The following is a 112,280-nucleotide window of genomic DNA, read 5'->3' on the forward strand; positions in this document are numbered from 1 at the left end:
GGGGGGGGGGGGGGGGGGGTGGGGGGCGGGGCGCCCCCCCGCGGCCGCCCCCCCCCCCCCCCCCCCCCCGGGGCGGGGGGCGCCCCCCCCCCCCCCCCCCCCCTCGCCGAGGTGGTCAGGCCTTGCGTGCCCGCGTCGTCTTCTTCGCGGGAGCCGCCTTCTTCGTGGTCCCGGCCGCCTTCTTGGCGGCCGCGCCGCCGGTGGTCCTGGCCGTCGCCGTCTTCTTCGCCGCCGACTTGGCCGCGACCGTCTTCTGGGCCGCGACCGTCTTCTTGGCCGCCGCCCGGCGCGGAGCCTTCACCGAGGTCCCGTCGCTGATGCGGTCGGCGCCGAGGATCTCCCGCAGGAACTTGCCGGTGTGGCTCGCCGGGACCCCGGCGACCTCCTCGGGCGTGCCCTCGGCGACGACCAGCCCGCCGCCCGCGCCGCCCTCGGGGCCCATGTCGACGACCCAGTCGGCGGTCTTGATCACGTCGAGGTTGTGCTCGATGACGATGACCGTGTTGCCCTTGTCGACCAGACCGGACAGGACCTTCAGCAGCTTGCTGATGTCCTCGAAGTGCAGGCCTGTGGTCGGCTCGTCCAGGACGTAGACCGTGCGTCCGGTGGAGCGCTTCTGCAGCTCGCTGGCGAGCTTCACACGCTGGGCCTCACCGCCGGACAGGGTCGTCGCGGCCTGGCCGAGGCGGACGTAGCCGAGGCCGACGTCGTTCAGCGTCTTGAGGTGGCGGTTGATCGCCGGCACGGCCTCGAAGAAGTCCATGGCCTCCTCGATCGGCATGTTCAGGACCTCGGAGATGGACTTGCCCTTGTAGTGGACCTCCAGCGTCTCCCGGTTGTACCGGGCGCCGTGGCAGACCTCGCACGGGACGTAGACGTCCGGGAGGAAGTTCATCTCGATCTTGATCGTGCCGTCGCCCGCGCAGTTCTCGCAGCGGCCGCCCTTGACGTTGAAGGAGAAGCGGCCGGGCAGGTAGCCGCGGACCTTCGCCTCCGTCGTCTCCGCGAACAACTTGCGGATGTGGTCGAAGACACCGGTGTACGTCGCCGGGTTGGAGCGCGGGGTGCGGCCGATCGGCGACTGGTCGACGTGCACGACCTTGTCGACGAGGTCGTCGCCGTCCACGCGCGTGTGCCGACCGGGGACGCTGCGGGCGCCGTTGAGCTCGCGCGCCAGGTGCGTGTAGAGGATGTCGTTGACCAGCGTCGACTTGCCGGAGCCGGACACGCCCGTGACCGCCGTGAACACGCCCAGAGGGAACGAGACGTCGATGTCCTGGAGGTTGTTCTCGCGGGCGCCGTGCACCGTGAGCAGCCGGGACGGGTCGTGCGGGCGCCGGATGCCGGGCAGCGGGATGGCCTTCTTGCCGGCCAGGTACTGGCCCGTCTGCGACTCGGTGTTGGCCAGCAGCTCCTTCAGGGAGCCGCTGTGCACGACCTTGCCGCCGTGCTCGCCGGCACCGGGGCCGATGTCGACGACCCAGTCGGCGACCTTGATGGTGTCCTCGTCGTGCTCGACGACGATGAGCGTGTTGCCCATGTCGCGCAGCCGGACCAGGGTCTCGATCAGCCGGTGGTTGTCGCGCTGGTGCAGGCCGATGGACGGCTCGTCGAGGACGTAGAGCACGCCGACGAGGCCGGAGCCGATCTGGGTGGCCAGGCGGATGCGCTGGGCCTCGCCCCCGGAGAGGGTGCCCGCGGCGCGGTTCAGCGAGAGGTAGTCCAGGCCGACGTCGACCAGGAACCGCAGCCGCTCGTTGACCTCCTTCAGCACACGCTCGGCGATCTTCTTGTCCCGGGCGCTCAGCTTCAGCTCGCCCAGGAAGTCCGCGCAGTCGCTGATCGACATGGCGGAGACCTCGGCGATCGACCTTCCCATGATCGTGACCGCGAGGACGATCGGCTTCAGGCGCGTGCCCTCGCAGGTGGGGCAGGGCACCTCGCGCATGTAGCCCTCGAAGCGCTCGCGGCTGGCGTCGCTCTCGGCCTCGCTGTGCCGGCGCTTCACGAACGGGACGGCACCCTCGAAGGGCGTCGTGTACACGCGCTCGCGCCCGTACCGGTTGCGGTAGCGGACCTCGATCTGTGTCTTGTGGCCCTGGAGGAGTGCCTTCTTCGCCCGCTGGGGCAGGCCCGCGAAGGGGATGTCCGTACGGAATCCCAGAGCGTCCGCGAGGGCACCGATGAGGCGGCCGAAGTAGTCCTTGGTGTGCCCGTGCGACCAGGGGTGGATGGCGCCCTCGTCGAGGGACTTGTCCTCGTCCGGGACGATCAGTTCCGGGTCGACCTCCATGCGCGTGCCGATGCCGGTGCAGTCGGGGCAGGCGCCGAAGGGCGAGTTGAAGGAGAAGGAGCGGGGCTCCAGTTCCTCGAAGGACAGGTCGTCGTACGGGCAGTACAGGTGCTCCGAGAACATGCGCTCGCGCTCGGGGTCGTCCTCGGGGAGGTCGACGAAGTCGAGCACGACCATGCCGCCGGACAGGCCGAGCGCGGTCTCCACGGAGTCGGTGAGGCGGCGCTTGGCGGAGTCCTTCACCGTGAGGCGGTCGACGACCACCTCGATGGTGTGCTTCTCCTGCTTCTTCAGCGTGGGCGGGCTGGAGAGCTGGATCGTCTCGCCGTCCACCCGCGCGCGGGAGTAGCCCTTGGTCTGCAGATCGGAGAAGAGGTCGACGAACTCGCCCTTGCGCTCGCGCACCAGCGGCGACAGCACCTGGAAGCGGCTCCCCTCCGGCAGCTCCAGGACCCGGTCGACGATGGCCTGCGGCGACTGGCGCGAGATCGGGCGGCCGCACTGGGGACAGTGCGGCTTGCCGATGCGCGCGAAGAGCAGGCGCAGGTAGTCGTAGACCTCGGTGATGGTGCCGACCGTCGAGCGCGGGTTGCGCGAGGTCGACTTCTGGTCGATGGAGACGGCCGGGGACAGGCCCTCGATGAAGTCGACGTCCGGCTTGTCCATCTGGCCGAGGAACTGGCGGGCGTACGAGGAGAGCGACTCCACATAGCGCCGCTGGCCCTCGGCGAAGATCGTGTCGAAGGCCAGGGAGGACTTGCCCGACCCGGACAGGCCCGTGAAGACGATGAGCGAGTCACGAGGCAGGTCGAGCGACACGTTCTTCAGGTTGTGCTCACGCGCGCCACGGACGATGAGACGGTCGGCCACAGCCGGTCCGCACCTTTCTTGAGAGAAGTGACAGGGGCAGGGCCCCGTGCTTCTTCAGACTAGGGGGAGCCACTGACAACGCCGGTCGGATTCCGGGATGCATAACACTCCGCAGCTCTCCAGCATGCCCGACGCCGCTCCCGACCATATAGCACGCGCATTCGATTTACGGCACTGCTTCACCACCTTCACCCAAAGGTGTGGCGGAGCTAGGGTCATGACCATGATTGATCACGGTCATGACCTGGCCTCTGTACGTGACGCGACCGACCGGCTGCTCACCGCAGCCGCCGAACTGGACAACGCGGCCGTGGCCGAGCCGTCACGGCTCCCGGGGTGGACCCGCGGCCATGTCCTCGCCCACCTCGCGCGCAACGCGGACGCTCTGGTGAACGTCCTCGAGGGCCGCCCCATGTACGCGTCCGGGGAGGTGCGTGACGCCGAGATCGAGCGGGACGCCTCGCGCCCGCTCGACGTCCAGCTCACGGACGTGCGCGACAGCGCGGCGCACTTCCAGGAGACCGGAGCCGCGCCCGCGGACTGGTCGCGCACGGTGGAGCTGCGCAACGGCGTCACCGACTCGGCGTCCAGGGTGCCGTTCCGGCGCTGGGCCGAGGTGGAGCTGCACCACGTGGACCTCGGCATCGGGTACGAGCTGGAGGATCTGCCGGCGGAGTTCGCCGAGCGGGAGATCGACTTCCTCGCGCGGCGCTTCTCGGGGCACCCCGATGTGCCTCCCACGCGTCTGACGGACGGCACGCACGCGTGGCGGACGGGCCGCGAGGCGACGGAGCCGGCGGTCTCCGTGACGGGTCCGGCCCCCGAGCTGCTCGGCTGGCTCGCCGGGCGCCGCGACGGCTCCGGGCTCACCGTGCGGGACGGCTCGCTCCCGGCGCTTCCCCCGCTGTGACCCCGTGGCCTGGCCGGGGACGCGGGCGCACTCCCCGGCGATAGGCTGAACGTCATGACGTACAGCGGACAGGTGACGGTCGGCGGCCCGGCGGACGTGCACGAGCTCAAGGACCTGATGATCACCAAGATCGCGGTCGGCCCGATGGACAACAACGCCTATCTGCTGCGCTGCCGGGCCACCGACGAGCAGTTGCTGATCGACGCGGCGAACGACGCGGACACGCTGCTCGGCATGATCGGTGACGACGGCATCGCCTCCGTCGTCACCACGCATCAGCACGGCGACCACTGGCAGGCGCTCGCCCAGGTCGTCTCGGCCACCGGCGCCCGCACCTTCGCCGGCCGGGAGGACGCCACCGGCATCCCGGTGCCGACCGACATCCTCGTCGACGACGGGGACACCATCCGGGTGGGGCAAGTGGAACTCACCGCGCGCCATCTGGTCGGGCACACGCCTGGCTCGATCGCCCTCGTCTACGACGACCCGCACGGCCACCCCCATGTGTTCACGGGGGACTGCCTCTTCCCGGGCGGCGTCGGCAACACCCGCAAGGATCCCAAGGCGTTCGCCAGTCTCATCCACGACGTGGAGACGAAGATCTTCGGCACGCTGCCGGACGAGACCTGGGTCTACCCGGGCCACGGCAACGACACGAGCCTGGGCGCGGAGCGGCCGCATCTGCCGGAGTGGCACGCGCGCGGGTGGTAGGGACGCCGGAGCGCACACAGGGGCGGTCAGGTTCCACACCTGCCGCCCCTGCACGCTTCGGCCCGCTTGCCGCCTCGAGAGGACGGGCCGCCGACCCATGGGGAGTCATGCCCTACAGCGCACGGATCGGCGGATGCGTCACATCCCGGGGCGCACAGGGGGTGACGTGAGGAACCAGCGCGCGCCTGCCTCATGCGCACGCCCCGTGTGAAGCGTTCACACGCGCCGGAGCCAAGTGCGCGCTCCCGGCACACCGTGTGGAGCAGTCCACTGGAAACAGCCCCGCACAGGATGACGGCTCCTGCGCGGCATGGGCCGCCGGTCTTTCAATCCCCGCCCTCGACCGGCGGCCCGGCGTGCTGCGAGCGGGCCGGGCGTAAGGGGCGCCCGCTAGGCCGACGGGACTTACGCCTCCGCCTGCGCCGACCCCACCAGGGCGGCCACGCGCTCCACGCCGAACACGTACCCCTGCACCCCGCACCCGGCGATCACGCCGTCCGCGCGCAGCGAGACGTACGAGTGGTGCCGGAAGGACTCGCGCTGGTGGATGTTGGAGATGTGCACCTCCAGCACCGGCATTCCGTCACAGGTGTTGAGCGCGTCCAGAATCGCGACCGACGTGTGGGAGTAGGCACCGGGGTTGATCACGATCCCGCAGTGGCTCAGCCGCGCCTCGTGGATCCAGTCGACCAGCTGTCCCTCGTGGTTGGACTGCCGGAAGTCCACCGTGCCGCCGTGCGCGGCCGCCGCCTTGGCGCACAGGGCCTCGATGTCGGCGAGGGTGTCCCTGCCGTAGATCTCCGGCTGGCGCTGGCCGAGCAGGTTCAGGTTGGGCCCGTTGAGAATCATGATCGGGGCGTTGGCCAGGGTGCGGGGCACGGTTCCTCCGGTCCGGTGAGGTGCGGCGATCCGTCAGGGACCGCTGTCCGGACCCGGTTTATCACGGTGCGTGCGCGGCGCCGCGGCCCGTACCCTCCCCGGCATGACGACGGAAGGGGCCCGTTACGCGGCCGGCCAGCGCGAGGCCGTACTGCGGGCCATGCGGTCGTACGCCCCCGAGACCATGATCGTCTTCGACGTCGACCTCGGGCACACCGATCCGCAACTCGTCATCCCCTACGGCGGCTTCGTCCGCGTCGACGGCCCCGCCCGGCGCATCACCGTCACGTACTGACGAGCCCCGATCGCCCCACACGCCCCCGTAACCGGTGGTCACACTGGGTAGTTGATCGAGCATGCACGACGTACGCACCGTGACCAGACCCCCCATGCTGCGGCTCGCGACCGCCTCGCTCGCCGGGACGGCCATCGAGTTCTACGACTTCTTCGTCTACGGCACCGCCGCGGCACTGGTGCTGGGGCCGCTGTTCTTCCCGGCGTTCTCGCCGGCGGCCGGGACGCTCGCCGCCTTCGCGACGTTCGGCGTGGGCTTCCTGGCCCGGCCGCTGGGCTCGGTGCTGTTCGGGCACATCGGGGACCGGCGCGGACGCCGGCCGGTCCTCGTCGGCTCCCTGCTGCTGACCGGCGCCTCCACGGCCGCCGTCGGCTGTGTGCCCTCGTACGGGTCGATCGGTGTGGCCGCTCCCCTGATGCTGCTCGTGCTGCGCTTTCTGCAGGGGCTGGGTCTCGGCGGCGAGTGGGGCGGGGCCGTACTGCTCACCGCCGAGCACGCGCCCGCCGAACGGCGCGCCCTCTGGTCGAGCTTCCCGCAGGTCGGGCCCGCTCTCGGATTCCTGCTCGCCAACGGTGTGGTGCTGGCGCTGTCGGCCACGCTGTCCGACGCGCAGTTCGCCGAGTGGGGCTGGCGCGTGCCGTTCTGGGCGGCCGGGCTGCTGGCGACGGCCGGGCTCTGGCTGCGGTCGTCGCTCTCCGAGAGCCCCAGCTTCCTGGAGATCGACGACCACGCGCGCGTACCGCTCGCGGAGGTCCTGCGCGACCACTGGCGACTCGTCCTGCTGACAGCCGGCGCACTCGCGGTCGGATACGCGATCTTCTACGCCGTCACGACCTGGTCCCTCGCTTACGGCACCGAGCGGCTCGGAGTGAGCCGTACCGTCATGCTGACCTGCATCATGGCCGCGGTGATGGTGAAGGGCGCGCTCACACCGGTGTCCGCGCTGCTCGGGGACCGCTACGGGCGGCGGACGATGTGCCTGGCCGGCTGCGCCGCCGCCGTGCTGTGGATGTTCCCGACCGTCGCCCTCCTCGCGACGGGTGAGCCGCTGCTGATGTTCACCGGCTTCCTCGGCGCGCTGATCGCCTTCATCACGATGTTCGGCGTGGTCGCCGCCTACCTGCCCGAGCTGTACGAACCGCGGGTCCGCTGCACGGGAGCAGCCGTCGGCTACAACCTCGGCGGGGTGCTCGGGGGCGCGCTCACTCCGATCGCGGCGACGGCGCTCGCCGCGCACGGCGGCCGGGTGCCGTGGGGTGTGGGCGCGTATCTGACGGGGATCGCGCTGCTGAGCCTGGGCTGCTTCGCCCTGCTGCCCGAGACGCGACCGGTGCCGGCGGCCGTCCCGGAGCCCGTCATGGAGTGACCAGGGTGCTCATGGATTGATCGCCAGCTCCAGATAGGCCGCGAACAGCACCAGATGGACCCCACCCTGGAGTGGCGTCGCCCGGCCCGGCACCACGGTCAGGGAGGCCACCACCACGGTCAGCGCGAGCAGCACCATGTGCACGGAGCCGAGCCCGAGGACGAGCGGACCGGAGAGCCAGATCGAGGCCAGGGCGACCGCGGGGATGGTCAGGCCGATGCTGGCCATGGCGGAGCCGAGGGCGAGGTTCAGGCTGGTCTGCACCCGGTCGCGGCGGGCGGAGCGCAGGGCGGCGATGGTCTCCGGGAGCAGCACCAGGAGGGCGATGACGACGCCGACGACGGCGTGGTGCAGCCCGGCTGCCTCCACCCCGGACTCGATCGTGGGCGACACGCCTTTCGCCAGACCGACCACGCCGATCAGCGCGACGAGCAGCAGGCCGAGACTGATCAAGGCGGTATGGGCGGACGGTACGTCGGCGTGGTCGTCCGCCGTGATCACCTCGCCCTGCCGTGTGATCGGCAGGAAGTAGTCGCGGTGCCGCACGGTCTGTGTCGCGACGAACAGGCCGTAGAGGATCAGCGAGGAGAGCGCGGCGAAGGTGAGCTGCACTCCCGAGAACTCCGGACCCGGCTTGCTCGTGGTGAACGTCGGCAGCACCAGGCTGAGGGTGGCCAGGGTGGCGACGGTCGCGAGGGCGGCGCCCGTGCCCTCGGGGTTGAAGACCGCCGTGCCGTGACGCAGGGAGGCGACGAGCAGACAGATGCCGACGATGCCGTTGCAGGTGATCATCACGGCAGCGAAGACGGTGTCCCGGGCCAGCGTCGAGCTCTTGTCACCACCGTCTGCCATGAGGGTGACGATCAGGGCGACCTCGATCACCGTGACGGCGACGGCGAGCACCAGGGAGCCGAAGGGCTCCCCGACCCGGTGGGCGACCACCTCGGCGTGGTGCACGGCGGCCAGCACGGCGCCCGCGAGGACGACCGTCACCACGGCGACGACGGCGCCGGGCAGATCGCGGCCCCAGGTGAAGACGAGCAGGACGATCGCCAGCACCGGAACACTGAACGTCCACTGTGTCGTGAGCGACCTCAGCCGAGCGATCATGAAGTGATCGTCGCAGAGGCGCCAGGGCCCCGCACTCCGGCTGTCCGGGCCCGGTCTCCGACCGCTCGAGGCCCGGACTTCGGCTGGTGTGCGGAGCCCATGAGCCTCACTTGATCTCGGTCATCTCGAGCACGTCGCAGTCAGTGAAGGACGGCGGCCTGGTGCACAGCGCGGCCATGCGCTCGGCCATCTTCGTCGTCTCGGGGTCGTTGCTGTTCCGCATGGCCTCCTCATAGGAGTTGAACTCGATCACGACGAGACAGCGTCCCGGCGTGTTGCGGTCGCGCAGGACGAGGCGGTGCGTCGGGGCGCCGCTGCGGCCGGCGAACTTCTCGTCCATCTCCTCGGACAGGGCGCGCATCTCGTCGATGCGGTCGGTCTCGAAGTCCACGATCTGCACGAACTTCATGGGTGTGTCCACGGTGCCTCCCCCGGCCAGGGCACTCCCGGGGCGGAAGCGCCATCCACCCAACGAAGCACCGGGAGCGGTCTCCGGCAATTCGGAGCGCACCGCTCCCGGTGGTGGTTGTTTCTACGCCGCTCGCGGTCAGGTCCGGATGCTGTCCTTCGCAGCGCCTTCGCTCTCCGCTCGCGCCGCCTCGTCCGCCGCCTGCTTCCTGGACGCCCGCAGGCTGGTGATCGTGGTGACGATCAGCACGGAGCAGATGACGCCGAGGGAGACCGGTATGGAGATCTCCGGTACGTGCACCCCGGACTCGTGCAGCGCGTGCAGCACCAGCTTCACGCCGATGAAGCCCAGGATGATCGACAGGCCGTAGCTGAGGTGGACCAGCTTCCTCAGCAGGCCGCCGATGAGGAAGTACAGCTGCCGCAGCCCCATCAGCGCGAAGGCGTTGGCGGTGAACACGATGTACGGGTCCTGGGTCAGGCCGAAGATCGCGGGGATCGAGTCCAGCGCGAACAGCACGTCGGTGGTACCGATCGCCAGCATCACGACCAGCATCGGGGTCATGACCCGCTTGCCGTTCTCCTGGATCCACAGCTTGGTGCCGTGGTAGCGGTCGGCCACACCGAACCTGCGCTCGGCGGCCTTGAGCAGCTTGTTCTCCTCGAACTCCTCGTCCTCCTCGTCGGCCCGGGCCTCCTGGATGAGCTTCCAGGCGGTCCAGATCAGGAAGGCGCCGAAGAGGTAGAACACCCACGAGAAGCTGGCGAGGATGGCGGCGCCCGCGGCGATGAAGATCGCCCGCAGGACCAGGGCTATGAGGACGCCCACGAGCAGGACCCGCTGCTGGTACTGCGAGGGGACCGCGAACTTCGCCATGATCAGGACGAAGACGAAGAGGTTGTCGACGCTCAGCGACTTCTCGGTGATGAAGCCGGCGAAGAACTCGCCGCCCGCCCCGCCGCCGCCGAAGACGAGCAGGCCGAGGCCGAAGAGCCCGGCGAGGGCGATCCAGACCACGGTCCAGATTCCGGCTTCCTTGATGGACACGTCGTGCGGCTTGCGGCCGATGAAGAAGTCGACCGCGATCAGGGCCGCCAGGCCCACGATGGTAAGGACCCACAGGGTCACGGAAACATCCACTGCGCCTCCGGCAGTACGTAACGGCAAATGTCAGCGTCGTCGGTACCGGAGGTCTCTTCCACCCAGGCACGGGCCCTGGGCCGACGCCCCGGGATCTGATTGATCCGTACTGACGGGTGCGCCGCAGCAGACAGGGAGTACTCCCCTCCGTGAGAAAAACAGTACCCCAATCGCCAAGAAAAGGTAAAGCGCTTGGCAAAAGAAGTTCCAAATACCCTGCTCAGGGCTCTTTACGTGTACTTGGTTCGAGCGGCCGCGACCTGGGTGAGCACCTGGTGGAGCACCTGGCTGCCGGGCGGCACGAGCGGCGGCTCGTACGTCCAGGCGTGGCCCACCCACGGGTCGGCCAGATGATCGTCGGGCACGGGGGTGAGTCGCAGCAGCGAACGCCAGAGCGGGTCGAGCAAAGGACCGTAGCCCGCGGCCTCCTCGCGGTCCGCGACCATCATCAGATGGACGCCGACGGCCGGGCCCTCGTCCGCGAGGTAGCGCAGCTGGGTCACGGCACGGTCGTCGAAGCCGTGCGGGAAGTCGTTGACGATCAGGAGCTGCTCGGCCGTGTCGAGGCCGGGCGGCAGCGAGTCGGCCGCGCCGCCGCGCACCGCCATCTGCACCAGGTCGACCCGCTGGGTGAGCCGGGTCAGGACGTCCGTCACCCCCGCCGCGCCCAGGGCGGGCGGCGCCGCGAGCACGCCGGTCTGCACCAGCGGCACGAGCGCCTGGGCCCCGGAGCCGGCCGGGTCGACGACGTGCACGGCGAACTCGCCCGCCGGATAGACCGCGAGCAGCCTGGCCGCCAGCGCCACGGCCGTCTCCATCGCGAGGTGCCGCAGCGCGTGGGTGTCCGTGACCTCGTCGTCGAGATAGGCGGTGCGGCCGCTGTCGATCCACAGGCCGCGCTCCAGCGGCAGGCGGACCAGCATCGGAATGCGCAGCAACTCGCTCTCGGGCAGCCGGAGATCGCCCAGGCGCAGCGCCATGGGGATCTCCATCGGCACCCGGTAGCCGTGCCAGACGGGGTTGTCCCAGCGTGCGTACGCCGGCGGCAGCGCGGGCTCGACGACGTCCGACTCCGCACTGAGCTGGGCGAGATCCCGGTCGAGCGCCTCCCGGGCGCGGTCGACCAGTTGCATGTGCCTGGTGCGGGCCGCCTCGCGCGCGGCGTCGCCCTGCCCGCCGATCCTGCTGCGCGGGTCGGAGAGGACCTGGTCCAGCTCCTTCTCCATGCGCGACTCGGCGAAGTCGACGGCGCTGCGGTACGCCGACGTGGTGCGGGCCAGGTCCTCGAACATGCCCCAGACCTGGTTGTACAGCCGCTCGTCCATGGACCAGCCGGTCGCGTCGCCCGCGACGGGCTGCGCGGGCTGCCCCGGCTCGGCCGGGGGTGCGGCAGGCGGGGGCGGTGGCGGGGCGGAGGTCTGCCGACCCGGGTGGCTGTAGTCGACCGGGCCGCCGGCGGTGGGCGTGGCCGGCTGGGTGACCGCGGAGGGGTCGACCGGTGCGGGATGTCCCGGCTGGGGGTCCTGCGGTCCGGACGGGGAAGAGGGCTGCGGGCCCATCGGTCCGGGGGCGCCCTGGCGCGTGGGGCCGCCCTGGTCGGGGCCGAGCGCCGGTGCGGCGGTCTGGCGCGTACGGTCGCCGTCCGCCGCCCGCTGCGGGGGCGCGTGCACCGAGCGCGCCAGGCCGTGGGCCACGGCTTCGTTGATGGTGCCCGCGAGCTGGTGGGCCTCGGACAGACCCTGGTCGGTGAGGAGTTCGGCGAGGCCGCCGGCATAGCCCTGGCCCACGGCGCGGACCTTCCAGGCGCCCTGGCGGCGGTAGAGCTCCAGGGCGACGACGGCCGACTCGGCGTCCAGGCCCGTGATCGTGTAGCTGGCGACCTCGGCACCGTCGAGACCGGTGACCGCGATGAAGGGGGCGGCCACCGCGCCGAAGCGGACCGGACCGCCGGCGTCCGCGGGCAGGGCGAGCAGCACGTTGACGCGGTGCACGGCCTCCGGCATGGCGTCCAGGTCCACCGCGAGACGGTGGTCGGCGGCCGCCTGCCTGGAGACCTCGAGCCCCGGCAGGGTGGGTGCGCCCGGGTGGGCCACCCATTCGACACCGCGGGCCCTGCCGTCCGCGTCGCTGAGCGTGGCCGAGGCCACGATCGGTGTGCCGGCCGAGACCCGGATCTCGAGACGGGCCTGGGAGAGCGGGTGGTTCTGCCCCCGCACCAGCTCGGCCGTCATCGCCCTCGTCCCCCTGTGTCGCTGATGTGTCGTGTGGTGTGCGCCGGGACCCGTCCCGCGGACGGGTCCCGGCGGGGTCGGACTACAGGTGCGGCAGGATCGCCGGCATCAGGTCCTGGAAGGTGCGGCCGTTGGCGGGCGTGCCGATGGCCGTCATCGTCCAGCCGGCGCCCGAGCGGTGCACCTTGGCCATGATCTGGGCGGTGTAGGCACCGCCGCCCGCCAGCGTGTAGCGGGCCAGCTCCTGGCCGTTGGTCTCGTCGACCAGGCGGCAGAACGCGTTCTGCACCTCCTGGAACGTCTGGCCCGTGAAGGAGTTCACGGTGAAGACGATCTGGTCGATGTGGACCGGGATGCGCGCGAGGTCGACGAGGATCGCCTCGTCGTCGCCGCCCTGTCCGGCACCGCCGACGAGGTTGTCACCGGTGTGGCGCACGGAGCCGTCGTCGCTCACCAGGTGGCGGAAGAAGACGACGTCGACCGGCTGCTTGTCCGCGAACAGCACGGCGGAGGCGTCCAGGTCGATCTCCCGGGTGCGCGAGCCGAACAGGCCGCGCCGGGGAGCCGCCTGCCAGCCGAGACCCATGCGCACCGCGGTCAGGCTGCCCCCGTCGTTCTTCTGCAGACTGATGGCCTGACCCTTTGTCATGTTGACGGTCACGCGCTGATTCCCCTCTCGAGCTGTCCCCTGTTGCCGCGATGTCGCGGTTGTCGAAAACCCTACGCAGGGCCGCCGACAGTCACGAACCCCGACCCGTGCTTTGTGTCGGTCTTGCAACACACCGCGCAGGCCGGGGCGGGCAGTCGGTGGCGTGCGGTCAGGTCAGACCCGCCTCCCGCATCTGGCGCAGCTCCTTCTTCATCTCGGAGATCTCGTCGCGCAGCCGGGCCGCGATCTCGAACTGGAGGTCGGCGGCGGCGGCGCGCATCCGCGCGGTCATCTCCTCGATCTGGCCTGCGAGTTCGGCCGCGGGGCGGTCGGTCGGGACCGTCTCCTTGGCCTTGCCCTTGGCGCTCCTGGCGCCGCCGACCGCCTTGTTGCCGAGGGCCGGCACGGGCGCCTTGGCGGCCTTGCCGTCCTTCGACTGGCGGTAGCCGGAGCCGAGCAGCTGCTCGGTGTCGACGTCCTCGCGGGCGATCTGCGCGACGATGTCGTTGATCTTCTTGCGGAGCGGCTGGGGGTCGATGCCCCGCTCGGTGTTGTAGGCGACCTGCTTCTCCCGGCGGCGGTTGGTCTCGTCGATGGCCTTCTCCATCGCCGGGGTGATCTTGTCTGCGTACATGTGGACCTGGCCGGAGACGTTGCGCGCCGCGCGGCCGATGGTCTGGATCAGGGACGTGCCGGAGCGCAGGAAGCCCTCCTTGTCGGCGTCCAGGATCGCCACGAGCGACACCTCGGGCAGGTCCAGGCCCTCACGCAGCAGGTTGATGCCGACCAGTACGTCGAACTCGCCGGAGCGCAGCTCCCGCAGCAGCTCGACGCGGCGCAGGGTGTCGACGTCGCTGTGCAGGTAGCGCACCTGGATGCCGAGCTCCAGGAAGTAGTCGGTGAGGTCCTCGGCCATCTTCTTGGTGAGGGTGGTGACCAGGACGCGCTCGTCCTTCTCGGTGCGCGTGCGGATCTCGTGCACCAAGTCGTCGATCTGGCCCTCGGTGGGCTTGACGACGACCTCCGGGTCGACGAGGCCGGTGGGGCGGATGATCTGCTCGACGACGCCGTCCCCGCGCGAGAGCTCGTACTTGCCCGGGGTCGCCGACAGATAGACCGTCTGCCCGACGCGCTCCTGGAACTCCTCCCACTTCAGCGGGCGGTTGTCGAGGGCGGAGGGCAGCCGGAAGCCGTGGTCGACGAGGGTGCGCTTGCGGGAGGCGTCGCCCTCGTACATGGCGCCGATCTGCGGCACGGTGACGTGCGACTCGTCGATGACGAGCAGGAAGTCGTCAGGGAAGTAGTCGAGCAGGGTGTTCGGCGGAGAGCCGGGCAGACGGCCGTCGAAGTGCATCGAGTAGTTCTCCACGCCGGAGCAGGAGCCGATCTGGCGGAGCATCTCGATGTCGTACGTGGTCCGCATGCGCAGCCGCTGAGCCTCCAGCAGCTTGCCCTGTTTCTCCAGCTCGGCCAGGCGCTCGCCGAGCTCCTTCTCGATGTCGTTGACGGCCCGCTCCATGCGCTCCGGGCCCGCGACGTAGTGGGAGGCCGGGAACACGTACAGGTGCTCGTCGTCGCTGATGATCTCGCCGGTGAGCGGGTGCAGCGTGGACAGGGCCTCGATCTCGTCGCCGAACATCTCGATGCGGACGGCCAGCTCCTCGTAGACCGGGAAGATCTCGATGGTGTCGCCGCGGACGCGGAAGGTGCCCCGGGAGAACGCCAGGTCGTTGCGCGTGTACTGGATGTCGACGAAGCGGCGCAGCAGCTGGTCCCGGTCGACCTCGTCGCCGACCCGGAGGGGGACCATGCGGTCCACGTACTCCTGCGGGGTGCCGAGGCCGTAGATGCAGGACACCGAGGCGACCACGACGACGTCGCGGCGGGTGAGCAGCGAGTTGGTCGCGGAGTGCCGCAGCCGCTCGACCTCCTCGTTGATCGAGGAGTCCTTCTCGATGTAGGTGTCCGACTGCGGGACGTAGGCCTCGGGCTGGTAGTAGTCGTAGTACGAGACGAAGTACTCGACCGCGTTGTTGGGCAGGAGCTCGCGGAACTCGTTCGCCAGCTGGGCGGCCAGGGTCTTGTTCGGCGCCATCACGAGTGTGGGGCGCTGGAGCTTCTCGATCATCCACGCGGTGGTGGCGGACTTGCCGGTGCCGGTGGCGCCGAGCAGGACCACGTCCTTCTCGCCTGCCTCGATGCGCCGGGCGAGATCGGCGATGGCCTGGGGCTGGTCGCCGCTGGGCTGGTAGGGACTGACGACCTCGAAGGGCGCCACCGTGCGTTCGATCTTGGAAACGGGCCGCATGGAACCAACCGTACGACCCGCCACTGACAACGCGGGCCGGTCAGCGGTTCTGCGGGGTGCGGGAGCCGCGCCGGCCCGCGAGCCGGACCGGGCGGAGCGGCGGGCGATGCGCCTGGTGGTGGACCGCCGGATGGGCCGGGACGCCCGGCTTGTTCTCGACGGGGGCCACGGCCGGTTTGCCCATGACCAACATCGGGTCGAACATCACGACCACACCGGCGAGGACGAGGAAGGCGAGCGGGCCGACGAGCATGGGCCACAGCAGCTCGGCGGGCGACTCGCCCCCGATGGGGACGCCCGTGTCGTGCAGGTGGACGCTGAGGGCCGCCATGCCCGTGTAGTGCATACCGCTGACGGCGAGTCCCATGACGAGGCTCGCGCCCACGCTCCACGTGAACCCCCTGACCTGCCCGGCCGCCCACAGGGCGGCCGTCGCCGCGGCCATGGCGATGACGACGGAGGCGGCGACGGTCAGGGTGTTGTACTCCAGCTTTCCGTTCAGGCGCATTCCGGCCATGCCCAGATAGTGCATCGAGGCGACGCCCAGGCCGGTGATCGTGCCTCCGGTGAACAGGGCCGCTCCCCTGGCGCCGCGGTAGCCGACGATGAAGATCCCGACGCCCACCATCACGACGGCGACGCCGAGGCTGGCGAACGTCAGCGCCTTGTCGTAATGGATCGGCGCCTCTTTGACCGTGAAGCCCATCATGGCCACGAAGTGCATGGTCCATATGCCGGAACCTATGGCCGCCGCACCGAGGGCGAGCCAGCCGGGGCGCCAGGACTGCGCCACGAGCATCGATCTGGTGGTGCAGCGCAGGCCGAGGGCGCCACCGAGGCAGGCCATGAGATAGGCCACCACCGGTGTGACGAGTCCGTACGTGAATCCGTCGACCGTGCCTCGCATGCGCGGCTGCCCTTCCGCCCTCTTCGTCCTGTGATTCGCTGAAATGCGCCCCTCCCGGGACCGCCCGGGCGGTCAGGGTTGAGGCAGAGAGTATGGCCCCCACCGGAATGGTCGAACGATATTCCGGCAAAGAAACACGTCGTTGCCTCAGTTGTGCGGCACCGGTGAGAGGACTTGGGCAACACCATTCGATGTGTGGCCATTCTGCACTCCGGCGTGGTTCACGCTCTGCTGTCACAGTTGATCTGTCCGTGATAGACCGACGTGAGGGGTACGCATGTACGCGCGCGCTGCCGCCGCCATCACCACCGCTCTCCTGGGGACGGCCGCCCTTCTGGTGCCCGGTTCCGATGCCAAGGCAGGTTCCCACGCGACGGTCTCTCACGCCCGTGCGGGCGGCATCGCCGGCCGGCCGCTGGTCATCGGTCACCGGGGGGCCTCCGCCCAGGCGCCGGAGAACACGCTTGCCGCCATCGACAGGGCGGCCGAGCTGGGCATCTCCTGGGTCGAGAACGACGTCCAGCGGACCAGGGACGGCGAGCTCGTCGTCATCCACGACGACAGCCTTCGGCGGACGACGAATGTGAAGGACGTCTTCCCCGGCCGGGCGCCGTGGAAGGTGAAGGACTTCACCGCCGCCGAGATCGCGCGCCTGGACGCGGGCAGCTGGTTCGGCTCCCGGTTCGCGGGCACGCGCGTGCCGACGCTGACGCAGTACATGCGCCGCGTCGAGCACAACCACCAGAAGCTGCTGCTGGAGATCAAGAACCCCGAGCTGTACCCGGGCATGGAGCAGCAGATCCTGAAGGTCCTCGGCAACGAGGGCTGGCTCGACCGGCAGCATCTGACGGGCCGGCTGATCGTGCAGAGCTTCGGCGCGGACAGCCTGCGGATCGTGCACGACCTGGCGCCCGCCGTCAGGACGGCGTACCTCGGCACGCCGCGCGTCGCGGACCTGCCCGCGTACGCGGGCTTCGCCGACGGGATCAATCCGTCCCACGGCTCGATCTCCCGGGGCTACGTCGCGGCCGTGCACTCCGTCGCGGGACCGCACGGCAGGCCGCTCGGCGTCTTCACCTGGACCGTCGACGACGCGGACACCGCCCGCCAGGTCGCCCGCTACGGCGTCGACGGCGTCATCAGCGACAAGCCGGACGTGGTCCGGACCGCGCTGCGGGCCCCCTGAGTCCCGCTCCGCCGGGCGTTGTCAGTGGCGGGTCGTACGGTGGGCGCATGGACAGCGATGGACAGTACGAGCAGCAGGTCGTATGGGCCGTGGTCGGTACGGAGATCGGTCCGCTGCTGCTGGCCGCGACCCGGGAGGGCCTGGTCAACGTCGTCTTCCACGCCTCCGACGCGGTGCGCGACAAGGCGCTCGCCCGGCTCGCGTCCCGGCTGGGCACCGAACCCGTCGAGGCTCCCGACTCACCGCTGCTGGCCGAGGCGATACGGCAGCTCAGGGCGTACTTCACCGGTCAGCGGCGGGACTTCGAGCTGCCGCTGGACTGGTCGCTGACATCAGGCTTCAACCGGCAGGTGCTGCGTGAACTGGCCGCCGGCGTCCCCTACGGCGCGGTCGTGGGCTACGGCGATCTGGCCGGGCGGGTGGGCCAGCCGGGCGCGGCCCAGGCGGTCGGGACGGCGATGGGGTCCAATCCGCTGCCGGTCGTCGTGCCCTGCCACCGGGTGGTGGAGAGCGACGGGGGCATCGGCGGGTTCGGGGGCGGCCTGGAGACGAAGCGCAGGCTGCTCGCGCTGGAAGGCGTGCTGCCCGAGCCTCTGTTCTGAGAGGTGCGAGAAGGGTGGCCGGGACACGAAGGCGGTAGCAGACTCGATCGTGCGCACAGCCACTGGCATCCGAGGACTCGGAGCCGAAGGGACGGCGATCACGCATGACCGGAAACAGGGCAGTCGCTTATCTCAAGCCGGGCACGGTGGAAGTCAGGACCATCGATTACCCCACGCTTGAACTCCAGGACGGGCCTGGGGTGGCGCCGGACAATGTCGGCCGGAAGTGCCGGCACGGTGTGATCCTCAAGGTGCTCGCCACGAACATCTGCGGAAGTGACCAGCACATGGTGCGCGGACGGACGACCGCACCGGAGGGGCTGGTCCTCGGACACGAGATCACCGGAGAGGTCGTCGAGAGGGGGCCGGACGTCGAGTTCGTCGAAGTCGGCGACATCGTCTCCGTACCGTTCAACATCGCCTGCGGGCGATGCCGCAACTGCAAGGAACGCGCGACCGGCATCTGCCTGAACGTCAACCCGGCCCGCCCCGGCGCGGCCTACGGGTATGTCGACATGGGCGGCTGGGTCGGCGGCCAGGCCGAGTACGCCATGATCCCGTACGCGGACTTCAACGTGCTGAAGTTCCCGGACCGGGACGAGGCGCGCGAGAAGCTGCTCGACCTGACGATGCTGTCGGACATCTTCCCGACCGGCTTCCACGGCGTGGTGAGCTCGGGCGCCGGTGTCGGGTCCACGGTGTACGTCGCCGGAGCGGGCCCGGTCGGTCTCGCCGCGGCCGCGTCGGCGCAGCTGCTGGGCGCCGCCGTGGTCGTCGTCGGCGACCTCAACCCCGAACGCCTCGCCCAGGCGCGGAGTTTCGGCTGCGAGACCGTCGACGTCTCGCAGGGCAGTGTCGAGGACCAGCTCGCGCAGATCCTCGGGGAGCCCGAGGTGGACGCGGCGGTCGACGCGGTCGGCTTCGAGGCGCGGGCCCACGGCAAGGACGCCCAGGAGGCACCGGCGACGGTGCTCAACTCCCTGATGGGCATCACGCGCGCCGGCGGCGCCCTGGGCATCCCGGGGCTGTACGTCACGGACGACCCTGGCGGGATCGACCAGGACGCCAAGTCCGGGACGCTGAAGGTCCGGCTCGGCCTGGGCTGGGCCAAGAGCCACCACTTCACGACGGGACAGTGCCCGGTGATGAAGTACCACCGGGGCCTGATGATGGCGATCCTGCACGAGCGCGCGCACATCGCCAAGGCGGTCAACGCGACCGTCATCGGCCTGGACGACGCACCGCGCGGCTACGCCGAGTTCGACCAGGGCGCCAGCCGCAAGTACGTGCTCGATCCGCACGGCGCGCTGAGCGGCGTGAGCCCCGTCTGACCTGCTGAACAGGAGGAACGAGGCACGGACGAACGGGGGACGGCGGGTGCCCGCGCGTACGCGGGCGGGCACCCGCTCCGGTCGGCCGCCTAGTCGTAGTGCCGGGCCTCGAAGACGTTCCCGTCCGGGTCGCGGAAGTAGAAGCTGCGCCGGGCCTTCCCGCGGGCGCCGTAGGAGTCGTAGGAGAGCTCGGAGACGGGGACGGCGCATTCATCGAGGCGGCCGTGCAGGGCGTCGAACTCCTCGCCCGGCAGGGCCAGGCAGACGTGGTTGACCGGGTGGCCGGCGCTCTCGGCGGCGCCGGGGACCATCTTCATGTCCGGTGCCATGGAGTGCGGCATGAGGTCGATGATGCTCTCGTCGTTGAGCCGGACCGAGGGGAAGGAGACCTCCCCCGCGGAGAACTCGGTGAGTCTCAGGGGGCGCAGTCCGACGGCCTTCTCGTAGAAGTCGGCCGAGGCGACCGGGTCGCGCACCCACAGGACGACATGGTCGAGACGCGTCGTGTTGTCCGTCATGTTCTTCAGGCTGATGTGATCTCCTCCGGGCCGCAAGGGTCCGGTCGCACCAAGGCCGCTCCCCCGGCGCTACGGCTTGCGGCCCCATGCCGAGATCATCGGGGCCGTCGCCAGGTCCATCCCGCCGGCCGCGACGTTCGCCAGGTGGCGGTCGATGTCCTCGTCCGTGGCGATGTCCGCGGCGACGAGGCGGTCGCGGATCTGGCGGACGGTGGCCGCCTCCAGCGCGGCGCAGGCCGGGGAGGTGAGCGGGAAGTACGCGTCGGCCCGCACGTCGTCCAGTCCTGCCTGGCGCAGCAGGCGCGGGAGGCGGCGGCCGTAGGAGAGGTCGGCGCCCCGTTCGGCGAGCAGCCGGCGGAAGCCGCGGCGCAGGCGGTTGGCGAGTTCCTGCTCGGGGCCGTGCTCGTCGGGGCAGGTCAGGGGCTGCAGTGCCGGATCGGCGTCCTCGACGAGGATGACACCGCCGGGACGCAGGGCGTCGACCATCGACCGCAACGCCCGTTCGCGGTCCGGGACATGGACGAGGACGAGGCGGGCGTGCACCAGGTCGAAGCCCTCACCCGGGGGCTCCTCGGCACCCACGTCGTGGACGCGCACGCTCACCGGCGGGCGGGCGACGGGGGTGAGAAGCGAGGTGTCGATGTCGGTGGCGACCACCTCCCCGTCCGGGCCGACCTTCTCGGCCAGCCAGGACACCACGGAGGTGCCGCCCGCACCGACCTCCCAGCAGCGCCCGCCGGAGCCGATGCCGAGCCCTTCGAGGTGCCGGAAGGTCGTGGGGTCGAAGAGAGCGGTGAAGGCGTCGAAGCGCTCTTCCGCCTCGGTCTGACGGTTGTCGAGGAGGTATCCGTCGGATTCGCTCATGCCGTGATCATCCCAGTCGCGGGCATGCCGAGAGCCGCCGGGAATTCGTTGTCCACAGGTGGGAACAAGACGGAATGTCCTGCTCCCACAGCCTCACCCGCCGCTTACGCAGACCTGGCAGACTGGCCCGCCAAGGCACAAAGAGGCGGCTCGCCCGGGCAGGGCGAACCGCCGACCGCGTTTCGAGCACGGAGATCCACGCAAGGAGATCCCTATGTCCATGGCAGGGAATCTGCGGAAGGTGACGCACCTCGGCAAGGTGGGCAACCTCCGCAAGGTGGCACGGCTGACCCGGCGGCGCCCCCGCGTCGACCTGAGCCACCCGGCCCGCTCCCCGCTGGGTTCCTCCGTGGTGAACTGCGTGACATACCGGGACGGCGTGCGCGAGCCGGCCGGCAGCGACCTGGTCGACGCCGTGGAGCGCGTGCGGAAGCACGGCGACGGTTTCGTGTGGCTCGGTCTGCATGAACCGACGGACCAGGAGTTCGCGGGCATCGCCGAGCTCTTCGACCTGCATCCGCTGGCGGTGGAGGACGCGGTCGAGGCCCATCAGCGCCCCAAACTGGAGCGGTACGGCGAGACGCTGTTCGCGGTGTTCAAGACCGTCTGCTACGTCGAGCACGAGGAGCTGACGGCGACGAGCGAGGTGGTGAACACCGGCGAGATCATGGTCTTCACGGGCGAAGACTTCGTGATCACGGTCCGGCACGGCATGCACGGCTCGCTGGGCCCGCTGCGCGAGGAGCTGGAGTCCGACCGGGAACAGCTCTCGAAGGGCCCGGCGGCGGTGCTGCACGCGATCGCCGACCATGTGGTGGACGACTATCTGCACGTCACCGACGCGGTCCAGGCGGACATCGACCAGGTCGAGATGGACGTGTTCGCGGAGAACGGCGCGCGGGCCGACCCGGGCCGGATCTACCAGCTGAAGCGTGAACTGCTGGAGCTGAAGCGGGCGGTCGTCCCTCTCGGCCGCCCGGTCGAGGAGCTCGCCACCCGGCCGATCCGGGTGGTGAGCCCGGAGATACAGACGTACTTCAGGGACGTCTTCGACCATCTGATGCGGGCGAAGGATCAGATCGCCGCCTTCGACGAACTGCTCAACTCGATCCTGCAGGCGCACCTCGCGCAGGTCACGGTCGCGCAGAACGAGGACATGCGGAAGATCACGGCCTGGGCCGCGGTGATCGCCGTGCCGACGATGGTGTGCGGTGTCTACGGCATGAACTTCGATCACATGCCGGAGTTGCACTGGACGTTCGGCTACCCCCTTGTCCTCGCCGTCATATCCATCGCGTGCCTGGCGCTCTACCGCGGCTTCCGGCGCAACGGCTGGTTGTGAGAGGACGCGGCGGACCGGTCAGTGCGGCGTCGTCCTGGCGTACACGCTGTGGGCGAAGTCGGCGATCTGGTCCTCCGTCAGATGCTGGGCCAGGTCGGCCTCGCTGATCATGCCGACCAGCCGCTTGTTCTCGATGACGGGGAGCCGGCGGATCTGGTGGTCCTGCATCTCCCGGAGCACGTCGCCGACGTCGGCGCCCGAGTCGATCCAGCGCGGGGTGCCGTGGGCCATCTCACCGGCGGTGATCCTGGCGGGGTCGTGGCCCATGGCCACACAGCCGACGACGATGTCGCGGTCGGTGAGGATTCCGCACAGCCGCTCGTTCTCGTCGCTGATGGGCAGGGCACCGACGTTCAGGTCGCGCATCAGCTGGGCCGCGCGGTCCAGCGTCTCGTGGGCGGGGATCCACTGGGCACCACGGTGCATGATGTCTCCGGCAGTGGTCATGGAGTACCTCCCGATGCCGGACGGCCGGCGCGGCGCAGGACGCACCGCTAGTCCCGGCGCCCCTCATTCTGCTGGCGCGGCCCGCCCGATGCACCCGGAACCGAGCAGTAACAGGAGCCCGGACCTCAGGCGGAGAAGGCGACGATCCTCCGCGGCACGATCCGGATGATCACGCGGACCTCGTCGTCCTTCTCCGCGGGCGGGTCGATGCCGAGGTACTTGTGCGAGAGCTCGTGCGGGAGCCGCTTGCCCTCGTCGGGGAGGATCTCGGCGGTGCCGCGGATCTCGACCGAGGTGTACGGGTCGGCGAGGTCGAAGACCGAGAGGCTGACGCGGGGGTCGCGGCGGAGGTTGCGCACCTTCTGGCGGCCGTCGGTGGAGGAGAACAGCACGGTGTCGCCCTCGCGCTTGATCCAGACCACGGAGTTCTGCGGGGCGCCGTCCGGGCCGAGGGTGGCGACGCTGGCGAAGTTCCTGCCGTCGAGCAGCGCGCGGACGGGGGCGGCGAGAGTGACCGGATCGTTCGAGGAGGTCGTCATGGGACCAGACTAACTACATGCGCATACATATAAAAGCGGTTTGCCGTCAGCCTCTCCACGCCGGATGCCGAGGATCGTCCGCGCGGACCAGGACGTCGGCCGTGGCCGCCGGGTCGGTCTCGTCGGCGTAGCGCTCGTAGGCCGGGAGGGTCCAGTGGTCGGCCTCGGGGGTGCGGCGGCGCAGGGCTCCGGGCGAGAGCAGGACGTGGACGGTCAGGTCGAAGGGGAACCAGTGCCGCAGCAGGAGGGGGCCATGGAGCAACAGCAGCCCACCGGGCGGGAGTTGGACGTACGGGCTGCGGGTGGCGCGGTCGGTGACCGGGTCCCACAGGTCGGGCAGGACGCGACCGTCTCCGCCGGGTTCGAGGGGACCGAAGACCTCGCGCCACAGGGCGCCGGTGTCCAGCCGGCCGTCGTAATAGGCGTCGAGGTCCTGGCGGCCGTACTGAAGACGGACGGACGCGGGCCGCAGGAAGCCCTCGGCGCCGACGGTCAGCGAGGGGCGACCGCGCACCCGCAGGGCCTCGGCGACCCGCTCGGCGAGGTCTCCGGGGCGGGCCGCCGGAGCTCCGTCGAAGGCGATGCGGGGCCAGGGACCGCCGTCGGCCGGCGAGAGGTCGAGCAGGCGCTCGGCCAGGAGGTCGCCGAGCCGGTCCCAGGTGATCGCTTCGAGTCGCACACGGCCATGATGCGTCAGCTTCGGCGCGGGCCGCGCACAGGCCCGAACTCGCGGTGGTCCAGAGGCCCGTCAGGGGGAATGAGACACGTATGGCACGTCTTGCAACTCCTTCGTCCCGTACCGGGCTTGTCGTCTTCCAGCCCCTGAGGAGACGGCACTGCGTGGAGTGTCACGGCGGGCCGCTGACGCTGCTCGTGCTCGAGGACGGGGAGCCTCGGTGTGTCGACTGCGCCGACCTGGGGCATCTGGTGTTCCTGCCGCGCGGCGACACCGCGCTGACGCGGCGGTCGCGGGAGGAGAGCACGCTGTCGGCGGTCGTGGTGCGGTTCAACCGGCGCAAGGCGCGGTACGAGCGGCAGGGCGTCCTGGTCGAGGAGTCGGGGCTCGCCCGGGCCGAGGAGCGGTGCCTCGCGGACGCGGAGGCGCGGCGGCGCCGCAGGGCGCGGGACGCACGGCGGCGGGCCGCGCAGGACGTCCGGTTCGCGGAGGCGTTCGCGGCGGAGATCCGCCGGTTGTTCCCCGGATGCCCGGCGGACCGGGCGGAGGCGATCGCGGCGCACGCCTCGGCGCGGGGCAGCGGGCGGGTGGGCCGGAGCGCCGCCGGCCGCGCCCTGTCCGAGGGGGCGGTGGTCTCGGCGGTCGTGGCGTCCGTACGGCATCTGGACACACCGTACGACCCGTTGCTGATGAGCGGGGTGCCGCGGCACGAGGCCCGGCGGCGGATCAGACCGGTGGTGGAGACGGTGCTGCGGGGATGGCGATCGGGAAGGGCGGAGGTCGGTTGAGGACCGGGAACCGGACGACGGGCACAGAGCGGATCCCGTACCGGTGGGGACACCGGCGACGGCGCCCCCAAAGGCACTTCTGGAGACCCCCGCGGCGCACAGGCGGCACGGGCCTGGACGCATGCACATGGGTCCGCGGTCTTCGGTCATGGTCACTGTGCCCGTACGCATTTTCACTTGAGGTGACTGGACGAGCCCGGCAGGATCTCGGCTCTACGGGGGAGTTGACGACATGATCGATGGACCGTACCTCTGGCTGACCGTGCTGGGTGTGCTCGGAACTGGCCTGGTGGCCGGGGTGTTCTGCGCATTCTCGACCTTCGTGATGCGGGGTCTCGCCTCGCTCCCGGCGGCGCAGGGCGTCGCCGCGATGAACGCGATCAACGTGACCGCTGTGATGCCGGCGTTCATGCTCGTGTTCATGGGGTCGGCGGTGCTCTGCGCGGTGCTCGCCGTGGTGACCTTCGTGCTCTGGCCGGGCGACGGCAGGGTGGAACTGCTGCTGGGCAGCGCCCTGTACCTGTTCGGGTCGTTCGGGGTGACCATGGTCGCGAACGTGCCGCGCAACGACGCTCTGGCCAAGCTGGACCCGGGCACTCCGGAGGCGGCCGCGTACTGGCCGACGTACGTGCGCGAGTGGATGTTCTGGAACCACGTCCGCACGGTCGCCTCGGCCTGCTCGGCGGTGGCGTACGTCCTGGCCCTCACCTGACGGCCGAAAGGCCTGGTCGTCCCCCTCTGCGCAGCTGGCCGGGGAGTCGTATCGTGGCCGGAAGAGCGCCGCGGATGACGCCGGCCCGTCGTATGTGCGTGCAAGGAAGACGGCCATGGGCGATCCCAAGGGATTCATGTCCACGCCTCGCCGGGAATGGCCCCGCCGGCCGGTCGAGGAGCGGGTCCGGGACTGGGACGAGGTCTACGTCCCGGGGGCGCTGCTGCCCCTCGTCGGCAAGCAGGCCGATCGCTGCATGGACTGCGGCATCCCGTTCTGCCACGACGCCTGTCCGCTCGGCAATCTGATCCCCGAGTGGAACGACCTGGTCAGCCGGGACGACTGGCGGGCGGCGTCGGACCGGCTGCACGCCACCAACAACTTCCCCGAGTTCACCGGGCGGTTGTGTCCCGCGCCGTGCGAGGCGGGGTGCGTGCTCGCGATCAACCAGCCCGCGGTCACCATCAAGAACGTCGAGGTCGCCATCGCCGACCGGTCCTGGGAGCTGGGATTCGTGCCGCCGCGGCCACCGGACCGGCTGTCCGGCCGGACCGTGGCGGTGGTCGGCTCGGGCCCCACCGGACTCGCGGCGGCGCAGCAGTTGACCCGGGCGGGGCACACGGTCGCCGTGTACGAGAAGGACGACCGGCTCGGCGGCCTGATGCGGTACGGCATCCCCGAGTTCAAGATGGAGAAGCACCATCTGGACAGGCGGCTGGAGCAGATGCGGGCCGAGGGGACGAAGTTCCGTACGTCGACGGCGGTCGGGCGGGACGTCGGGGCGGCGGAGCTGAGATCGCGGTACGACGCCCTGGTGATCGCCACGGGGGCGACCGCGTGGCGGGAACTGCCTGTGCCGGGCCGGGAGTTGGCCGGCATACAGCAGGCGATGGAGTATCTGCCACTGGCCAACCGGGTGCGTGAGGGGGATCTGGAGAGTTCCCCGATGTCCGCCGCCGGACAGCACGTCGTGATCGTCGGCGGCGGCGACACGGGGGCGGACTGCCTGGGCACCGCGGTGCGTGAACAGGCCGCGTCCGTCACGCAGTTGGACATCTACGCCCAGCCCGGCGCCGACCGCGACGACGACGCCGAGCCCTGGCCGACGTACCCGAAGATCTACCGGCTCTCCCCCGCCCACGAGGAGGCCCGCGAGCTGCGGACGGCTCCGGCGGCGGACGCGGACGCGCGGCTGTTCGCGGCGTCCACGCTGCGCTTCGAGGGCGACGCACACGGGCATGTGCGGTCGCTGCACCTGGTCGAGGTGGACGCGGCGCGCAGTCCGCGACGGGACACCGAACGAACGCTCCCCGCCGACCTCGTACTGCTCGCGCTCGGCTTCTCGGGACCCGACCGCGCCGACGGGCTCGTCGACCAGCTGGGGCTGGCCATGGAGCCGCGCGGCACGATCACCCGGGACGCCTCCTTCGGGACCAACGTGCCCGGCGTGTTCGCGGCCGGGGACGCGGCGCGCGGCCAGTCGCTGATCGTGTGGGCGATCGCGGAGGGCCGGGCGGTCGCGGCGGCCGTCGACCGCCACCTGACGGGCAGTTCGCAACTGCCGTCGCCGATCGGGCCGTACGACCGCCCGATGACGGTGTGAGCGCTGACGGTGCGAGTACTGACGGTGTAGTGCTGACTCTCTGCCACAAATTAATGATCAACTTAGTTCCGGCACAAGGTGATCGGCGGGACAACGGCAACGGGCAACAAGGCTAAGGCTCAGGACAGCAGGAAGTCGGCCTCCCCCGCCTTGGCGCCCTCGATGAAGGCCGTCATCTCGTCGGTGGTGTAGATCAGCGCCGGCCCGTCCGGGTCGGTGGACTGGCGGACGGCGATCCGCCCGTCGGCGAGCTTCATCGCCTCCAGGCAGTTGCCGCCGTTGCCGCCGCTCCACGGCTTGTGCCACCCCTCGCTGCCCAGCTCCCGCGAAGGCATGCCGTTGTAGACGTGTTTGCGCGGCTTGTTGCGATCCATTCACAGCTCCTTGCGGAGATCCCGGAGGATCTCCTTCGTGCGACGTGCCGTAGCGGCCTGCGCCGCCATGCGGTCCATGACCTCGAGGTGGGTCGCCACCTCCGAGCGCGCGTCGAGATAGACGGCGCCGGTCAGGTACTCGCTGTAGACCATGTCCGGCAGTTCTGACATGGCAAATCGGAACAGCACGAAGGGCCCGTAGGTGCCGGGGTGCGGCCCGTTGGTGAAGGGCGCGACCTGCAGCGTCACGTTGGGCAGCTCCGTGGCTTCGAGCAGCCTGTCGATCTGGGCACGCATCACCTCCGGGCCGCCGGCCGGGCGGCGCAGCGCGGTCTCGTCCATGACGGCCCAGAATCGGGGCGCGTCAGGACGGGTGAGCAGTTCCTGGCGTTGTATGCGCAGGTCGACGTGGCGCTCGATGTCTTCGGGTTGGGTCTGGCCGATCGCGCCCGACCTGAGCACCCCGCGCGCGTAGTCCTCGGTCTGGAGCAGCCCGGGAACGAAGTGCGGGTCGTAGGAGCGGATGAGGGCGGCCGCGCCCTCCAGGCTGACGTACATCGAGAACCAGCCCGGCAGGATGTCGTGGAACCGCTGCCACCAGCCGGGCTTGTTGGCCTCCTCGGCCAGCTGCACGAAGGCCTCGGCCTCCTCGTCCGAGACACCGTAGGACTTCAGGAGCAACTGGAGGTACGGGATCTTGAGGCCGACCTCCGCCATCTCCATGCGGCGGACCGTGGCCGGGGCGACGCGGAGGATGCGGGCGGCTTCCTCGCGCTTGAGGCCGGCTCGCTCCCGCAGGTCCAGCAGACGGCGGCCGAGGACGACCTGCCCGACGGTGGGCGCGGACCGCGGTTCGCTCACGCTCCACCTCCACCAAGTCGCGTTCGTCCTGTCGTCCCTGGCAGTGCGGCCGCCCGGGACCGGGCCTGCCACACATGCATGCTTACAGCCATACGGCGCCATTCGAAGACCTATTCGAAGATCTGTACGGATCTCCGTCGATCCCGATTGGCGCCGCTCAAGGTGCTGTTGCGAGCAGTGTGCCACGCCATTTCACAGAGTCACACAGCACTCTGCATTTTTCAGAGTGACACTTGCCAAGTGTTCACGGCGGGGCGATAGTGGCAAGCGTGATTCCGTCCGCGCCCTTAGGAACAGACGCTGCCGCAGGCCTTCCGGGCCTCGGCGCGGCCGCGGCGGTGGCCCCCGACAAGGCCGCTGCCGAGCGCCGGTTCCGGTTCGAGCTGGCCGCACATCCGGGCTCTCCCGCGCAGGCCAGACGCCTGGCCAGGGCCCGGCTCGACGTGTGGTCGGTGTGCGAGGACATCTGCGACACCGCCGCTCTGGTGATCTCGGAGCTGGTCACCAACGCCCTCGTGCACACGGCGAGCAGCCGCATAGTCTGCGAGCTGCACGACGGCGACGACCTGGTGCGCATAGCCGTGCGTGACGAGGGTTGCGCACCTGGTGAACCCCATCCGCTGCGGGCGCGGCCCGAGGAGGAGCACGGGAGGGGATTGCTCCTCATCGACGCGCTCTGTGACGCGTGGGGTGCTCAAGAGCACGGACCGGGGCTGCTGGTCTGGGCCGAGCTGCCGCGCAAGGCCGTACCCCAGGACCCCGGGCACGACTGCGGACCCTGCAACGACCTGGGCTGGGGAGCCCGCCCCAAGCCGGGCCCGGCCGGCGGGTCGGGCGACGACGACGAGACGGACGCACACGGACGGCACGGGACGGGAGGCGCATGGCGGTGAGGGCTGCGTCCGGTGTCGGGGCGCTGAGCCTGGACACGCTGGTCCGCCTCCGGCGGGGACTGCACACACCGGCCACACCCCGGCGACTCGCCGTGCCCGAGGGCATGACGGCACCGCTGGGCTGCGACGCGGTGGAGATACCCGCCAGCCTCGGCCCGCTGGTGCTGCCGCGGCTGCCCCGCGTGGGGTGCGTGTACGCCGATGACACGCACTGGTGGTGGCTCGTCCCGTCGGACTCCGACTACGCACTCGAGTGGCCGGCGCCCACGCAGTACGCCGCCGGGGCGGTAGTTCCGGACGCCCCGGCGGTCCCCGACCTCATCCACCGGCCCACGGGCACGGTGCCGTACACCCCGCCGATCCCGCTGTATCTGGCCCTGTGCCGGGTGACGGGGACGACGCCGATCTGGTCGCGGCCCGCCGTCGCGTAGCCGATGATTGCGTAAACATCGCGCGACCTCAGGGCGTACGCCCGCGCGTCCGTCCGTTTCGAGCTGCGCCCTGCCCCGAGGCGCCCGGCCCGGCGATAGTGGCCGTTCGTCGACGTGGACCGGGGGAGGCCGGCGGTGCGGTCATTGCGGGGCGGGTGGCTGAGGTGGGGCGGGCGGCGTAAGCGGGGCGAAAGGAGCACGCCCGGGGTATCCGAGTCGGAGCAGCTGCTCTTCGGGGGCCCGCTGCGCTACGACATGGGCTGGAACCAGCACCGGGACGCGTTCCTCGAACTGAACTTCCGGGCCATGGTGAGGCGGCTGCCGTCCCTGCTGGCGTCGAGCTTCCGGCTCGCCTGGCAGGCCGACCCGTGGGCGGCGCGGATCGTGCTGGCCGCCGAGGTCGGCCGGGGCGCGACGCAGGCGGTGAGCCTGCTCGCGGTCAACAGCGTGCTGGGGCGGCTGATGGGCGGCGGGGCGATCGAGGACCGGCTGCGCGGCGCCGCTCCCGCGCTGATCGCCATGGCCGCCGTCATGCTGGTCGGGGCGATGCTACGGGCGGCGTCGACCTATGCCACCGGGCGGCTGGAGCCCAAGGTGGAGCGCGTGGCCACGGAGCTGTACCTGGAGCGCGCCGCGGCCGTGGAGCTGGCCGCGATCGAGGACCACGCCTTCCACAAGCTGCTGGACACCGCGCAGTACGGCGCCTCCTCGGCCCGGCGGATGATCTCGTACGCCACACGCGTGGTGAACGCGATGATCTCGCTGATCGCGGCGGCGAGCGTGCTGACCGTGCTGCACCCGGCGCTGCTTCCGCTGCTCGCCACCATGACGCTGCCCAGCGCGTGGAGCGCGCTCACCAACGCGCGGCGCCGCTACGAGTCCTTCCACATCTGGGTGCAGCACGCGCGGGCCGGGCATCTGATCAGCGGGCTGCTGACCGAGCCCGCCGCCGCACCGGAGATCCGGGTGCACGGCGTGGGCCCCTTCCTGCTGCGGCACTTCCGCGCCATGTCGGAGGCCGCGGAGGCGGAGCAGGCCCGGCTGGCCCGGCTGGCCGCGCGGACCGGGCTGATCGCGGCGGCCTGGACGGGCATGGCGACCGTGGCGACGTACGCGACCCTCGGCGGGCTGCTGCTCAGCGGGACGATGGCGCTGTCGGTGGCGGGGACGGCCGTGATCGCGATCCGGACGGGGTCGTCGAGTCTCGACAGCCTGGTTCTGGAGATCAACGCGCTCCACGAGGAGGCGCTGTTCGTCGGCGATCTTCAGAAGCTTTACGTCGAGGCGGCCGAGCGGGCGATCCCGGTCGGCGGCGACCCGCTGCCGGAGGACCCCCGGGAGATCCGGTTCGAGAACGTCACGTTCCGCTATCCCGGCGAGTCCTCCCGCCCCGCCCTCGACGACGTCACCCTCACGCTTCCGCTCGGCGGCATCGTGGCGCTGGTCGGCGAGAACGGCTCCGGCAAGACGACCCTGATCAAACTGCTCGCGGGCCTGTACACGCCGGACGCGGGCCGGGTCCTGTGGGACGGCGTCGACGCGGCGACCGCGGACCGCCAGGCGCTGGCCGAACGGGTCGCGATGCTGGCCCAGGACTTCAAGCGCTGGCCGTTCACGGCCCGGGTCAACGTCGCCGTCGGCCGCTCCTCGGCGCCCCTGACCGAGGAGCGCCTGGCCACCTCGCTCGCCGAGGCCGGGGCCGAGGACGTGGTGGATGACCTGCCGCGCGGCCTGGACACCCTGCTCGCCCGCAACTTCAGCGGCGGCCATGAGCTGTCCGGCGGTCAGTGGCAGCGGCTCGGCATCGCGCGGGCGGCCTACCGACGCGGCCGGATCCTGGTCGTGGACGAGCCGACGGCGGCCCTGGACGCCCGGGCCGAGCTGGAGGTCTTCGAGAAGATCCGGGCCCTGGCCTCCGCGGGCCAGACCGTCATCCTGATCACCCACCGGCTGGCGTCCGTACGGCACGCGGATCTGGTGCACGTGCTCGACCGGGGCCGTCTCGCGGAGTCCGGCACCCCGGACGAGCTGCTGGCCAGGGGCGGGATCTACGCGGAGTTGTACTCGCTCCAGGCCGAGCAGTTCAGGGCGCCGGTGCCCGCCCCGGAGGCGGGCTGACGCCCCTCAGGCGATCGCGTCCGCGGCCGTGTCGCCGCGCACGATCACCAGGAAGGTGTCCGTCGCGAGGTCCATGACGACCTCGGCGGGCAGTCCTTCCTGCCGTCGCGCGTGCGCGAACTCCTCCGCCGGCCACGAGCCACGCGGCCCACCTGCGGGAAAGCGTTCGAGCACCGTTCGCCCGTTCACCATCTCGCACCTCCAGAAGCGTTGTCCTGTAGGAGTTAACGCCTTCCAGGGGCCGAACGCCTCGCTCAGTTGCCGTACTGAGACGTAGTTGACACTCGTTCAGCGCACAGTGTGAGGATTCGGTCACTCAGTGAAGATCCCGGTCGCATCATGACTACTTTCCGCTTCATTCCTCGTACTCGTCGTGATACCGGATGCGATCACTTCCCGCGGGCGCCCCAAGAAACGACGCACGCCCCTTGGGTTCCTCCCATTCCTCCTGCCGGCCCAGCGCGGTCAGGTCCAGGAAGCCGGTGGTGGAACCGAGTCCGTCGAGGCCGCGCTCGTAGGTCGAGTAGGTGTGGAAGACCCGCTCGCCGTCCCGCAGGAAGCAGCTGAGGCCGGGCCGCTCGAGGGACTCCCCCTCGTGCTCCAGGGTCACCTCGAAGTCGTGGTTGAAGTCGCTTCCGTGCGACGAGTACCAGGGCATCGTCCATCCCATCCGCGCCTTGAACGGCAGGATCTTCGTGTAGGGCGCCCGGGAGACAACGGCGAACGTCGTGCCCCGCGCCCGGAGGTGCGCCAGATGCCCGATCTGGTCCAGGAAGGCCGAGCAGCTGCGGCAGCCGGCGTCCCAGTCGGGCGCGAACATGAAGTGGTGGACGACGAGCTGGAGCCGGCCCTCGAACAGGTCCAGCAGGGTGGCCTTCCCGTCGCCGCTCTCGAAGACGTACTCCTTGTCCACCTCGACCATGGGCAGCCGGCGCCGCTCGGCATTCAGTGCGTCACGCGCGCGCGTGACCGCCTTCTCCTTGGCGAGCAACTCCTCGCGTGCCGCGCGCCACTGCTCGCGCGAGACGATCTCCGGAAGCGACATGGCCCCTCCTGTGCAACGGTCCGTCAAGAGTGGTGACCGACGGGAGGGACAGAACTCATCGCCGCCTCAGAGAATTTTCCGGGCGTACGTCACCGGGAGCGCGATCAGGCCGCGGACGCGCAGGGAGCGGCGCCACCGGATGCCGGCGCGGGCCATGTTCAGCAGGCCGGCGAGAGCCGCGTGGGATGACCCCAGGCTCGGGCTCAGGGGCTCGCCGACTGCGTTACTCCCTGGGCGAGTTGGCCCATGAAGCTGAATACGCCCTGACCGAAGGCGGTCGGGGCGATCAGCACGCCGAAGGCCAGGGCGAGGAAGACGGTCAGCCACGCGTCGGAACGGCTGCGGGCCAGTGGCTTGCGCCGTGCTCGCACGAAGATGACGACAGCGAGCAGCACCGCTACATCCATCGTGAGTTCCACCGGCCGGCCTCCCGTCGGACGAGTACGTCCCGGCCTTCCTGTGTAGCGTGAAACCACTTGGTGCGACGGCCCGGTTATCAAGGGTTGGCGCCAAAGCGCTTCTCCGGGGCCGGTTTCCAGGTCTTGCAATCCCGGATCCGCCGACCATGACCGCGGTCCAGCAGCGCCGACAGCCGTTCCCCCAACTCCCTTACCACCGAAGGGACATCGAGGGTGAGCAGCTCGCGGTCGCGCATGAGGACCCACCCGTCGACGATGGTCGTGCGGACATCGCCGGAGCGGGCGCTGTGCACGAGGGTGGCGGCGAGCTCGTGAACGGGCAGGTCGCGCTCGGTGATGCCGGTGCCGTGCGCGATCAGCACGTCGGTGTCGAGGATGCCGGTACGCCCGCGGACCTCGATCGGGGTCACGCCGTGGCGGGCCAGGCCGACCTCGGGTCTGGTCGCGGTTCTCGGCCGCGTGGAGGTGCACGGGTCCCAGGGGCCCCAAGGCCGGGAGAATTCCCTGGAGTTCGCGCTACGGCACCCGGGCGGCGCCGACGGCCATCACCACCGCCATCGCCCTCAGGAGACGTACGCCTGTCCGAGGCGGGCCCGGATGCCGCATTCCCGGACGACGGCGGCGACCGTGTCCATGTCCTCGGCGACGCCGCGCAGCGCGACCATCGGTGCGTGCGTATGGCAGTTGATCAGGCCGGGCATCGCGACCTGGCCGTGCGCGTCGATGCGCTCGGCGGCGGGGAGGTGCTCCACCGCGGCCGCGGTCGTCACCGCGTCCACGAGACCGCCGCGCACGACCACGGCCGCGTTCTCCTCGAACCCGATCCGCTCGCGGTCGTCGTGCACGAGGACGGTGCAGCCGGTGAGGACCAGATCGGCGGGAGAGTCGGTCATCCTGTCAACGTACGACGTGCTCCTCGGGTCGGGTGAGCCGAACCGCGCATCCTGCCGCCGCTCTGTCGGGGAATCGGCCGGGCAGGCACGCTGGCCTCACCGCAGCGCTCCCGTCGGCTTCCGGAAAGGGGCCCGGCATGCTCCTCGGCACCTGGAACCTGGAGAACCTGTACCGGCCGGGCGGCCCCTTCGGCCCCAAGGACAAGGCGGCCTACGAGTCGAAGCTCGCGGCCCTCGCGGCCGTGATCACGGAACTCGACCCGGCGCTGCTCGGCGTCCAGGAGGTCGGCGAGCCCACGGCGCTCGAGGACCTGGTCGGGATGCTGGACGGCGACTGGCACACGGTGCTCAGCACGCACCCGGACGGCCGCGGCATCAGGGTGGGCTTCCTCAGCCGCCGGGAGCTGCGGGTCCTGGCCGACACGAACGCCTTCCCGGCCGGGCTGCGCCCCGTGCAGGAGGCCGACTCCGGCGCGCAGGTCGCGGCGGCGGGGCGCGGCTTCCTGGCGGTGGAGGCCGCGACGGACGCCGGCCCGCTCCGGGTGGCCGTCGCCCACCTGAAGTCGAAGCTGCTGTCCTATCCGGGCAACCGTTTCTTCCCCCACGACGAGGGCGAACGCGCCCGCTACGGCGCCTACGCCCTCTACCGGCGGGCCGCCGAGGCGACGGCCCTGCGCGCGCTCGCCGACGACCTGCTGGACGGGGACGGACGCGAGCGCGACGTCGCCATGCTGGGCGACCTGAACGACGAGGTGCAGGCCGCCACCACCCAGATCCTGCTGGGCCCGCCGGGCTCCGAGATCGGCACTCCGGGCTACGACCGCCCGGACCGGGGCGACGCGGCCCGGCTGTGGGACGTGGCCCCGCTGATCCCGCCCGAGGAGCGCTACTCCCGGATCAACTCCGGGCGGCGCGAGCTGATCGACCACATCCTGATGAGCCACCGGCTGGTCCACCGGGTGACCGCGGCCGGGACGGGCCTGCCCGGCGACGGCACGCTGCGGCTGCCGTCGGTGGGTCAGGACCCGGCGGAACGCCGCGGGGAGGCGGCGTCGGACCATGCGCCGGTGTGGGCGCGGGTCGGGCAGTAGAGGACCTCTACGCCGTCACCCGGATCTTGGACTGCCCGTGCGGCAGCTCCTCCCAGTCGTCCATGAAGCGGGCCTTCAGCCCGTGCTGCGCGGCCAGCGCGAGCAGGGTGTCGGTGCGGTAGTAGAAGTCCTCCCGCAGCACCTGGTGCTCCTCCCCCTCCGTACGGTCGAAGGTGAAGTCGAACCAGCCGCCCGGCGCGAGCACCCGCCCGACGTTGGCCAGGCACGCCTCGATGACGGGGAGCGGGGAGTGCGAGAAGACGCTGTGCGCGTGGACGACGTCGAAGTGGGCGTCGGGCAGGAACCGCAGCGTCAGGTCGCGCACGGGGGTGAGCGTGGGCAGCCGCTGCGCCAGCCCCATCTCCAGGATCGTGTCCTGCGCGGCGAGCAGGATGTCCGGGGAGATGTCGACGCCGTAGTAGTGCCCGGGCTCCAGGTGGCGGATGAACCGCCAGCCGCCCCGCAGGTTGCCGCAGCCGATCTCCAGCATGCGGTGTCCGGGCCGCAGCCCGTGGCCGACGAGGTAGTCGAACTGCATCGCCCCGAGCGCCAGCCAGCGCTCCCGGTTGCGGCTGCCGACCGCCGCGTCCGGGTCGGCCCGGGTGTCGGAGCGCATCACGGCGCGGTAGTAGGAGACATGGTCCGGGTGGCGGCGGCTCAGCCACGCGTCCCGCGCGGCGCGGGCCAGATGGCGGGGGACGCGGTCGGGGTGGCGCAGGGCGTAGGCGATGCGGTGGCCGAGGGCGGCACGGTTGACGGTGACGTTCGTGGCGGGCATGGGTCCGGCCTTCCGAGGCGGTGGTTCAGGCGGTGGTTCTGGGGTGCTGTCGCAAGCCTCGGTGCGGGAACACGCTGTCCGGCTCGCTCGACCGGCGCAGGTCCGCGGGCGGTTCGGGCGATGACGATGTCAGCCGATCGGTTGATGCGATCCGGTGCCGGCCGCGTTAGACACGGAACATGGAGAACACCACCGATGCGGACGAGCGCCGGCTGACCGCGGTCGTACATGCCGCGTTCTTCCTGCTGCTGTGCTCCTCGTTCGCGCGCTTCTTGACCCGCGACCAGGGCGGGGCACGTACGGGATGGGTGGTGGCGCTGTTCGCGGCGTTCTCCCTGCTCTACGCCCTCGGCCACTTCCTGGCCCCGCCCCCGCGCGCCGGAACCCCGCCCAGCGGCCGGCACCTGGCCTGGCTGGTCTCGGTGTCCGCGGTCTGGGTCGCCCTCCTCGCCCTCGCCCCGAGCGCCACCTGGTGCGCGATGCCGCTGCTCTTCGCCGGCCTGTACGCCCTGCCGCCACGGATCGCGGTGCCGCTGGCCGGCGTACTCACCGTGCTGGTCGTGATCTCCGAAGTGCGGGTGGCGGACGGCCCGTTGAACCCCAACATGGTGGTGGCCCCGCCCGCCGTGGCCGCAGTCGCCACGGCCGTCTTCGTCCATCTGCAGCGGCAGGCGGCCCGGCAGCGCGCGGTCGTCGACGACCTGGTCCGCACCCGGCGCGACCTCGCGGCCACCGAACGGCGGGCCGGCGTCCTGGCGGAGCGGCAGCGTCTGTCCGCCGAGATCCACGACACCCTCGCGCAGGGCCTGTCCAGCCAGCAGATGCTGCTCCAGGCGGCCGAGCGCGTGTGGGAAACCGACCACGAAGCGGCCCGCGCGCACACCCGCGAGGCGGCCGCGATCACCGCACGCAGCCTCGCCGAGGCCCGCCGTTTCGTGCACGACCTGGCACCGGCCGACCTCGCCGGGCACTCCCTCCCGGCGGCGCTCGCCGCCCTCGCCGCACGCGAGACCGGCCCCGGCCTGACGGTCGGCTTCCGCCTCGACGGCGAGCCCGGCCCGCTCCCCGACCGCATCCAGGCGGCCCTCCTGCGCATCGCCCAGGGCGCCCTGGCCAACGTACGCGAACACGCCGCCGCGACCCGGGCCGCACTGACCCTGACCTGCCTGGACGACCAGATCTCGCTGGACGTGGCGGACAACGGCCGCGGCTTCGACCCGGCCGCCCCGCCCGCCGCCGACGGCACGCGCGGCCACGGCCTGCCGGCCATGCGCATCCGGGCCCGCCAGTCGGGCGGGACGCTCACGGTGGAGTCCACCCCGGGCGAGGGAACCGTCGTGTCGGCCGCGATACCCGTGACCGTGAAGGAGGTGGCCGCGTGAGTGCGCCCGTACGTCTCCTGCTGTGCGACGACCACGCGGTGGTACGGGCCGGTCTGCGCGCCCTGCTGTCGAGCGCCGACGGCATCGAGGTGGTCGGTGAGGCGGGCGGCGGCGAGGAGGCGCTGGCCATGGCCGCGCGTCTGCGCCCGGACGTCGTCCTGATGGACCTCCAGCTCGGGGAGGGCATGGACGGGGTGACGGCGACCAGGCGGCTGACCGCTGACGGTGAAGGGGGCACGCGCGTACTGGTCCTGACGATGTTCGACACCGACGCCGACATCACCCGGGCCATCGAGGCGGGCGCCACGGGATATCTGCTCAAGGCGGAACGCCCCGACGAGCTCTTCGCCGCGATCCACAGCGCCGCGTCCGGCCGTACGGCCTTGTCGGCTCCGGTCGCCGACCGCCTGCTGGCCCGGATGCGCAGCCCTCGTCCCACCCTCTCCGACCGCGAACACGAGATCCTCGCCCAGCTGGCCCGCGGCCTCGGCAACCGCGAGATCGCCCGGGAGCTGTTCATCAGCGAGGCGACCGTGAAGACCCATCTCGGGCGGATCTACGGCAAGTTGGGGGTGGAGACGCGGGCGGGCGCGGTGGCGGTGGCGAAGGAGCGGCGACTGCTGCCGTGACGCCGGGGCCAGTTGTGCGTCACGGGCCGCTTCCTGCCGCCGCCGGTCCTGAACGAGCGGTCAGCCGCCCCGCTTCTGCCCGCGCGCAGCGTCCTCCGGTCCGCCGAAGAGCACCTCGGCGGCGATCTCCCATTCCCGGACCAGGTCGAACGTCTGCGGCGCGCGCAGCCACTGGATCTGCAGGCCGTCCATCATCGCCACGATGTGCCGGGCGAGCGAGTGCGGACGGTCGCTGAGGTCCCTGGCCAGGGATGCGAAAGCAGCTGTCGCGTTCTCCTGTCGCTTCACGAAGTAGGCGTGTGCGGGATGGCTCGGTGTCAACGACTCGGCTTCCAGAACGGTGAAGAGCCGTACGATCTCCGGCTGTTCGGCGTTGCGCCGCATCGTCGCCGAGCACAACTGCCGCAGGCCGACTCCCTCGGGGCCGCCGGCGGACCACTCGTCCGGGACCTCGCCCTCACCGACACCGAGGTGCGCGCGAAGCGATCGGGCGTCCTCGACATCCCTGTGTTCCAGCACGGCGACGAGCAGGCCGGCCTTGGAGCCGACATGGCGCAGCACCCCCGGAACGGTGAGCCCGCACCGATCGGCCACGTCCTGCATCGACAGTCCCCAGAAACCGCGATCGGCGATGAGAGCGGACGTGATGCCGATGATCTGGCGGCGCCGTTCGGCGGCCGGCAGTCGTGGCCGGTCGCGCCGGTAAGTGGGCGCCCCCTCAGCCATGTTCGCCTCCCTTTCCGTTCCCGGGCCGAAGGTCCGCCAGTGGCTACCAGGGCGAGTTTGTTAGTAGCTACTAGCCAGTGACTTGACTGAGACGGCACGCTAGCCCCGCCCGGACGCATCGGCAAGAGATACGTCCGCATCGCATCCGCATCGCGCCTGCATCGCACCTGCATCGCTAGGGAAGCGGCAGCTCTTGCTTTGACTTCATGAAGTGAACGCCCGCAGACCGCTTGACAGTTAATCAACCTCGCTGGCTTCATGTGACGCGGCGTGAGTGAGCTGGGCGAGCTCGCGCGCCACCAACTGGTTCCGCCTCGCGGCGGCACCCATCCGCCGTTTTGGCGCAACCCCCTCTCATTTCATTTCCGGAAGGTCCCGGCGTCGACGCTCGCATATGGGAGCGCTCCCACATCGGCCCTCCCAGGTCGACGCTCCCCCTCTCCGGATCCGTCCCCCCACGGTCCGGGCGCCGCAGAAGCCGCCCCGGCCATCGAAAGGATTCCCATGACCAGATCGAGCGCGAAGCCACGCAGTGGAGCTGCGGCGGTCGCGGCAGTCGTGGCTGCCCTGTTCCTGGTTGCCCTCTCCCTGGCCGGCGCCTCGCCGGTGTCGGCGAACACGACCCTCTGCGGCAAGACCGACAGCATGAAGGTCTCGGGCGGCAAGTACGTCGTCCAGAACAACGAGTGGGGTGACTCGATCCCCCAGTGCATCGACGTGTCGGACGACGGCTTCAAGGTCACCACCGGCTGGCACGACGTGGGCACGAGCGGCGCGCCGGCGGCGTATCCGTCGATCTACGCCGGCTGCCACTACGGCAACTGCTCCAGCGGCAACGGCCTGCCACTGCAGGTGTCGGCCTTCGGCAACCCGCAGTCCAGCGTCGACTTCTCGACCGCCGACGGCCAGTGGGACGCCGCGTACGACATCTGGTTCGACACCAGCCCCAACCCGTCGGGCCAGAACAACGGCGAGGAGATGATGATCTGGGCCAACCACTCCGGGTCGCCCACGCCGTTCGGCACCAAGGTCGGGACGGTGTCGATCGAGGGTGCCAACTGGGACGTCTGGTACGGCCGTCAGGGCAGCGGCATCGCCTGGAACACCGTCTCCTACGTGCGCCAGCAGCCCACCAACGCGGTCACGGTGAACATCAAGGACTTCACCAACGACTCGCTCAGCCGCGGCTACCTGTCGTCGGCGTGGTACATGACCAGCGTGCAGTTCGGCTTCGAGCCCTGGGTCGGCGGCCCCGGCCTGGCCGTGAACTCCTTCTCCTACGACTCCAACGGCTCCGGCGGTGGCGGTGGCGGAGGCGGCGGTACGTCCGGCACGGTCACCGGTCAGCAGAGCGGCCGCTGCCTGGACCTCAAGGACTGGGGCACGGCCGACGGCACCCCCGTCCAGCTGTGGGACTGCGGAACCGGCTGGAACCAGAAGTGGACGCGGACCGGCGACACCCTCGTCAATCCGCAGTCCGGCAAGTGCCTCGACGTGGCCGGCGGTTCCACGGCCAACGGCGCCAAGGTGCAGCTCTGGTCGTGCAACGGCACCGGCGCCCAGCAGTGGCAGTTCAACGCCAACGGCACCGTCACCAACCCCCGGTCCGGAAAATGCCTGGACGCCGACGGCTCCGGCAACGGCGCGCTTCTGCAGATATGGGACTGCTACGGCGGCGGCACCCAGCCCAACCAGGTCTGGGCGCAGAAGTAGCACCGCGCCGTCGCGGAGCCGCTGCGGCCGGACCGCCCTCCCGGTCGCACGGCTTCGGTGAACCCGACGGCGCAGGCGGCACCCCGCAGGGGAGCGAGGCTGCGGGGCGCCGGTCCGGACTGCTATACGGCCAGGGGCAGTTCGGGGAGCCGTAGCCTGGTTCGCTCGCGTCCCCTCTCGAACTCGTCCAGCAGCTCGGCGAGTTGCTCGGTGTGCCGGGGTGAGAGGTGACCCTGGTCGTCCAGGTGCACGGCGCTCGCGGTGGTGGCGTCCACCAGCCGCTCGAGGGTGGCGACGAGCTTGTCCGTACCCTCCGAGTGCCGGGCGAGCGCGGGGAGTTCGGCGGCGGCGAGGGCGATGGCGGTACGGGCCTCGGCGAGCGTGCGGTAGGCCTCGCGGCGCAGGGTCCAGCGGGTGGCGCGGGAGTCGGGCGCGCTGATCGGGCCGCGGGCCTCGCGCAGAACGTGGTCGAGGTAGGCGTACGCGGCACTGCCCGCCGCCGCGACCCGGGTCTGCACTCCCCCACCCCGCTGCCCCGGCATCGGCAGGTGCCCGACGATGAGCACGATCGCGCAGGCCAGCAGGGTTTCCCCGATCCGTCCGGCGGAGGCCTGCGGCTCCCCGCCGACCATCACCAGGGCGAGGACGAGCACGGTGACGACGGCGGTCTGCGCGGCGAAGTGCCGGGTGGCGACGGGAATGAGGGCCCCACTCAGGGCGACGAGCGCGACGAGCCCTTCGGGCCGCGGCAGTACCGCGGCGAAGCCGGCGAAGACGACCGCCCCCAGGACGGTGCCCGCCGCACGGTTCAGCACCCTGGACGCGAGCGGCCCGAGGTCGGGCTTGACGAGGAACACGGCGGTGGCGGGCAGCCAGTACCAGTGCTGGTGCTGCCCGTACCAGCGTGCGTGATGCAGGGCCTGGGCCACGGCGGCGCTGGCCCCGAAGCACAGGGCGACGCGCAGGCCGTACTCACGTCCGCCGGCTCCGAAGACGCGCCGGAACATGTCGCGGACCGACCGCCGCCGCGTGTGCAGGTCGCTCCCCTCGCCCTGGTCGAAGGCGTCGGCGGCGCGCAGCAGGGCATCATCGAGGGCGCGCAGGGCCGGAGCCGAACGGTGGGGTGCGGGCAGCGGCCCGGTGTGCGTGTTCTCCCGTACGGCAGCGGCGAGCCGCCGGGGCCCTTCCGACGCCCGCCCGGTGACGGCGTCCCCGGCCCAGGCGAGGGCTGTCGCGGCCTCGCCGAGCGGCAACGCGGCGGCGTACTGCGCGTGCAGCCGCCGCTCGGTGGAGGAGGAGGCGTAACGCCGCAACCGGGGCCCGGCGAGCGCGTCCTGCGCATGGTCGAGGGCCGCGGTGAGCGCGACGCGGCGGGCGACGGCGTCATCGGTGCCGGCCGCGTCGAGGAGGTCGGCGATGGCGTCGTACACGGCTGCCACGGCGGCCCGCTCGCCGTCGAACCGGAAGTCGCCGACGGTGGCGCCGGGCGTGGGCAGCGCGAACCGGAGTGCCAGCAGCCACCCGGCCCCGGCGAGGAAGGCAAGTGCCCTCAGCCATCCCGCCTCCGGGACCGGCATCCCGGCCCCGATGGCGGAGCCGACGAGCAACTGCGTACCGGCGCCGGAGGCGACGGGCCCGATCGCACTGACCCCACCGGCGAGCAGCCCGAAGCCGGTGAGGACAAGGGTGAGTGCCACGGCCCCGACATGCTCCCCGGCATACGTCCCGACGAGCAGCCCGCCCGCCCCGGCGAGCGCGGGCGCCCCGAGCCGCGTGACGGACACCCGCCGGCTGCCGGGACGGTCGTTGATCCCGGCGAGCATGGCGGCGATGGCGGCGACGACGCCGAGGGAGGTGCGGTGGAGAAGAACCGCGGCGAGGAGGAGGGGACCGGCGGCAAGTGCACCGCGCACGACCGCACTCCAGGGAACCGGGCCGCGCTGGGCACGGAGGGCGTGGGCGAGCCAGGGCGGCAGCGCGAACGGTACGGCGGGGCGGGACACAGGGCTCCTGTCGTCTCGACGAGGGCGGGGGTGAGCCTTCGGGCGACGGCGGCCGGGCTGTGGGCTGGTGTGGTGTCCACGGTAGAGGGCGTACTTGGAGGGGATGGGACGGACGTATTTCGAGGATGTGACGATCGAAGGGAAAGGCGTGTTCTTTATGAACGCAATCTCGGTACGGCGGCCGCGTGACGGCGGAAACGAAGGCGGACCCGGGGGCGTAGCCTGCCCCCGGGCCCTGTGATGCCGCCCATGTTCACACGCCGGCACGCTTGAGAACCCAGGTCAGTCGTTATGTCGTCGCGTCCTGCCTTTGGACCACCGCACATCGAGCTGTGCGGACCGGACTTGAACCGGCATTTCGACGCGCTGGGGCCTGAGCCCGGTCGATCCGGCGATCGACGGCGAATGCTGAGTCTGGAGCGAGAGTCTGAGATTGATCGCGGTCTGCCTCTGCCGGTTGGGCTACCGCGGCAAGGGAATTGCTCTTGATGCCGCGAGGAGGACTCGAACCTCCACTGGAACCGCGCATTCACGACAAGCTTCAGCTTCAGCTTGCGCTCTTCGCGCACCCCGACCACAAGGGGCCGGGGAGTCTATGAGGCTACCCGTTACCGGCTGCCCACTACCCGCTAACCGCTACCCCCTACCCGAAGAGGTAGCCGAAGACGGAGTCCCCGACCCGCTGGTCGGCGACATCGACGCCGTTCGCCTCTTCCCTGGCGAACTTCACGGCCTGCTGCAACTTCTCGACACGGTCGAGGAGTTCATTGACGCGACGGGCGGGAAGCGCACCGGAGAACTTCACGGTGGTCCAGTACCCGACAGGAATGTCCTCGTAGTACACCTCGACCTGAGCGGGATGCTTCTCGGTCGCCTCGGCCTTCACGTGGTTGCGAGGCACCTTCTTGGTCCTCAGCGTCCGCACCGGCTCGGTCTTCCACGCATCGGTCGACGGATCCTGGACCCACGACTCGGAGGCGTCGAGGACGGGCAGCTTCCGCACGAAGGTATTGAGATCGACGAGCTGCTTCTCGAGAAACAGCAGATAGGACACGGGAACATCGGCGACGAGCACCCGCCCGTCCACCTTCGCATCGGCACGGGCGGCGCAGTTGGCCCAGTCCTTGGTGGCGGTCACGTCGAACAGCCGGGTCAGGGTCGCCGCGGTCTCCCGCAACACGTCCTCGGCCTGCACCTGCACTCGCGTCGACTCGGGCGGCAGTTGCTCGCCCTCCTCGTCCTTCGGCTGATACGTACGCGAGATTCCGGCCGGCAAGCGTCCTCAGGCGCACCGCAACCGCACAGCCGACGCCCGAGCCGACCCCCCGCGCCCAAGCGAAACCCGAACTCCCGCAGCCGGAACCGCTGTTCGCGCGCTTCTCGAACCAGCAGCTCACCGACCTCGGTGTGGCCGAGCCGCTCGTACCGGTGATCCGCACACTCACCACCGAGGAACAGTTGCTCGGGCTCATCGAGTACGCGCCCCAGCTGACCGGCGAGATCCTGCTCTCCCTCTTCGACGGCAAGTCCTACGAGGACGTACTGGATCAGGTGACAGCCCCGGTGGCCGCACCCGACCCGGTCGACACCGAGGACTTCCGGACCGCCGCCGAACGCCCGGCGACGATGGTCACGACCACGGACGAGGCGCTGCGCGAGGCCCTGGAAGGCGAGGACTTCGGGCGCTGGAAGGTCTTCCTGCACCCCACCCAGTCCAAGCTGGTCGAGCGGGACTACTCGGGCCCGGCCCGCGTCGGCGGCGGCCCGGGTACGGGCAAGACCATCGTCGCCCTGCACCGTGTGAAGCATCTGGTCGAGCAGCTCCCCCAGGGCCGCACCAAGCAGGTGCTTCTGACCACGTACAACAAGAACCTCGCAGCCGACCTCCGTGCCCGGCTGCTGGAACTCGGCGGCGAGCAGTTGCTGTCACGCGTGGACATCAGCCACGTCGACCAACTGGCGCTGCGCGTGGTCCGGGAGGCCGAGCCCGGAAGTACCAAGCAGACGATCGACGACAACCAGGTACTCCGCGAGTGGCGGGCCATGCTCGACGAGCTCGGCGAGACGACCTGGGATGCGGAATTCCTCCACGACGAGTGGACACAGGTGATCCTCGGCCAGGCCGTCGCGTCCCGCACCGACTACTTCCGGGCACGTCGCGCGGGCCGGGGGCGGAACGTCACCCGGCCCGAGCGGGCCGAAATCTGGCAGCTGGCCGAGAAGTTCACCCAGCGACTGGACCGCCTCGGGCGCCAGACATGGGCGCAGGTCGCCGAACGGGCCGCACGCCTGGAGATGGAACGTGAGCGGCGGATCCAGGCCATCGAGCAGCAGCGTGCGGAACATGACGGCCTGGACAACATCCACCTCCAGGACGGTTCCGCCGGATGGCTCCGCTACCGCTACCGGCACATCGTCGTGGACGAGGCCCAGGACCTTCGGCCGGGGCACTGGAAGATGCTGCGCGCCATGGTCGCCAGAGACCGCAACGACATCTTCCTCGTCGGCGACACCCACCAGCGCATCTACAACAACCAGGTGACCCTGGGCAGCCTCGGCATCAACATCAGAGGCCGGTCCGCCAGGCTCACCCTCAGTTACCGGACCACGCGTCAGATTCTCGGGTCGGCACTCGGGGTGCTGAGCGGGGAGTCGTTCGACGACCTCGACGGCCACGAGGAGAACCTGGCCGGATACCGGTCCGTGCTGAGCGGAGCTCTGCCCGAACTCCACCCGAGCACCGACTGGGAAGCCGAACGCGAGGCGATCACCGAGCTGATCTCCCAGTGGGACGACATCCCCCTGGAACAGATCGCCATCTGCGTGCCCACCAATGCCATGGCTCAGCAAGTCGCGGTGTCGCTCGCCCAGTCCGGCATCCGGGCGGTGGAGATCGGTCCGGACGGCCCACGCGGTGACGAGGGTGTGCACATCGGCACGATGTTCCGGTTCAAGGGACTGGAGTACCAGCGCATGATCATCGCCGGGGTGAGCGAAGGTCTCGTACCGCGCACGGAGGTGATCGGCATGCAGCGCACAGACGCACTGCGCTACCGGCGTGAACTCCAGCGGGCCCGCTCGCTCCTCTTCGTCGCGGCCACCCGGTCACGGGATTCACTGGCGATCTTCTGGCACGGAACGCCCAGCCGCTTCCTGAAACCACTGCTCGCAAGCTAGTCACGGGCGACGAGGCGAGCGAACAAAGACTCGGCGCCGGACAGGACGGCAGCCAGTGATCCAGATTGCCGCCCCATCCCGGCCAGGAGTTCGTCCACACCGCGCAGCTCGGCCCGCTCCAGCAACCGCTTCTCGTTCGTCACCCACTCCCCACGCGCCGCCAGCACGGCATGCCCAGTCTGCATAGCGGCTGTCGCGACGGCGCCCGCGACCTCCGTCAGGCGGCCCGCCGGGGCGTGGTTGGCCTTCGCATAGGCAAGGGTGGCCTGGGCGATGCCGCGCCAGCGATCTGCGGCGGAGGCACGCAGCTTCTGCGGATACGCGGTCGGCCGGGGCGCCTTACCGCGCAGCACTCGATTGATCGCCAGCTCCGCCACCACCAAGTAGCTGGGGATCCCGGCGAGATGGAACAGCAACGGCTCCACCCGGAACCGCCCTTCCTCCGCCTCTGCCAACTCGTGCTCGACGACGTCGAGATCGCGGTAGTGCACGTCGACGCGCCGTCCGTCGATAGTCAGCCAGGCACCGCCGTTGAAGACGCCGCCGCCCCATCCCCCGACGTCCGAGACCTCGCCCTCCCAGCCGAGGGCGCGCAGGTCGGCGGGATCGAAGGGGCCTCGGTAGTACACGGCCATGTCCCAGTCGCTGTCGGGCCGGTGCGTGCCCTGGGCGCGGGAGCCGCCGAGGGCGACGGCCCGGACCGTGGGGAGTGTGGCGAGGCGGTCGGTGACGGTGTCGAGAAACCGCTGGTCGTCTCCATACATCGCAGCCATGACGGCCAGCCTGCCCTCGCACGGCGGTCAGTGCCACGCAATATCGAGGAAGGCGCAGGAAGGTGTGCGGCCGGGAAAATCGGATGCGCGCCCGGTCAGCGAGGCGGACCATCGGCGAGTCGTCCGTCCCCCGTCCGAGGAGCCGACCCATGATCCGGCGCGTCACCGTCCCGTCCCTCTTCCCGCCGCCCCTCTACTCCCACGCCTCCGTGGTCGAGGCCGGCGCCAGGCTCGCCTTCCTCGCCGGCTCCGTCCCGCTCGATGCCGAGGGGAAGCTGGTCGGCGAGGGGGATCCCGTGCGGCAGGCCGAGCAGGTGCTGGTGAATCTGGGGGAACAGCTGCGGGCCGTCGGCAGCGACCTGGCGCACGTCGTGGCGACCGACGTGTACGTGGTCAGCGGTGACACCGCGGTGCTGTCCGCCGTCTGGGAGGTCGTCGAGGCGTCCGGCCTCAGCGCCGGACCGCACTCCTCGACCCTGATCGGGGTCGCGTGTCTCGGGTACACGGGTCAGTTGGTGGAGATCACGGCCACCGCCGTGATTCCCGAGATCTCCCACGTCCCATGAGGAGCGCCATGTTGATCGAGCACAGAGGCCGACGTCCCGTCGTACCCGAGTCCGCATACGTCGCTCCCACGGCGGTGCTCTGCGGTGCCGTCACGCTCGGCGAGCGGGCCCGGGTGCTGCACGGAGCCGTGCTCAGTGCCGAGGACGGGCAGGTGCACGTAGGCTCCGACGTCGTCGTCATGGAGAACGCCCTGATACGCGGGCGGGCCGGCCACCCCGCCGTCATCGGCGATGCCGTGCTGGTCGGACCGCACGCCCACATCAACGGCGCGACCCTCGAGGACGAGGTGTTCGCCGCCACGGGGACCTCGGTCTTCCCCGGGGCCGTCGCCGGCACCGGCTGCGAGCTGCGGATCAACAGCGTGCTGCACGCCAACTCCGTGCTGCCGCCCGGCACCGTCCTGCCCATCGGATGGATCGCGGCCGGGGCGCCGACGGCCCGCCTCTTCGCGCCCGGCGACCACGACCAACTGTGGGCCGTGCAGAAGGAGTTGAACTTCCCCGGCACGGTCTACGGGGTCGCCCGCGACACCTCCATGCGGGAGATCATGGCGCGCCAGGCCGACTACTACGGCGCCCACCTCCACGACCGTACGCTCGACGACTGAACCCCTCACGACCGTATGCTCGACGACTGACGGGAACCGCTCTTGCCTGCCGAATCCGCCACGCCCTCCCTCGTGAACCTCCGCAGGGCCACCGCCCCGGACGCACCCGCCGCGGCGGACGTCTGGCTTCGTTCCTTCAGCGCCGCGCTCCCCACGATCGTCAGGCCGCGCACCGACGACGACGTACGCGACTACTTCCGGGAGGTCGTGGTGCCGCTGCGGGAGACCTGGGTCGCGGACGCCGGTGCCGGGGGCGGGATCGTCGGGGTGATGGTGCTCCGCGACGACGAGCTCTCCCAGCTCTATCTGCACCCCGACTGGCGCGGGCGCGGCCTGGGCGACCGGTTCGTCGCGCTCGCCAAGGAGCGGAGCCCGGGCGGGCTCGGTCTGTGGGCCTTCCAGATCAACAAGCCCGCCCGCCGGTTCTACGAGCGGCACGGCTTCGTCGCCGTCACGTTCACGGACGGCAGCGGCAACGAGGAGGGCGAGCCGGACGTGCGGTACGTCTGGCGCCCCTGAACCGTGCCGGGCCGACAGATCTTCGCTGCGCCTCCTCTGCGCCTGCTCCTCTACGCCTCCTCTTCTCCGGCCGACCCCGCCGACGGCAACCGTTCCCGGATCTCGTCCATCACGGACGAGTCGGTCAGCGTCGTCACGTCACCGAGGTCTCGCTTCTCGGCGACGTCGCGCAGCAGGCGGCGCATGATCTTGCCGGAGCGGGTCTTGGGGAGTTCGGCGACGACCATGATCTGCCGCGGCCGCGCGATCGGCCCGATCTCCTTGGCGACGTGGGCGCGCAACTGCGCCGCTGTCTCCTCCGCACCGGCGGCCGCCTCCCCGCCCGCGTCACCGCGCAGGATGACGAAGGCCACGACGCCCTGCCCGGTCGTGGCGTCGGTCGCGCCGACCACCGCGGCCTCCGCGACCGACGGGTGGGAGACCAGGGCCGATTCGACCTCCGTGGTGGAGATGCGGTGGCCGGCGACGTTCATGACGTCGTCGACCCGGCCGAGCAGCCAGATGTCTCCGTCCTCGTCCTTCTTCGCGCCGTCCCCGGCGAAGTAGATCCCCGGGAAGCGCGACCAGTACGTGTCGACGTACCGCTGCTCGTCGCCCCAGATGGTGCGCAGCATGCCGGGCCACGGTTCGGTCAGGACCAGATAGCCGCCGGCGCCGTCGGGGACCGGCTTGCCCGTGTCGTCGACGACGTCCGCCGCGATGCCGGGCAGCGGGCGCAGGGCCGAACCGGGCTTGCAGACGCTCACCCCGGGCAGCGGGCTGATCATCTGGGCTCCGGTCTCCGTCTGCCACCAGGTGTCCACCACCGGACAGCGGTCGGAGCCGATGTGCTTGCGGTACCAGATCCACGCCTCCGGGTTGATCGGCTCACCGACCGAGCCCAGAACGCGCAGCGACGACAGGTCGAAGTCGGCCGGGAAGCCGCCGCCCCACTTCATGAAGGTGCGGATCGCGGTCGGGGCGCAGTAGAGGATCGTCACCCGGTACTTCTCGACGATCTCCCACCAGCGGCCCTTGTGCGGGGTGTCCGGCGTCCCCTCGTAGAGGACGGAGGTGACGCCGTTGGCCAGGGGCCCGTAGACGATGTACGAGTGGCCGGTGACCCAGCCGATGTCCGCCGCCGTCCAGAACACGTCCCGCTCCGGCTTGACGTCGAAAACCGCCCAGTGCGACCAGGCGACCTGGGTGAGATAGCCGCCGGTGGTGTGCAGGATGCCCTTCGGGCGGGCCGTCGTGCCGGACGTGTACATGATGTACAGCGGGTGTTCGCTGTCGAACGCCTCCGCCTCGTGCTCGGCCGGCTGCCCGTCCACGGCGTCGTGCCACCACACGTCGCGGCCGTCGGTCCACTCGACCTCCTGGCCGGTGCGGCGGACCACCAGCACGCTGCGCACGTCGGGGCACTCCTGCAGCGCCTCGTCGACGGCCGGTTTCAGCGCCGAGGGGCTGCCCCTGCGGTAGCCGCCGTCCGCGGTGATCACCACGTGCGCGTCGCAGTCGAGGATCCGGCCGCGCAGCGCCTCGGCGGAGAAGCCGCCGAAGACCACGGTGTGCGGGGCGCCGATGCGGGCGCAGGCCAGCATCGCCACCACCGTCTCCGGGATCATCGGCATGTAGATCGCCACCCGGTCGCCGGTGCCGACGCCGAGCGACCGAAGGGCGTTGGCGGCCCGGCAGACGTCCGCCGTCAGCTCGGCGTAGGTGAGGGTGCGGGTGTCACCCGGCTCGCCCTCCCAGTGGAAGGCGACCCGGTCGCCGTGACCGGCGGCGACATGCCGGTCCAGGCAGTTGTACGCGACGTTGAGGCGGCCGCCGGTGAACCATCGGGCGAACGGGGCGCGGCTCCAGTCCAGGATCTCGTCCCAGGGCCGCGCCCAGTCCAGCCGGCCGGCCGCCTCGGCCCAGAAGGCGAGGCGGTCGGTGTCGGCCCGTTCGTAGTCCGCCGCGGTGGCGTTGGCCGTCTCGGCCAGTTCGGGGGGCGGCGGGAACCGCCGCTCCTCGTGCAGCAGATTGGAGAGTGTTCCGCCACCGGTGTCGGTCATGCGTGGACTCCGGCGACAGGGCCGCCGTGGCCGCGGTGCGGCCGGAGGTGTTCGCCGATGTTCGGGAAGACGGGCACCACGGGGCGCTGGTAGGTGGAGTTGGTGACGCCCGCGAACGACGCGTACCAGGCGCACGCGGCGGTGACCAGGCCGATCCAGCCTCCGGCCTTGGTGGTGTCGGGCGACTGTGCGAACTCGGCGATGCACAGGACGATGAACGTGGCCGACAGGGTGACGAACACGGCCAGGATGGCGCCCGTGGTCCGGGTCGCGGCGACGGTCATGTAGACCGTGAAGATCGCCCACGCCAGCAGGAACAGGCCGGTCGCCTGATGTGCCGTGGAGACGGGCAGGCCGGGCACGACGAACTTCGCGTAGGCGGCGTACGCCAGCCAGAAGGCGCCGAAGGAACAGAAGGCGGTTGCTCCGAACGTGTTGCCCTTGCGGAACTCCCACAAGCCCGCGAGGAGTTGGGCGAGCCCGCCGTAGAAGAGAGCGAGCGGCAGGACGACGGCGGCCAGCTTCTGGTCGGTGATGAGGTTGGCGTTGAAGACGCTGAGGACGAAGGTCGTCATGGCGAAGCCGGCGAGGCCGAGCGGGCCCGGGTCGGCGATGGTTCCGGTTTCGGTGGTTGGGGTGCTCATTTACGCCTCCTCCTGTGACTCAGATCACAAGGATGTAAACCCATTGTAGGCACCACCTACGCCACGGGCGCCGCGGTCACCGTCGGCATCGGCGAACGGTGCCGACCGTGCGACGAACGGTCCGTGACCCGTGCTACGGGTCGGCGGGCCCACTGGATCCGGGTGGCCGGGTTCCCCTTCCGGAAGCCTCTATTCCACCGCGGCGAACCGCGGCCTCAGGACGAGCCGGCGCCCCCGGGCCGCCACACCCGCCGCTTGGGCACCGGCTTCGCGTAGCCGCCCGCCCGGCTGGTCGTCAGACCCAGTGTGACCAGCGACTCCGCCAGCTTCACGGCCGCTCCGACCCCGTCGACCACCGGCAGCCCGAGCTTCCGGCCGACCACCTGCTGGAGGCCCGTCATCCCGGCGCACCCCAGCACCAGCACCTCGGCCCCGGCCTCCCGCGCCCGCTCGGCGGCGGTCAGGAACGCCGCCTCCGTGCGGTCGGGGTCGCCGAGGTCGAGCACGCCGAGGCCGGTCCCGACGACGGCGGCGCAGTTGCGGGCCACCCCCGCCAGCTCCAGGCTGTCCTCGATCTGGCCGCACGACCGCTCCAGCGTGGTCACGACCCCGTAGCGGCGCCCGAGCAGACAGGCCAGGTGTGCCGCGGCCTCGGTGATGTCGACCACCGGTACGTCCGTCAACTCCCTTACGCCCTCGCGCCCGTGCTCCCCGAACCCCGCCATCACGACGGCGTCGTACGAGGGCCCCTCGTAGGTCCGCAGCAGGTCGATGACCGCGGCGGCCGAGAGATAGCTGTCGAGCCAGCCCTCCGCCGACTCCGGGCCCCACGCGGGGGTCAGTCCGAGGACGGCGGTGCCCGGGCCTGCGGCGGCCCGGGCACCCTGCACGATCTCCTCGGTCATCTCCTGCGTGGTGTTGCAGTTGGTGACGACGATCCGCACGTCCGTCAGACCTCCTGTGCGCTGCGTTCGCCGCGGCGGCCCAGGAACAGGTACAGGCCCGCCCCCAGTGCCGTACCGACGAACCACGAGTACGGCGCCACATCGCTGAACGACTTCACCAGGGCGAGCACAGCGGCGACCGCGGCGGCGGGCAGGAAGGCGCACAGGGCACGCGGGTTGACGCCCTTGCGGTAGTGGTAGCGCCCGCCGGGAGCGCCGGAGAACAGCTGCTCGACGTCCACCTTGCCGCGCTTGATCAGGTAGTAGTCGACCATGATCACGCCGAACAGCGGGCCCAGGAAGGCGCCGAGGCCGCCGAGGAAGTAGTTGACGACCGTGGGGTTGGAGAACAGGTTCCACGGGGTCACGGCCAGGGCCGCCACCGTGCTGATCATGCCGCCGACCTTGAAGCTGATCTTCTGCGGCCACACGTTGGCCAGGTCGTACGCCGGCGAGACGAAGTTGGCGACGATGTTGACGCCCATGGTGGCGACGGCGAACGTGAACGCGGACACGACGAGCACCCAGGTGTTGCCGATCTTCGCCACCAGCTCCGCGGGGTCCGTGATCGCCTCGCCGAACACCTTCAGCGAGCCGGCCGTGACGATCACCGAAACGACCACGAACGCGGTGGAGTTGATGGGCAGGCCCCAGAAGTTGCCGCGGCGGACCGTGCGGTAGTCGGGCGCGAAGCGGGAGAAGTCGCAGAAGTTGAGCATCAGCGTGCCGTACGTGGCGAGGATCAGCCCGATCGCGCCGAACCACTGCCGCCACTGCTCGCCGGTCGAAACCGGGTGCGGGGTGGAGGTGAGCGAGATGCTCCAGTCGGCCTTGGACAGCACCCACAGGGCCAGCGCGATCATCACCAGCCAGATCGCCGGGCCGCAGAAGTCCTGGAACTTGCGCACGGACTCCATGCCGCGGCTGATGATCGCCGCCTGGATCAGCCACAGCGACAGGAACGACACCCAGCCGAGGGCGTCGAGCCCCAGGAAGGAGTGCTCCGTCCAGGACTTCAGTCCGGGCCAGGCCGCCAGCAGCATCACATTGACGGCGACGGAGGCGAGATAGGTCTGGATGCCGTACCACATGATGGCGATCACGGCCCGGATCAGGGCCGGGATGTTGGCGCCCCAGATGCCGAAGCTGATCCGGCTGACGACCGGGAAGGGCACGCCGTGGCGCTGGCCGATCCGGCCCATCCAGTTCATGCCGACGTAGATGATCACGAAGCCGGCGAGGAGCGAGGTGAAGACCTGCCAGACGTTCATGCCGAGGACGAGCAGGCCCGCGGCGAAGGTGTAGTTGCCGAGGTTGTGGACGTCGGACATCCACATGGCGAAGAGGTCGAAGACCTTCCAGTTCCGCTGCTTGGCGGGCGCCAGGTCTTCGTTGGTGAGGCGTGGGTCGGGTGTGAAGGCTGGGGCGCCGGTGGCTGCGGCGCGATCGGCGAGGGACACGGGGCCTCCTGGGACGAGCGGACGGAGGACGGCAGCCGTTTGGTATACCAAACAGCCGCATAGTCCCGCCGTCAAGCACTCGGACCGAAGTCGTGCTCGTTACCGCCCCGTAAAACCTCCCCCGGGTCGGGGAAAATGGGTCCATGAGCTCCATGACGAAGATCGAACCCCTGGGCGCGATCCGCGAGCGTGTGCTGGCCGGCCTGCGGCAGGAGATCATCTCCGGCACCCTCCGCCCGGGCGACAGACTGGTCGAGCGGGAACTGGCCGACCGCTTCGGGGTCTCCCGGGTGCCGGTCCGCGAGGCGATCCGCGCACTGGTCGCGGAGGGTTTCGTCCACTTCGAGACGCCACGCCGCGCGGTCGTGCGCCGCCTCACCCGGCAGGACGTCCAGGAGCTCTTCGAGCTGCGCGAGGCCCTGGAGGTCTACGCCGCCGGGCTCGCCGCCTCCCGTGCGACGCCGGAGGAGCTGGCCCAGGTGGAGAAGCTGCTCGACCTCGCGGCCACCGCGACCGGGGCGGGGGACGCCGAGGCGATCACGGACGTCAACAGCCGGCTGCACGACCGCATCGTGGCGATGGCCGGCAACAGCCTGCTGACCGAGGCCCTGGAGCCGGTGGCCGGCCGGCTGCGCTGGATGACCCGGCGCAACGAGGAGTGGCCCCATCTCCTCGTGGAGCACCGCGAGTTGTACGAGGCGATCGCCTCCGGCGACCCGGAGCGCGCCCGTGCGCAGGCGCTGGCCCACGTGCGGACCAACTACCGGTCCACCGTGCGCCACCTGTTCGGAGAGCCGGGGGAGGCCGGAGAATCGGGGGAGCCCGCGGAACCCGGGGAGCCCGGGGAGTCCTAGTCGGTGCCCACTCCGGGTGTTCGCAACTGCACGTCTTCGCACCGGAGTTCACGGGTACGCTGCCTGCATGGGGGATGCGCCGGACGGTTCCGGGATTCGCGGTGAGAACGGGTACGAAGCCGAGTCCCTGCTGCTGGAGACACTGCTCGCCGAAACGCTCGCGGACGGGCCCGGCGAGACCGCCGAGGAGAGTCTGCGGCTCAGTACCACCGACGTCCGTGACCAGGCGGCCCGCCTCCCGCCCGACGAGGCACGGGAGTTGCTGCGCCGGGAGGCGGCGCGGGGTGTGCGCTGGCTGCGCGCGGCCGAGTTCGGGATCGCGGGCGGCGACACCGGCGACGGGCGCGCCGTCGAGGAGGCCCTGCGCGAGCACGTGACGCACCTGGCCGCCACGGCCGCCCTGTACGGCATGGTGACGGGGGTACCGCCCGGCCCGCTCGCCACCGAGGCCGCCCAGGTGGTGGCGCTGCACCCCGAGGACCCCCTGATCGGGTTCGCCGCCGAGGTGCTCGCGCACTGCTACGACCGCCTGGAACGGCCCGAGCTGGCGTTCTCCGTCGTCGTGCGCTCACCCGCGCCGGCCGGGGCGGGTGAGCATCTGCTGCGGATCCTCGCCCTGGCCAGGCGGGCCGTCTTCCTGGGCCGCCGCGACCACGTCGCCGCCCTCCTGGCCGTACCCGACTGGCCGGGCGACCCCACGGGCCTGTGCAAGGAGCTGCTGCACCGCCTGGTGAACGAGGAGATGCCGACCGAGGAGGAGCTGACGGCACGCCGCCCGGCCCGCCAAGCCGCCCTGGCGGCAGGGGACTTCGCCGCGCTCCGCGACCTCGCGCTGTTCGACGTGATGTGGCTGGAGACCGACCCGGTCCTGTGGCGGGCGCTCTCCGTCTCGCTGCGGATGACCGGCGCCGTGGAGCGGGCCGAGCTGGCGCACGCGGCAGCCGAGTACCTGGAGCGGCGCGGGGGTGGCCGATGAGCGGCGAGGCGCGGGAGACGCGGGGAACGGTCTTCGACGAGTTCTTCGCGAGCGCGGACGTCGGCGAGGACGAGTTCGTGACGCTGGACCTGGGTGCGGACTCGCTGACCCTGCCGTTCATGGTGGAGCCGGTGTTCCTGATCCCGATGAGCTACCTCCACGACCTGGGCGTGGGGTCGGCCATGAGCTTCGACCTGGTCTTCGCCGCCGCCTGGGAGGCGGTGGACCCTCTCGGCCGGTACGGCCCGACCCCGGCGTTCGGGGCGCAGGTGCTGGCCGCGCTCGGCGGCAACCCCCAGCGCGCCGACGCCGACTCCCGGCGCCATCTGCGACTCGCCCTGACCGCTCTCGGCACCTTCCGCGGCAAGGGGCTGCGCCGCCATGAGGGGCGCGCCTACCTGGAGTTGGGCCGGGCGCTCGAGCGCTGCCGCAGGAACGCGGACGCCCTGACGGCGTACGAGCGGGGCCGCGCGCTGCTCGAGGAGGAGGGCGACCGGCACGGACTGCGCGCCGCGCACGCCCGGCTCGCCCTCGTCATGGGCTCGATCGGGCTGTACGAGCAGTCGCTGCTGCACGCCGAGGCCGGGCAGCGGATCGGCCGCGGCCTCGCCCCCGCCGCATCGGCCGGGCAGCCGGCCCTGGGGCACGCCCACATCACGGCGACGCTGCACTTCCGGCGCGTACGGGCCCTGATGCGGATCGGGTTCCTCGACGAGGCGGAATCCGCGCTCGACGACTGGCGCCGGGACCCGGACGGCGGCACGGACAGGTACGAACTCCTCGCCACGACCGGTGAGTTACGGCTCCTGCAGGAAAGGAACGCGGAAGCGGTCGAGGCGCTGGTCGGCGCGGTCGACGCCCGTTTCGCGGACGCCGGCACGGCCTCCCTGCCCGTGCGTACCCACTATCTGGAGAACAGCGTCGAGCTCTTCGGCAAGGCGACCGGCGCCGCGCTGCACATCGGCCGCCCCGACCTCGCCGCCGGCCTGCTCGCCGCGATGACCGGCCGCCGGCCGCGGCGTCCCGAGGGGCCCGCGCCGGCGGCGCTGCGCCCCCTGGACGAGGAGATCCGCGCGCTCGCGCTCCGGGCCACGCGGGCCGCGGTGGCGGGCGACGCCGGGATGCTGACCGTGCACGACGACCGGGCACGCATCCTCCTGGAAGCCCGCGACGCGCTCCTGCACGGCATGCGCGGCGGCGGGGAACGGACCCCGCTGACCGTCGCGGACCTGACCCGGGCGATCCCCCGGGCCGTCGGTCCCGGCGAACTCGCCCTGGCCTACGCCCGGTCGTCGGAGAACGAGCTCGTCGTCCTCGCGGTCGCACAGGGCACGGTCGTGTCCCGGAAGGCCGAACTGCCCGCCGATCAGCTGGAGAAGCTGGTGGCGCTCGCACTCGAGGAGTGCCTGCGCCGGACCGAGCCGGCGACCGTGCACCGGCTCGGCCAGGCCCTCCTGGCACCCGTGGCCGACCTCCTGGCCGACGCGTCCCGGGTGTTCGTCACGGCTCAGGGACCGCTGGCCGACTTCCCGTTCCACGCGGCCCCCTTCCGCGGCAGACCCCTGGTGCACCACGCCGAGGTACGGTCCCTGCCGTCGCTCGGGCTGCTCGCGCCGGCCGGAGCGGTGGCGCGGTCCGCCCGGCCTCGGCGGTCCGAGGCGCCGCGCGCCCTCTTCGCCGCGGTGGAGCACCCCTCGTACGAGCTCCTGCCCCCGCTCGCGATGCTGCGTACCGAGGCCGAGGCCGTACGCACGGCGTTTCCCGCGGCCGACGTGCTGCACGACGAACGGGCCACCGCCGCGGCGGTCCTGGAAGCCGTCGAGTCCTGCGACGTGCTGCATCTCGCCGGGCACGCGGCCTTCGCCGCCGAACACCCGAACATGGCCCGCATCCTGCTCGCCGACCGGCCGCTGTTCGCCTTCGAGGTCGCCACGGCCGGCGCCGCGCCCCGGCTGGTCAACCTCAGCGGCTGCCGGACCGGCGCGGAACGCCGCCACCTCGGCGGCGAGGGCGAGGGCCTCGCCGCCTCGTTCCTCGCGGCCGGGACGGAGATCGTCGTGGCACCGCCGTGGCCCGTGCGCGACGACGCCGCGCTCGCCTTCAACTCCGTCCTGTACGGCGAACTCGCCCGACCCGAAAGGGAGGTGGGCGCGGCGGTGCGCAGCGCCCAGCTGGCACTCCTGGCGGACCCGCGGTTCGCCCATCCGGGGCTGTGGGGCGCCTTCACCGTCCTGGGCGGGCTGTGACGACCATGGAAGAGCAGACACCACCGAACGAGGAGCGCCCGGCGATGAGCGAGGCCGAAGACCACCCGGAGCCCGGCGGGACGGCACCGGACACGTCGCCGGACGGTCCCCCGGAGGACATCGCTTCAAAGGACGTCACGGCGGAGGACATCGCCCCGGAGGACGTCGCGGCGGACCGGGACGCCTGGGCGTCGTCGGCACTGCCCGGGCAGCCCCTCACCACGCTGCTCTTCCGCTGCGACGAACACGGCGAGGAGCAGGTCGTCGACTACTTCGACCCGCTGTCCCCGCCCCGCTGCAGCCACGGTGACCGGATGGTCCGGGCGGCCGGGTGAACACGCTCCTCGAAGCCGGCCTCGGCACCGCCGAACGCGTCCTCGGTTCCCGCTTCCTGCTCGCCGTCCTGCTGCCCGTGCTCGTCGCCGCGGGCGCCTCGGGCGGTGTCGCCCTCGCCGCCACCGGCAGCACACCGGGCGACGCCCTCAGGGCCTGGCAGCGCTTCAGCGCGTCCGGGCAGCTGCTCGCGGCCCTGTGCGTCCTGCTCGGCCTGGTCGCGGCGGCCTACCTGCTGGCCCTGTTCCACCTGCCGTTCCTCAAGTTCCTGGAGGGCTACTGGCCGGAGACGGCGCTGCTGCGCGGCCTGCGCGAGCGCCGCACCGCACGGCACCGGCGCAGGGCCGAGGAACTGTGGCAGCGGGTGACCGAGCTGCACACGGCGGGGGCCCATCTCAGGGCCTCCGCCGTGGCCACCCGTCTGCTCGCGGCCTATCCACCCCGGCCGCGCCTGGCCGACGGCTGTCTGCCCACGGCGCTCGGCAACCGGCTGCGGGCCGCCGAGTTCTATCCGCTGGAACGGTACGGGATCGACGCGGTGGTCATCTGGCCCCGGCTTGTGCCGCTGGTCCCGGCGGAGGCCACCGCCCGGGTCGTCGCCGCGCGCACCGCCCTCGACTCCACGGTCACGCTGCTCGGCCTGGCCATGGCCTTCGGCACGGTCTGGCCCCTCGCCCTTTTGGCCACGGGCGGCCCCGAACCCCTGACCGTGCTCACGCTCCTGGCCTGGCCGCTGGCGTGGGGCGCCTACCGCGCGGCTCTCCAGGCGGCGACCGCCTACGGTCAGGAGGTCGCCGTCACCTTCGATCTCCACCGCCATGAACTGCCGCGCCACCTGGGCCTCGACGTGGTGGCCGGCCCCGCCGCGGAGCGCGGGACGTGGGACGATCTCGCCCAGTTCTATCTGCGCAACCTGCCGCTGCCGACGAGCCCACGGGTCAACGGCGGTCGCTGAGCGTGTACTTGTCGGTCGCCGCGATCAGCGCCTCCTCCATGCCGGGCGCCCCCAGGGTGTGCCCGACGTCGTCGACGACCACCAACTCGCTGCCGGGCCAGGCGTGGTGGAGCCGCCACACGATGCCGAGGAGGTTGCCGAAGTCGAGGCTGCCCTGCACGAGGGTGCCCGGGATGTCCTTCAGCCGGGGTGCATCGCGCAGGACGACACCCTCGTCGTTGCCCTCGCCCAGGAAGTGGTCGTTGCCCCAGTAGTGGGTGACGGTGCGGGCGAAGCCCATGCGGAACGTCTCGGCCTCGTACCGCTCGACCGACCTCGGCGGCGCGGGGATCGTCGCCGTCTCCCAGTCGGTCCAGGCCCGCGCCGCCCGCGCCCGGACGCCAGGATCGGGCGACTCGATCAGCCGGTTGTACGCGAGGGCCAGGTTCCCTTCGCGTTCGCCGACGGGCAGCTCGCCGAGAAACCTCGCGAAGGCTTCCGGGAAGGTCCGTCCAAGTCCCCTGGTCAGCAATGCCACTTCGAGGTTGGAACCGGTGGCGACTCCGGTCAGCACCAACTCGGACACGGACCCCGGATGCGTCTGCGCGTACCGCAGTCCCAGCACCGACCCCCACGACACACCCCACACCAGCCAGCGCCCGATCCCCAAGTGCCGCCGCAGCAGCTCCAGATCGGCGATGAGCTGAGAGGTCGTGTTGACGCTCATGTCCGTGTCGTACGCGCTCGCGTGCGGTGTGGAGCGTCCGCAGCCGCGCTGGTCGAGCAGCACGATCCGGTAGGCGGCGGGGTCGAACAGGCGCCGGAAGTAGGGCGAGCAGCCGGATCCGGGCCCGCCGTGCAGCACGAGCGCGGGCCTGCCGTCCGGGTTCCCGCAGACCTCCCAGTACACGCGGTTGCCGTCGCCGACGTCGAGCATGCCGTGGTCGTGGGGTTCGATCTCCGGGTAGAGGGGCATCCGGCGACCGTAACCCTGACAGGGCCGCCGTCGCTCCCTCATTTCACCGGCAGCCCCGCCGCCTCCCCCGCCGTGCGCAGCACGTCCCGCAGCATCTCGGGGGTGAGTTTGCCGGTGAAGGTGTTGCGCTGGCTGACATGGAAGCACCCGAAGAGGTCGAGGCCGTCGAGCGGCACGCGCGTGCCGTGCGCGAAGACGGGCCGCGGCCGGGGCACCGTCCAGCCCGCCTCGGCGAACGCGGGCAGGGCGGCCTGCCAGCCGAAGGCGCCGAGCACCACGACCGCGCGCAGGGCCGGCCGCAGGATCGTCAGCTCCTGCACCAGCCAGGGCCGGCAGGTGTCCCGCTCCCCGGGGGTGGGTTTGTTCTCGGGCGGGGCGCAGTGCACGGGCGAGGTGATGCGCACGCCGTGCAGGGCGAGTCCGTCGTCCCTGCTCACCGCGGTGGGCCTGTTCGCCAGCCCCACGTCGTACAGCGCCTGGTACAGCACGTCCCCGGAACGGTCGCCGGTGAACATCCGGCCGGTGCGGTTGCCGCCGTGAGCGGCGGGAGCGAGGCCGACGATCAACAGCGACGCGTCGGCGGGCCCGAAGCCGGGCACCGGCCGCGCCCAGTACGTCCAGTCCTGGAAGGCCGCGCGTTTGGTCCGGCCGACCTCCTCGCGCCACTCCACGAGCCGGGGACATGCGGCGCATCCGGCGACGCGGCTGTCGAGATCGGCCAGACTGTCCATGCCCCCACGGTACGGCGGTGACCTCCGGGGACGTGGCGGGGTGCGGCCCGGATGCGGGCAGGACGCGGGCGGAAAACCGCCGGGCGCACCCGTGCGGGAAGGCTAAGGTCGAAGGCATGGCTTCCGAAGGTGACGAGGAGAAGAGCGGGCAGGGCACCGCCGCGGCGAAGACGGCCGAGCCTGCCGTCGACCCGAAGGTCGCCGCCGCGATCGCCGCCGCCGAGGCGGCCGGCCCGGCGGACGGCGAGAGTGTGCGGATCGACAGCTGGATCTGGGCCGTACGCCTGATCAAGACCCGTTCGCTCGGCGCCACGGCCTGCAAGGGCGGTCATGTGCGGGTGAACGGGCAGAACGTGAAGCCCTCCCACATCGTCCGCATCGGCGACGAGGTGCGCCTCAGGCACGAGGGCCGGGAGCGGGTGGTGATCGTCAAGCGCCTGATCCGCAAGCGCGTCGGCGCCCCCGTGGCGGTCGCCTGCTACGTCGACAACTCTCCTCCCCCGCCGCCCCGCGAGTCCTTCGCCCCGGCGGGCGTCCGCGACCGCGGCGCGGGCCGCCCGACCAAGCGCGACCGCCGCGAGCTGGAACGCCTGCGGGGTCTGATGGGCGGCAGCGGCGCCCCGAAGGGCCCCGGCGAACGGTGACATACGGCGGTGGCGTCCGGCCCGGACCTGTCGGTCCCGCCGGACGCCACCGTCGTCGAAGCGTCGTGGGTGTGTCTCACGACCGTCGTCGCACCAGCCGCAGCAGATCGGCGTTGGAGCCCCGGCGGGCCCAGGCGATCAGCGCGAGCGGCACGATCAGGATCAGCGGGGTCGCCGCGTTCTCGCCGCCGAAGACCGTCATCTGCACGACGAACGCGCCCACCATGAGCGCACTGAGCGCGATCGCGGCGACCGACTGCAGCACCGGGATCAACAGGGCGACGCCACCGGCCAGTTCGAGCGCGCCGATGGTGTACATGCCCGCGCTGCCCCAGCCGATCTTGTCGAAGGCGTCTACGGCGTACTGGTTGCCGATCAGCTTGGGCAGGGCGCTCGCGACGCCGTAGAAGAGCGCGATCAGCACCTGCACGGTGCGCAGGGCGATCCTGGCGCGGCGGCCGCGGGCGGTCGCGGACTCGGCGATGACGGGGGCGGATGCGGAGGCGACGCGAGCGGTGGTCTCGGACATGGGGTTCTCCTGTGGAAGCGGTGGATGCGGTGCGTGTCGCTGTCACAGGGATAGACCGGGCGTCGCCGCGGAACTCATCGCCGCGGGGCGGCATTTCGTGCGGCGTCCTGGAGCGGGAAGCGGCGCCCCGGAGCGGGAACCGGCGTCGACGCCGTCCTAGAGCGGGAACCATCCGTGCCCGATGTACCAGTGCCCGCCCGCCCGCAGATGGTCCCCGACCGCCCGCTCCACCGCCGTGCGCCGCGGCAGGGTCGCGATGGGCAGCTCCGGGTCTCCGAAGACGAACTGGACCGGTTCCGTGTCGGCCTGCTCCCGGTCCTCGCGGGCGACCTGGAAGCGGTCCTGGAACCGCACGATGTTGGAGCCGGCGGGCAGATACTCCTTCAACTGCGTGTCCAGCAGCCAGGAGTGGCACAGGGCGGCCCGGAACTTCTCCTCGGGATGGTGCCGCGCGAAGAACTCCGCCGCCAGCGCCAGCGAGCGCTCGCAGGCCGCCGGTGACAGCGGGCCGAGGTGGTCCGGGATGTGGAGGTTGAGGCAGAGCGCCCCCTCCGGCAGGTCCAGGCCGGCCGCCCTGAGCGTCCGCGAGGTGCGCTGACCGGGCCGCGTCCGCTCGAACTGCAGCCGCCCCAGCTGGTACAGCTCGCCCCGGAAGTGGCGGGTGAGCCACCACGGCGCCTGTACTCCCGCCCGGCCGTACCGCCGGCGGTGCACGGCCATGTTCCGCCCCAGGTCGGCGAGGGTGCGCCGGGAGACGTCGTCCGGGACGCCCCGGGCGCGGTGGTACGCGCGCGTGAACGGCAGCGCGGCGACGAACACGTACACGGGGAAGCAGCGCTGGAGGGGTCCCGACGCCCAGTCGAGCTGGGGCAGGTCCACCGCGCCGCCGACCTCCCCCATGCCGCGGACGAGCTCGTCCACCGACGCCTCGAGGAACCGCAGCAGTTCCGGGTCGTCGGTCACGCGCCGGCCCATCCGGACGAGCGCGTTGATGTCCTCGTGCGGTACGGCGAGGTCCAGCAGCACCTCGGCGAGCTCATCGGCATCCGGCAGCACGCAGCGACCCCCTGGTCCCGTTGCCCTTGGTGAACGTCCGTCTCGAAGAGTACGTTCCGAAGAGGAGTGATGAGCCGATGCGTACGGGCAGTGAGCCGACGACCGCGCGCAGTGCACTGCGGGCGCGGTTCTGGCTGAGCGTGTGGGGACTCCTGTGGGCGGTCTTCGGCACGGTGGCCTTCGCGCTGGTGGGGCGCCCCGGGTGGGCCGCGGCCTGCGGTGTGCTGTGGCTGGTGATCACCGCCGACATGGCGGTCATCCTCAGGCACATCCGCCAGGGCCCGCACTACCAGCCGGGCCGGGACATCCCGCCGTACCGGCCGCCGGACGGCCGGCGCCGCTAGCGCGCGCCGGCCTCACGACTCGAAACGCGCCGCCTTCAGGTACTGGGGGTTGGGGTCCAGCGCGGCCGCCAGCCTGTAGTGGCGCTTGGCCTGGTCGGGTTCGCCCCGGCGCTCGAAGGTCCGGGCGAGTGCGAAGTGCGCGAAGGCGTTGTCCGGCTCGCGCTCCAGCACGATCGTGAACTCCAGCTCGGCGGGCCGCAGTTGCGCGGCTGCGAAGAAGGCACGCGCACGCAGCAGCCGGGCGGCGGTGTTCTCCGGGTGTGCGGCGATGACTCCGTCGAGCAACTTCACCGCGCCCCGCGGGTCCCGTGCGTTGAGCAGCTGCTCGGCGGCACGGAAGTCGATGACATGCGTCTCCGGTGTACGTCCGGTCGAACCGCTGATGTCGGGCACGGCACAGTCCTTCCCTCACTGAGGGGTTTCAACGCCCCTGCCAGGGCCGCTATTCCTGTGGCCGCCGTGACGCCACCGGCTACGCCCGCGCCCGGCGCAACAGCTCCGCCCAGACCTCCTTCACCCTGCCCCGGAGCTCTTCCAGCGGCACGTCGTTGTCGATGACGACGTCCGCGATCTCCCGGCGCTTCTCGCGCGTCGCCTGGGCGGCCATCCGCGCGCGTGCGTCCTCCTCGGTCATGCCGCGCAGCCGTACGAGGCGGTCGAGCTGGGTCTCGGGGCGGGCGTCGACGACGATCACGACGTCGTACAGCGGAGCCAGGCCGTTCTCCGTGAGGAGCGGTACGTCGTGCACGACGACCGCGTCCTCGGCGGCCGCCGTCTCCAGCTCACGGGAGCGCTCGCCCACCAGGGGGTGCACGATCGAGTTCAGGACGGCCAGCTTCTCCGGGTCGGCGAACACGATCGAGCCGAGCTTCGGCCGGTCCAGGCCGCCGTCGGCGGCGAGGATCTCCGCCCCGAAGGCGTCCACGACCGCGGCCAGCCCGGGCGTCCCGGGCTCGACCACCTCCCGCGCGATGCGGTCGGCGTCGATCAGCACGGCACCGCACTCGACGAGCAGCCGCGACACTTCGCTCTTGCCGGCGCCGATTCCGCCGGTCAGGCCCACCTTCAGCATGAGCGGAAGCCTAGGGCCTGTCTCCGGCGGCAGGACCGCCGGAGGTCAGTTGTCTCCCTCGCGTTCCGCCAGGAAGCGCTCGAACTCAAGGCCGATCTCGTCCGCCGACGGGATGTCCACGGGCTCGGCGAGCATGTTGCCCCGGCTCTCGGCGCCCGCGACGGCGTCGTACTGGTTCTCCAGACCCGAGACGAGCGCGGTCAGCTCCTCGTCGCCCTCCTGGATCTGCCGGTCGATCTCCGTCTGGGTGCGGTGCGCGTCCGTGCGCAGGGAGTGCGCGATGGCGGGGAGCACCAGCCCGGTGCCCGCCGTGATGGCCTCCAGGACGGTCAGGGCCGCGTCCGGGTACGTGGACCGCGCGATGTAGTGCGGCACGTGCGCGGCGACACCGAGGACGTCGTGCCCGGCCTCCATCAGGCGGTACTCCACCAGCGACTCGGCGCTGCCGGGAACCTGCGCCTCGTCGAAGGGGCTGGTGTGGCCCGGGACCAGGTCGGTGCGGTTGCCGTGCGGGGTCAGGCCCACGGGGCGGGTGTGCGGGACGCCCATCGGGATGCCGTGGAAGTTCACGGACAGACGGACGCCGAGCCGCTCCACGATCTGCTGGACGGCGGCTGCGAACCGCTCCCACTCCACGTCCGGCTCGGGCCCGGACAGCAGCAGGAAGGGCGCTCCGGTGGCGTCCTGGACGAGCCGGACGTCGATGGTGGGATCCTCGTAGTCGGTCCACCGGTCGTGCTGGAACGTCAGCAGCGGCCGGCGGGCACGGTAGTCCACGAGCCGGTCGTGGTCGAAGCGGGCGACGACCTGGTGGGGCAGCGAGTCGAGGACCCGGTCGACGATCTGGTCGCCGGTCTCGCCCGCGTCGATGTATCCGTCGAAGTGGTAGAGCATGACAAGGCCGGCCGACTCCTGGGCGAGCGCCATGTCGACAACAGCCAGGCCCTTCGGCTCCCATGCGTACAAACCCTGCGGATCAAGCACTGTGACCGCTCCTCCTCGTGTCCGTACGTCTCAACACGACCTGGAGCAGGCTCATTCCCATCCACACCCCTGATCAGCCATCTCTCAGGGCCTTTTCATGGCGTGGCGGCACATAAACGTCCTGCGTCGAGCGGCGCGGGGAACCGCGCGACCAGAACCCGGGCAGCACCGAGGGGCCGCACCCCGAAAGATACGGCCCCTTCATGGCGGGGGGCACCGCAGCGCCCTTGCTTGAGGGGCGCGGGGAACTGCGCGACCAGCCACATCCGACCCGCGCCCGAACGACGACCGGGGCAGCACCGAGGGGCCATACCCCGAAAGATACGGCCCCTTCATGGCGGGGGGCACCGCAGCGCCCTTGCTTGAGGGGCGCGGGGAACTGCGCGACCAGCCACATCCGGCCCGCGGCCGAACGAGAACCGGGGCAGCACCGAGGGGCCGTACCCCGGAAGGTACGGCCCCTCAGCTATCGGCTAAGCCTCAGCGGCGAGCGTTCAGCTCTGACCGCCGGCGAGCTTCTCCCGCAGCGCGGCAAGCGCCTCGTCCGAGGCCAGCGCGCCGGAGTTGTCCGGGCCCTCGGAGGAGTATGAACCGCCACCGGACGGGGCCGGAGCCGCACCCGCGGTGTCGCCACCCTCGGCAGCGGCAGCGGCGTCGGCCTCGCGGCTCTTGATGACCTGCTGCTGGTGCTGCTCGAAGCGGGTCTGCGCCTCGGCGTACTGGCGCTCCCACTCCTCGCGCTGCTTCTCGTACCCCTCGAGCCAGTCGTTGGTCTCGGGGTCGAAGCCCTCGGGGTAGATGTAGTTGCCCTGGTCGTCGTAGGACGCGGCCATGCCGTACAGGGTCGGGTCGAACTCGACCGAGGCCGGGTCGGCACCGAAGGACTCGTTGGCCTGCTTCAGCGAGAGGCTGATGCGACGGCGCTCGAGGTCGATGTCGATGACCTTGACGAAGATCTCGTCGTTGACCTGGACGACCTGCTCCGGGATCTCCACGTGGCGCTCGGCCAGCTCGGAGATGTGGACCAGACCCTCGATGCCCTCGTCCACGCGGACGAACGCACCGAACGGAACCAGCTTCGTGACCTTGCCGGGCACGACCTGGCCGATCTGGTGGGTGCGGGCGAACTGCTGCCACGGGTCTTCCTGGGTCGCCTTCAGCGACAGGGAGACGCGCTCGCGGTCCATGTCGACGTCGAGGACCTCGACCGTGACCTCCTGGCCGACCTCGACGACCTCGGAGGGGTGGTCGATGTGCTTCCAGGACAGCTCGGAGACGTGGACCAGACCGTCGACGCCACCCAGGTCCACGAAGGCACCGAAGTTGACGATCGAGGAGACCACACCGGAGCGGACCTGACCCTTCTGGAGGGTCGTGAGGAACGTCTGGCGGACCTCGGACTGGGTCTGCTCCAGCCAGGCACGGCGGGACAGGACCACGTTGTTGCGGTTCTTGTCCAGCTCGATGATCTTGGCCTCGAGCTCCTTGCCCACGTAGGGCTGGAGGTCGCGGACGCGGCGCATCTCGACCAGGGAGGCCGGGAGGAAGCCACGGAGGCCGATGTCGAGGATGAGACCACCCTTGACGACCTCGATGACGGTACCGGTGACGATGCCGTCCTCTTCCTTGATCTTCTCGATGGTGCCCCAGGCACGCTCGTACTGGGCGCGCTTCTTCGAGAGGATCAGGCGGCCTTCCTTGTCCTCCTTCTGAAGGACAAGGGCCTCGATCTCGTCACCGACGGCGACGACCTCGTTCGGGTCGACGTCGTGCTTGATCGAGAGCTCTCGGCTCGGGATGACACCTTCGGTCTTGTAACCGATGTCGAGCAGGACCTCGTCCCGGTCGACCTTCACGATGACGCCGTCGACGATGTCGCCGTCGTTGAAGTACTTGATCGTCTCGTCGATCGCGGCGAGGAATGCTTCCTCGTTACCGATGTCGTTGACCGCAACCTGCGGGGTGGTGGCGGTGGTCTCGGTGCTGCTCGTCATGTGGGAAAGGGCTCCGGTACGGACATTGAGTCGTAGGTACTGCTTACGCCGGGAGCCCGTTTCGCTCTGAAGAAGCCGGACAGCCAAGGAAGCGCCCCACCAGATTCTGGTGGCGGCGCCTCGAAAACCGAGGGGACATACAACAGATGCGAGCGCAGCCTGCTACGTCTGAGGAGCGCAGGCCCGCAGCGCAACTTGTAGCATACGGGGGCAGCCGGACAGGGTCAACGCACGAACGCGCACACCCGGGGCGGATCGCCCCATACCCGGCACAAGAACTGTCTCCGGAGGCCACGCGGGGTCCGGCAGACCCCTTCCGTGACACCGCCGAAGGGGCCGGCACCACCGCGAAGGTGACGGAAGAGTACGACGAGGGAGCCGATCATCCAAGAGGCCGAAGCCTTCGAACCCGAAGCGACCGAACCCGAAGCGACCCGCCGCACGGCCGGCGTCGCGGAAAGCTCCCGGGCCAACCGGGGCTGGTGGGACAGGAACGCGGACGAGTACCAGGTCGAGCACGGCACGTTCCTCGGCGACGACCGCTTCGTGTGGGGACCCGAGGGCCTCGACGAGGTGGAGGCTGAGCTGCTCGGCCCGCCGGAGGAGCTGAAGGGCAAGGACGTCCTGGAGATCGGCGCCGGCGCCGCCCAGTGCGCGCGCTGGCTGGCCGGCCAGGGTGCCCGCCCGGTCGCCCTGGACATCTCGCACCGCCAGCTCCAGCACGCGCTGCGTATCGGCGCCCCGTTCCCCCTGGTGTGCGCCGACGCGGGCGCGCTGCCCTTCGCGGACGGCTCCTTCGACCTGGTGTGCTCGGCGTACGGGGCGCTGCCGTTCGTCGCCGATCCGGTGCTGGTCCTGAAGGAGGTGCACCGGGTGCTCCGTCCGGGTGGCCGCCTGGTCTTCTCGGTGACCCATCCGATCCGCTGGGCCTTCCCGGACGAGCCCGGACCGGAGGGGCTGAGCGTCTCGGCCTCGTACTTCGACCGCACGCCGTACGTCGAGCAGGACGACGAAGGACGCGCGGTCTACGTCGAGCACCACCGGACGATCGGCGACCGGGTCCGCGACGTCGTCGCGGCGGGCCTCAGGCTGGTGGACCTGGTCGAGCCGGAGTGGCCGGCCTGGAACACCTCCGAGTGGGGCGGCTGGTCGCCCCTGCGCGGAAACCTGATCCCGGGGACGGCCGTCTTCGTGTGCGAGCGAAGCTAGATGGGGGAACCCCCCGCCGGAGGCTGGGGGAGAGACTGAGCATGTGATCCGCTACGACGCCCTGGACGCGCTGCCCGTACGTGGTGCCCTGCCCGCTCTGGACGAGGCCCTGGAGGGGCACGGCACGGCCGTCCTGGTCGCACCGCCCGGCACCGGCAAGACGACGCTGGTGCCGCTGGAGCTCGCGGGGCTGCTGGGCGAGGGGCCCGCGCGGCGGGTGGTCGTGGCGGAGCCGCGGCGGATCGCGGCGCGGGCGGCGGCGCGGCGGATGGCGTGGCTGCTGGGCGAGAAGGCCGGCGCGAGCATCGGGTACACCGTGCGCGGCGAGCGGGTCGTCGGGCGGCACACGCGCGTGGAGGTCGTCACGACCGGCGTGCTGCTCCAGCGGCTCCAGCGCGACCAGGAGCTGACGGGCGTGGACGTGGTGGTGCTCGACGAGTGCCACGAGCGGCATCTGGACGCCGACACCGCGGCGGCCTTCCTGTGGGACGTACGCGAGACGCTGCGGCCGGAACTGCGGCTGGTGGCCGCGTCGGCGACGACGGACGCCGAGGGGTGGGCGCGGCTGCTGGGCGGGGCGCCGGTCGTCGAGGCGGAGGGTGTCTCGCATCCGGTCGAGGTCGTGTGGGCGCCGCCGGTGCGGCCCGTGCGGCCGCCGCACGGGATGCGGGTGGATCCGGCGCTCCTCGCGCACGTGGCGTCGACGGTGCGGCGGGCGCTGGCCGAGCGGGACGGGGACGTGCTGTGCTTCCTGCCGGGCGTGGGCGAGATCGCGCGCGTGGCCGGGCAGTTGGGGGACCTCGGCGACGTGGACGTGCTCCAGGTGCACGGGCGGGCGCCGGCCGCCGTGCAGGACGCGGTGCTGGCACCCGGGGTACGGCGGCGGGTCGTCCTCACCACGTCGGTGGCCGAGTCGTCGCTGACGGTCCCGGGTGTACGGGTGGTCGTCGACTCGGGCCTCGCGCGGGAGCCCCGCGTCGACCACGCGCGCGGGCTGAGCGCGCTGACCACGGTGCGGGCCTCGCAGGCCGCCGGGCGGCAGCGGGCGGGACGGGCCGGGCGTGAGGCGCCGGGAGCGGTGTACCGGTGCTGGGCGGAGGCCGAGGACACCCGGCTGCCGCGGTTCCCGTCGCCGGAGATCAAGGTGGCCGACCTGACGGCGTTCGCCCTCCAGGCCGCCTGCTGGGGCGATCCCGGCGCGTCCGGGCTGGCGCTGCTGGATCCGCCGCCGGGCGGCGCGATGGCGGCGGCGCGGGACGTGCTGACGGCCATCGGCGCGGTGGACTCCGCCGGGCACGCCACGCAGCGGGGAGTGCGGCTGGCCCGGCTGGGCCTGCATCCGCGGCTGGGGCGGGCGTTGCTGGACACGTCCGGCCGGGGTGCCGAGGTGGTCGCGCTGCTGTCCGAGGAGGCGCCGCGGGAGTACGGGGACGACCTGGCGGCCGCGTTGCGCACGGCGCGGCGCGGAGGTGACGCCTATGCCGCGCGGTGGCGGGCGGAGGTACGCAGGCTGGCCTCGGACGGCGAGCGCGCGGCGGCGGCGGACGACCGCACCGCGGGCCTCGTCGCCGCTCTTGCCTTCCCGGAGCGCGTGGCCAAGGCCGACGGGAGTTCCTGTCTCATGGCCTCCGGGACGCGCGCCGAGCTGCGCGACGGCAGTCACCTGCGCGGCGCTCCGTGGATCGCCGTGGCCGTGGCGGACCGTCCGGTCGGCAAGGGGCACGCGCGCGTGCAGCTCGCCGCCGTGGTGGACGAGGAGACGGCCCGCTCGGCGGCGGCCTCGCTGTACTCCGAGGGACAGGAAGTGCACTGGGCCGACGGAGACGTCGTGGCCCGGCGGGTGGAGCGCCTGGGCGCGATCGAGCTGGCGGTGCGGCCCCTGACCGACGCCGACCCCGTGCTCGTACGTGATGCGCTGCTGGACGGGCTGCGGCAGGAGGGTTTCGGTCTGCTGCGGTGGACGCCCGACGCGGCCGTACTGCGGCAGCGGCTCGCCTTTCTGCGGCTGCACGTCGGCGAGCCCTGGCCCGACGTGTCCGACGACGCGCTCCACGCGCGCGTGGACGAGTGGCTGGAGCCCGAGCTGAGCCGGGCCCGGCGGCGCGGCGACCTCGCGCGGATCGACGCCGGGCAGGCGCTCGGCAGGCTGCTGCCGTGGGCCTCCGGGGAGGCGGCGCGGCTGGACGAGCTGGCTCCGGAGCGGATCACCGTGCCGAGCGGGTCCAGGATCCGGGTCGACTACGGCAACCCCGAACAGCCGGTGCTCGCCGTGAAGTTGCAGGAGATGTTCGGGCTGCACGCGTCACCCGCCGTCGCGGGCGTGCCGCTGCTCGTGCACCTGCTCTCCCCCGCCGGCCGCCCGGCCGCCGTCACCGCCGACCTCGCGTCCTTCTGGAAGGACGGCTACAAGGGCGTACGGGCGGAGCTGCGGGGCCGGTATCCGAAGCATCCGTGGCCGGAGGACCCCGCCACCGCCGAGCCGACGCGGCACACCAACGCACGGCTCAGACGCTGACGGTCCAGGCACCGACGGTTCAGGCGCCGACGGTTCAGGCGCTCACCGGTTCCGGTGCCGAGGTCTCGGCCGGTTCCGGGTCGGCCGGGCGGCGGCTGCGGGCCTCCAGCCACAGCGACAGGGCGAGCAGCAGCGTGCCGAGGACCAGGAAGCCCCAGGGCAGGTACGACGCCAGCAGCAGGACGAGGGTGCGGTTGGACTTGACCAGGGCGACGGTGTGCTCGATGTAGTCCTCGCGCATCTTCACGTGGCCGGCGAAGGCGGTCACCTTGTCGCGGCCGCCGAGCAGGGTGCCGCCGCGCAGCTCCTCCTTGTGGATCTCCTCGCCGTAGACGGGCGCTCCGGTGGTGGGCTCGACCCAGAACCTGCGGACCGTGGTGTACCAGCGGGTGGTACCGGTCTTGGCGACCGATTCGGGCGTGATGCCCTTGACCGGCATGACCTTGGGGAAGGGGACCTTGGTCCAGGGGACGGTCTGCTCGAAGTAGTAGACCGTCAGGCCGCGGAAGTTCTGCGTGCCCTTGTAGTGGATGGGGTTCGTGGTGCGGGTCTGGGCGTCGAAGTACTCGTAGTCCCGCTTCTGCGTCAGGAAGGGCCACTTGAACTCGATGCCGTCCCGCTTCACCGGGTCGTTGTCGACCATCTCGCCGGTGGCGTGCACCGGGTCCTGGCTGTGGGCGTCGAAGATGTAGCGCTCGGGGATCTCGGAGACCATCTTGCCGTCGGGGCCCTGGACGTAGGAGAGGCCGTCCCAGACGACGACGTCCCGGCCGGCCGTCTTCTCGATCTTCTTCCCGGCCTCCACGTTGCCCTTGAGGGTCTGCACGATGGTGACCTTGGAGACCTTGCGCGCCTTCATGGTCCCGTAGTCGAGGAGGGTCGCGCCCTTCGCCTCCAGCACCATGTCCTGGTACTGGTCGGCCGGGATCTTGGCGAGGCGCGGGAAGGCGTACCAGCGCAGCAGCGGGGACAGGGCCGCGAAGAACACGGCGAAGGCGAGCAGGACCAGACTGGCCTTGCGGCGCATCTCGGCCTCCCGGGCGGACGGCTGACGTGCGGGCTACGGGTGCGACGGCACCGTCGTCAGCAGCGGTTTCGGGGACGTCTTTCCCGTCGGCGACCCCATCGCGGTGATCGTGAGGATCAGCGCGAGGGCGACGGCGAGACCGGTCGCGGCGGCGATCAGGGCGCGCATTCCTGCCTCCCGACGGACTGGAACGGGGGTGGGGCGGGGCGGAACTGATACCTCGTCAGGTCCGGCACCGTAGCAACGGGCGGCCGAGATGAGAACACGTTGCACACAGACGAGGGCGCCCCGTCCGCCGAAGCGGAGGGGCGCCCTCGTCGTGCGGTGGTTACGCGGAGGGGCTCGCCGTGGTGCTGGGCGACGGGCTCGCCGAGGAGTCGGCGGCCTGGGCCACGGTCAGCTCGACGTCGAGGTTCGCGCCGCCGGCGGTGGTGATGCGGAGGATGAAGGTGCCGGTGGTGTCGTCGGAGTACAGCTTCGGCAGCTTCAGCAGGCCCTTCGCGTCCGTCGTCAGGCCCGTCAGGGTGCGGACGGTCTTGCCGTCCGCGTCCTTGAAGTAGGGGCCCTTGTCGTTCGCGGTCGCGTCGAGCTTGGACTTGATGAGGGTGGCGGTGGCCGCCACCTTGTCCGCGACGGCGCCCTTGTACGTGGCCTTCACCTCGACCTGGTCGGCGAACTCGCCGCCCGGGGTGCAGGTCAGCGCGGTGTCGCTGGTACGGACGACGGTGTCGGCGGCGCGCTCGGTGACGGTGGCCTTGTAGTCCAGGCCTGCGACCGAACGGCCCACGACCGTGGCGCGGACGGTGAAGTCGCCGGTCTTCTCGCCCGCCTGGAGGGCGGGGGCGACGGCCACGCCGGTGGCGTTGGTGACGACCACGGCGACCTTCTCGCCGCCGGTGAAGGTGGCGTCGGTGGCGCCGGTGACGGTGAAGCGGACACGGACCTTGGCGACGGCCTTGCCGGCCTTGGTGACGGCCTTGGTGCCGACCTTCTGCGTGAACGCGTCGCCGGCCATCGCGGTGAGCGTGCCGGTGCCCGAGTTCTGAAGGTGGTCGACGGTGTCGGTCGGCGTCGGCGACGGGCTGCCCGGTGTGCTGGGCGTGCCCCCGGGCGTGCCCGGCGTGCCCGACGGCGGCGTGCCGGGGCTCGGCGAGCCGTGGCCCGGCGGGGTCTTCGGGGGCTTCCCGTGGGGCGGGTGCGACGGCTTGGACCCGGTCTTCTTCTTGCCGTCGCTGCGGTGCGAGGGGATCGTGCCGGTGCCGTCCGGGATCTCGTGGGTGCCGTTGCGGTAGAACTGCAGCCACGACAGGACGAGGTTCAGGTAGTCCTGCGAGTTGTTGTAGCTGAGGATCGCGCTGTTGAGGCCGGCCTGCTCGGCCAGGTTCCAGTTGTTGCGGCACAGGTAGTGACCGGCGGCGAGGGCGGCGTCGTAGACGTTGTTGGGGTCCTTGACCCCGTCGCCGTTGCCGTCGCGGCCCGCCCACGCCCAGGTGGACGGGATGAACTGCATGGGCCCGACGGCCTGGTCGTAGGAGCTGTTGCCGTCGTACTTGCCGCCGTCGGTGTCCTTGATCAGCGCGAAGCCGTTGCCGTCGAGCTGCGGGCCGAGGATCGGGGAGAGCGTGGTGCCCTCCGCGTCGACCCGGCCGCCGCGGGCCTGGCCGGACTCGACCTTGCCGATCGCGGCGAGCAGCTGCCAGGGCAGGTTGCAGCCCGGCTTGGCGGAGCCCAGCTCGGCCGCGGCCTTCTTGTAGGCGGCGAGCACGGTCGCGGGAATGCCGGACTCGGAGGCGCCCGGGGTGACGGGCGTGGCGCTCGCGGACGGCGACGGGCTCGGGTTCGGGCTGTTGAGCGGCGGCAGGTCCGTGTAGTACGGCGAGTTGCCGGTCGCGCCGCCTTCGCCCGTGGCGGTGGCGGTCGCTTCGGGAGAGGGCTGCGCGTCGGAGGCGGTCCGTCTGCTGTGGTCGTCGGCAGTGACCCCCGGAGCCTGGGATGCGGACAGGGCCGCGACCGCGGCCGCCGCGACGGCGGTCGTCGCCGCCCCCTTGCACAGCCTCCTGCCGAATTGCGCCGCCATAGAGTGAACCCCTCCCATGGACGCGCGAGCGTCCGTCTTCGTCTGCCGAGCGTGTCCGCTCGCCCCAGTTGTGACGAGCGACCGGGCGATCGGGTTGCGCTCGCGGGCTGCCGAGTCCTGTCCTTTTCTTTTGGTTCTCCTGTTCGACCGCGCGCCTGGCACGGCGACCCAGGCGACCCTACGACAACTTCCTTTGCACCGGGAGCCGTTCGTGCCCGGTTTTCACCAGTTGGCCATGTCCGGTTGGTGCGCGGGCAACGCACGCATACTGGAGCGAAGCGATCACCCGGGCCGGCCGCCCGGGCAACGTCCGGCGTGAGGAGCCCAGTTGCCGTTCACCCTGAGCCATGCGGCCGCCGTACTGCCCGCCCTGCGCGCCGACGGCAGCGGCCGGGGCCGGCTGGTCCCGGCCGTCCTCGTGGCCGGTTCCTTCGCGCCCGACATGACCTACTACGCGGCGAGCGCGGTGTCCGGGGCGATGGAGTTCGGGGACGTCACCCACTCCTTTCCCGGTGTCTTCACGGTCGACGTGCTGGTGGCCTGGGTGTTGGTGTGGCTGTGGCTGCTGGTGCGCGAGCCGCTGGTGGCGCTGCTGCCGCGGTCCTGGCAGCCGCGGCCGGCCGCCCTGCTGCGGTGCGGGGCGCCCCGCGCGCATGTTCGTCCGTCGGCGGCCGCCTGGTGGTACGTGTCCGCCGCGCTCGGCGCGCTCACGCATGTGGTGTGGGACGCGTTCACGCATCCGGACCGGTGGGGCATGCGGCTGTTTCCCGTACTGGGCCGGGAGTTCGGGGACTTCCCTCTGTACTGGTACCTCCAGTACGTCGGCTCGGCCGTGGCCGCGGTCGTGATCGCCGTGTGGGTGGTGCGAGCGGCGCGACGGGTGCCGGTGGGGCCGGGTACGGCGGGACCGGGGCCGGTCGGCGCGGACCCGGTGGCCGCGGAGCAGGTGCGCGCGGGGGCGCCGGGTGTCCCCTTGCTGTCGGTACGGGACCGCTGGTGGACCGGTGCCGTGATCGGCGGGTGCGCCGTGGTGGGCGCAATGCAGCGCGCGACCCGGTGGTGGGCGTACTGGGGGTCGACGGCAAAGCCGTGGGAGCTCGTCCCGGCCGTCTGCTTCGGGGCGGGCGCGGGGCTGGTGCTGGGGCTGCTGCTTCACGGGGCCGGGATCAGGCTGTGGCGCCCGGTGCCGTCGGCCGCGGAACCGGAGCAGGTCAGCGCCGGGGGCGGCCGTCCGGCCGGTCGCTGAGGGTACGGGCGGTCACCACGAACACCGTGACGCGGCGCGCGGAGCGGCTGCGGCGCACGCGGCCGACGAGGTCGGTCACGTAGCTGCGGCCCAGCCCGGCCCACAGCCGCCAGGTGGGCGGCTCCGCGCCGCCCGTGGCGATCCGGCGCAGCCGGCGCCGGAGGTCCGCCGCCGTGCGGCGCAGGACGACCCTGAGGTCGGTGGGGATGCGGGCGGTGCTTGCGCGGGCTGCGAAGGCCGGCACCGGCGCGGGGGGCACGGCGGGCGCCACCTCGGCACTCGCCTGCGCTCTCGCCGTCCGGCGGTTGAGCATGCGTATACCCATGCCCGCATCCTGAACGGGCGGCGAGCGGGCGGCGCCTTTGCGGGGGCCACGTGAGTGACGGGCCCTGCGGGGCTTCGGCCGGGGTGGTGCGGGGGGCATATGCGGCGACTCCGTGACCGGCGCGACGGCGAGCGGCCACGGGTGGTACGTGACATTTGCGGCAGCAGTCCGCGGGTACGGCGCCGCCGGAACGCGCCGGTGCGGTTGCTCGCCGTCACGGCGGGGAGAGCTCGCGAACCCCGGCACGACGGCGAGCAGCCACCCCTCGTGCGGGTGGGGACATATGCGGCGGCAGTGCGCGGGTACGGCACCGCCGGGACACGTCGTTGTGGCTGCTCGCCGTCGCGGCGGGGAGTTCTTCTGCGTCCCGGCGCGACGGCGAGCGACCACTGGCCGGCTAGTGCGCCGCGGACTCCCAGTCCGGGCCCGCGCCAACCGAGACGCCCAGCGGGACCCGCAGGCGGACGGCGTCGGCCATTTCGCGGCGGACGATCTCCTCCGCCGCCGCGCGCTCGCCGGGGGCGATCTCCAGGACGACTTCGTCGTGGACCTGGAGGAGCATGCGGGAGGTGAGGCCCGCTTCCTGGAGCGCGCCGTCGACCTTGAGCATGGCGATCTTGACGATGTCCGCGGCGGTGCCCTGGATGGGCGCGTTGAGGGCCATGCGCTCGGCCGCCTCGCGGCGCTGGCGGTTGTCGCTGTTGAGGTCGGGGAGGTAGCGGCGGCGCCCGAACAGCGTCGCCGTGTAGCCCGTCGCCCGCGCCTCGTCGACGGCCCGGCGCAGGTAGTCCCGGACGCCGCCGAAGCGCTCGAAGTACGCGTCCATCAGGCCGCGCGCCTCCGCCGCCTCGATGTTCAGCTGCTGGGAGAGGCCGAAGGCCGACAGGCCGTACGCCAGGCCGTACGACATGGCCTTGATCTTGCGGCGCATCTCCGCGTCCACCCCGGCGGGCTCGACGGCGAACACCTGGGAGGCCGCAGTGGTGTGCAGGTCCTCGCCGGAGGTGAACGCCTCGATCAGGCCCGCGTCCTCGGAGAGGTGGGCCATCACGCGCAGCTCGATCTGGCTGTAGTCGGCCGTCATCAGGGACTCGAAGCCCTCGCCGACGACGAAGCCGCGGCGGATCGCCCGGCCCTCGTCGGTGCGGACGGGGATGTTCTGCAGGTTCGGGTCCGTGGAGGACAGGCGGCCGGTCGCGGCGACCGTCTGGTTGAAGGTGGTGTGGATGCGGCCGTCCGCGGCGATCGTCTTGATCAGGCCCTCGACCGTGACCCGCAGCTTCGCCTGCTCGCGGTGGCGGAGCATGATCACCGGCAGCTCGTTGTCCGTCTGGGTGGCGAGCCAGGCCAGGGCGTCGGCATCCGTGGTGTAGCCGGTCTTCGTCTTCTTCGTCTTCGGCAGGGCCAGTTCGCCGAAGAGGACTTCCTGGAGCTGCTTGGGCGAGCCGAGGTTGAACTCGTGCCCGGCGGCCGCGTGCGCCTCCTTCACCGCCTGCTGGACGGCGCCCGCGAACATCTGCTCCATGGCCTCCAGGTGGGCCCGGTCGGCCGCGATGCCGTGCCGCTCCATCCGGGCCAGCAGGGCGGACGTCGGCAGCTCCATGTCCCGCAGGAGGTCCGCGGCGCCGACCTCCTCCAGGCGGCTCTCGAAAGCCTCGCCCAGGTCGAGGACGGCGCGGGCCTGCACCATCAGGGCCTCGGCCTCGGCGCCGTCGTCCGTGCCGAAGGCGAGCTGGCCGTCGGCCGCGGCGGCGGGGGCCAGTTCGCGGTGCAGGTACTCCAGGGAGAGCGCGTCCAGGTCGAAGGAGCGACGGCCGGGCTTGACCAGGTAGGCGGCGAGCGCGGTGTCCATGCGGACGCCGGCGATGCTCCAGCCGTGCTCGGCGAAGACCCGCATCGCGGCCTTGGCGTTGTGGAAGACCTTCGGCCGGCCGGCGTCGGCGAGCCAGGCGGCGAACGCCTTCTCGTCGGCCTCGTCCAGCTGCGAGGGGTCGAACCAGCCGGCCGCTCCCCCGGCCGCGGCGAGCGCGACCTCGGCGACGGAGCCGGTGCCGAGCGCCCAGGTGTCGACCGTGGCGACGCCGAGGGTGTCGCCACCGTGCTCGGTCAGCCAGGGAGCCAGCTCGCCCGTGCCGAGCACGGTGCCGTCCAGCTCCACGCCCTCGGTCGCGATCGGTGTGGCCTCGGCCTCCTCGGCCCCGGGGTCCACGCCGAAGAGCCGCTCGCGCAGCGAGGGGTTCCTGATCTCCAGGGTGTCCAGGACCAACGAGACGGCCTTGCGGTCGTACGGCTCGCGCGCGAGGTCGGTGACGGCCTTGGGCAGCTCGACGCCACGCTCCAGCTCGGTCAGGCGGCGGTTGAGCTTCACGGACTCCAGGTGGTCGCGCAGGTTCTGCCCGGCCTTGCCCTTGACCTCCTCGACGCGCTCGACCAGCTCGGCGAAGGAACCGAACTGGTTGATCCACTTCGCGGCGGTCTTCTCGCCGACACCGGGGATGCCCGGCAGGTTGTCGGACGGGTCGCCGCGCAGGGCCGCGAAGTCGGGGTACTGGGCGGGCGTCAGCCCGTACTTCTCGAAAACCTTCTCCGGGGTGAACCGGGTGAGCTCGGAGACGCCCTTCGTCGGGTACAGCACCGTCGTGCGGTCGCTGACCAGCTGGAAGGAGTCGCGGTCGCCGGTGACGATCAGGACCTCGAAGCCCTCGGCCTCGGCCTGGGTGGCGAGGGTGGCGATGATGTCGTCCGCCTCGAAGCCCTCGACCGCGAACCGCGACGCGTGCATGGCGTCGAGGAGCTCGCCGATCAGCTCCACCTGGCCCTTGAACTCGTCCGGCGTCTTGGAGCGGTTCGCCTTGTACTCCGTGAACTCCTCGGAGCGCCAGGTCTTGCGGGAGACGTCGAAGGCCACCGCGAAGTGCGTGGGCGCCTCGTCGCGCAGGGTGTTGGCCAGCATCGACGCGAAGCCGTAGATCGCGTTCGTCGGCTGGCCCGTCGCGGTCGTGAAGTTCTCCGCGGGCAGCGCGAAGAACGCGCGGTAGGCCAGCGAGTGCCCGTCCATGAGCATGAGGCGGGGCCGCGCGCCGTCGGTGGTCTTCTCGGTCTTCTTCGATGCTGTCTCTGCCACGCCCCCGATCCTGCCACGTGCCACTGACAGCCGGACCTCCGCACGCCCCGCGGCCTCCCTGGCACCGCCGGTGTCACCTGCGCGTGCGAGGATCGGAGAGGTAGTTCGCAGGTGCAGGTGAAGGAGAGTGCGCGATGGCGACGAAGCCACCCAAGAGCGATCCGGTCCAGGACGCCCCGCAGGTCGCCGAGCCGCAGCACGCGGCGGCGGGACTGCCCGCGATCGGGCACACCCTGCGCATGGCCCAGCGGCAGATGGGCGTGAAGCGCACCGCCCTGACGCTGCTGCGCGTCAATCAGAAGGACGGCTTCGACTGCCCGGGCTGCGCCTGGCCGGAGCCGGAGCACCGCCACACGGCGGAGTTCTGCGAGAACGGCGCGAAGGCGGTGGCCGAGGAGGCCACCCTGCGCCGGGTCACCCCGGAGTTCTTCGCCGCGCACTCCGTCGCCGACCTCGCGACCCGCAGCGGCTACTGGCTCGGCCAGCAGGGCCGGCTCACGCACCCCATGTATCTCCCCGAGGGGGGAGATCACTACGAGCCGGTGACCTGGGAGCGCGCCTTCGACATCGTCGCGGAGGAGATCACCGCCCTCGGCTCCCCGGACGAGGCGGTCTTCTACACCTCGGGGCGCACCAGCAACGAAGCGGCCTTCCTCTACCAGCTGTTCGCCCGGCAGCTCGGCACGAACAACCTCCCCGACTGCTCCAACATGTGCCACGAGTCGTCCGGCTCGGCGCTCACGGAGACCATCGGCATCGGCAAGGGAAGCGTCCTGCTGGAGGACCTCTACAAGGCCGACCTGATCATCGTCGCCGGCCAGAACCCCGGCACGAACCACCCGCGCATGCTCACCGCCCTGGAGAAGGCGAAGGCCAACGGCGCGAAGATCGTCAGCGTCAACCCGCTGCCCGAGGCGGGCCTGGAGCGCTTCAAGAACCCGCAGACCCCGCAGGGCATGCTCAAGGGCGCCGCGCTCACCGATCTGTTCCTGCAGATCCGCATCGGCGGTGACCAGGCCCTCTTCCGCCTCCTCAACAAGCTGATCCTGGAGACCGACGGCGCGGTCGACGAGGAGTTCGTCCGCGAACACACCCACGGCTACGAGGAGTTCGCGGCCGCCGCCAAGGACGCCGACTGGGACGAGACGCTGGCGGCGACGGGCCTCACGCGCGAGGAGATCGAGCGGGCCCTCGGCCTGGTGCTCGCCTCGAAGCGCACCATCGTCTGCTGGGCGATGGGCCTCACCCAGCACAAGCACTCCGTGCCGACCATCCGCGAGATCGTCAACTTCCTTCTGCTGCGCGGCAACATCGGCCGCCCGGGTGCGGGCGTGTGCCCGGTGCGCGGCCACAGCAACGTCCAGGGCGACCGCACGATGGGCATCTTCGAGCGTCCCGCGCCCGCCTTCCTGGACGCCCTGGAGCGGGAGTTCGGCTTCGCGCCGCCGCGCGAGCACGGCTACGACGTAGTCCAGGCGATCCGTGCCCTGCGCGACGGCGAGGCGAAGGTCTTCTTCGCCATGGGCGGCAACTTCGTCTCCGCCTCCCCCGACACGGACGTCACCGAGGCGGCCATGCGCCGCGCCCGCCTGACCGTGCACGTGTCGACGAAGCTCAACCGCTCACACGCGGTCACGGGCGCGCGTGCCCTGATCCTGCCTACCCTCGGCCGCACCGAGCGCGATCTCCAGGGCAGCGGCGAGCAGTTCGTCACCGTCGAGGACTCCATGGGCATGGTGCACGCCTCCCGCGGCCGCCTGGACCCCGCGAGCAGGCACCTGCTCTCCGAGCCGGCCATCGTCTGCCGGCTGGCACGCCGCGTGCTGGGCGCGGAGAACCCGGTGCCGTGGGAGGAGTTCGAGAAGGACTACGCGACGGTGCGCGACCGCATCGCGCGCGTGGTCCCCGGCTTCGAGGACTTCAACGCGCGCGTCGCCCGCCCCGGCGGCTTCGCCCTCCCGCACGCCCCGCGCGACGAGCGCCGCTTCCCGACGGCGACGGGCAAGGCCAACTTCACGGCCGCGCCCGTCGAGTACCCCGAACTGCCCGCGGGCCGCCTGCTGTTGCAGACGCTGCGTTCGCACGACCAGTACAACACCACGATCTACGGCCTCGACGACCGCTACCGCGGCATCAGGAACGGCCGCCGGGTCGTGCTGGTCAACCCCGAGGACGCACGGACGCTCGGGGTCGCCGACGGGTCGTACGTGGACCTGGTGAGCGAGTGGAAGGACGGCGTGGAGCGCAGGGCGGACGGCTTCCGGGTCGTGCACTACCCGACGGCCCGCGGCTGCGCGGCCGCGTACTACCCCGAGACCAACGTGCTCGTCCCGCTGGATGCCACCGCCGACACCAGCAACACCCCGGCCAGCAAGTCCGTCGTCGTGCGTCTGGAACAATCGGCAACCGACTGAGCGTTTGCTCAGTCGGCTTGGACGATTGATCAGGACGAACGGAGCAGGGCCGATGGGCGAGCAGAACAACGTGACGTTCCCGCAGGAGGTCATCGACGAGTACGCCGCACTCGGCGTCGACCTCCCGGCCCTGTTTTCCGCCGGGCACCTCGGCACCCGTATGGGCGTGGAGATCCTGGAGGCCTCGGCGGACCGTGTCGTCGGCACGATGCCGGTCGAGGGCAACACCCAGCCCTACGGCCTGCTGCACGGCGGCGCCTCCGCCGTGCTGGCCGAGACCCTCGGCTCCGTCGGCTCCATGCTGCACGGCGGCAGCTCCAAGATCGCGGTCGGCGTCGACCTCAACTGCACCCACCACCGCGGCGTCCGTTCCGGCCTGGTCACCGGAGTGGCCACGCCCGTGCACCAGGGCCGGTCGACGGCGACGTACGAGATCGTGATCAGCGACGAGGAGGAGCGCCGTGTGTGTACCGCCCGCCTGACCTGCCTGCTCCGTGACGTGCGGCCCGGCGACGGGGCGCCGGTGGGCGCCGGCTGACGGGACCCGGCTTCCCGCCTGCCCCGCGTCCCGCCTCTGGCCCGACCCGCCGATCAGGCCATAGCGTCATGCCATGAGAACGGGAGGAGCCGCCCGGCCGACGGCGGTGGCCGGTTGCGGGCTGGCACTGGTCCTGGTGGCGAGCGGCGCGTGCGCCGGGTGCGGCACGTCGGACTCCGGGAGCCGCACGGCCGCCGCGCGCACCGCCTCGGCCGCACCGTCCGCCACGGCGCCCGAGGCGCTGTGCGCGCGGGTCGTCACGTACTGGTCGCGCAAGGTGCTGGACAGCCACACCTACGGGGACTACCAGACGATGGGCCTGTCCAACGGGCAGTACGACATCCTGCGGGACGTCGTGGACGCCGCGAGGGCCACCAAGAAGCGCCAGGGCGCCGCGGCGGCCGACCAGTTGATCGTCCGCCGGGCGCGCCAGGGCTGCCAGGACTGGTACCGCACCGGCGGTCCGAGCAACGGGCCGTGGCAGTGAGCGGCGTCGGCCCCCTGGAGCCGGGCGAGGGCACCCGGGCGTGGGACACCCCGGAAGGCGGCACCGCCACCCTGCCCCACCGCCCGCGCGGCCCCCTCCGGCAGTGGTACGACCGGCACCGGCGCGCCGCCGTCGCCGGCCTGACGGCCGCCGCCCTCCTCGCGGCCGGCGGCTATCTCTACCTGACCCGGCCGCACAGGCCGCCGCCCCCGCCCCCGCCGTATCCGTCTCAGGTTGTGGACATCACCTACCTCGCCCCGGTGACCGCCGCGAGGCCGAACCGGTCCGGGAGCTTCAGCTTCACGGTGGACCTGAGCGTGGCGTCCGGACCGCCCGTCACGGTCCGAGACATCGCCCAGCCGTACGCCGGCCTGACCCTGGCCTCGCAGCCCCGCACCCCTTTCCGGACACGGGCAGGCGACCGTCGCAAGGTCGTGATCACCATGCACGTCACGCAATGCCGGAAAGTGCCGGAAAGTGCCGGACTCCCTTTCCTGGACGTAACTCTGCGTAATACGCGCGCAATAGAGGTCCACAGTTTCATCCTGGGGCAGCGCTATGCTCAGCACCTCTCCAACGCCCTGGAAGCCATCTGCAACACCACTTCCGGGTAATTACCAAAAGCCCTGAAGCACCTGACAGCCCTGCGCGAGTCCTGCGGGTTCTCAAAATGTGGACAGGGCGAATCGGCTGGAATTCTGCTGTTCCACCCACCAAGTACCGCTCTGCATAACGTGGGGTCATAACAAGACAGTCACAGCCTCACTCAGACCCTCCTCCAGGCTTCCTCCACACGCTTAGAGTCACCGCCAGTCACCGTGCTGCCGAAAAGTCTCTTCGGCCCGGCGCAGCGACTCGGCCACTTCCAGGGGGAAGTGGCCGGTGACTGGGAAAGGACTGATCGTGCGTCAACGTTCGCTCATCGCCATCACCGCCGCCCTGGCGGCGGGAGCACTCACCCTCACCGCCTGCGGCTCGCGCGACAGCGGCGACAAGGGCAACTCCGGCAGCGGTGGCACCACCGTCACCATCGGAGTCGACGCCCCGCTGACCGGCGACCTGTCCGCGCTGGGCCAGGGCATCAAGAACTCCGTCGATCTCGCCGTGAAGAACGCCAACAAGCAGAAGCTCGTCGACGGCGTCACCTTCAAGATCGAGGCCAAGGACGACCAGGCGCAGCCCTCCTCGGGCCAGCAGAACGCCTCGTCCCTGGTCGCCGACAAGAACGTCATGGGTGTCGTCGGCCCCCTGAACTCCTCGGTCGCCGAGTCCATGCAGAAGGTCTTCGACGACGCCAAGCTGGTCGAGGTCTCCCCGGCCAACACCAACCCCGCCCTGACCCAGGGCACGAACTGGCAGACCACCAAGGCCCGCCCGTTCAAGTCGTACTTCCGCACCGCGACCACGGACGCCATCCAGGGCCCGTTCGCCGCCGAGTACGTCTACAACACGGCGAAGGCGAAGAAGGTCTTCGTCATCGACGACAAGAAGACCTACGGCGCCGGCCTCGCCGCCACCTTCACCCAGGAGTACAAGAAGCTCGGCGGCACGGTCGTGGGCACCCAGCACATCAACCCCGACACCAAGGACTTCTCCTCGGTCGCCACCCAGGTCAAGAACTCCGGCGCCCAGGCGGTCTACTACGGCGGCGAGTACCCGCAGGCCGGTCCGCTCAGCAAGCAGATCAAGTCGGCCGGCGCCAAGATCCCGCTCGTCGGCGGCGACGGCATCTTCGACCCGACCTTCATCAAGCTGGCCGGCGCCAACAGCACGGGCGACCTCGCCACCTCCGTCGGCGCCCCGGTGGAGACGCTCGACTCCGCCAAGAAGTTCGTCGCCGACTACAAGGCGGGCGGCTACTCGGGTGACTACGGCGCCTACGGCGGTTACTCCTACGACTCGGCCTGGGCCATCATCCAGGCCGTGAAGAAGGTCGTCGACGACAACAACGGCAAGCTGCCGTCCGACGCCCGCGCCAAGATCACCGCAGCCATGCAGGGCGTCTCCTTCGACGGAGTCACCGGCAAGGTCTCCTTCGACCAGTACGGTGACGCCACCAACAAGCAGCTCACCGTCTACGCCGTGAAGAACGGTGCCTGGGCGGCCGTCAAGTCCGGTACGTTCACCGGCTGACTCTCACCCGCACCACTCACGAGCCGCGCGGGGCGCTGTTCCACAGGCGCCCCGCGCGTTCTCGCATCCGGCTCCATCCGTCGAAATCATCCGAACGTCTCGGAGGACATGCGGTGAACGAACTGCCGCAGCAGCTGGTCAACGGCCTGCTACTGGGATCCATGTACGGGCTGGTCGCCATCGGCTACACGATGGTCTATGGCATTGTCCAGCTCATCAACTTCGCCCACGGCGAGATCTTCATGACCGGAGCCTTCGGTGCTCTGACGGTCTATGCCTACGTTCTGCCCAGCGGCACCTCGATGTGGATCGCCCTGCCGCTGATGCTGATCGGCGCCATCATCGTCGCCACGGCCGTCGCCGTGGGAGCGGAACGGTTCGCCTACCGCCCCCTGCGAGGCGCCCCCCGCCTCGCCCCCCTCATCACCGCCATCGGCCTCTCCCTCGCCCTTCAGCAGGCGGTGTGGGCCTGGTACCCGGACGCCAAGTCCTCGCGGACCTTCCCACAGATCGACGGCGGGCCCTTCCACATCGGAAATGTCACCATCCAGACCGGTGATATCTTCCTGCTCATCGCCGCCCCCGTCAGCATGGCCGTCCTCGGCTACTTCGTCATGAAGACCCGTACCGGACGCGGTATGCAGGCCACCGCGCAGGACCCGGACACGGCCAAGCTCATGGGCGTGAACACCGACCGCATCATCGTGATCGCCTTCGCCCTCGGCGCCGTGTTCGCCGCCGTCGGAGGTGTCGCCTACGGCCTCAAGTACGGCGAGATCAACTTCCGTATGGGCTTCATCCTCGGCCTCAAGGCGTTCACCGCGGCCGTCCTCGGCGGTATCGGCAACATCTACGGAGCCATGATCGGTGGCGTCGTCCTCGGTGTCGCCGAGACCCTGGCCTCCGCCTACATCTCCAACATCCCCGGCATGGAAAAGTTCGGCAGCCAGTCCTGGGCGGATGTCTGGGCGTTCGTACTCCTCATCCTTGTGCTCCTCTTCAGGCCTCAGGGTCTGCTCGGCGAGCGCGTCGCGGACAGGGCGTGACACCGATGACCACACAGACCACCGCTCCAGAGACCCCTGGGACCCCGGCCGCGTCCGCCCCGTCCGGCCTGATCGGCCTCCCGCCGCAACTCGGCCGCGCCCTCGCCCTCGGCGGCGGCGTACTCACGATCATCTCGACGTTCATGTCCTGGACCTGGACGTCCGCGTTCCCCGGCGACCTCACCGTCTACGGCTACCCGGGCGGCCTGCAGGTCCTCGTCCTGATCGGCGGCATCTTCACCACCCTCTTCGCCCTGGCCGGTTACGGCGTCAAGTGGCTGCGCGGGCTCGTGCCCGCCGGAGGCGACGCCGCCCTCAAGATGGCCGCGCTCGCCGCGTTCGCCACCGCCTGGTACACGGTCATCGCGATCAGCGACGAACTCGGCGGCGTCGTCAACCTCGACCCGGGCGGCTACCTCGTCGCGATCGCCACCCTCGCCGCCTTCGTCGGCGCCCTGGCGCTGCCCTTCCAGCACCCCGAGCCCGAGCCGATCGACCCCGACGACTCCGCCTGGGAGCACTTCAAGAACAAGTCGTCCCACCGGTGGGAGACCGTCAAGACGGCCTTCGCCGCCAACCCCGCGCGGCCCGTCGGCAAGCTCCCGGCCTTCGTCGAGATCCTGATCATCGCGGGCATCATGGCCGTCGGCCTGATGGTCTTCACCTACGGCATCGGCACCCAGTACGACGAGCTGTTCGTCGGCTTCCTGATCACCGCCGGCTTCGGCTTCGCCGCCCTCAACAAGGCCGGTCTGGTCGCCCAGGCCTCCCAGATCACCGCCCGGCACCAGACCATCACCGTCTGGGGCGCCTTCATCGCGGCGGCGCTGTTCCCCTTCACCCAGACCGACGACCAGTACGCGACCCTCGGCGTCTACATCCTGATCTTCGCCACCGTCGCCCTCGGCCTGAACATCGTCGTCGGCCTCGCCGGCCTCCTCGACCTCGGATACGTCGCCTTCCTCGGTGTCGGCGCCTATGCCGCGGCCCTGGTCTCCGGCTCGCCCAGCTCGCCGTTCGACGTGCAGTTCCCGTTCTGGGCGGCCGTCCTCGTCGGCGCGGCGGCGTCGCTCACCTTCGGCGTCCTCATCGGTGCGCCGACCCTGCGACTGCGCGGCGACTACCTGGCCATCGTCACCCTCGGCTTCGGCGAGATCTTCCGCATCACGGCCAACAACCTGGACGGCACCTCCGGTCCCGACGTCACCAACGGCTCCAACGGCATCTCGTCGATCCCGAACCTGAAGATCCTCGGCTGGGACCTCGGTGCCCCGCACGACATCCTCGGCTTCACCATCGGCCGGTTCGCCAACTACTTCCTGCTGATGCTGGTCATCACGGCCATCGTCGTGCTCGTCTTCCGGCGCAGCGGCGACTCCCGCATCGGCCGTGCCTGGGTCGCCATCCGCGAGGACGAGACCGCCGCCCTGGCCATGGGCATCAACGGCTTCCGGGTCAAGCTCATCGCCTTCGCCGTCGGCGCCTCCCTCGCGGGTCTCGCCGGCACCGTGCAGGCGCACGTGACCTACACCGTCACGCCCGAGCAGTACCAGTTCGCCGGCCCGATCCCGCCGAACTCCGCGTTCCTGCTCGCCGCAGTCGTCCTCGGTGGCATGGGCACCATCGGCGGCCCCCTCATCGGTGCCTCCCTGCTCTACCTCATCCCCAACAAGCTCCAGTTCCTCGGCGACTACCAGCTCTTCGCGTTCGGTGTCGCGCTCATCCTGCTCATGCGCTTCCGTCCGGAGGGCCTCGTCCCCAACCGGCGCCGTCAGCTGGAGTTCCACGAAGAGGCCGAAGCGCCCACAGTCCTCGGCAAGACAGGGGTCTGACCACACATGACCACCGACACCTCCACCCAGGGCGCCACCCCGGGCGCCACCGCCCCCGGACAGGTCGTACTCGACGCCCGCGGCGTGACCATGCGCTTCGGCGGCCTGACCGCCGTGCGCAACGTCGACCTCACCGTCAACAGCGGCGAGATCGTCGGTCTCATCGGCCCCAACGGCGCCGGAAAGACGACCTTCTTCAACTGCCTCACCGGCCTCTACATCCCCACCGAGGGCGAAGTCCGCTACAAGGACAGCGTCCTGCCGGCCAAGTCCTTCAAGGTGACCGCCGCCGGTATCGCGCGGACCTTCCAGAACATCCGTCTGTTCGCCAACATGACGGTCCTGGAGAACGTCCTCGTCGGCCGCCACACCCGCACCAAGGAGGGCTTCTGGTCCGCGGTGCTGCGCATGCCGGGCTTCCACCGGGCCGAGGCCACCTCGCGCGCACGCGCCATGGAGCTCCTGGAGTTCGTGGGCCTCGCGGCCAAGGCCGACCACCTCTCGCGCAACCTGCCCTACGGCGAACAGCGCAAGCTGGAGATCGCCCGGGCCCTGGCCAGCGAGCCGGGTCTGCTGCTGCTCGACGAGCCGACCGCCGGCATGAACCCGCAGGAGACCAGGGCCACCGAGGAGCTGGTCTTCGCGATCCGCGACCGGGGCATCGCCGTCCTCGTCATCGAGCACGACATGCGGTTCATCTTCAACCTCTGCGACCGGGTCGCCGTACTGGTCCAGGGCGAGAAGCTCGTCGAGGGCGACAGCGCCACCGTCCAGGGCGACGAGCGCGTCATCGCCGCCTACCTCGGAGAGCCGTTCGAGGACACTCCCGGCGACCAGGAGACCGCCCGGGTCGAAACCGCCGAGGCCCAGGCCGACACCCCGACGGACGCCGCGCCCGGCAAGGAGACCGACCGATGACCGCACTGCTCGAGGTCGAGGACCTCCGCGTCGCCTACGGCAAGATCGAGGCCGTCAAGGGCATCTCGTTCAAGGTGGAGGCGGGCGAGGTCGTCACCCTCATCGGGACCAACGGCGCCGGCAAGACCACCACGCTGCGCACCCTGTCGGGTCTGCTCAAGGCGGTCGGCGGCCAGATCAAGTTCAACGGCAAGTCGCTGAAGAAGACCCCCGCCCACCAGATCGTCTCCCTGGGGCTCGCCCACTCCCCCGAGGGGCGGCACATCTTCCCCAGGATGACGATCGAGGACAACCTGCGCCTCGGCGCCTTCCTGCGCAACGACAGGGCGGGCATCGAGAAGGACATCCAGCGGGCCTACGACCTCTTCCCGATCCTGGGAGAGCGCCGCAAGCAGGCCGCGGGCACCCTGTCCGGCGGTGAGCAGCAGATGCTCGCCATGGGCCGCGCCCTCATGTCCCAGCCCAAGCTGCTGATGCTCGACGAGCCCTCCATGGGTCTGTCGCCGATCATGATGCAGAAGATCATGTCGACCATCGCCGAGCTCAAGTCGCAGGGGACGACCATTCTGCTCGTCGAGCAGAACGCCCAGGCGGCGCTGTCGCTGGCCGACCACGGCCACGTGATGGAGGTCGGCAACATCGTCCTGTCCGGCACCGGCCAGGACCTGCTGAGCGACGAGTCGGTGCGCAAGGCGTACCTCGGCGAGGACTGAGCTCCTCCCGCCGGCACGACGAGGCCCGCGCTCCCCGGACGACCGGGGGACGCGGGCCTCGTGGCGTGTGCGCGAGGGGGGGGTCAGCCCTTGGACGCCTTCTTCTCGTCGGCGTCCTGGATGACCGCCTCGGCGACCTGCTGCATCGACATGCGGCGGTCCATGGAGGTCTTCTGGATCCAGCGGAAGGCGGCCGGCTCGCTCAGGCCGTACTCGGTCTGGAGGATCGACTTCGCGCGATCGACCAGCTTGCGGGTCTCCAGGCGCAGCGTGAGGTCGGCGACCTCCTTCTCCAGTTCCTTCAGCTCGGTGAAGCGGGAGACGGCCATCTCGATCGCCGGTACGACGTCGCTCTTGCTGAACGGCTTCACCAGGTACGCCATCGCGCCGGCGTCCCGGGCGCGCTCGACGAGGTCGCGCTGGGAGAAGGCGGTGAGCATCAGCACCGGGGCGATGCTCTCCTCGGCGATCTTCTCGGCCGCCGAGATGCCGTCCAGCTTGGGCATCTTGACGTCGAGGATGACGAGGTCCGGCTTGTGCTCACGGGCGAGCTCGATGGCCTGCTCGCCGTCACCGGCCTCGCCGACGACGGAATAGCCCTCTTCCTCGAGCATCTCTTTGAGGTCGAGCCGAATCAGGGCCTCGTCCTCCGCGATGACGACACGGGTCGTCATCGGAGGCACGTGCGACTTGTCCTCGTCGGGCGTGTCCACGGGCTGGGGCGACTCGGGGGCGGTCACTGAAGCTCCTCGTTCAGGGGCAGGGGTACTGCTGTCCAAGAGACTACCTAGCTGCAGCTCCATCCGGTGACCCGGTACACTCCTCTCGGGTTGTCCGGCCGGGTTGGCGCAACTGGTTGACGCGGAGGTCTCAAACACCTCTGTCCGAAAGGACGTGTGGGTTCGAATCCCATACCCGGCACCCATCAGCGGATGTCCACGTTCTCGTGAACATCCGCATTTTGCTGCACATGGTCACTTGGGACTGTCGTCCTCGCCGACGTGGTGCACCCGGACCATGTTCGTCGAGCCGGGCACCCCGGGCGGCGAGCCCGCGGTGATGACCACGATGTCGCCCTTCTCGCAGCGGCCGTACCTCAGCAGCTGATCGTCCACCTGGTCGACCATCGCGTCCGTGGAATCCACGGGCGGGCCGAGGAACGTCTCCGCTCCCCACGTCAGGCTGAGCTGCGAGCGCGTGGCCGCCTCGGACGTGAAGGCGAGCAGCGGGATCGGCGAGCGGTAGCGGGACAGCCGGCGGACGGTGTCGCCGGACTGCGTGAACGCCACCAGGAACCTCGCCCCGAGGAAGTCGCCCATCTCAGCCGCCGCACGGGCCACCGCGCCGCCCTGGGTGCGGGGCTTGTTGTGTTCGGTCAGCGGCGGCAGGCCCTTGGCGAGCAGGTCCTCCTCCGCCGCCTCGACGATCTTCGCCATCGTCCGGACCGTCTCGACGGGGTACTTGCCGACGCTCGTCTCGCCGGACAGCATCACCGCGTCCGTGCCGTCGATGACGGCGTTCGCCACGTCGCTCGCCTCGGCGCGCGTCGGCCGTGCGTTGTCGATCATCGAGTCGAGCATCTGGGTCGCCACGATCACCGGCTTGGCGTTGCGCCTCGCCAGCTTGATCGCGCGCTTCTGGACGATCGGGACCTGCTCCAGCGGCATCTCCACGCCCAGGTCCCCGCGGGCCACCATGATCCCGTCGAAGGCGGCGACGATGTCGTCGATCGCGTCGACCGCCTGCGGCTTCTCCACCTTGGCGATGACGGGGAGGCGGCGGCCCTCCTCGGCCATGATGCGGTGGACGTCCTCGATGTCGCGGCCGCTGCGGACGAAGGAGAGCGCGATGACGTCGAAGCCGGTGCGCAGCGCCCAGCGCAGGTCGGCCTCGTCCTTCGCGGAGAGCGCCGGGACGGAGACCGCGACGCCGGGCAGGTTCAGGCCCTTGTGGTCGGAGACCATGCCGCCCTCGACGACGGTGGTCCGGACGCGGGGGCCGTCCACCGAGGTGACCTCCAGGCAGACCTTGCCGTCGTCGACCAGGATGCGTTCACCGGGAGTGACGTCGGCGGCGAGCCCGGGATACGTGGTGCCGCAGGTCTGCCCGTCCCCCTTCGCGCCCTCTTCGACCGTGATGGTGAAGGTGTCACCGCGTTCAAGGAGTACGGGGCCCTCGGCGAAGCTGCCGAGCCGAATCTTCGGGCCTTGAAGATCGGCGAGAAGCCCGACGCTGCGGCCGGTCTCGTCGGCGGCCTTGCGCACCCGCCGGTATCGCTCCTCGTGCTCGGCGTGACCGCCGTGGCTGAGGTTGAACCGGGCCACGTCCATTCCGGCGTCGACCAGCGCTTTGATCTGGTCGTACGAGTCCGTGGCGGGCCCCAGAGTGCAGACGATCTTTGCTCGGCGCATGAAATCGAGCCTAAACCTTACCGGCAGGTAGAGAATTGGCCGGGCATGACCACTCAACAACCTTTGGGTGAAGCGGTGTTGACAAGTATTGAATTGTGCGGCGGGGTGCTCTGATGAGCATTTTCCCGGTCGCGGCCATATCCGCCGCCTAAATGCGCGGCGGATGCATGGTGAATCGGGCGTTGACCGCGGCGTGGACCTTCTGGCGCTGGGGTTCGAGGTCGAGGGCCGGAGCGGTGTCCTCGGCGCCGCCGCCGTAGGCCATGGAGCGCATACGGCCGGGGGCCTGGGGGTAGGGCTGGGCGTCCTCGGCGCCGATGTCGGCCAGCTCCACCAGGGCCGCCAGCGAGGTGCCGAGCGCCTCCGCGTACTCCCTGGCCCGCTGGACCGCCTCCTTCACCGCCTGCTGCCGGGCCTCACGATGGGCCGGCGAGTCGGGGCGCAGCGCCCACCAGGGGCCGTCCACCCGCGTCAGCTCCAGGTCGGCGAGGCGGGTGGTGAGTTCGCCGAGGGCGGTGAAGTCGGTCAGCTCGGCGGTCAGGTGGACCCGGCCGAGGTAGGCGTGGACGCGTTCGCCGCGGCCCTTCTCCCTGAGCTCCGGGCTGATGGAGAAGGCGCCCGTCTCCAGGTGCTCCACCGCATCCCCGTAGGACTTGACCAGGTCCAGGGCGGCGGCGTTGCGCCGGGTGAGGTCGTCGAGGGCGGCGCGGCGGTCCCTTCCGCGGGAGGCGACCGTGATGCCGATGCGGGCGATCTCGGGGTCGACCTCGAGACGCGCCTCGCCTCGGACGGCGATGCGGGGCGCGTCAGGGGTGCCGTACGGGACGGCGGGGCGGGGGTCGTCCGCTGCGGGGAGGGTCATACGACCCACTCTGTCACCTTCCGTCGGCGAGCGGGGTGAGCACCTGGGCCTGCCGCGCCTGCGGGATCCACGGCGGCTGCTGGGACTGGTCGAGTCCGAAGGTGGTGAAGGCCGTCCGGGTGGGGAGCCGGTAAGTCTCCTCGCCCGTCAGGGAGTTGAGGATCATGGCGCTGCGCCAGGCGGCGAGACCGAGGTCGGGCGCGCCGACGCCATGGCTGTGCCGTTCGGCGTTCTGGACGTAGATGTGGCAGCCGGAGCCGCTGACGGCGGGGTCCAGTGTGAGGCGGAACTGCCCGTCCACGCGCGGGCGTTCGCGGTTGTCGCGGCGCAGATAGGGCTCGAGGCCGGCCAGGAGGTGGTCGAGCGGGCGTTCGCGGTAGCCGGTGGCGAGGACGACGGCGTCGGTGGTGAGCCGGCTGCGGGTGTCCTGCTGCACGTGCTCCAGGTGGAGTTCGACCTTGGTGGTGGCGATACGGCCCGCGGTACGGACGCGGACTCCGGGCGTGAGGACGACGTCGGGCCAGCCGCCGTGCAGGGTGCGGTGGTAGAGCTCGTCGTGGATGGCCGCGACGGTGTCGGCGTCGATGCCCTTGTGGAGCTGCCACTGTCCGGCGACGAGACGGTCGCGGACCCCCTCGGGCAGGGCGTGGAAGTAGCGGGTGTAGTCGGGCGTGAAGTGCTCGAGGCCCAGCTTGGAGTACTCCATGGGCGCGAAGGCGTCGGTACGGCCGAGCCAGTGGAGCTTCTCTCGGGCGGCGGGGCGGGCGCGGAGCAGGTCGAGGAAGATCTCCGCGCCCGACTGCCCCGAGCCGATGACGGTGACGTGCCCGGCACGGAGCAGGGCCTCGCGGTGGGCGAGGTAGTCGGCGGCGTGCACGACGGGCACGCCGGGCGCCTCGGCGAGGGGCTTGAGGGGTTCGGGGACGTAGGGCTCGGTGCCGATGCCGAGGACGACGTTCCTGGTGTACGTGCGGCCGAGTGCCTCTGCTTCCCCGTCGGCGTCGAGCTGGGTGAAGTCGACCTCGAAGACGTCCCGTTCGGGGTTCCAGCGGACGGCGTCGACCTGGTGGCCGAAGTGGAGTCCGGGGAGGCTGTCCGCGACCCAGCGGCAGTAGCCGTCGTACTCGGCGCGCTCGATGTGGAAGCGCTCGGCGAAGTAGAAGGGGAAGAGCCGGTCGCGGGCCTTGAGGTGGCTGAGGAAGGACCACGGACTGGCGGGGTCGGCGAGGGTCACCAGGTCGGCCAGGAAGGGGACTTGGACGCGGGAGCCCTCGATGAGCAGGCCCGGGTGCCAGGCGAAGGAGGGGCGCTGGTCGTAGAAGACGGTGTCGAGTCCGGCGAGTGGCTGGGCCAGGGCGGCGAGGGAGAGGTTGAAGGGGCCGATGCCGATGCCGACCAGGTCGCGGGGGGCGTCCGGCTCGTGGTGAGGAGGGTGCGGGTGGGGGGTGGTGCTCATCGGGGGGTGGGTCCTTCCACGAGTGCGTCGGCTTCTGGTGCGGGTGCCGCGGCCTTTTCGGCTTCCTCGGTGACCGTTTCGGTGGCTTCCTCGACGAGGGTGAGGAGGGCGGCCAGGTCGGCGGGGCGGGTGTCGGGGTTGAGCAGGGTGGCCTTGAGCCAGAGCCGGCCGTCGAGGCGCGCCCGGCCGAGGACGGCGCGGCCCTGGTGGAGGAGGCTTCGGCGTACGGCGGCCACGGTGTCGTCGGTGGTGTGTGCGGGCCGGAACAGGACCGTGCTGATGGCGGGCCGGTCGTGGAGCTCGAACGCGGGACGGTTCTGGACGAGGTCCGCGAACTCGCGTGCGCGGCCGCAGACCTGGTCGACGAGGGCGCCCAGACCACTGCGGCCGAGGCTCTTCAGGGTGACCGCGATCTTGAGGATGTCGGGGCGGCGGGTGGTGCGCAGGGATCGGCCGAGGAGATCGGGAAGACCGGCCGCGGTGTCGTCGTCGGCGTTCAGGTAGTCGGCGTGGTGCTTCAGGGCGGCCAGGTCGCGGGGGTGGCGCACCGCGAGGAGTCCCGCGGCGACCGGCTGCCAGCCGAGCTTGTGCAGGTCGAGGGTGATGGAGTGGGCGCGTTCCAGACCGGTGAGCTGCTCGCGGTGGCGGTCGCTGAACAGCAGGCCCCCGCCGTAGGCGGCATCGATGTGCAGCCGGGCGCGGTGGGCGGTGCACAGCGCGGCGATCTCGGGGAGCGGGTCGACGAGGCCCGCGTCGGTGGTGCCGGCGGTGGCCGCGACGAGGTGGGGGCCGGGCAGGGTGGTCAGGGCCTCGTCGAGGGCGGCGGGGTCGAGGGTGCCGGCGGGGGCGGGGACGACCACCGGGTCGGGCAGGCCGAGGAGCCAGGCGGCGCGGGGCAGTGAGTGGTGCGCGTTCTCGCCGCAGACCAGGCGGACGCCGGCGCCGTGCCTCTCGCGGGCCAGCAGCAGCGCGAGGTGGTTGGACTCCGTGCCGCCGGTGGTCACGACGGCGTCGGCGGCGCCCGCTTCCCGGGCCAGGGCGCGGGTGACGAGGGCTTCCAGCGCGGAGGCGGCCGGCGCCTGGTCCCAGGAGTCCAGGGACGGGTTGAGGACGCTCGCGGCCAGGTCGGCGGCGGTGGCGACGGCCAGGGGCGGGCAGTGCAGATGGGCCGCGCAGTGCGGGTGGGCCGGGTCGGCGGAGCCCTCCGCGAGGGCGCGCACGAGGACGCGCAGGGCGTCGGGGTCGCCGTCCTGGGGCAGTACGTCCCCGACGGCGGCGTGCACCCGTGCGGTGACGGCGTCCGGCCCGCCGGCGGGCAAGGGGCCTCCGCGCGCGTGCGCGCCCGCCTCCAGCGCGTCGAGCACGGTGTCGAGCAGGGGGCGCAGGGCGTCGCGGCCTTCGGGGCCCGAGGCGAGGCTCGGTGTGCTCATGGGTTCCTCCCGGGCGCGCGGGCTGAGGAGTTCCAGCTTGAACGCGGATGCGTGCGCGTGCCCGAAGAGTCAACGATCGGAACCCGAAAGTGGGTATGCCCTGCGGCGCTTCAGCGGGGGGTTCGTGGCGGGCGCCGGTTTCCGGGGGCCGCCGCCCCCAGAACCCCGCTTCGGCCCTGAACAGGCCCCGTCCTCAAGCGCCGGAGGGGCTGGACTACTCCTGCCGCACCCGCAACGCCCTCGCCAGGTCGTCCAGTTGATCCATCAGCTTCCGGCGCAGCGACGGGATCGGCTTCGCGTCCGTCAGGCAGGTCTCGCCGAGGCTGAGGGTCTCCTGGTCGACGGCGTGCAGCGGGAAGGCCCAGCGGCCGGCGGCGTCGGCGATGGCGGGACCCCGGCGGGCGGCCACCGCTACCGCGTCCTCGAAGTAGCGGGGCACGTAGTCCCGGACGAGATCGGCCTGTTCGGGCTGCCAGAAGCCCTGGGCGGTGGCGATGAAGAGGTAGTTGGAGAGGTCGGTGCGCTCGTCGCCGCCGAACATCGCCTCCCAGGCGCGTGCCTTGGCCTGCTCGTCGGGCAGGGAGGCGCGACAGCGGGCGGCGCCCTCCTGGCCGGTGGCGGAGTGGTCGCGGTCCAGTTCGGCGGCGATGGCGGCCTCGTCGGTCGCGCCGAGGACGGCGAGGCGGGCAAGGACGCGCCAGCGCAGGTCGGGGTCGAGTTCGGGGCCGCCGGGGACGGTGCCTTCGGCGAGCCAGGCGGCGATGGTGTCGGGCTGCGCGGCCACGGCGATGAAGTGGCGTACGGCGATCAGCCGCAGGCCGGGGTTGTCGCCGTCCTCGGTGCGGCGGATCAGGTCGCGGCACAGGGCGGAGAGGGTTGCCAGGGCCGCCGGACGCTCGTCGGGGGTGACGTAGCGGTCGGTCACCTGGGCCGAGGCGAAGGCCAGGACGCCCTGCACGAGGGCGAGGTCCGTCTCGTGCGGCAGGTGCGTGCGGGCCGCCTCGAGGTAGGCGGTGGGCGGGAGCTGGCCGTCGCGGACGGCGTCGCGCAGGGCGTTCCACACGACCGCGCGGGTGAGCGGGTCGGGCAGGCCGGACAGGCTGCTGCGGACCGCCTCGAACGACTCCCCGTCGAAGCGGATCTTGGCGTACGTGAGGTCGCCGTCGTTCAGGAGCAGCAGGGCGGGGCGCTTGCCGAGCGAGTGGGGCTCGGTCTGCGGGATGTCGAGGTCGACGCGCTCGCGCAGGGTGAGCTGACCGCCCTCGTCGGAGACGTCCTGGTCGTAGAGGCCGACGGCGATGCGGTGCGGGCGGCTTCCGGCGTGCTCGACCTGGAGCGTGGACGTGCCCGAGTCGCCGCGCGTCACCACCGGGCTGAGCGTGTCGACCCCGGTGGTGCGCAGCCAGGCGTCGGCCCAGGCGTGCACGTCGCGCTCCGTGGCGGAGGCGAGGGAGTCGATGAAGTCGGCGAGGGTGGCGTTGGCGAACCTGTGGCGCGCGAAGTGGGTGTTGATGCCGGCGAGGAAGTCCTTCTCGCCGAGCCAGGCCACGAGCTGACGGAGCGCGGAGGCGCCCTTGGCGTAGGAGATGCCGTCGAAGTTGAGGAGGGCCGAGGCGGTGTCCTCGACGTTCTCCGGGGCTACGGGGTGGGTGGACGGGCGCTGGTCGGCGTCGTAGCCCCAGGACTTGCGGGCGACACCGAAGTCGGTCCAGGTGTCGGTGAAGCGGGTCGCCTCGGTGAGGGTCTGGTAGCCCATGTATTCGGCGAAGGACTCGTTCAGCCAGATGTCGTCCCACCACCGGAGGGTGACGAGGTCGCCGAACCACATGTGGGCCATCTCGTGGGCGATGACCATGGCGCGGGTCTGCCGCTCGGCGTCGGTGACCGCGGAGCGGTAGACGAACTCGTCGCGGAAGGTGACCAGGCCCGGGTTCTCCATCGCGCCGGCGTTGAACTCGGGGACGAACGCCTGGTCGTAGGAGTCGAAGGGGTACGGCTCCTGGAACTTCTCGTGGTAGCGGTCGTAGCACTGCCTGGTGATCTCGAAGAGCTCGTCGGCGTCCGCGTCCAGGTGGGGGGCGAGCGAGCGGCGGCAGTGGAGGCCGAAGGGCAGGCCGCGGTGCTCGGTGCGCACGGAGTGCCAGGGGCCGACGGCGACGGCGACGAGGTAGGTCGACATCAGCGGGGTGGCGGCGGCCTGCCAGCGGCCGTCGCCGAGGTCTTCGGTGACGCCGTTGGCGAGGACGCTCGAGCCTTCGGGGGCCTTGACCGTCAGCTCGAAGACGGACTTGAGGTCGGGCTGGTCGAAGGCGGCGAAGACGCGCTGCACGTCCTCCATGAACAGCTGCGTGTAGAGGTAGGTCTCGCCGTCGGTGGGGTCGGTGAAGCGGTGCATGCCCTCGCCGGTGCGGGAGTAGCGCATGCTCGCGTCGACGCGCAGCTCGTGCTCGCCGGCGGTGAGGCCCTTCAGCGGCAGGCGGTTCTCGTGCAGGGTTTCGGGGTCGAGGGGCTGTCCGTCGAGGGTGGCCGAGCGCAGTTCGGCCGGCTTGAGCTCCACGAAGGTGTCGGCGTCCGCGTGCGCGCTGAACCGGATGACGGTACGGGAGTCGAAGGTCTCGTCGCCGGTGGTCAGATCGAGATCGATCGTGTAGCGGTGGACGTCGAGGAGCGTGGCACGGGTCTGCGCTTCGTTGCGCGTCAGTACGGACATGCAGGCAATGCTGCCTGATGCCACTGACAAGGCACAGGGGAAATCGGTACGCGGCCCGTGCCCGTTCCCCCTCGCGCTACGTCCGCTCCCCTTCGAACTTTCCGTTGTGCGCCCGGCCGGTGCGCCGGACGGGGAGATGGGCGTCCGGGTGGGACAGGGCGGGCGCGCGGGACACGGGGCCGCCGGGCTCGGCGTGATCCTTGACCAGGGCGCGCAGTTCGCGGACCTCCTGCTCCAGGTCGAGGAAGCGGCGGTGGGCGTCGTAGAGGTAGCGGACCTTGGTGCGCAGTGCCCAGGGGTCGATGGGCTTCATGACGAGGTCGGCGACGCCGAGTCCGAAGGCCGCGGAGGTCAGGAGGTGGTCGACGCCGAAGCCGGTGAGCAGGATGACCGGTATGTGCTGGGTCTGTTCCACCCGGCGCATGTAGCGGACCACGTCCAGGCCGCTGACGCCGGGCATGCGGACGTCGAGCAGCAGGAGGCCGACCTGCCCGCGGAGCACCTGCTTGAGGGCGTCGTCGCCGTTCGTGGCCCGTGCCAGCAGGTAGCCCAGCGGGGCCAGGGCGCTCTCCAGGGCGTACAGCGTGTCCTCGTGGTCGTCGACGATGAGGATCTTGGCATCCGGCATGGCCCGAGTCCCTCCCGCGTGGACAACCAGCTTATGACCGGAGTGCTGACGTGGCGTGCTCGTCAGCTGACAAGGAGTGCACAGCGCAGCATGCCCCCTGCCGGCCGTGCTGTCACGCCCCCTGTGGCATCTGCCGAGGTCAATTGGCCGTCTGCGCGGAGCCGTTCACGGTGTCCTCGGCGATGCGCTCGTGGTGACGGATCACTTCCGCGATGATGAAATTCAGGAACTTCTCAGCGAACGCCGGATCCAGCTTGGCGCTCTCCGCGAGGGCGCGCAGGCGCGCGATCTGGCGCGACTCACGGGCCGGGTCGGCGGGCGGCAGCCGGTGCGCGGCCTTGAGGTGGCCGACCTGCTGGGTGGCCTTGAAGCGCTCGGCGAGCATGTGGATGACGGCCGCGTCGATGTTGTCGATGCTGTCACGCAGCCGGGCGAGTTCCGTGCGGACGGCAGGGTCGACGTCCTGCGTGCCGGTGTTGCTGGTGGTCATGGGCGTCCACCCTAAGGGGCGGGCCCGGGTGCGATCATCCCCGCGGGCCGGGCGAGGGGCCGATCCTCGGCGGGTCGTCGGGGTCCGGCACGCGGTCGCTCCAGCCGCCGGGCACGGTGCGGTACTGCTGGGCGCGGAAGCGGACCGGGGGCATGCCGACGCGGCGGGTGAACAGGCGGGAGAAATAGGCCGGATCGTCGTAGCCGACGCGGCGGGCGACGGCGGCGACGGGCAGTTCGGTGGCGGCGAGGAGTTCCTTGGCGCGGCCGAGGCGGATGCCCAGCAGATAGTCCTTGGGGCTGCATCCGGCGCCGCGGCGGACGGCGGTGCGCAGTTCGGCCGGGGTCATGCCGTGCCGGGCGGCGTGCTCGGCGACCGACATCGGCAGACAGGCGTCGCGGGCGAGGGCCTTGAGGACGGGGTCGCCGTCGGGGGCGAGGTCCGCCCGGGCGCGGCGCAGGGCGACGAGGAGCTCGTGGACGGCGGCGCCGGTCTCGGCCTCCAGCAGGGGGTTGCCCTGGCGGGCGGCACGCGCGATGCGGCCGATCACGCCGCGCGGGCCCGAGGCGTCCGAGAGCGGCACGACGGGGCGGTCCGGCTCGATGTAGCCGAGCTCGGTGTACGGGGCGACGGCGGGCCCGGTGAAGACGACGAAGCCCTCGTCCCATCCGCCGTCGGGGCCGGCCCCGTAGTGGTGCGGCACTCCGGGGGTGAGCCACAGCAGCGCGGGCGCGGTGACGGCCGTACGGCGGCCGTCGGGTTCGAGGAACCAGCCGCCGCCCGCGCTGACGACGACGGCGACGTGGTGGTCGAGGGTGCGGGGGCCGACGGTGGGCAGCGCACCGTACTGCAGGCCGACGCCGAGGCAGACCAGGCCGAGCCGGTGGTGGGCCGGTCCGGGCGTGAAGAACCGCATCCAGGTGTGGTACATCCGCCCTCCTCGTGGCCGTGTTTCGGTCCAAGTAGCGGTGATCTTTGTCCATGGACGGGACGGCCGCAAAGGGGCGAGGGTTGAGCGCATGAGCGAGTTCGGGGTGGGGGACGCTGATTTCCTGCTGGACGGGCGGCCGGTGCGGCTGCTGTCCGGCGCGCTTCACTACTTCCGGGTGCACGAGGCGCACTGGGAGCACAGGCTGAGGATGCTGCGGGCGATGGGTCTCAACTGCGTGGAGACGTACGTCCCGTGGAACCTGCACGAGCCGCGGCCGGGCGAGCACCGGGACGTGCAGGCGCTCGGCCGCTTCCTGGACGCGGCCCGTCGGGCGGGGCTGTGGGCGATCGTGCGCCCGGGGCCGTACATCTGCGCCGAGTGGGAGAACGGCGGCCTGCCGCACTGGCTGACGGGCGAACTGGGCACGCGCGTGCGTACCCGCGACGAGACGTATCTGGGGTACGTGCGGGGCTGGTTCCGTCACCTGCTGCACGAGATCGTGCCCCGGCAGATCGACCGCGGCGGCCCCGTGATCATGGTGCAGGTCGAGAACGAGTACGGCAGCTACGGCTCGGACGCCGTCTATCTGCGCCGCCTCGCCGACCTGCTGCGGGAGCAGGGCGTCACGGTCCCGCTGGTCACCTCCGACGGCCCGGAGGACCACATGCTGACCGGCGGTTCGATCCCCGGTGTGCTCGCCACGGTGAACTTCGGCTCCCACGCGCGCGAGGCGTTCGAGGCGCTGCGCCGGCACCGCCCCGAAGGGCCGCTGATGTGCATGGAGTTCTGGTGCGGCTGGTTCGACCGCTGGGGCGGCGAGCACACCACCCGGGACGTCCGGGACGCCGCGGACGCCCTGCGGGAGATCCTGGAGTGCGGGGCCTCGGTCAATCTGTACATGGCGCACGGCGGCACCAGCTTCGCCGGCTGGGCGGGCGCCAACCGGGGCGGCGGCGACCTGCACGAGGGTCCCCTGGAGCCCGACGTGACGTCGTACGACTACGACGCCCCCATCGACGAGGCGGGACGTCCGACGGAGAAGTTCTGGCGCATGCGTGAGGTCCTCGCCGAGTACGCCGAGAGCCCGCTGCCCGAACCGCCGCCCCCGCCCGCGCCGTTGGGCGCGCCCGCCGAGGTGCGCCTGACCGGTTGGGCGCCCCTGGACGTCGTGCTGGAGGCGCGGGGCGGCCCGGAGAAGCCGGCTCCCGTGCCGCCCACCTTCGAGGAACTGGACGTGGACCGGGGTCTCGTGCGGTACGCCGTGACGGTGCCCGGCCCGCGGCAGCCGTATCCGCTGATCGCACGCGGCCTGCGGGACCTGGCCGTGGTGTACGTCGACGGCGAGCGGGCCGGTGTGCTCGGCGAGGGGGACGAGCAGCTCAAGGAGCCCGTCGCCGGGCACGCGCGCGTGGAGCTGTGGGTGGAGTCCCTGGGGCGGGTCAATTACGGGCCGCGCAGCGGCGAGCCCAAGGGCATCACCGGTGGTCTGCTGCACGAGCGGCAGTATCTGCACGACGTACGCGCGCGTGGACTGCGTCTGGACGCGCTCGACGACATCGGGGACGTGCCCTTCGGGCCTCCTCCAGAGGACGAGGGCCCGGGGCTGTACCGGGGCACCGTCACGGTGCGGGGCGCCGGCGACGCACGGCTCGAGCTGCCGGGCCGGACCCGTGGGTTCGTCTGGATCAACGGGTTCAACCTGGGCCGCTACTGGTCCGTCGGCCCGCAGCGCTCGCTGTACGTGCCCGGCCCGGTGCTGCGCGAGGGCGAGAACGAGGTGTGGCTGCTGGAGCTGGACGGTTCGGACCCGGCCGGGACGGGGAGCGTCTTGCTGCGGACGCTCTAGGGGACTCCCCGTAGAGTGGAACCGGGTGCAGGTCGTCTGGGGGTCAGGCGTGGCGAACGGCGGACCGGTCGAGCACGGCTTCCCACACCTGGAGAAGGTGCGGGACGCCATCACCGCGCTCTACAGGCGGTTGTCGTACGACACGATCCAGACGTTCTCCAGCAGCGTCGCCCCCGCCGACGTGGCCTTCGTCGACACGGACGACATCTATCTGGGCGCCCAGCGGGTGGCCCGCGAACTCGTGCGGCACTACCGCCTCCCGGACGCCCGCCTGATCGTCAGCTTCCGGGAGATGGAGCACGCGGCGAACATCGAACTCGCCGCGGGCCCCGAGTACTTCGTCGAGCTGAACGACCGCTTCCGCACCCATCGCCGCGACATCGGGGCCGCGCTGGCCCACGAGATCATGCACGTCTATCTGCACCGTCTGGACCTGTCGTTCCCCGGCACCCGCGACAACGAGATCCTCACGGACACGGCGACGACCTACCTGGGGGCGGGCTGGCTGCTGCTGGACGCCTACCGCGAGGACTCGGCGTCCTCCCAGAAGCTCGGCTATCTGACACCCGAGGAGTTCGGCTACGTCCTGGCGAAACGGGCGCTGATCTTCGACGAGGACCCGTCGATCTGGTTCACCAGCCCGCAGGCCTACGAGGCCTACAACCGCGGCATGGCCAAGGCCCGCCACGACGGGCAGCAGCCCCCGCTGACGGCGGCTGGCTGGGCGGGGCGGCGGCGCTACGCCCGCGATCGCCGGCACGCCCAGGACCAGCACGCCCCCGCGTCGCACCCCGGTGTGCCCTATTCGTTCAGCCCGGACGGGCGGGGGCCGCTGCGGGTGTCGTTCCCCTGCCCCACCTGCCATCAGCGGATCCGGGTGCCCGTGCGGGGGCGCGTGCGCGCGCGGTGCGGGTTGTGCCGGACCGTGCTGGAGTGCGACACGTAGTCGGCCGGGGCCGGCGCCAGGCACGGGGGCCGCCGCCCCCTTGCAGGCGCTGAGGGCCGCTCTCAGGCCCCGTACACCGCGCCCGGCGCCTCCGCCTCCGCGAGGAGTTTCAGGGCCGCCTCCCCCGCCTCCGCCGGGCTCCACCGGGCGCCCTTGTCGGCGCTCGGGCCGGGGCGCCAGCCCTCCATGACCGTGATCCGGCCGCCCTCCGCCTCGAAGACGCGGCCGGTCACGCCGGCACTCGCGGCGGAGCCGAGCCAGACGACGAGGGGGGAGACGTTCCCGGGGGCCATCGCGTCGAAGCCCGTGGCCGGTGCCGCCATCGTCCCGGCGAAGGTGCGTTCCGTCATCCGGGTCCGGGCCGCGGGCGCGATCGCGTTGACCTGGACGCCGTAGCGGGCGAGTTCGGCCGCCGCGACCAGTGTCAGCCCGACGATGCCCGCCTTCGCGGCGCTGTAGTTCCCCTGCCCCACCGACCCCAGCAGACCTGCTCCGCTGCTGGTGTTGACGACCCTCGCCGTCGGGGTGCGGCCCGCCTTCGCCTCCGAGCGCCAGTGCGCGGCGGCGTGCCTGAGCGGCAGGAAGTGGCCCTTGAGGTGCACGCGCATCACGGCGTCCCAGTCGTCCTCGTCGAGGTTGGCCAGCATCCGGTCGCGCAGGAAGCCCGCGTTGCAGACGAGGGTGTCGAGGCGGCCGTACGCCTCCAGGGCGGCCGCGATCAGGGACGCCGCCCCTTCGGTGGTCGCGATGTCGCCGCCGTGCGCGACCGCCTCGCCGCCCGCCGCGCGGATCTCGTCCACGACCTGCCCGGCCGGGCTGTCCGTGCCGGGCGCGCCGTCCAGCCCCACACCCAGGTCGTTCACCACGACCCGCGCCCCTTCCGCCGCGAACGCGAGCGCGTGCGCCCGTCCGAGGCCGCGCCCGGCACCGGTGACGACGACCACCCGCCCGTCGCAGATTCCGTTCATCTCACGCCTCCTTGTTGGCGGTTGCCGCATCGAGGAAGGCCGGCCGCTCCCCGCCCCCGTGCACGAGCAGGCTCGCCCCACTGATGTAGGCGGCCGAGTCCGAGGCGAGGAAGACGGCGGCGGCGCCGACGTCGGCGGGCGTGGCCATCCGGCCGAGCGGCACCGTGCGCGAGACGGCCTCGACGCCGTCCTCGTCGCCGTAGTGCAGAGCGGACAGCTCGGTGCGGACCATGCCGACGACGAGGGTGTTGACCCGGACCTCCGGCGCCCACTCCACGGCCATCGAGGTGGCGAGGTTCTCCAGGCCCGCCTTCGCCGCGCCGTAGGCCGCCGTGCCGGGAGAGGGGCGGGTGCCGCTCACGCTGCCGATCATCACCACCGACCCTCCGGCGCGCCGCAGTTGCTCGTACGCGGCGAGCGAGGCCGTCAGCGGGGTGATGAGGTTGAGCTCCATGACCCGGGCGTGCCATTCGGCCCCGGCCCGGTCGAGGCGGCGGTACGGAGCGCCGCCCGCGTTGTTCACCAGCACGTCGACCCGCGGCAGTCGGGCGAAGAAGGCGGCCACCGCCTCCGGATCGCGCAGGTCGACCGAAAAGAAGTCCGTTCCCTTGAGCGGCACTTGGGGCGGTCTGCGCGCGCACGTCACGACGTCGGCACCGGCCTCGGCGAAGGCCCTCGCGACCCCCGCCCCGACGCCGCGGGTACCGCCGGTGACGACCGCGACCTTCCCGTTCAGTCCCATGCGCGGCTACCCTTCACCTAACAAACGTTTGGTGGAAAGGTAGCTGATGCGCCCATGAGTGTCTCCACCTCGTCCCCGGAAAACGGGCCCGAAAAGAATGGAATCGCCGTCGTGACGGTCGACTTCCCCCCGGTGAACGCGCTGCCGGTGGACGGCTGGTACGCCCTGGCCGACGCCGTGCGCGCGTCCGGCCGCGACCCGCGGGTGCGGTGCGTGGTGCTGACCGCGGCGGGGCGGGGGTTCAACGCGGGCGTGGACATCAAGGAGATACAGGCCAAGGGGCAGAGCGCCCTGGTCGGCGCCAACCGCGGCTGCTACGAGGCGTTCGCGGCGGTGTACGAGTGCGCGGTGCCCGTCGTGGCGGCGGTGCAGGGCTTCTGCCTGGGCGGCGGCATCGGCCTGGTGGGCAACGCGGACGTGATCGTGGCCAGCGAGGACGCCGTCTTCGGCCTGCCCGAGCTGGACCGGGGCGCCCTGGGCGCGGCCACGCATCTGGCCCGCCTGGTCCCGCAGCACCTGATGCGCGCGCTGTACTACACCTCCGGCACCGTGAGCGCGGCCGAGCTGCACCGGCACGGCTCGGTGTGGCGGGTGGTCCCGCGCGAGGAACTGCACACGGCCGCAATGGAGTTGGCGCGGGAGATAGCCACCAAGGACGGCGAGCTGGTGCGGCTGGCCAAGGCCGCCATCAACGGCATCGACCCGGTCGACGTGCGCCGCAGCTACCGCTTCGAGCAGGGCTTCACCTACGAGGCGAGCACGCTCGGGGTCGCCGACCGGGTGCGGGACGGCTTCGGGAAGGAGGGCGTGCGGTGAGCGACAAGACGATGACCGCCGAGCAGGCCGTCTCCCGGCTGGAGAGCGGCATGACGCTCGGCATCGGCGGCTGGGGCTCGCGCCGCAAGCCCATGGCCCTGGTCAAAGCACTGCTGCGGTCCGGCGTCACGGACCTCACGGTGGTCTCCTACGGCGGCCCCGACGTCGGCATGCTCGCGGCCGCCGGCCGGATCCGGAAGCTGGTCGCCCCCTTCGTCACCCTCGACTCGATCCCTCTCGAACCGCGCTACCGCGCAGCCCGGGAGTCCGGCGCCTTCGAGCTGACGGAGCTCGACGAGGCGATGTTCATGTGGGGGCTGCACGCGGCGGCCAACCGGCTGCCGTTCCTGCCGGTGCGGGCCGGGATCGGCTCGGACGTGATGCGGGTCAACCCCGGCCTGCGGACGGTCACTTCGCCGTACGAGGACGGGGAGACGTTCGTGGCGGTGCCCGCCCTGCGCCTCGACGCGGCCCTGGTGCACGTCAACCGCGCCGACCGGCTGGGCAACGGGCAGTATCTGGGCCCGGACCCGTACTTCGACGACCTGTTCTGCGAGGCGGCGGACGCCGCGTACGTCAGCTGCGAACGGATCGTCGACACGGCCGAGTTGACGAAGGAGGCGGCGCCCCACACGCTGCTCGTCCAGCGGCACACGGTGACCGGCGTCGTGGAGGCCCCGAACGGCGCGCACTTCACCTCCTGCGCTCCCGACTACGGCCGGGACGAGGCGGCGCAACGGGAGTACGCGACCACCCCCTGGCCGGAGTTCGCCGAGCGGTACCTCACCTCGCCCGAGGGGGCCGGATCATGACCGACACCCGCGCCCCTCTTGCTCCGCCCACCCGCGCCGAGTACTGCGTGATCGCCTGCGCCGAGACCTGGCGGGACAACGGCGAGGTGCTGGCCAGCCCCATGGGCCTGATCCCCTCGGTCGGCGCCCGGCTGGCCCGGCTCACCTTCGCGCCGGATCTGCTGCTGACCGACGGCGAGGCACTGCTCGTCCGCCCGGACGGGACGGCCGAGGGCTGGCTGCCCTACCGCCGGCACCTCGCCCTGGTCACCGGTGGCCGGCGGCACGTGATGATGGGCGCGAGCCAGATCGACCGGTTCGGCAACCAGAACATCTCGTGCATCGGCGACTGGGCTCGGCCCAAGAGGCAGCTGCTGGGCGTGCGGGGCGCGCCGGTGAACACGCTGAACAATCCGACCAGTTACTGGGTCCCCAGGCACTCCCGGCGGGTCTTCGTCGAGCGGGTCGACATGGTGTGCGGAGTCGGCTACGACCACGCGGACGGGGCGCGCTACCACCGCATCCCGCGGGTCGTCTCCGACCTGGGCGTCTTCGACTTCGCCACGCCCGACCGCTCGATGCGGCTGGCCTCCCTGCACCCCGGCGTCACGGTGGAGCAGGTCAGGGAGGCGACCTCCTTCGACCTGGCCGTACCGGACGAGGTCCCGGCGACCCGCGAACCCACGGCCGAGGAGCTGCGCCTCGTCCGCGAGGTGATCGACCCCGGCAACACCCGGGACAGGGAGGTCGGTTCGTGAGGGAGGCGGGACCGCGCCCGGTCCCCGCGACGGCGAACGCGGGCACACAAGGCATCCCGGCCACAGCGGCCACGACCCCGGAACCACGCGACGTCCGCCACGTCATCGCCCCGAACACCACCCACACCCGAAAGGCCGGTTCGTGATGGAGACCGCGCTCACCCGCCTGGTCGGCGTGCGGCACCCGATCGTGCAGACGGGAATGGGCTGGGTGGCGGGACCGCGCCTGGTCTCCGCGACGGCGAACGCGGGCGCCCTCGGCATCCTGGCCTCCGCGACCATGACCCCCGACCGGCTGCGCGCGGCGATCCGGGAGATCAGGTCCCGCACCGACGCGCCCTTCGGAGTCAATCTCCGCGCCGACGCCTCGGACGCCGGCGACCGGGTGCGCATCATGATCGAGGAGGGCGTACGGGTGGCGTCCTTCGCGCTCGCCCCCTCCCCCGAGCTGATCGCGGAGCTGAAGGAGGCGGGCGTGGTGGTCATCCCCTCCGTCGGCGCCCGGCGGCACGCCGAGAAGGTCGCGGCCTGGGGCGCCGACGCCGTGATCGTGCAGGGCGGCGAGGGCGGAGGCCACACCGGCGAGGTCGCCACGACCGTCCTGCTGCCGCAGGTGGTGGACGCGGTGCGGATACCGGTCGTGGCGGCGGGCGGCTTCTTCGACGGACGGGGCCTGGTCGCGGCCCTGGCGTACGGGGCGGCGGGCGTCGCGATGGGCACGCGGTTCCTGCTCACCTCGGACTCGACGGTCCCGGACGCGGTGAAGGCGCGGTATCTGGCGGCGACGGTCAAGGACGTCACCGTGACGACGGCGGTGGACGGGCTGCCGCACCGCATGCTCCGCACGGACCTGGTGAACTCGCTGGAGAACTCCGGCCGCACGAGGACCCTGATGCGCGCCGTGCGCCGGGCGGCGGGGTTCCGGAAGCTCTCGGGCCTCACCTGGCGGCAGATGGTGCGCGAAGGACTCGCCCTGCGGCACGGCAAGGAGCTGTCCTGGAGCCAGGTCCTGCTCGCCGCGAACACCCCGATGCTGCTCAAGTCGGCCATGGTGGACGGCCGTTGGGACCTCGGGGTGATGGCGTCGGGACAGGTCGCGGGAGTCATCGAGGACCTGCCCTCGTGTGCGGAACTGGTGAACAGGATGATGGCGCAAGCGGCGGAAATCGTGGGCGCGCTGTCCGCGGGCGGTGCTTCAATGCGCGCATGACGGAGACGATCAAAGAGCCCTGGGGCCTCAGTGTTTTCGGTGCGGGCAGCGTGCGGGTCGAACCGCAGCTCGTCCGGGTGAAGTTGACGGTGGATGTACTGGAACCCCTGCCGGACAAGGCGTTCCAGGAGGCGGGCGCGGCCGTGGCACGGCTGCGCGAGGTGCTGCGCGGGCACGAGATACCGGACGCGTCGGTGTCGGGCTCGCGGCTCAAACTCAGCTCGGACTACGACGGTTACGGCGGCGAGCGGAAGTTCCTCGGCTACCGCTGCCGGGCCTCGTACGTCATCGAGACCGAGGCGCTCGACGACCTCCAGCAGCTGATCGTGGACGCCGTCGACGCCGGGGCGCACCAGATCGAGAGCGTCGAGTTCGACGTGCACGACAAGCCGGCACTGCGGGACGAGGCGCGGCGCAAGGCGGTGGCGGCCGCCCGGCGCAAGGCGGAGGTCTACACCGAGGCGGCCGGGGCGCGGATCGGTCCGGTGGTGCACATCCAGGACGTCGACTCGGAGTCGTACGAGTTCCGCCAGTACCGCGGCCACGGCGGCGGGGGCGGCAACTCGTCGGGCGATCTGGCGCCGGGCATGGTGGAGGTGTCGGCGGGCGTGCTGCTGGGCTTCGCCCTCGGCCGCTGACGCCCGCGCCGCTGAGCCCCTGGGCCGCTGACGCCCGCGGCCGCCGCCGTACGGTCTCGTCGCCGTCTCACAACCGCTCGATGATCGTGACGTTGGCCTGGCCACCGCCTTCGCACATCGTCTGAAGGCCCAACCGGCCGCCGGTGCGCTCCAGTTCGTGCAGGAGGGTCGTCATCAGCCTGGTGCCGGTCGCGCCGAGCGGATGGCCGAGTGCGATCGCGCCGCCGTTGACGTTGACCCTCTCCGGGTCGGCGCCGGTCTCCTTCAGCCAGGCGAGGACGACCGGCGCGAAGGCCTCGTTGATCTCGACGAGGTCGATGTCGTCGATGCTCAGGCCGGTCTTCTTCAGGGCGTGGGCGGTGGCCGGTATCGGCGCGGAGAGCATCCGGATCGGGTCCTCGCCGCGTACGGAGAGGTGGTGCACGCGTGCGCGTGGCGTGAGCCCGTGCTCGCGCACCGCCCGCTCCGAGGCGAGCAGCATCGCCGCCGCCCCGTCGGAGACCTGCGAGGAGCAGGCGGCGGTGATGGTGCCACCGTCGAGGACCGGCCTCAGCCCGGCCATCTTCTCCAGGGAGGTGTCCCGGCGCGGCCCCTCGTCGACACCGACCTCGCCGTACGCGACGGTCTCCCGCTCGAAGCGGCCCTCGTCGATGGCCCTCAGCGCCCGCCGGTGGGAGCGCAGCGCGAACTCCTCCTGGTCCTGCCGGGTGATGCCCCATTTCGCGGCGATCATCTCGGCCCCGGCGAACTGGTTCACGGGCCGGTCCCCGTACCGCGCGCGCCAGCCCTCGCTGCCCGCGAACGGCCCCTGCGTGAAGCCCAGCGGCTCGGCGGCCTGGCGGGTGGCGAAGGCGATCGGGATCTGCGACATGTTCTGCACGCCGCCCGCGACCACCAGGTCCTGCGTGCCGGACAGCACGCCCTGCGCCGCGAAGTGCACGGCCTGCTGCGAGGAGCCGCACTGCCGGTCGACCGTCACGCCCGGTACCTCCTCGGGCAGTCCGGCCGCCAGCCAGCAGGTCCGCGCGATGTCCCCGGCCTGCGGTCCCACCGCGTCCAGACAGCCGAACACGACGTCCTCGACGGCCGCCGGGTCCACGCCCGCGCGCGCGACCAGCTCCCCCAGCACATGCGCACCGAGATCGGCCGGGTGGACCCCGCTCAGCCCGCCTCCGCGCCGTCCGACGGGCGTGCGGACCGCTTCGACGATGTAGGCCTCGGCCATGGCGACTCCCTCAGCAGAAAGGACTATGCGCGTACGGCGATCCCGTCCAGCACCATCGACAGGTACTGCCGGGCGATCTCCTCCGGGCTGTGCTGTCCGCCCGGCCGGTACCAGGACGCGGCCACCCACACGGTGTCGCGCACGAAACGGTAGGTGAGCCGGACGTCGAGGTCGGCACGGAAGACCTGGGCGGCGACCCCGCGCTCCAGCGTGGACAGCCACGCCTTCTCGAACCTGCGCTGCGACTCGGCGAGAAACGCGAACCGCTCCTGCGCGACCAGCTGCTTGCTCTCCTTCTGGTAGATCGCGACGGCGGCGCGGTGCCGGTCGATCTCCCGGAACGACTCGGTGACCAGGGCCTCCAGGGTCTCCCGCGGCCCCGACTCGGCCTCCAGGACGGCGTCGTAGCCGCCCCAGAGCTCGTCCAGGAAGGTGCGCAGGATCTCCTCCAGCATCGATTCCTTGGAGTCGAAGTGGTAGTAGAGGCTGCCCGCGAGCATGCCCGCGTGGTCCGCGATCTTGCGTACGGTGGTGGCGTTGTAGCCCTGCTCGGCGAAGACCTCGGCGGCGGTGTCGAGGAGTTCACGGCGCCTGGCGGGGGCGGCGGTCACCTGGGGCTTCTTCTTGGTCGGCACGGTTCCATTGTGGTCTGCTCCGGTCCTCAGGGGTGCCGGCTGCTGACGGAGACGACTTCCCCCGTCATGTACGAGGAGTAGCCGGACGCCAGGAACACGATCACGTTGGCCACCTCCCAGGGCTCGGCGTACCGCCCGAAGGCCTCGCGCGCGGTGAGCTCCTCCAGCAGCTCGGGCGTCGTCACCTTCACCAGGTGCGGATGCATGGCGAGGCTCGGCGAGACGGCGTTGACCCGCACGCCGTATTCGGCGGCCTCCATCGCCGCGCACCGGGTCAGCGCCATCACGCCCGCCTTCGCGGCGGCGTAGTGCGCCTGCCCGGCCTGGGCGCGCCAGCCGACCACGGAGGCGTTGTTGACGATCACTCCGCCGCGGCCGTCCGCCCGCAACAGTCGCAGTGCCGCCCGGGTGCAGCGGAAGGTGCCGTTCAGCGTCACGTCCAGGACGCGGGTCCACTGCTCGTCGGTCATGTCGGCGAGGTCCGAAGTGCCGCCCAGGCCCGCGTTGTTGACCACCACGTCCAGCCGCCCGTGCGCCTCTGCGGCCGTCTCGAACAGCGCACGCACCTGGCTCTCGTCGGTGACGTCGCAGGGCAGCGCCGCCACCGACGACGCCCCGAACTCGCCCGCCAGCTCCGCCTCGTGCTCCTTCAGCCGCCGTGTGTGCGCGTCGCTGATCAGCACGCGCGCACCCTCCTCCAGGAAGCGCCGTGCGGTCGCGCCGCCGATGCCCGCGCCGGCGGCCGCGGTGATGACGGCGGTCCGCCCCTTCAGCAGCCCGTGTCCCGGTTCGTACACAGGGCTCTCGACGGCTGTCATGACACCACGCTAACCTACCAAACACTTGTTAGGGAAGGATGGCCGCCGATGGATCTCGCCTTCACGCAGGAAGAGGAGGCCTTCCGCGCCGAGGCCAGGGACTGGCTCGCGGCCCGTGTGCGCACCGCTCCCCTGCCGTCGCTGGAGACCGCGGAGGGCTTCGCGGCGCACCGCGCATGGGAGGCGGAGCTGGCCGCGGACCGCTGGTCGGTCGTCAACTGGCCGGAGGCGTACGGCGGCAGGGACGCCGGGCTGATCCGCTGGCTGATCTTCGAGGAGGAGTACTGGGCGGCGGGCGCGCCGGGGCGGGTCGGGCAGAACGGGATCAGTCTGCTCGCGCCGACCCTCTTCGACCACGGCACGGCGGAGCAGCGGGCGCGGGTGCTGCCGCCCATGGCCACCGGCGACGTCGTCTGGGCGCAGGCGTGGTCGGAGCCGGAGGCGGGCTCGGACCTGGCGTCGCTGCGGTCCAGGGCGGTGCGCTCGGACGGCGGCTGGCTGCTGAGCGGGCAGAAGACGTGGTCCTCGCGGGCCGCCTTCGCGGACCGGGCCTTCGGCCTCTTCCGCAGCGAGCCCGGCCTGCCGAAGCCCCACCAGGGCCTGACCTACCTGATGTTCGACCTGCGCGCCCCCGGCGTCACGGTCCGGCCGATCGGCCGCCTCGACGGGAAGCCGGCGTTCGCGGAGCTGTTCCTGGACGGGGTGTTCGTACCGGACGAGGACGTGATCGGCACCCCCGGCGAGGGCTGGCGCATCGCCATGTCGGCGGCGGGCAACGAGCGGGGGCTGATGCTGCGCGCCCCCGGCCGCTTCCTCGCCGCCGCCGGCCGCCTGCGCGGACTCTGGACGGAGCGGGGCTGCCCGCAGCACGCACGCGACCGCGTGGCCGACGCCCTGATCGGCGCCCGCGCCTACCAGCTCTTCACCTACGCGGCCGCCTCCCGCTTCCTGGAGGGCGGCAGACTCGGCCCGGAGTCCAGCCTGAACAAGGTCTTCTGGTCGGAGCTGGACCTCGCCCTGCACGAGACGGCGCTCGATCTGCTGGACGGGGACGGCGAGTTGGCGGACACGGACTGGTCCGAGGGCTACGTCTTCTCCCTCGCGGGCCCCGTCTACGCGGGCACCAACGAGATCCAGCGCGACATCATCGCCGAGCGCCTGCTGGGCCTGCCGAAGGGACGCCGCTGATGCGCGGGGCGCCCGAAGGCGCCCCGAGGGCCGGAAAGGAACGTCCCTGATGCGCTTCTCGCTCGACGCCGAACAGCGGGCCTTCGCCGACTCGCTGGACTCGATGCTCACGGCGGCGGACACTCCGTCGGTCGTCCGGGACTGGAGCCACGGCGACCACGCGAGCGGGCGCGCGCTGTGGTCCCGTGTCGCCGAGGCGGGCGTCTTCTCGCTCGCGGTCCCGGAGGAGTACGGCGGCGTGGGCGTTCGCCCCGTCGAACTCGTCCTCGCCTTCGTCGAGTTGGGACGGCACGCGGTGCCGGGCCCCCTGGTGGAGACGGTCGCAGCGGCGGCCCTGTTCACCGAACCGGGCCCGGCCGCCAAAGGTCTGCTCCCGCCGCTGGCGTCGGGCGAGGCGATGGTGACGCTGGCGCCCGAAGGGTCGTACGCACTGGATGCGGACGTGGCGGCCACCCGGCTCTCCCTGACGCCCGACGGCGTGCGGCTAGCCCCCGGTCACGGCCCGCTGCGGACGTCGCTCGACCCGGCCCGCCGGCTCGCTCCCCTGGCGCCGGGCGGGGAGTTGCTCGCCGCCGCGCCGTCCAGCGGGCAGGCCCTGGCCTACGCCCGCCTCACCACCGCCGCCCAGGCCCTGGGCGTCGGTCTCGCCCTCCTGGACCGCACCGTCGCGTATGTCGGGCAGCGCACCCAGTTCGGCGTCCCCATAGGCTCGTTCCAGGCCGTCAAGCA

Annotated in this window: 102 protein-coding genes, 1 tRNA gene and 4 pseudogenes (1 of these 107 running past the window's edge); 51 read left to right on the top strand and 56 right to left on the bottom strand. The window is 71.4% G+C overall.

Translation table 11 applies throughout. From position 1 onward, the window contains the following. Window positions 1–115: 115 nt before the first annotated feature. The gene (gene uvrA / locus ACIBN2_RS35370; protein ID WP_399140675.1) at window positions 116–3,163 is read right to left on the bottom strand and encodes an excinuclease ABC subunit UvrA; all 3,048 of its coding nucleotides are present in this window, start codon (window positions 3,161–3,163) and stop codon (window positions 116–118) included. Between the two features lie 223 nt (window positions 3,164–3,386). On the opposite strand from uvrA, the gene ACIBN2_RS35375 reads away from it, so the two are divergent. Then, window positions 3,387–4,073, top strand: coding sequence for a maleylpyruvate isomerase family mycothiol-dependent enzyme (locus tag ACIBN2_RS35375; protein WP_399141029.1), 687 nt, complete (start codon window positions 3,387–3,389; stop codon window positions 4,071–4,073). A gap of 54 nt (window positions 4,074–4,127) precedes the next feature. Next, on the top strand, window positions 4,128–4,784 hold the full coding sequence (locus tag ACIBN2_RS35380) for an MBL fold metallo-hydrolase (RefSeq protein WP_399140677.1): 657 nt from the start codon (window positions 4,128–4,130) through the stop codon (window positions 4,782–4,784). 405 nt (window positions 4,785–5,189) lie between these two features. Here ACIBN2_RS35380 and aroQ read toward each other — a convergent pair whose 3' ends face one another. Then, window positions 5,190–5,663: a type II 3-dehydroquinate dehydratase gene (gene aroQ / locus ACIBN2_RS35385; protein ID WP_399140678.1), complete on the bottom strand. Its 474-nt coding sequence runs from the start codon at window positions 5,661–5,663 to the stop codon at window positions 5,190–5,192. 112 nt (window positions 5,664–5,775) lie between these two features. On the opposite strand from aroQ, the pseudogene ACIBN2_RS35390 reads away from it, so the two are divergent. Continuing rightward, window positions 5,776–5,958, top strand: a pseudogene (locus ACIBN2_RS35390) (LD-carboxypeptidase); the annotation flags it as partial. A 94-nt stretch (window positions 5,959–6,052) separates the two neighbouring features. Continuing rightward, window positions 6,053–7,324: an MFS transporter gene (locus ACIBN2_RS35395; protein ID WP_399141030.1), complete on the top strand. Its 1,272-nt coding sequence runs from the start codon at window positions 6,053–6,055 to the stop codon at window positions 7,322–7,324. Between the two features lie 9 nt (window positions 7,325–7,333). Here ACIBN2_RS35395 and ACIBN2_RS35400 read toward each other — a convergent pair whose 3' ends face one another. From ACIBN2_RS35400 to ACIBN2_RS35430, 7 genes are all read right to left on the bottom strand, one after another. Further along, complete coding sequence (locus ACIBN2_RS35400) at window positions 7,334–8,434, bottom strand: calcium:proton antiporter (protein ID WP_399140680.1); 1,101 nt, start codon at window positions 8,432–8,434, stop codon at window positions 7,334–7,336. 106 nt (window positions 8,435–8,540) lie between these two features. Next, window positions 8,541–8,855: a hypothetical protein gene (locus ACIBN2_RS35405; protein ID WP_399140682.1), complete on the bottom strand. Its 315-nt coding sequence runs from the start codon at window positions 8,853–8,855 to the stop codon at window positions 8,541–8,543. A 126-nt stretch (window positions 8,856–8,981) separates the two neighbouring features. Then, complete coding sequence (locus ACIBN2_RS35410; RefSeq protein WP_399140684.1) at window positions 8,982–9,983, bottom strand: TerC/Alx family metal homeostasis membrane protein; 1,002 nt, start codon at window positions 9,981–9,983, stop codon at window positions 8,982–8,984. A 230-nt stretch (window positions 9,984–10,213) separates the two neighbouring features. Then, window positions 10,214–12,214 (bottom strand): TerD family protein, encoded by a 2,001-nt coding sequence (locus tag ACIBN2_RS35415; protein ID WP_399140685.1) that lies wholly within the window; start codon window positions 12,212–12,214, stop codon window positions 10,214–10,216. Window positions 12,215–12,296: 82 nt separating this feature from the next. Continuing rightward, window positions 12,297–12,875, bottom strand: coding sequence for a TerD family protein (locus ACIBN2_RS35420; protein ID WP_399140687.1), 579 nt, complete (start codon window positions 12,873–12,875; stop codon window positions 12,297–12,299). A gap of 157 nt (window positions 12,876–13,032) precedes the next feature. Beyond that, window positions 13,033–15,171 carry an excinuclease ABC subunit UvrB gene (uvrB, locus tag ACIBN2_RS35425; protein ID WP_399140688.1) on the bottom strand — a complete coding sequence of 713 codons (2,139 nt, stop codon included), beginning with the start codon at window positions 15,169–15,171 and terminating at the stop codon, window positions 13,033–13,035. A 40-nt stretch (window positions 15,172–15,211) separates the two neighbouring features. Next, complete coding sequence (locus ACIBN2_RS35430) at window positions 15,212–16,078, bottom strand: MHYT domain-containing protein (RefSeq protein ID WP_399140689.1); 867 nt, start codon at window positions 16,076–16,078, stop codon at window positions 15,212–15,214. Window positions 16,079–16,355: 277 nt separating this feature from the next. Here ACIBN2_RS35430 and ACIBN2_RS35435 point away from each other — a divergent pair, with 277 nt between their 5' ends. The 3 genes from ACIBN2_RS35435 (at window position 16,356) to fdhA (ending at window position 19,197) form a co-directional block, all read left to right on the top strand. Further along, entirely contained in the window at window positions 16,356–17,264 is a 909-nt protein-coding gene (locus tag ACIBN2_RS35435; RefSeq protein WP_399140691.1) for a glycerophosphodiester phosphodiesterase, read from the top strand. Between the two features lie 47 nt (window positions 17,265–17,311). Then, window positions 17,312–17,866, top strand: a complete 555-nt coding sequence (locus ACIBN2_RS35440) for a methylated-DNA--[protein]-cysteine S-methyltransferase (protein ID WP_399140692.1) — start codon at window positions 17,312–17,314, stop codon at window positions 17,864–17,866. A 104-nt stretch (window positions 17,867–17,970) separates the two neighbouring features. Beyond that, window positions 17,971–19,197, top strand: coding sequence for a formaldehyde dehydrogenase, glutathione-independent (gene fdhA / locus ACIBN2_RS35445; RefSeq protein WP_399140694.1), 1,227 nt, complete (start codon window positions 17,971–17,973; stop codon window positions 19,195–19,197). A gap of 89 nt (window positions 19,198–19,286) precedes the next feature. On the opposite strand, the gene ACIBN2_RS35450 is transcribed toward fdhA, so the two are convergent. Next, window positions 19,287–19,715, bottom strand: coding sequence for a VOC family protein (locus tag ACIBN2_RS35450; protein ID WP_399140696.1), 429 nt, complete (start codon window positions 19,713–19,715; stop codon window positions 19,287–19,289). Between the two features lie 69 nt (window positions 19,716–19,784). Then, a complete protein-coding gene (locus ACIBN2_RS35455; protein WP_399140697.1) occupies window positions 19,785–20,579 on the bottom strand; it encodes a methyltransferase in 795 nt (264 codons plus the stop codon). Between the two features lie 214 nt (window positions 20,580–20,793). Between ACIBN2_RS35455 and ACIBN2_RS35460 the strand changes: the two genes are divergently transcribed. Continuing rightward, the gene (locus ACIBN2_RS35460) at window positions 20,794–21,921 is read left to right on the top strand and encodes a magnesium and cobalt transport protein CorA (protein ID WP_399140699.1); all 1,128 of its coding nucleotides are present in this window, start codon (window positions 20,794–20,796) and stop codon (window positions 21,919–21,921) included. 18 nt (window positions 21,922–21,939) lie between these two features. Here ACIBN2_RS35460 and ACIBN2_RS35465 read toward each other — a convergent pair whose 3' ends face one another. The 3 genes from ACIBN2_RS35465 to ACIBN2_RS35475 all read right to left on the bottom strand — a co-directional run bounded on the left by ACIBN2_RS35465 (window position 21,940) and on the right by ACIBN2_RS35475 (window position 23,586). After that, window positions 21,940–22,368: a CBS domain-containing protein gene (locus tag ACIBN2_RS35465; protein WP_399140701.1), complete on the bottom strand. Its 429-nt coding sequence runs from the start codon at window positions 22,366–22,368 to the stop codon at window positions 21,940–21,942. Window positions 22,369–22,493: 125 nt separating this feature from the next. Beyond that, window positions 22,494–22,907: a PPOX class F420-dependent oxidoreductase gene (locus ACIBN2_RS35470; protein ID WP_399140702.1), complete on the bottom strand. Its 414-nt coding sequence runs from the start codon at window positions 22,905–22,907 to the stop codon at window positions 22,494–22,496. Between the two features lie 46 nt (window positions 22,908–22,953). Next, the gene (locus tag ACIBN2_RS35475; RefSeq protein ID WP_399140704.1) at window positions 22,954–23,586 is read right to left on the bottom strand and encodes a uridine kinase; all 633 of its coding nucleotides are present in this window, start codon (window positions 23,584–23,586) and stop codon (window positions 22,954–22,956) included. Between the two features lie 89 nt (window positions 23,587–23,675). Between ACIBN2_RS35475 and ACIBN2_RS35480 the strand changes: the two genes are divergently transcribed. From ACIBN2_RS35480 to ACIBN2_RS35490, 3 genes are all read left to right on the top strand, one after another. Then, window positions 23,676–24,371 carry a DUF2293 domain-containing protein gene (locus tag ACIBN2_RS35480; protein WP_399140706.1) on the top strand — a complete coding sequence of 232 codons (696 nt, stop codon included), beginning with the start codon at window positions 23,676–23,678 and terminating at the stop codon, window positions 24,369–24,371. A gap of 232 nt (window positions 24,372–24,603) precedes the next feature. Then, window positions 24,604–25,083, top strand: coding sequence for a DUF1772 domain-containing protein (locus ACIBN2_RS35485; RefSeq protein WP_399140707.1), 480 nt, complete (start codon window positions 24,604–24,606; stop codon window positions 25,081–25,083). A 115-nt stretch (window positions 25,084–25,198) separates the two neighbouring features. Continuing rightward, the gene (locus ACIBN2_RS35490; protein ID WP_399140708.1) at window positions 25,199–26,686 is read left to right on the top strand and encodes a glutamate synthase subunit beta; all 1,488 of its coding nucleotides are present in this window, start codon (window positions 25,199–25,201) and stop codon (window positions 26,684–26,686) included. Window positions 26,687–26,805: 119 nt separating this feature from the next. On the opposite strand, the gene ACIBN2_RS35495 is transcribed toward ACIBN2_RS35490, so the two are convergent. Continuing rightward, window positions 26,806–27,060, bottom strand: coding sequence for a DUF397 domain-containing protein (locus ACIBN2_RS35495; RefSeq protein ID WP_384257956.1), 255 nt, complete (start codon window positions 27,058–27,060; stop codon window positions 26,806–26,808). Further along, on the bottom strand, window positions 27,061–27,921 hold the full coding sequence (locus ACIBN2_RS35500; RefSeq protein WP_399140709.1) for a helix-turn-helix transcriptional regulator: 861 nt from the start codon (window positions 27,919–27,921) through the stop codon (window positions 27,061–27,063). Window positions 27,922–28,181: 260 nt separating this feature from the next. Between ACIBN2_RS35500 and ACIBN2_RS35505 the strand changes: the two genes are divergently transcribed. The 3 genes from ACIBN2_RS35505 (at window position 28,182) to ACIBN2_RS35515 (ending at window position 31,363) form a co-directional block, all read left to right on the top strand. Further along, window positions 28,182–28,814, top strand: a complete 633-nt coding sequence (locus tag ACIBN2_RS35505) for an ATP-binding protein (protein WP_399140710.1) — start codon at window positions 28,182–28,184, stop codon at window positions 28,812–28,814. Then, the gene (locus ACIBN2_RS35510; RefSeq protein WP_399140712.1) at window positions 28,805–29,245 is read left to right on the top strand and encodes a hypothetical protein; all 441 of its coding nucleotides are present in this window, start codon (window positions 28,805–28,807) and stop codon (window positions 29,243–29,245) included. Before ACIBN2_RS35505 ends, ACIBN2_RS35510 begins: the two co-directional genes overlap by 10 nt. A 255-nt stretch (window positions 29,246–29,500) precedes the next feature. Further along, window positions 29,501–31,363: an ABC transporter ATP-binding protein gene (locus ACIBN2_RS35515; RefSeq protein ID WP_399141032.1), complete on the top strand. Its 1,863-nt coding sequence runs from the start codon at window positions 29,501–29,503 to the stop codon at window positions 31,361–31,363. Window positions 31,364–31,369: 6 nt separating this feature from the next. Here ACIBN2_RS35515 and ACIBN2_RS35520 read toward each other — a convergent pair whose 3' ends face one another. From ACIBN2_RS35520 to ACIBN2_RS35535, 4 genes and pseudogenes are all read right to left on the bottom strand, one after another. Continuing rightward, window positions 31,370–31,555, bottom strand: a complete 186-nt coding sequence (locus ACIBN2_RS35520) for a hypothetical protein (protein WP_399140713.1) — start codon at window positions 31,553–31,555, stop codon at window positions 31,370–31,372. 163 nt (window positions 31,556–31,718) lie between these two features. After that, window positions 31,719–32,408 carry a DUF899 domain-containing protein gene (locus ACIBN2_RS35525; RefSeq protein WP_399140715.1) on the bottom strand — a complete coding sequence of 230 codons (690 nt, stop codon included), beginning with the start codon at window positions 32,406–32,408 and terminating at the stop codon, window positions 31,719–31,721. A 203-nt stretch (window positions 32,409–32,611) separates the two neighbouring features. Continuing rightward, window positions 32,612–32,815, bottom strand: coding sequence for a hypothetical protein (locus tag ACIBN2_RS35530; protein WP_399140717.1), 204 nt, complete (start codon window positions 32,813–32,815; stop codon window positions 32,612–32,614). 89 nt (window positions 32,816–32,904) lie between these two features. Further along, window positions 32,905–33,720, bottom strand: a pseudogene (locus ACIBN2_RS35535) (hypothetical protein). Window positions 33,721–33,857: 137 nt separating this feature from the next. Between ACIBN2_RS35535 and ACIBN2_RS35540 the strand changes: the two are divergent. After that, window positions 33,858–34,811, top strand: a complete 954-nt coding sequence (locus tag ACIBN2_RS35540) for an endonuclease/exonuclease/phosphatase family protein (protein WP_399140719.1) — start codon at window positions 33,858–33,860, stop codon at window positions 34,809–34,811. Window positions 34,812–34,818: 7 nt separating this feature from the next. Here the strand turns inward: ACIBN2_RS35540 and ACIBN2_RS35545 are convergent, their stop codons facing one another. Then, window positions 34,819–35,589, bottom strand: a complete 771-nt coding sequence (locus ACIBN2_RS35545; protein ID WP_399140720.1) for a class I SAM-dependent methyltransferase — start codon at window positions 35,587–35,589, stop codon at window positions 34,819–34,821. Window positions 35,590–35,768: 179 nt separating this feature from the next. Here ACIBN2_RS35545 and ACIBN2_RS35550 point away from each other — a divergent pair, with 179 nt between their 5' ends. Together ACIBN2_RS35550 and ACIBN2_RS35555 are read left to right on the top strand one after the other, a co-directional pair. Continuing rightward, window positions 35,769–36,971 carry a sensor histidine kinase gene (locus ACIBN2_RS35550; RefSeq protein WP_399140721.1) on the top strand — a complete coding sequence of 401 codons (1,203 nt, stop codon included), beginning with the start codon at window positions 35,769–35,771 and terminating at the stop codon, window positions 36,969–36,971. After that, window positions 36,968–37,600 carry a response regulator gene (locus ACIBN2_RS35555; RefSeq protein WP_399140722.1) on the top strand — a complete coding sequence of 211 codons (633 nt, stop codon included), beginning with the start codon at window positions 36,968–36,970 and terminating at the stop codon, window positions 37,598–37,600. Before ACIBN2_RS35550 ends, ACIBN2_RS35555 begins: the two co-directional genes overlap by 4 nt. 60 nt (window positions 37,601–37,660) lie before the next feature. Here ACIBN2_RS35555 and ACIBN2_RS35560 read toward each other — a convergent pair whose 3' ends face one another. After that, window positions 37,661–38,326 carry a TetR/AcrR family transcriptional regulator gene (locus ACIBN2_RS35560; protein ID WP_399140724.1) on the bottom strand — a complete coding sequence of 222 codons (666 nt, stop codon included), beginning with the start codon at window positions 38,324–38,326 and terminating at the stop codon, window positions 37,661–37,663. A 504-nt stretch (window positions 38,327–38,830) separates the two neighbouring features. On the opposite strand from ACIBN2_RS35560, the gene ACIBN2_RS35565 reads away from it, so the two are divergent. After that, window positions 38,831–40,039, top strand: a complete 1,209-nt coding sequence (locus tag ACIBN2_RS35565) for an RICIN domain-containing protein (protein WP_399140725.1) — start codon at window positions 38,831–38,833, stop codon at window positions 40,037–40,039. Window positions 40,040–40,161: 122 nt separating this feature from the next. Here the strand turns inward: ACIBN2_RS35565 and ACIBN2_RS35570 are convergent, their stop codons facing one another. Continuing rightward, window positions 40,162–42,042, bottom strand: a complete 1,881-nt coding sequence (locus ACIBN2_RS35570; RefSeq protein ID WP_399140727.1) for an FUSC family protein — start codon at window positions 42,040–42,042, stop codon at window positions 40,162–40,164. Between the two features lie 643 nt (window positions 42,043–42,685). After that, a pseudogene (locus ACIBN2_RS35575) lies at window positions 42,686–43,318 on the bottom strand (hypothetical protein); the annotation flags it as partial. Window positions 43,319–43,341: 23 nt separating this feature from the next. Here ACIBN2_RS35575 and ACIBN2_RS35580 point away from each other — a divergent pair. After that, window positions 43,342–45,219, top strand: a pseudogene (locus ACIBN2_RS35580) (UvrD-helicase domain-containing protein); the annotation flags it as partial. On the opposite strand, the gene ACIBN2_RS35585 reads toward ACIBN2_RS35580, so the two are convergent. Beyond that, a complete protein-coding gene (locus ACIBN2_RS35585) occupies window positions 45,216–45,992 on the bottom strand; it encodes a nucleotidyltransferase domain-containing protein (RefSeq protein WP_399140729.1) in 777 nt (258 codons plus the stop codon). The pseudogene ACIBN2_RS35580 and the gene ACIBN2_RS35585 sit on opposite strands and share 4 nt — an antisense overlap. A gap of 149 nt (window positions 45,993–46,141) precedes the next feature. Between ACIBN2_RS35585 and ACIBN2_RS35590 the strand changes: the two genes are divergently transcribed. The 3 genes from ACIBN2_RS35590 (at window position 46,142) to ACIBN2_RS35600 (ending at window position 47,685) form a co-directional block, all read left to right on the top strand. After that, window positions 46,142–46,558: a RidA family protein gene (locus ACIBN2_RS35590; protein WP_399140731.1), complete on the top strand. Its 417-nt coding sequence runs from the start codon at window positions 46,142–46,144 to the stop codon at window positions 46,556–46,558. Between the two features lie 8 nt (window positions 46,559–46,566). Continuing rightward, the gene (locus ACIBN2_RS35595; protein ID WP_399140733.1) at window positions 46,567–47,166 is read left to right on the top strand and encodes a gamma carbonic anhydrase family protein; all 600 of its coding nucleotides are present in this window, start codon (window positions 46,567–46,569) and stop codon (window positions 47,164–47,166) included. 72 nt (window positions 47,167–47,238) lie between these two features. Continuing rightward, a complete protein-coding gene (locus ACIBN2_RS35600; protein WP_399140735.1) occupies window positions 47,239–47,685 on the top strand; it encodes a GNAT family N-acetyltransferase in 447 nt (148 codons plus the stop codon). Window positions 47,686–47,735: 50 nt separating this feature from the next. On the opposite strand, the gene acs is transcribed toward ACIBN2_RS35600, so the two are convergent. From acs to ACIBN2_RS35620, 4 genes are all read right to left on the bottom strand, one after another. Beyond that, on the bottom strand, window positions 47,736–49,727 hold the full coding sequence (gene acs, locus ACIBN2_RS35605) for an acetate--CoA ligase (protein ID WP_399140737.1): 1,992 nt from the start codon (window positions 49,725–49,727) through the stop codon (window positions 47,736–47,738). Beyond that, the gene (locus tag ACIBN2_RS35610; protein WP_399140738.1) at window positions 49,724–50,371 is read right to left on the bottom strand and encodes an acetate uptake transporter; all 648 of its coding nucleotides are present in this window, start codon (window positions 50,369–50,371) and stop codon (window positions 49,724–49,726) included. Before ACIBN2_RS35610 ends, acs begins: the two co-directional genes overlap by 4 nt. A 215-nt stretch (window positions 50,372–50,586) precedes the next feature. After that, complete coding sequence (locus ACIBN2_RS35615; protein ID WP_399140740.1) at window positions 50,587–51,315, bottom strand: aspartate/glutamate racemase family protein; 729 nt, start codon at window positions 51,313–51,315, stop codon at window positions 50,587–50,589. Window positions 51,316–51,320: 5 nt separating this feature from the next. Continuing rightward, complete coding sequence (locus ACIBN2_RS35620; protein ID WP_399140741.1) at window positions 51,321–52,775, bottom strand: NCS1 family nucleobase:cation symporter-1; 1,455 nt, start codon at window positions 52,773–52,775, stop codon at window positions 51,321–51,323. 143 nt (window positions 52,776–52,918) lie between these two features. On the opposite strand from ACIBN2_RS35620, the gene ACIBN2_RS35625 reads away from it, so the two are divergent. The 5 genes from ACIBN2_RS35625 to ACIBN2_RS35645 all read left to right on the top strand — a co-directional run bounded on the left by ACIBN2_RS35625 (window position 52,919) and on the right by ACIBN2_RS35645 (window position 58,139). After that, window positions 52,919–53,629, top strand: a complete 711-nt coding sequence (locus tag ACIBN2_RS35625; RefSeq protein ID WP_399140742.1) for an FCD domain-containing protein — start codon at window positions 52,919–52,921, stop codon at window positions 53,627–53,629. A 67-nt stretch (window positions 53,630–53,696) separates the two neighbouring features. Continuing rightward, window positions 53,697–54,605 (top strand): hypothetical protein, encoded by a 909-nt coding sequence (locus ACIBN2_RS35630; protein ID WP_399140744.1) that lies wholly within the window; start codon window positions 53,697–53,699, stop codon window positions 54,603–54,605. Further along, window positions 54,602–56,851, top strand: coding sequence for a CHAT domain-containing protein (locus ACIBN2_RS35635; RefSeq protein WP_399140745.1), 2,250 nt, complete (start codon window positions 54,602–54,604; stop codon window positions 56,849–56,851). Before ACIBN2_RS35630 ends, ACIBN2_RS35635 begins: the two co-directional genes overlap by 4 nt. A gap of 44 nt (window positions 56,852–56,895) precedes the next feature. Continuing rightward, window positions 56,896–57,186, top strand: coding sequence for a hypothetical protein (locus ACIBN2_RS35640; RefSeq protein WP_399140747.1), 291 nt, complete (start codon window positions 56,896–56,898; stop codon window positions 57,184–57,186). Next, the gene (locus ACIBN2_RS35645; RefSeq protein ID WP_399140748.1) at window positions 57,183–58,139 is read left to right on the top strand and encodes a hypothetical protein; all 957 of its coding nucleotides are present in this window, start codon (window positions 57,183–57,185) and stop codon (window positions 58,137–58,139) included. Before ACIBN2_RS35640 ends, ACIBN2_RS35645 begins: the two co-directional genes overlap by 4 nt. On the opposite strand, the gene pip is transcribed toward ACIBN2_RS35645, so the two are convergent. Both pip and ACIBN2_RS35655 read right to left on the bottom strand, forming a co-directional pair. Then, complete coding sequence (gene pip / locus ACIBN2_RS35650) at window positions 58,123–59,094, bottom strand: prolyl aminopeptidase (RefSeq protein WP_399140750.1); 972 nt, start codon at window positions 59,092–59,094, stop codon at window positions 58,123–58,125. The genes ACIBN2_RS35645 and pip overlap by 17 nt on opposite strands. Before the next feature lie 38 nt (window positions 59,095–59,132). Then, window positions 59,133–59,825, bottom strand: coding sequence for a uracil-DNA glycosylase (locus ACIBN2_RS35655; RefSeq protein WP_399140751.1), 693 nt, complete (start codon window positions 59,823–59,825; stop codon window positions 59,133–59,135). A 116-nt stretch (window positions 59,826–59,941) separates the two neighbouring features. Between ACIBN2_RS35655 and ACIBN2_RS35660 the strand changes: the two genes are divergently transcribed. Then, on the top strand, window positions 59,942–60,469 hold the full coding sequence (locus tag ACIBN2_RS35660) for an RNA-binding S4 domain-containing protein (protein WP_399140752.1): 528 nt from the start codon (window positions 59,942–59,944) through the stop codon (window positions 60,467–60,469). A 76-nt stretch (window positions 60,470–60,545) separates the two neighbouring features. Here ACIBN2_RS35660 and ACIBN2_RS35665 read toward each other — a convergent pair whose 3' ends face one another. Beyond that, window positions 60,546–60,998, bottom strand: coding sequence for a DoxX family protein (locus ACIBN2_RS35665; protein ID WP_399140754.1), 453 nt, complete (start codon window positions 60,996–60,998; stop codon window positions 60,546–60,548). Between the two features lie 156 nt (window positions 60,999–61,154). Then, window positions 61,155–62,054, bottom strand: coding sequence for an acyltransferase domain-containing protein (locus ACIBN2_RS35670; RefSeq protein ID WP_399140755.1), 900 nt, complete (start codon window positions 62,052–62,054; stop codon window positions 61,155–61,157). A 77-nt stretch (window positions 62,055–62,131) separates the two neighbouring features. Between ACIBN2_RS35670 and ACIBN2_RS35675 the strand changes: the two genes are divergently transcribed. Then, a complete protein-coding gene (locus tag ACIBN2_RS35675; RefSeq protein ID WP_399140757.1) occupies window positions 62,132–62,398 on the top strand; it encodes a DUF6343 family protein in 267 nt (88 codons plus the stop codon). Between the two features lie 12 nt (window positions 62,399–62,410). On the opposite strand, the gene ACIBN2_RS35680 is transcribed toward ACIBN2_RS35675, so the two are convergent. The 4 genes from ACIBN2_RS35680 to rpsA all read right to left on the bottom strand — a co-directional run bounded on the left by ACIBN2_RS35680 (window position 62,411) and on the right by rpsA (window position 66,448). Beyond that, entirely contained in the window at window positions 62,411–62,791 is a 381-nt protein-coding gene (locus ACIBN2_RS35680) for a tetratricopeptide repeat protein (RefSeq protein ID WP_399140758.1), read from the bottom strand. Window positions 62,792–62,870: 79 nt separating this feature from the next. Next, window positions 62,871–63,470 (bottom strand): dephospho-CoA kinase, encoded by a 600-nt coding sequence (gene coaE, locus ACIBN2_RS35685; RefSeq protein WP_399140760.1) that lies wholly within the window; start codon window positions 63,468–63,470, stop codon window positions 62,871–62,873. Window positions 63,471–63,515: 45 nt separating this feature from the next. Beyond that, window positions 63,516–64,454: a PAC2 family protein gene (locus tag ACIBN2_RS35690; protein WP_399140761.1), complete on the bottom strand. Its 939-nt coding sequence runs from the start codon at window positions 64,452–64,454 to the stop codon at window positions 63,516–63,518. Window positions 64,455–64,948: 494 nt separating this feature from the next. After that, window positions 64,949–66,448: a 30S ribosomal protein S1 gene (gene rpsA, locus ACIBN2_RS35695; RefSeq protein WP_399140763.1), complete on the bottom strand. Its 1,500-nt coding sequence runs from the start codon at window positions 66,446–66,448 to the stop codon at window positions 64,949–64,951. 381 nt (window positions 66,449–66,829) lie between these two features. Here rpsA and ACIBN2_RS35700 point away from each other — a divergent pair, with 381 nt between their 5' ends. Beyond that, complete coding sequence (locus ACIBN2_RS35700) at window positions 66,830–67,657, top strand: class I SAM-dependent methyltransferase (RefSeq protein WP_399141035.1); 828 nt, start codon at window positions 66,830–66,832, stop codon at window positions 67,655–67,657. Window positions 67,658–67,700: 43 nt separating this feature from the next. Next, a complete protein-coding gene (hrpB, locus tag ACIBN2_RS35705) occupies window positions 67,701–70,172 on the top strand; it encodes an ATP-dependent helicase HrpB (RefSeq protein ID WP_399140764.1) in 2,472 nt (823 codons plus the stop codon). A 34-nt stretch (window positions 70,173–70,206) separates the two neighbouring features. On the opposite strand, the gene ACIBN2_RS35710 is transcribed toward hrpB, so the two are convergent. The 3 genes from ACIBN2_RS35710 to ACIBN2_RS35720 form a co-directional block, all read right to left on the bottom strand. Continuing rightward, window positions 70,207–71,199, bottom strand: coding sequence for a DUF3068 domain-containing protein (locus ACIBN2_RS35710; RefSeq protein WP_399140766.1), 993 nt, complete (start codon window positions 71,197–71,199; stop codon window positions 70,207–70,209). A gap of 33 nt (window positions 71,200–71,232) precedes the next feature. After that, complete coding sequence (locus tag ACIBN2_RS35715) at window positions 71,233–71,367, bottom strand: SPW_0924 family protein (RefSeq protein WP_384258046.1); 135 nt, start codon at window positions 71,365–71,367, stop codon at window positions 71,233–71,235. Window positions 71,368–71,527: 160 nt separating this feature from the next. Beyond that, on the bottom strand, window positions 71,528–73,276 hold the full coding sequence (locus ACIBN2_RS35720; RefSeq protein WP_399140768.1) for a lytic transglycosylase domain-containing protein: 1,749 nt from the start codon (window positions 73,274–73,276) through the stop codon (window positions 71,528–71,530). Between the two features lie 328 nt (window positions 73,277–73,604). Between ACIBN2_RS35720 and ACIBN2_RS35725 the strand changes: the two genes are divergently transcribed. Continuing rightward, complete coding sequence (locus tag ACIBN2_RS35725) at window positions 73,605–74,522, top strand: DUF4184 family protein (RefSeq protein ID WP_399140770.1); 918 nt, start codon at window positions 73,605–73,607, stop codon at window positions 74,520–74,522. On the opposite strand, the gene ACIBN2_RS35730 is transcribed toward ACIBN2_RS35725, so the two are convergent. After that, complete coding sequence (locus ACIBN2_RS35730) at window positions 74,488–74,847, bottom strand: hypothetical protein (protein ID WP_399140772.1); 360 nt, start codon at window positions 74,845–74,847, stop codon at window positions 74,488–74,490. The genes ACIBN2_RS35725 and ACIBN2_RS35730 overlap by 35 nt on opposite strands. Window positions 74,848–75,244: 397 nt before the next feature. Continuing rightward, entirely contained in the window at window positions 75,245–77,971 is a 2,727-nt protein-coding gene (gene polA, locus ACIBN2_RS35735; protein WP_399140773.1) for a DNA polymerase I, read from the bottom strand. A 134-nt stretch (window positions 77,972–78,105) separates the two neighbouring features. Here polA and ACIBN2_RS35740 point away from each other — a divergent pair, with 134 nt between their 5' ends. The 9 genes from ACIBN2_RS35740 to ACIBN2_RS35780 all read left to right on the top strand — a co-directional run bounded on the left by ACIBN2_RS35740 (window position 78,106) and on the right by ACIBN2_RS35780 (window position 88,052). After that, window positions 78,106–80,385 (top strand): FdhF/YdeP family oxidoreductase, encoded by a 2,280-nt coding sequence (locus ACIBN2_RS35740; protein WP_399140775.1) that lies wholly within the window; start codon window positions 78,106–78,108, stop codon window positions 80,383–80,385. A 52-nt stretch (window positions 80,386–80,437) separates the two neighbouring features. Then, entirely contained in the window at window positions 80,438–80,923 is a 486-nt protein-coding gene (locus tag ACIBN2_RS35745; protein WP_399140777.1) for a hotdog fold thioesterase, read from the top strand. Window positions 80,924–80,996: 73 nt separating this feature from the next. Beyond that, window positions 80,997–81,410 carry a hypothetical protein gene (locus tag ACIBN2_RS35750; RefSeq protein WP_399140779.1) on the top strand — a complete coding sequence of 138 codons (414 nt, stop codon included), beginning with the start codon at window positions 80,997–80,999 and terminating at the stop codon, window positions 81,408–81,410. After that, window positions 81,407–82,024 (top strand): Tat pathway signal sequence domain protein, encoded by a 618-nt coding sequence (locus tag ACIBN2_RS35755; RefSeq protein ID WP_399141037.1) that lies wholly within the window; start codon window positions 81,407–81,409, stop codon window positions 82,022–82,024. The genes ACIBN2_RS35750 and ACIBN2_RS35755 overlap by 4 nt, the downstream gene beginning before the upstream one ends. A 289-nt stretch (window positions 82,025–82,313) precedes the next feature. Next, window positions 82,314–83,543 (top strand): branched-chain amino acid ABC transporter substrate-binding protein, encoded by a 1,230-nt coding sequence (locus ACIBN2_RS35760; RefSeq protein ID WP_399140781.1) that lies wholly within the window; start codon window positions 82,314–82,316, stop codon window positions 83,541–83,543. Window positions 83,544–83,656: 113 nt separating this feature from the next. Then, the gene (locus tag ACIBN2_RS35765) at window positions 83,657–84,589 is read left to right on the top strand and encodes a branched-chain amino acid ABC transporter permease (RefSeq protein WP_399140783.1); all 933 of its coding nucleotides are present in this window, start codon (window positions 83,657–83,659) and stop codon (window positions 84,587–84,589) included. 5 nt (window positions 84,590–84,594) lie between these two features. Beyond that, complete coding sequence (locus tag ACIBN2_RS35770) at window positions 84,595–86,421, top strand: branched-chain amino acid ABC transporter permease (RefSeq protein WP_399140785.1); 1,827 nt, start codon at window positions 84,595–84,597, stop codon at window positions 86,419–86,421. A gap of 6 nt (window positions 86,422–86,427) precedes the next feature. Then, window positions 86,428–87,339 carry an ABC transporter ATP-binding protein gene (locus ACIBN2_RS35775; protein WP_399140786.1) on the top strand — a complete coding sequence of 304 codons (912 nt, stop codon included), beginning with the start codon at window positions 86,428–86,430 and terminating at the stop codon, window positions 87,337–87,339. Then, a complete protein-coding gene (locus ACIBN2_RS35780; protein ID WP_393869519.1) occupies window positions 87,336–88,052 on the top strand; it encodes an ABC transporter ATP-binding protein in 717 nt (238 codons plus the stop codon). Before ACIBN2_RS35775 ends, ACIBN2_RS35780 begins: the two co-directional genes overlap by 4 nt. An 83-nt stretch (window positions 88,053–88,135) precedes the next feature. On the opposite strand, the gene ACIBN2_RS35785 is transcribed toward ACIBN2_RS35780, so the two are convergent. Then, window positions 88,136–88,792, bottom strand: a complete 657-nt coding sequence (locus ACIBN2_RS35785) for an ANTAR domain-containing response regulator (RefSeq protein ID WP_399140788.1) — start codon at window positions 88,790–88,792, stop codon at window positions 88,136–88,138. 97 nt (window positions 88,793–88,889) lie between these two features. Here ACIBN2_RS35785 and ACIBN2_RS35790 point away from each other — a divergent pair. Then, window positions 88,890–88,973, top strand: a tRNA-Leu gene (locus tag ACIBN2_RS35790). A gap of 53 nt (window positions 88,974–89,026) precedes the next feature. Here the strand turns inward: ACIBN2_RS35790 and pyk are convergent. The 8 genes from pyk to ACIBN2_RS35830 all read right to left on the bottom strand — a co-directional run bounded on the left by pyk (window position 89,027) and on the right by ACIBN2_RS35830 (window position 98,970). Beyond that, window positions 89,027–90,463 (bottom strand): pyruvate kinase, encoded by a 1,437-nt coding sequence (gene pyk, locus ACIBN2_RS35795; protein ID WP_399140790.1) that lies wholly within the window; start codon window positions 90,461–90,463, stop codon window positions 89,027–89,029. Window positions 90,464–90,611: 148 nt separating this feature from the next. After that, on the bottom strand, window positions 90,612–91,325 hold the full coding sequence (locus ACIBN2_RS35800) for an SIMPL domain-containing protein (RefSeq protein WP_399140792.1): 714 nt from the start codon (window positions 91,323–91,325) through the stop codon (window positions 90,612–90,614). A gap of 13 nt (window positions 91,326–91,338) precedes the next feature. Next, window positions 91,339–92,781: a lysine N(6)-hydroxylase/L-ornithine N(5)-oxygenase family protein gene (locus ACIBN2_RS35805; protein ID WP_399140794.1), complete on the bottom strand. Its 1,443-nt coding sequence runs from the start codon at window positions 92,779–92,781 to the stop codon at window positions 91,339–91,341. After that, window positions 92,778–94,211: a pyridoxal phosphate-dependent decarboxylase family protein gene (locus tag ACIBN2_RS35810; protein WP_399140795.1), complete on the bottom strand. Its 1,434-nt coding sequence runs from the start codon at window positions 94,209–94,211 to the stop codon at window positions 92,778–92,780. The genes ACIBN2_RS35805 and ACIBN2_RS35810 overlap by 4 nt, the downstream gene beginning before the upstream one ends. Before the next feature lie 214 nt (window positions 94,212–94,425). Further along, entirely contained in the window at window positions 94,426–96,921 is a 2,496-nt protein-coding gene (gene pepN, locus ACIBN2_RS35815; RefSeq protein WP_399140797.1) for an aminopeptidase N, read from the bottom strand. A gap of 76 nt (window positions 96,922–96,997) precedes the next feature. Beyond that, window positions 96,998–97,549, bottom strand: a complete 552-nt coding sequence (locus ACIBN2_RS35820; RefSeq protein WP_399140799.1) for a two-component system response regulator — start codon at window positions 97,547–97,549, stop codon at window positions 96,998–97,000. A gap of 139 nt (window positions 97,550–97,688) precedes the next feature. Next, complete coding sequence (locus tag ACIBN2_RS35825; RefSeq protein WP_399140800.1) at window positions 97,689–98,039, bottom strand: chorismate mutase; 351 nt, start codon at window positions 98,037–98,039, stop codon at window positions 97,689–97,691. A 34-nt stretch (window positions 98,040–98,073) separates the two neighbouring features. Continuing rightward, window positions 98,074–98,970 (bottom strand): helix-turn-helix domain-containing protein, encoded by an 897-nt coding sequence (locus ACIBN2_RS35830; protein ID WP_399140802.1) that lies wholly within the window; start codon window positions 98,968–98,970, stop codon window positions 98,074–98,076. Between the two features lie 88 nt (window positions 98,971–99,058). On the opposite strand from ACIBN2_RS35830, the gene ACIBN2_RS35835 reads away from it, so the two are divergent. Beyond that, a complete protein-coding gene (locus ACIBN2_RS35835) occupies window positions 99,059–100,816 on the top strand; it encodes a beta-galactosidase family protein (protein ID WP_399140803.1) in 1,758 nt (585 codons plus the stop codon). A gap of 49 nt (window positions 100,817–100,865) precedes the next feature. Then, on the top strand, window positions 100,866–101,762 hold the full coding sequence (locus ACIBN2_RS35840; RefSeq protein ID WP_399141038.1) for a hypothetical protein: 897 nt from the start codon (window positions 100,866–100,868) through the stop codon (window positions 101,760–101,762). Between the two features lie 62 nt (window positions 101,763–101,824). Here ACIBN2_RS35840 and ACIBN2_RS35845 read toward each other — a convergent pair whose 3' ends face one another. Together ACIBN2_RS35845 and ACIBN2_RS35850 are read right to left on the bottom strand one after the other, a co-directional pair. Next, a complete protein-coding gene (locus ACIBN2_RS35845; RefSeq protein ID WP_399140805.1) occupies window positions 101,825–102,730 on the bottom strand; it encodes an SDR family oxidoreductase in 906 nt (301 codons plus the stop codon). Window position 102,731: 1 nt separating this feature from the next. Then, a complete protein-coding gene (locus ACIBN2_RS35850; protein WP_399140807.1) occupies window positions 102,732–103,472 on the bottom strand; it encodes an SDR family oxidoreductase in 741 nt (246 codons plus the stop codon). 54 nt (window positions 103,473–103,526) lie between these two features. On the opposite strand from ACIBN2_RS35850, the gene ACIBN2_RS35855 reads away from it, so the two are divergent. The 5 genes from ACIBN2_RS35855 (at window position 103,527) to ACIBN2_RS35875 (ending at window position 107,685) form a co-directional block, all read left to right on the top strand. Then, window positions 103,527–104,288, top strand: a complete 762-nt coding sequence (locus ACIBN2_RS35855) for an enoyl-CoA hydratase family protein (protein ID WP_399140808.1) — start codon at window positions 103,527–103,529, stop codon at window positions 104,286–104,288. Then, window positions 104,285–105,100, top strand: coding sequence for a CoA transferase subunit A (locus tag ACIBN2_RS35860; RefSeq protein ID WP_399140810.1), 816 nt, complete (start codon window positions 104,285–104,287; stop codon window positions 105,098–105,100). Before ACIBN2_RS35855 ends, ACIBN2_RS35860 begins: the two co-directional genes overlap by 4 nt. Beyond that, window positions 105,097–105,837: a CoA-transferase subunit beta gene (locus ACIBN2_RS35865; RefSeq protein WP_399140811.1), complete on the top strand. Its 741-nt coding sequence runs from the start codon at window positions 105,097–105,099 to the stop codon at window positions 105,835–105,837. Before ACIBN2_RS35860 ends, ACIBN2_RS35865 begins: the two co-directional genes overlap by 4 nt. Before the next feature lie 145 nt (window positions 105,838–105,982). Next, window positions 105,983–107,047 carry an NAD(P)H-dependent flavin oxidoreductase gene (locus ACIBN2_RS35870; protein WP_399141040.1) on the top strand — a complete coding sequence of 355 codons (1,065 nt, stop codon included), beginning with the start codon at window positions 105,983–105,985 and terminating at the stop codon, window positions 107,045–107,047. Beyond that, a complete protein-coding gene (locus ACIBN2_RS35875; RefSeq protein ID WP_399140813.1) occupies window positions 107,044–107,685 on the top strand; it encodes an SIMPL domain-containing protein in 642 nt (213 codons plus the stop codon). Before ACIBN2_RS35870 ends, ACIBN2_RS35875 begins: the two co-directional genes overlap by 4 nt. Window positions 107,686–107,752: 67 nt before the next feature. Here the strand turns inward: ACIBN2_RS35875 and ACIBN2_RS35880 are convergent, their stop codons facing one another. From ACIBN2_RS35880 to ACIBN2_RS35890, 3 genes are read right to left on the bottom strand one after another with little or no spacing between them, the layout of a single operon-like run. Continuing rightward, on the bottom strand, window positions 107,753–108,910 hold the full coding sequence (locus tag ACIBN2_RS35880) for an acetyl-CoA C-acetyltransferase (RefSeq protein WP_399140814.1): 1,158 nt from the start codon (window positions 108,908–108,910) through the stop codon (window positions 107,753–107,755). A gap of 23 nt (window positions 108,911–108,933) precedes the next feature. Further along, window positions 108,934–109,545 (bottom strand): TetR/AcrR family transcriptional regulator, encoded by a 612-nt coding sequence (locus ACIBN2_RS35885; RefSeq protein WP_399140816.1) that lies wholly within the window; start codon window positions 109,543–109,545, stop codon window positions 108,934–108,936. A gap of 26 nt (window positions 109,546–109,571) precedes the next feature. Further along, complete coding sequence (locus ACIBN2_RS35890) at window positions 109,572–110,363, bottom strand: SDR family oxidoreductase (protein WP_399140817.1); 792 nt, start codon at window positions 110,361–110,363, stop codon at window positions 109,572–109,574. Window positions 110,364–110,411: 48 nt separating this feature from the next. Between ACIBN2_RS35890 and ACIBN2_RS35895 the strand changes: the two genes are divergently transcribed. Together ACIBN2_RS35895 and ACIBN2_RS35900 are read left to right on the top strand one after the other, a co-directional pair. Beyond that, window positions 110,412–111,551 carry an acyl-CoA dehydrogenase family protein gene (locus ACIBN2_RS35895; protein WP_399140819.1) on the top strand — a complete coding sequence of 380 codons (1,140 nt, stop codon included), beginning with the start codon at window positions 110,412–110,414 and terminating at the stop codon, window positions 111,549–111,551. A 49-nt stretch (window positions 111,552–111,600) separates the two neighbouring features. Then, on the top strand, window positions 111,601–112,280 hold the 5' portion of the coding sequence (locus ACIBN2_RS35900) for an acyl-CoA dehydrogenase family protein (RefSeq protein ID WP_399140820.1). It continues 283 nt past the right edge of the window; only the first 680 of its 963 coding nucleotides appear in the window; the start codon lies at window positions 111,601–111,603; its stop codon lies off the right edge, out of view.

The sequence above is a fragment of the Streptomyces sp. NPDC050534 genome (assembly GCF_044457745.1).
GTDB lineage: Bacteria > Actinomycetota > Actinomycetes > Streptomycetales > Streptomycetaceae > Streptomyces.

Coding starts and splice junctions, on each gene's coding strand:
- ACIBN2_RS35470 (WP_399140702.1), bottom strand. CDS start 22,907: ATGACGACCTCCTCGAACGATCCGGTCACTCTCGCCGCCCCCGTCCGC.
- ACIBN2_RS35635 (WP_399140745.1), top strand. CDS start 54,602: ATGAGCGGCGAGGCGCGGGAGACGCGGGGAACGGTCTTCGACGAGTTC.
- ACIBN2_RS35830 (WP_399140802.1), bottom strand. CDS start 98,970: ATGTACCACACCTGGATGCGGTTCTTCACGCCCGGACCGGCCCACCAC.
- ACIBN2_RS35890 (WP_399140817.1), bottom strand. CDS start 110,363: ATGACAGCCGTCGAGAGCCCTGTGTACGAACCGGGACACGGGCTGCTG.
- ACIBN2_RS35530 (WP_399140717.1), bottom strand. CDS start 32,815: ATGGATGTAGCGGTGCTGCTCGCTGTCGTCATCTTCGTGCGAGCACGG.
- ACIBN2_RS35855 (WP_399140808.1), top strand. CDS start 103,527: ATGAGTGTCTCCACCTCGTCCCCGGAAAACGGGCCCGAAAAGAATGGA.
- ACIBN2_RS35850 (WP_399140807.1), bottom strand. CDS start 103,472: ATGGGACTGAACGGGAAGGTCGCGGTCGTCACCGGCGGTACCCGCGGC.
- ACIBN2_RS35480 (WP_399140706.1), top strand. CDS start 23,676: ATGGCACGTCTTGCAACTCCTTCGTCCCGTACCGGGCTTGTCGTCTTC.
- ACIBN2_RS35450 (WP_399140696.1), bottom strand. CDS start 19,715: ATGACGGACAACACGACGCGTCTCGACCATGTCGTCCTGTGGGTGCGC.
- ACIBN2_RS35640 (WP_399140747.1), top strand. CDS start 56,896: ATGAGCGAGGCCGAAGACCACCCGGAGCCCGGCGGGACGGCACCGGAC.
- rpsA (WP_399140763.1), bottom strand. CDS start 66,448: ATGACGAGCAGCACCGAGACCACCGCCACCACCCCGCAGGTTGCGGTC.
- ACIBN2_RS35375 (WP_399141029.1), top strand. CDS start 3,387: ATGATTGATCACGGTCATGACCTGGCCTCTGTACGTGACGCGACCGAC.
- ACIBN2_RS35665 (WP_399140754.1), bottom strand. CDS start 60,998: ATGTCCGAGACCACCGCTCGCGTCGCCTCCGCATCCGCCCCCGTCATC.
- ACIBN2_RS35455 (WP_399140697.1), bottom strand. CDS start 20,579: ATGAGCGAATCCGACGGATACCTCCTCGACAACCGTCAGACCGAGGCG.
- ACIBN2_RS35655 (WP_399140751.1), bottom strand. CDS start 59,825: ATGGACAGTCTGGCCGATCTCGACAGCCGCGTCGCCGGATGCGCCGCA.
- ACIBN2_RS35590 (WP_399140731.1), top strand. CDS start 46,142: ATGATCCGGCGCGTCACCGTCCCGTCCCTCTTCCCGCCGCCCCTCTAC.
- ACIBN2_RS35395 (WP_399141030.1), top strand. CDS start 6,053: ATGCTGCGGCTCGCGACCGCCTCGCTCGCCGGGACGGCCATCGAGTTC.
- ACIBN2_RS35550 (WP_399140721.1), top strand. CDS start 35,769: ATGGAGAACACCACCGATGCGGACGAGCGCCGGCTGACCGCGGTCGTA.
- ACIBN2_RS35710 (WP_399140766.1), bottom strand. CDS start 71,199: ATGCGCCGCAAGGCCAGTCTGGTCCTGCTCGCCTTCGCCGTGTTCTTC.
- pyk (WP_399140790.1), bottom strand. CDS start 90,463: ATGCGCCGAGCAAAGATCGTCTGCACTCTGGGGCCCGCCACGGACTCG.
- ACIBN2_RS35865 (WP_399140811.1), top strand. CDS start 105,097: ATGACCGACACCCGCGCCCCTCTTGCTCCGCCCACCCGCGCCGAGTAC.
- ACIBN2_RS35560 (WP_399140724.1), bottom strand. CDS start 38,326: ATGGCTGAGGGGGCGCCCACTTACCGGCGCGACCGGCCACGACTGCCG.
- ACIBN2_RS35510 (WP_399140712.1), top strand. CDS start 28,805: ATGGCGGTGAGGGCTGCGTCCGGTGTCGGGGCGCTGAGCCTGGACACG.
- ACIBN2_RS35770 (WP_399140785.1), top strand. CDS start 84,595: ATGACCACACAGACCACCGCTCCAGAGACCCCTGGGACCCCGGCCGCG.
- ACIBN2_RS35730 (WP_399140772.1), bottom strand. CDS start 74,847: ATGGGTATACGCATGCTCAACCGCCGGACGGCGAGAGCGCAGGCGAGT.
- ACIBN2_RS35595 (WP_399140733.1), top strand. CDS start 46,567: ATGTTGATCGAGCACAGAGGCCGACGTCCCGTCGTACCCGAGTCCGCA.
- ACIBN2_RS35435 (WP_399140691.1), top strand. CDS start 16,356: ATGTACGCGCGCGCTGCCGCCGCCATCACCACCGCTCTCCTGGGGACG.
- fdhA (WP_399140694.1), top strand. CDS start 17,971: ATGACCGGAAACAGGGCAGTCGCTTATCTCAAGCCGGGCACGGTGGAA.
- ACIBN2_RS35875 (WP_399140813.1), top strand. CDS start 107,044: ATGACGGAGACGATCAAAGAGCCCTGGGGCCTCAGTGTTTTCGGTGCG.
- ACIBN2_RS35525 (WP_399140715.1), bottom strand. CDS start 32,408: ATGTCGCTTCCGGAGATCGTCTCGCGCGAGCAGTGGCGCGCGGCACGC.
- ACIBN2_RS35630 (WP_399140744.1), top strand. CDS start 53,697: ATGGGGGATGCGCCGGACGGTTCCGGGATTCGCGGTGAGAACGGGTAC.
- ACIBN2_RS35675 (WP_399140757.1), top strand. CDS start 62,132: ATGCGTACGGGCAGTGAGCCGACGACCGCGCGCAGTGCACTGCGGGCG.
- ACIBN2_RS35585 (WP_399140729.1), bottom strand. CDS start 45,992: ATGGCTGCGATGTATGGAGACGACCAGCGGTTTCTCGACACCGTCACC.
- uvrB (WP_399140688.1), bottom strand. CDS start 15,171: ATGCGGCCCGTTTCCAAGATCGAACGCACGGTGGCGCCCTTCGAGGTC.
- ACIBN2_RS35845 (WP_399140805.1), bottom strand. CDS start 102,730: ATGAACGGAATCTGCGACGGGCGGGTGGTCGTCGTCACCGGTGCCGGG.
- ACIBN2_RS35565 (WP_399140725.1), top strand. CDS start 38,831: ATGACCAGATCGAGCGCGAAGCCACGCAGTGGAGCTGCGGCGGTCGCG.
- ACIBN2_RS35805 (WP_399140794.1), bottom strand. CDS start 92,781: ATGAGCACCACCCCCCACCCGCACCCTCCTCACCACGAGCCGGACGCC.
- ACIBN2_RS35745 (WP_399140777.1), top strand. CDS start 80,438: ATGGGCGAGCAGAACAACGTGACGTTCCCGCAGGAGGTCATCGACGAG.
- ACIBN2_RS35400 (WP_399140680.1), bottom strand. CDS start 8,434: ATGATCGCTCGGCTGAGGTCGCTCACGACACAGTGGACGTTCAGTGTT.
- ACIBN2_RS35660 (WP_399140752.1), top strand. CDS start 59,942: ATGGCTTCCGAAGGTGACGAGGAGAAGAGCGGGCAGGGCACCGCCGCG.
- ACIBN2_RS35440 (WP_399140692.1), top strand. CDS start 17,312: ATGGACAGCGATGGACAGTACGAGCAGCAGGTCGTATGGGCCGTGGTC.
- ACIBN2_RS35490 (WP_399140708.1), top strand. CDS start 25,199: ATGGGCGATCCCAAGGGATTCATGTCCACGCCTCGCCGGGAATGGCCC.
- ACIBN2_RS35870 (WP_399141040.1), top strand. CDS start 105,983: ATGGAGACCGCGCTCACCCGCCTGGTCGGCGTGCGGCACCCGATCGTG.
- ACIBN2_RS35740 (WP_399140775.1), top strand. CDS start 78,106: ATGGCGACGAAGCCACCCAAGAGCGATCCGGTCCAGGACGCCCCGCAG.
- ACIBN2_RS35895 (WP_399140819.1), top strand. CDS start 110,412: ATGGATCTCGCCTTCACGCAGGAAGAGGAGGCCTTCCGCGCCGAGGCC.
- ACIBN2_RS35460 (WP_399140699.1), top strand. CDS start 20,794: ATGTCCATGGCAGGGAATCTGCGGAAGGTGACGCACCTCGGCAAGGTG.
- pepN (WP_399140797.1), bottom strand. CDS start 96,921: ATGTCCGTACTGACGCGCAACGAAGCGCAGACCCGTGCCACGCTCCTC.
- acs (WP_399140737.1), bottom strand. CDS start 49,727: ATGACCGACACCGGTGGCGGAACACTCTCCAATCTGCTGCACGAGGAG.
- ACIBN2_RS35715 (WP_384258046.1), bottom strand. CDS start 71,367: ATGCGCGCCCTGATCGCCGCCGCGACCGGTCTCGCCGTCGCCCTCGCG.
- ACIBN2_RS35820 (WP_399140799.1), bottom strand. CDS start 97,549: ATGCCGGATGCCAAGATCCTCATCGTCGACGACCACGAGGACACGCTG.
- ACIBN2_RS35720 (WP_399140768.1), bottom strand. CDS start 73,276: ATGGCGGCGCAATTCGGCAGGAGGCTGTGCAAGGGGGCGGCGACGACC.
- ACIBN2_RS35750 (WP_399140779.1), top strand. CDS start 80,997: ATGAGAACGGGAGGAGCCGCCCGGCCGACGGCGGTGGCCGGTTGCGGG.
- ACIBN2_RS35800 (WP_399140792.1), bottom strand. CDS start 91,325: ATGACCCTCCCCGCAGCGGACGACCCCCGCCCCGCCGTCCCGTACGGC.
- ACIBN2_RS35540 (WP_399140719.1), top strand. CDS start 33,858: ATGCTCCTCGGCACCTGGAACCTGGAGAACCTGTACCGGCCGGGCGGC.
- ACIBN2_RS35515 (WP_399141032.1), top strand. CDS start 29,501: ATGGGCTGGAACCAGCACCGGGACGCGTTCCTCGAACTGAACTTCCGG.
- ACIBN2_RS35825 (WP_399140800.1), bottom strand. CDS start 98,039: ATGACCACCAGCAACACCGGCACGCAGGACGTCGACCCTGCCGTCCGC.
- ACIBN2_RS35835 (WP_399140803.1), top strand. CDS start 99,059: ATGAGCGAGTTCGGGGTGGGGGACGCTGATTTCCTGCTGGACGGGCGG.
- ACIBN2_RS35380 (WP_399140677.1), top strand. CDS start 4,128: ATGACGTACAGCGGACAGGTGACGGTCGGCGGCCCGGCGGACGTGCAC.
- ACIBN2_RS35810 (WP_399140795.1), bottom strand. CDS start 94,211: ATGAGCACACCGAGCCTCGCCTCGGGCCCCGAAGGCCGCGACGCCCTG.
- ACIBN2_RS35485 (WP_399140707.1), top strand. CDS start 24,604: ATGATCGATGGACCGTACCTCTGGCTGACCGTGCTGGGTGTGCTCGGA.
- ACIBN2_RS35415 (WP_399140685.1), bottom strand. CDS start 12,214: ATGACGGCCGAGCTGGTGCGGGGGCAGAACCACCCGCTCTCCCAGGCC.
- ACIBN2_RS35610 (WP_399140738.1), bottom strand. CDS start 50,371: ATGAGCACCCCAACCACCGAAACCGGAACCATCGCCGACCCGGGCCCG.
- ACIBN2_RS35545 (WP_399140720.1), bottom strand. CDS start 35,589: ATGCCCGCCACGAACGTCACCGTCAACCGTGCCGCCCTCGGCCACCGC.
- pip (WP_399140750.1), bottom strand. CDS start 59,094: ATGCCCCTCTACCCGGAGATCGAACCCCACGACCACGGCATGCTCGAC.
- ACIBN2_RS35520 (WP_399140713.1), bottom strand. CDS start 31,555: ATGGTGAACGGGCGAACGGTGCTCGAACGCTTTCCCGCAGGTGGGCCG.
- ACIBN2_RS35780 (WP_393869519.1), top strand. CDS start 87,336: ATGACCGCACTGCTCGAGGTCGAGGACCTCCGCGTCGCCTACGGCAAG.
- coaE (WP_399140760.1), bottom strand. CDS start 63,470: ATGCTGAAGGTGGGCCTGACCGGCGGAATCGGCGCCGGCAAGAGCGAA.
- ACIBN2_RS35775 (WP_399140786.1), top strand. CDS start 86,428: ATGACCACCGACACCTCCACCCAGGGCGCCACCCCGGGCGCCACCGCC.
- ACIBN2_RS35880 (WP_399140814.1), bottom strand. CDS start 108,910: ATGGCCGAGGCCTACATCGTCGAAGCGGTCCGCACGCCCGTCGGACGG.
- ACIBN2_RS35430 (WP_399140689.1), bottom strand. CDS start 16,078: ATGCGAGGCACGGTCGACGGATTCACGTACGGACTCGTCACACCGGTG.
- ACIBN2_RS35495 (WP_384257956.1), bottom strand. CDS start 27,060: ATGGATCGCAACAAGCCGCGCAAACACGTCTACAACGGCATGCCTTCG.
- ACIBN2_RS35625 (WP_399140742.1), top strand. CDS start 52,919: ATGAGCTCCATGACGAAGATCGAACCCCTGGGCGCGATCCGCGAGCGT.
- ACIBN2_RS35465 (WP_399140701.1), bottom strand. CDS start 22,368: ATGACCACTGCCGGAGACATCATGCACCGTGGTGCCCAGTGGATCCCC.